Raw genomic sequence first — 115,343 nt, forward strand, 5'->3', positions numbered from 1 at the left:
AATTGTTTTTATTTCCAGAACCTTCAGTCTCACTATTTCTAAATTAGATTGACTTAAATTCGTCCCGTTAATTTCTATTACTACTTCTTCTCTCCCTTTTTGTTTGGGACTGCAAAGATAGTAACTTTTTCATTTCTGCCAAATCTTTTTTTAAAAATTTTAGCTGTCTGGTCTTGGCTTGTTTTCAATGTTTCTCTGCGCTACTCTTTCGTTTTGAGTGGTGCAAAAGTAGTCCCTTTTTTTCTCTAGTTCCAAATGAAAAAGCTTAAAAATATACAATTGTGCAAAAACAAAATTATAATCAACTGAAAATCTATTCAATACACAGGATTTAAAGTTATTAACAATGAGTTAACAATAGGATGAGTTAACATTTTATAACTATACAAATTAAAAAAAGTTAGTGAAAATTAAATATAGAATGAGATTTGAAGCAAAAATCTACAGACAAAGTTTCAAAAAAAATTAAGAAAATATCTTTATAAAAATTAAAAAACTCTAATCTAAATGTACTTTTTAAGGTTTTTGAAGATATAATATCCTATTAACACTCCAAAAACATCTGCAATAATGTCTAAAAATTCCATTGTTCTTCCTAATTTCATTTCTTCTTGAAGAATTTCTGTAAGGAATGCATAGATAATCATTATATATATAAAGATAGAAAAAGAGGCTTTTGGAAATGCAGCTTTATAAGAAAAACCTAAGAATGCAAAGATGGAAAGATGAAGAATTTTATCTATTCCGTTGAACATAAACCAATATTCGTGGTTTTCTTCGCCAGGTTTGAGAAGCATATATGTAAGAATTGCCCAATAAATGGGCAATATCTTTTTGAATATGTATGAAATTTTATCCAATTAATTCTTGGTATTGTTCTGCTGTAAGCAATTCTGATTGGTCTACATCAGCAGAAATTTCTAATTTTATAATCCAACCTTTTCCATAAGGGTCTGTATTAACTAATTCTGGCTCGTCTTCTAAAGCTTCGTTGAATTCAATTACTTTACCAGAAACTGGTAAATATAAATCTGAAACCGTTTTTACTGCTTCTACACTTCCAAAAACATCTCCTGCGCTTAATTCGTCATCTAAAGAATCTACATCTACGAAAACGATATCTCCAAGTTCGCCTTGTGCAAAGTCTGTGATACCAATTGTAGCAACATTATCCTCGATTTTAATCCATTCGTGATCTTTGGTGTACTTAAGTTCTGATGGTGTGCTCATTTTTAAATTTTTATTTTTTCAAAAATACGGATTTTTGATAAAGTTGCAAAATAAGATTTGATAATAAAAAAAGAGCCAACAAATGTTAGCTCTTTATACTATATAATATGTGTATTGGATTAAAATCCTTGTCCGCCACCGAAATTAAATGTAGCTGTAAGTCCTGCTCTAACGGTAGAAAGAGGGAAGGCTGTAGAGATTTTGTATTTCGTCATCATTTGGTCGTAGAAAAATCTAAGATTAAAATTTTGAGAGACGTTGTAATCTGCTGTTAATTTCAAACTGAATAATTTCTGTCCGCCCGTAATTTGAGAATCATCAAGAAGAATATTGCTAATTCTTGTTTGATTGTCTCTTAAAGAAAAATCTGCTCTTATATTAAGGTCGCTTTTTAGGTTTTTCTCTTTCCCTTTAAATCTTACTTTAAGTTTCAAATCTTTTAATATATATCCGAAACCAACTACATATTCTGTTCCTAAATCTTCGGTAAGGGTTGTATTTACTAAACCTAGAGTGTATAATCTGCTTCTGTTGTATGCAAATTTGAACTGCATATTATTTCTCATGGTAACATCTGCACCTAAAAGTGGCGAAAATTCTTCTACATAACCGATGGTTGTAAAATTATATGGATTGTAATAATCTCCATTAACATCTTTACCTGTTAAAGTAGGATCTGCATGAGAATTGGTTTGGTAATTATAATAATCTACACTTCTTTGGATACCTGTTGCCGTATAAGTAGATGTATAAGCATGCAAAACATCAAACTTAGAAAATTTACTATTGATAAAAGGTATATTTTTTAATCCTGAATAAATAATTTTCCAATTTGGCATTGGGAATTTTGATTTTGTAGGATCTGACTTAGAAGGAGATTTACCTTCTATTGCTGATTGAAATGCCGGAATTAAAACATAAGCATTTGCCTTACTATAACCTTCTGCATAACCATCAGTTCCAATTATTCCTCCAAAAGATTGAGAAATAATCTGAGTGTTCTCTATCAATTTATTATAAATATCTGCTCCATTCATAAAACTTGTACCAAAAATAATGTTAGAATTGGTAAAAGTAATGAGTTCGCTTTGGTAAGAATAATCTCCATTCACCAATAAATTATAATTGCTATGAATAAGATTTCTATTATAATTTCTGGTAAAAGTAAGATCTACTCTCAAATCATTAACTGGTTGAATCTGGATATTTCCGTTAAATGTTTGGTTGGTTAACTGAGAATAAGCATCCGTCATAAGAGTAGAGCTAGAAATCCAACTGTTTTCAATAGCATATCTTCTAATATCCGCTTGCGAACCGAGTAAGAAACCAAGAGTTGGACCTCCAATTCCTTGTCCATATCCATAAAAGTTAGGAGACGACAAAATCCCTGGAAGTACCGTTCCGTTATTTTCTGTGTAATTAAAGTCAAATTGTTTAATTGAAGTAAGTGCGTAAGCAACAGCTTGCAATGGTTTCAATCTATTTTTAAAAGTATAACTCTTGAAATCTTTTTTAGTTCCTTTTTTTGCATACAATTGAGTGTAAGCATTATTAAGAGAATCTATTTCTGCTTTTCGTTTAGACATTATTTCGTTTACTTTTCTGAAATAATTAAATTTATTAAAGAAAGAGGTAAAATCTGCACTTCCAGTAGCATTAATATTATTGGTATTCTGTGCCAAATTTCCTAGATTATCCGAAGTACTAGAAGTAAGTACCGTAGAACGTGCACTCCAATTGTATTGCATTCCGTATCCAATTTCTGCATTCATAAAATCTAAATACGGTATATTTTCGAATGGGAATTTGTAATTCAACTGAATTTTGTGATTATACAAAACTGGTCTTCCCGCTCTGAAAGGACTTTCGAAAATAGAAGATCTGGTAAATGTATTCACATCCAAATTATCATTTAAAGTTCTTGTTGCAGAAGAAATGTCTAATTTCAAAGACTTGGTAAGTGCAAATTGCACATTATATTGCCAACCAAAATAGAAATTTCTATTTCTAATAGCATCAAAATCTGTTCCTGAATTACCATTAAGCAACGCATCAATATTTCTATATTCTAATTCGTTGTAATTTCTATCAAGCTCTGTTCTGAAAGAAACTCTGGTTGGCACGATATTGAAGTTGATTTCTTTTGCCCATTTCAAATATTTATAAGATTTAGCAGTATCGCTAATCATTTTATTAAATGGTCTCAAAACCCAAGGTTTGAAATTAAAATTATAATCAATATTTCCTTTTAAATACTGTCTGAAATTATTTTTGGTATAAATATCTCTGTAAAAATCGTCATTATAAACTGCTGTAATAGAAATATTTTCTACATCATAGAATTTTGGTTTCTTATTCGGGTTAGTTCTTTCTTTTCTCATATTAAGAACTCCTAAACTTCTTTGTTGAGTATATGTTCTGGCAATTTTCTTTAATTCATTTTTATTAGGGTCTTTGCTCAGCTCCACATCATCATTGAGTGGATTGTATTTTGGGTCTTCAGTAGTTTGAGAATATGAATAATTAACTGGAATTTTAATGCCTGATTTTTCTGGCAAAAATTTATCAACGTTTACGGTAGTTGTAATTGCAAATGCAGAATTGGTAGTTTGAGCTCTTTCCGAAGGTTTTTGATCTATAGAACCAAAACCAATAGTAGAATAAGCACCAGAAGCATTTACCACAGTAAAATCTCCTAAATTGAAATTTAAACTTGCCGTTCCAGCATAACCTCCTTTATTTTCTATTCCCGAAAGTCTAATCTCATTCACCCAAAGTACAATATCTTTACTATCTGCCGAATTATTTCTAACACCAATCATAATGGTAGAAACGTTTCCTAAACTTGGGCGACCTTTTACGTAGATTTTCTTGTTATTATCACCATAAACAGAATCTGTATATCGAGTATCAATAGCAACTCCAGATTGGTCTTTTCTTAGTTTGGCATCTACAAAATTTTGAATTTCAAGATTTACGGTATTATCATCTGGCCAAATATCTAATGCAGCAGTTGCGTTAACATCCGTATATTTCAAAGAAGCTTCATATTCGTAATAATTGTCTGTAGCATCACTACCAAATCTGATGAAGAATTTTGCATCTTTATCAAGATTATTTGTAATGACATTTTGTTTCATATCTTCTGCGTGAACGAATAATTTTAAATTCTCGAATCTTCTCATGTCCAAAGACACATTTTTGAAAACTCCTCTCGCTTCATTTTTAATATTTTTTGCTCTAAGGTAAAGAGAAGTTTCATTTTGTCTTTGTGCGCCAGAATTTCCACTCAACACCTGTCTGTCAATTCCTGGAGGCAATACATAAGGTGGTTTTCCTAAAGCGTTTTCTTCAATATTTACACTTCCTAAATCAAATTTAGTAATTTTATCATCTATCAATCCAGTTCCTTCTTGATTATCCTGTACAGAGTTAGAATAAATTTGTTTTGAATATTTTCTCCAATCACTTCTCACCAAATCAAAAGTACCAAAACGAATGGTAGAAGTATTATCAAAACCTGTAAGCATTAATCTAGAAAAACGAACGTTATTAAGAATTTGCTCAGCATCTGTAGCGTAGCCTTCCGTAGTAAAATCATAACTTGCCACTGGAATTCTGAACAAATACCATTTGTTTTTAGAAACTTGTCCGTTTTGAAATGTTGTAGATACTTCTTTCATATCTACAATATTATTTTGACCAACCACCAAATCGCTTTGCGATAAACTAATGTTATATTGATTGTAATTTTCACTTTGGTCTAAATTATAATCTTTGTTTACATCTTCTGCATCTGGTGTTTGAGAAGAAACTTCTAAAGAATTAGATTGTGAATTCCCATCTGGATTTCTAAAATATCTGTATCTTTCTGGTAAAGAAGACGCCAATGTTCCTTGAAACTGATTAGATAAATAAAATAAGAAATTATCTGAAGCCGGGTCTGGCGTATTGGTAACTGGATTGATAAAATTTGTCCCGAATTTTGTTGCTTCATTTGCATCATCTAACCCATCAAAACCAACATCTTGAGCTGTTCTTTCTTCATTTTCTGTAGAAAAAGCGTACAAAACAGGAAATTGCTCTGGCTGAACTCCTAAATTAGTAGAAGATGTTTTAGATGCAGTACTAGGAGTTGGCAAACCGTTTTCATATTGAAGTTTTCCATCTTTTAGAACATCTTCTGATACGTTTCCTAATTGTAACAAAAGTTTCGGATTTGGTCCGAGAGGTTTACCGTCAGCATAAGGATCCATCATCCAAAATTCTACATATTCAATATTAGAACTGGTAAAATTAGACACCGAAATGGCTCTCATTAAACCAGCCCATCTTTGGCTCGCTGCTTCATTCAATTGATTAAAGTTATACGGACCTCTTTGGCTTGGATAGTAAGTAATATCAAAAGTATTGGCAAAAGTTTGTTCTCCTGCAACATAATCTCTATTATTATATAATTCGGACATTTGCACTCTTCTTGAAGCGTGATTAGAAAGCGCATCAGCATTAATTCCGTTTGGCGCTTTACCTCCAACTCCATAAAATCTTGGGTCTATGGTGTACCAAGATAGCAAACCTCTACCATCTCCATTGTCTTTATTATCCGATGAACTACTTCCGAAAATTGGGTCGCTATTTTTTTCTGGTTTTGAAGCCAAAGACCACATTGCAGGTTCTTTCAAAGAAATTTTAGAAGTACTTTGCTCGAAATCATCAATATAAGATTGGTCGTTAATTCCGTTATTTTGTCCAGGAATTAAATATGCTCCTTCAACCTTAAAATTAATATTAGACGGTGCTTCTGTATTTATAAAAGGAATTTTATCTGTAAGCCTAGTTAAAAACTGAGATTGATTGTTATACATCATGTTAAAACCAACCATGGTATTATTCACCGCTTCTTGTCCGTAATTTACTTTTTGAGTAAGTGGTCTTTCGGAATAATTGATAACAGTAGCTCCAACGGTAAAATTATCACTGAATTTTCTTTCTAAATTCAGTCCCATAAAAGTTTTACGCTGCGTATTAAACGTCAATTGATTTTCTAAACTTACATTAATAGCTTGCCCAGATTGTTTTACAGTTTCGTTGATGATGGTAACTTGTCCCAACATATAATCTACCGTATAATCTATGCCTTCTGTAAGCACTACTCCATTTGCTGTAACTTTTACAGAACCTTTCGGAACGTTTATAGCACCCAAAGAAATGCCTGTTCCTTGCGAACCTTTGTATCTTCCTTCCATAATATATCTTAAAGATAATTTATTTGACCTAGCAAGTTCTTTTTGTGTGGTATATAATTCATTAAAAACAAATTCAGGATTATTGCTTCCTAAAACACTTTGAAGATAACTACCAAAAGGTTGAGCTTTTGTAAAAATAACTCTACCATTTTGAGAATCAACCGTAATGCCTTCTACAAAATCAAACAAACCATCACCTGTAGTTCCATTTGAATTTTGTTGACTATCGTTATTCACATTAAGTCTGTCCCAGTTTAATAATCTTAATAAATTAACATCCGCAACAGTAGTTCCAGGCAGATAATTTACTTTACCATTTTGAGGGTCTTTATACAAAATATTCAACAAGAAATTTTGAGAATCTATTTGATTGGCATTAAGCGAATAAATGTTCTTCATCATCAAATTCCACATTGGAGATGATGTTTTTACTAGAACATTTGGTTTCAAAAGTTTCGTAATAACAACAGGACTTTCTTCTGAAAATTCCCCAACTTTATAGACTTTACTATCACCAGAAAGTGTATATGAAAATGAAACTGCCAAAAGCTGATTGTCATTTAATCTTTGGTTAAGAGAAATGTATCCCAACTGAGGATTATAAGTATATTCGGAAGAATTTAATCTTTTTGCTTTTCTGTTAAAAATAAAATGCTCGCCGTCTTGATATGAAGCATTTCCAGATGCTGTAGGTAAGTTATTATTATTAACCGAATTATAGGCAGTATTAACATCTCTAACACCAGAAAGTGAAGAAATTGCAGTGTAAACACCACTTTGTGAGTTATCTGGCGTACCAGAACTTCCTTCTCCCAAATCTCTAATTCCCAAAATAGTTTTCTGCTCTTGCAAATTGCCCGTTCCTTGGTCCAAAACCCAAACTTCTAATCTTGTAATCGCAATTCTAGAGTTTATAAGCGGATAATTTTGTAAAGCAGTATCATAATTATTCACAAAATATTGTCCTAAGAAATAGTGCTGATTGTCTTCGTAATCTACTGCATTAATTTTAAAAGTCTGCATTACGCCACCACCTTGTACCACAATATTTCTTGCTTCGCCTTGTTGCTGAGACAAAACCAAAGTTCCATACGTTTTTCCTAGTTGAAATTCGGTTTTAAGACCAAAAAGAGACTCCGAACCTCTTATTAAATTAGTAGAAAGCGGCATATTTACGTTACCAAATTCTACTCTTTTTATAATTTTATCTTCGCCTCCTTTGTTGAAATCTTTTACATCTCCGAGAGTTTTATTTTGTAAATCCTTCCAAGTTCCTTTTGCTTGCCAAACAAGATTCATTCTATTTTCGAAAGCAAAACCACTTTGTGTATCATAATTGGCTTTCAATTGTAAATTATCTCCCACTTTTCCTGTAAGCCCTAATTGAATTCTTTGTTGAATATTAATGGCAAAATTGGTTCTATTTTGAGGTAAAATTAAAGGATTATCTATTTTTTGATACAATCCGCCCAAATCAAAACTGGCAAAACCATTTGGAATAATTTCTATTTTGTTGCTTCCAAAAAGTGTTTCGAAAATTTTATTTTTAACCGTAATTGCAGGAATTAAACCTTTCTTTTCTGCTTCTTTTCGGTCTTCTTTATAGAGATTATTATCTGCTAATTTTTTTTGAAAATAATTGGTAAGTTGTTTTTTGAGCTGATAATCCGAATATTCTTTAGAAGTTAAAATAATTGGCGCACCAACTACTGTGTTCCCAATTTTTGGATACAGATAATACATCCCAGTTTTTACATCGTAAAAAGGCTCATATCTTGTAGGATTGGGAAGGGAAAAATCTTTCCTTACGGAAATTTGAGTGCTATCCATAGGTTTCTGTTGCGCAAAAACCAAAGCCGAAAAGCACAAAAAGATTAATAAAAGAAAGTTATTGTTTAATAGTGGAAAATTTTTATTCACTTGCGTTTTTTAAATTATAAGTTTTTTAAAATCTGTTTCACCAAATCTTCTGTTTGGGTTTCCGGATTTTGTTTTAGAATTCTATCGGCAATTTTCTCGCTCATTTTTCTGGAAATGCCCAAAACTTCTAAAGCAGATAACGATTCTTCTCGCACTTTATTATCTACAAACGTAGAAATATTTTCATCAGAAGTCCCGAATTTCAATACTTTATCTTTCAAATCAACAATAATTCTTTCGGCAGTTTTAGCTCCTACTCCTTTTACTTTTTGTAGTAACGCACTATTTTTATTGAGAATCGCATTGGCAATGTCTTTTAAATCTAAAGAAGAAAGCAGAATAAGCGCCGAAACAGCTCCCACTCCGTTTACAGAAATAAGCAGATTAAACATTTCTTTTTCTTCTTTGGTATGAAACCCAAAAAGCAGATGCGCATCTTCTCTGATGATTTGCTGAGTAAAGATGAAGGTTTCTTTGCCCAAAGTTAATTTATTAGAAGTCTGAAGACTTATCCCAACATAATATCCCACACCATTTACATCTATAATAACGTAAGTAGGACTAAGCTCCTGAACAATTCCTTTTAAGAAAAATATCATTTATTAAAATTTTGTTAAAAGCAAAAATACACATTTAGAAACGAATAAGAAAAGCAAAACCTCCTGAATATACAGAAGGTTTTGATTATATAGATAATCTTCCTTTTAGTGAGACTTAAGTTTCATCAAACCACATAAAATTAAATTACAAAAAATTAATTTTATTTTTTACAATTTAAAATAGCCTAGTCAAAACTAAGATATATAATTCTATAATGCCCAACTACAGTTAGTTCAAATTTCCTATTTTTTAATAATTTTTTCATTAACCAAAATATTTCCCTTCTTTGAATATACGTTTATAAAATAAACACCTGACGGATAATGAGACAAATCAAGTTCTATTTTTCTATCTTTTATTAAATCTTTATAAAAAATTTGCTTACCATCTATAGTGAAAATCTTCAAACTACTCATCTCTTCTTCTGTTTCTATAGTAACAATACTAGATGTAGGATTAGGATATAGTCTATATCCTTTTAATTTATTCTCAATAGCACTAGTAGGCTTGTATATAATCTTACCATAATATGGTGTATTATATAGATTTTGCCTTAAATACATCTGCTGTTGAAAATTTCCTAACTGCGGATTAATCATATCATCAAATGTAAATGAGCAAGAGGGAATATTAGCTGTAGAAATATCTTTTTGAGCAATCGCACGAAATTCAATATTATCAGCAGAGGATACTGAAAAGCCTGGTTTCATAACTACGGCATAGGTTCCTGCTATTGTAATGTCTGAATCTTTTTTAAATTTTTCGGTGTAATCTGATAAAATTATAACTTTATTATCATAGGACAGTTCTCCCTTAGATAAGAGATTTCTGTGTTCATAATCAAAAACATAACTATTAACATTTCCATTTCTTAAATTAGTATAAACATTTTTCCCAAATCTAATATCGCTTAAATAGTAATTTTGATTTATATTTTTCAACATATTATAAGCTGCCGTATTTACATAATTATTATCATCAATCTTTGTAGTGGAATGAAATAAATATTCTAGCTCTCTCAAGTTAAATATATTATACGGAGCGTTAGTTTCAAATTGCGGAGTGTCTATATCTTTTATATGTTTCAATTGATGTAAAAAGTATTTATCATTAACTGAAAACTGAGTAGATCCATAAATAATTCTTGAATTTGTTATTTTCCAAACTCCATCATTATTATCTTTTTCAAATGCTCTAACAATAATATTACTACCTATGGTACTAGAATATATAGAAGAAAAAGTATAGAATTTATTATTAATGAAATAGGAATTAAGTACACAATCTGATATATTTATATTTAGATGATTTATTGTATCATTTAATAAATTCAATTCAAGCACTCTATTATAACATCCTGATTTAATTTTTTGTGAATAATTAATATAATATTTATTTAAGTCTAGCTTATCTTTAGAGATATTCAATAATTTCCAATTATATAAACCTATTGAACCATTTGAGTTATACAAATTAGTATATGTTTTTAATAAAGTAAAATTAGGAGAATTATTTTGAAAAGAATAAACTTGTAATTTATTCAGACCATCATTTACTGTACAACCATTACAAGTTTCAGATAAAAAGAATAAATTACCAATCATCTCTATATTAACTCCTAAACTATAACCTGGATTTTTTGAAAAATTTATGGTGTTGCCATCTTCCCAATTACTATTATTGAGATACTTAGAATAAAGCTCTCCTGAATCCCTTTTAAAAATTAATAAATGATTATTTTTATAAAATAACTTAGTGTTATATATATATGATTGTGGAAAATTAAAATAACTCTCATAAACCAAGCTATCTCCTACAATTTTATAACTTTGGATTTCAACATTACTATTATTATATTCTTCTAAATAAACAATAATTTTATCATTATCCAATCCAATAATATTACCATGAATTTTAGTACTATTATTATTTAAAGAATTTCTCATTTTAATTACCCCATCACTTTTTATGCTTTTTAATTCGTTACAATTTAGTATTTTGTAAATTCCCTCAATTTTATCACTATCTATAGTTTTTCTTGTTATGATTAAATTTTCTGAAACCAACACTGGATCTCCTGTTTCAGAAGAAACTTTAGTATATATTTTTTTACCATAAGTGTTAGATGGATGCACATATAATCTATTTAAATCCATTGATAATTCAGTATAATCACTATTTGAAGGCGGAGGTGGTGGCACATATGTATATGACACTCCTATAGAAATAGAACTAGAAGGACAATAGGGACCAATTGACTGTATAGAACTATTATTAGGATCTAACCATTGTCTCATCATATAATAATTTTCAGAAAATCGAGAATAATTTGTATAATAAATGTCTGAGTATTTTAATGAATTATCACAATTAAATACATTTCCCCCAGGACCTGTTGATAAATTACCAATATATCTATCGAAACTATTAAATAAAGGAGAACCTGAAGATCCCGGCTCAACTATCCCATCTTTCCACGTAACTGCTAAAAAATTTCCAATTGAATTTTGAGAATAATCTTTATTTGATGGATATAAACTCTTAACCAAAGAAATCTTTTTTACATCTCCATTAGGGTGATGAACTCCATATAAATCATATGTATTTGCAAGATAAGCATTAGAACTATTATCCCAACCTGCATAACATACTCCATATCTTGATAATACATCTTTATTTGTGCGTAATTTCAAAAATGCAAAATCATAAAAGGAAGTATTACTTTCTACTAATAAGTCAGCTCCTAAAACAGAATTCTTAGAAATATCTGAAGGAGCTGTAGAACCTGCATCGGAACATTTTTTTGTTTCATAGTTAAATAACGTAATCATTTCGTTATTCCAATTCCCGTTATTTGTATTTGCGAAGCCTATGCAATGCTGTGCAGTGATAAAATATGGCGTTCCATCCTGCTTTCCATTATTCATCAAATTGCCTGAACAAGATGCATAATATCCTTGACTAGCAGGTAGGAGAATAACTCCAACGGATTTGATGTTTCTAGATAAATTATTATTTCCAGTAAATTTACACGCAGCATTTACATTACAAGCTCCAGACTCCCCAAAAGCTCCTCCATTACTATAAAAATTTTTAAATCCGTGAATAATTTTACCCAATACTAAATTTGGCACTTCTCCATTTTTAGGATATGATAGTTCAATAAATATTTTGTCTCCTAATAAAGGTTGAGTTCCAAATTCATATTCTCCTTTTGCTATTGGATTATTTTTTTGAGTGAAGGCTCCCAAATAGTTTTTTCCAGTTGCGTCATAAATATATAATTCGCTTCCTTCTTTTAATTCAAATTTTTTAAAATAAACTTGAATTGATTTGGCATTTTCTGAATCAATTTGAAAAATATGGAAATATCTTTCGTTATTTTCAATTCTATTATTTAAATTAACTATATTAACTTCTTTAATTAGTGACTTTCCATAGACATTAATTCTTTCGTCAATATTTATTTTCTTTAAATCCTCAGCAATTTTTTTATCATCATTTTTAAAATAAATTTTTGACGTGTAATTATTTAATTTCTCAATTTCTATTGCAGAGCCATCTTTTTTCCTATAACTATTTCCACTTTTATCAATCGAAATTGAACTTAAATATGGTTGTCCTCCATAACTTTCTTGTGAATATACTAATCCAAAAGAAAATAATAGAATTAATAAAACAAATATCTTAATTATTGTTCTCATACCTATTAATTTTTAATTCCAATTCCTTCATTCTCTTATCTTGTTGAATAATATATAACGTCAGCTCTTCTATCTTTTGTAGTAATTTAATCTGAAACTCCCCTACATTTACGCCTTGTTTCTCCATTTCTTTGGCTGAGGCTATTTCTGGTAAATGTTTGTTTTCTGTTACAAATTTTTCTACTGCTTCTAGTTTTGGTAAATGATAATCTTCTGCAAACACAAAATCTGCTGTTGGTGTAGTAGTTACTTTTACTTCTTTGGCTTCTATTTTTGCATTGACTTTCATATTATCACTAAAATAAGATTTGCCAATTACATCTAATTTTGATGAAGGATTAGCCGTACCTATGCCTACATTTCCTGTGGTTGGGAACGTGTTGTTTTGACCATACATCAAAGACATTGACGTTAATAAAATAATGGTTGTGAGGATTTTTTTCATAGAATTGTTTTTTTATTGTTTATAATTGACTGATATTATTTAGTATATTAAGATTATAATCTGCGTTTTATAGGTTATTAAGTTTACTAAGATATATAAAAATTTATTGATTATACAAAAAATATTAAATTTCATAATAGGACTCCACCAATTATAATCAATTGTAGAAATAATCCTAATTTATTTAACATAATTTTTTTAAAATATAAATTATTTTTTCTGAGAAAGCATCCATTCATAAAAATTAGGATTAGAATAAGTAGAATCCCAAGAATTATGATTGTCATTCGGGAAGATGATGAGTTCTGCTTTTGGATTAATTGGATGAACTTTCATCCAAAAATTAAACGCATTTTCGGGCAAAACCACATCGTCCATTCCACCATGATAAATTTTAAGATTCATATCCTTATAATTTTGAATATTGGCGAACATTACTCTATCTGTAGGAGCGCAAACAGAAGCTACTGCCGCAAACATTTCAGGATGTTCTCCTGCCAACTTCAAAGTTCCCCAACCACCCATAGATAAACCTGTAAGGTAAATTCTAGAAGCATCAATTTTATATTTTTGTTGAATTTCTTTAATTAAAAAATATACTGCTTGTGTATCCCACCAAGTATTTTCCGGACATTGCGGAGCTAAAATGGCAACTGGCTCTTTTATCAAATTTTTATAAGTGAAAGGACTATGCGCTTTTACCATTTCCAAATTATTTCCTCTTTCGCCAGAACCATGAAGGAAAACAATAAGAGGAACACTTCCTTTTGCATTTTGAGGAAAATCAAAAACATAAGAAATCGTTTTTTCTACTTTTACTTCTTTCTTGAATTCTGCTTTTACTTCTTGCGCTTGTGATAAAAACGGAAGGAGTAAGAATAATAAATATTTCAAATTAAATTTCATAATATCAAATTTTAAAAATTAAAAGCCGTGCTCTTTAGAGTGGAAATCTAACTTTTTAAGACCTTGCTGAATTTCTGGTGCATTCATGAATAATTTCCAAAGGAAACCTGTTCTGTAGTTTTCAATCATTGGAGCAATTGTACCTTGGTCTATTGCCAAATAACGTGGCGTAAACCAATCGTTATAATGTATAGAAGTAGCATCAAAAGGTCCTGCAGCACCTATAAACTGAGGTTTCTGAGTATAAATAAATTTTAAAAAATCCATAGATTCTTTAGGCGAATAAGGGAAACTGCTCAATGCAGCAGTTGGCGTTATTACGCCTCTGTCTTCGGTAGGTTGATGCGCTGTATAACCTACGCTTCCATCGTCATTTCTGGTATAACCAGCGGTAAGTCCCCAATAATTTTCACCAAAACCTTTCCAATTTTTAGGATTTTCTACACAGTATTTATAATCTATTAAAACTTGATTTTTATTAAGGTCGAAATAATTTTTTACATATTTATCACTCAAACCTCTAGGATCCAAACCAATGTAAGAATAATGCGCCCAAAACAATGGACCTCCATATTCTTCGGAATAATTGTGTTTTACATAAAGAGGCAAACCGTATTTTGTTTTATCGGTAGTATAAGTTCCGTTTCTTGTCCAACCTTTGTAATACGTTTCAGCATCAATAGAATGTGTAGGCGAAGAAGCAGCCAAAATATAGGTAATTAAACATTCGTTGTAACCTTGAAGTGGAAAATTCATTTCCCAAGCATATTCTGGAGACCAATGCCAATACAAAACTTTTTCGCCACCTTTGGTGTACCAATTCCACTCGATACCTTTCCAAAGTTCGTCACATTTTTTAGCCAGAATTTTTTCTTCTTCGTTACCATTTTTGAAATATTCTCGAACCATTAAAATTCCTGAAGTGAGAAAAGCACTTTCAACTAAATCTCCACCGTTGTCTTTTTTGCCAAAAGGAACTACTTTACCAGTTTCGCCATTAATCCAATGAGGCCAAGCTCCGTGAAAACGATCTGCTTTTGCTAGAAAATCCATAATATAATTCAATCTTTTTACCGCTTCCTTTCTTGGAATAAAATCACGCTCAACACCCACTAAAATAGTTGCCAAACCAAAACCAGAACCTCCAGTTGTAACAACGTGTTTATCATTATCTGGATAAATATCGTCTTCGTGGTAACGTTCTCTTCCCAATAAAGAATTAGGTTCTGCAAAATCCCAAAAATATTTCAAAGCATCACTTTGAACTTTATCCATCAATTGATTGTCTGATAATTTTGAAATTTCAGTTTTCTTACTTTCTGTATTATTTTTTGCAGAATTACAAGAGCTCAAAACTAAGCTCAAAGCTGCAAATATGATTAACTTTTTCATTATAATTATTTTAATAAAAAACCTTCAAGGATTTTAAATTCTTGAAGGTTTGATATGATAAATTTTAAAATCCGTACTGCGTAGAGTGAAATCCGAGTTTTAACAAACCTTGTTTCACATCTGGCGCATTCATAAATAATTGCCACAAAAATGCAGAACGATAATTTTCTACCATTGGAGCAATTGTACCTTGGTCTATCGCCAAATATCTTGGAGTTACCCAATTGTATTGAACCGAATAAGCATCATAAGGACCTGCCACTCCAATATACCTGCTGTAATTTTCGTTGTACAAAAATCTAAGATAATTCATACTTTCTGTAGGCGTATATGCAATATCAGAAATAGCTGCCGTAGGAGAAATAATTCCTAAATCTGTATTAGGTTGATGAGCTGCATAACCTGTTGTACCATCAGCATTTCTAGAGTAACTTGCAGTAAGTCCCCAGTTTTTAGAACTGTAACCTTGCCATCCTTTTGGATTTGAGACACAATATTGATATATTATTTTAGCATGGTTAACTACAGCATCTCCGTAATTTACATAGTCATCTGTAAGACCTCTAGGGTCTAATCCCAAAAATGAATAATGCGAAAAAAACATTGGACCAACCGTTCCAGTTGCACCATTATGACTTACCACTAAAGGAATTCCAAACTGACTTCCTGTTGCTTTAATCGCTCCATTTCTTGCCCAACCTTGTGTATAAACTGATTTTTGAATAGAATAATCTGGAGAAGCTGCTGCCAAAACGTAAGTAATTAATGTTTCATCAAAACCTTGTAACTGATGATTCATCTCAAAATTATAATTAGGAGACCAATGCCAATACAAAACATTTTGACCTTGAGTGTACCAATTCCATTCAATTCCTTTCCAAAGAGCGTCTGCTTTTTGAGAAAGTGCCAACTCTTTAGCATCTGTAGAATTTTTAAAATATTCTCTTACACAAATTAAACCTTGTGCTAAGAAAGCGGTTTCTACTAAATCTCCACCATTATCTTTATCTCCAAAAGGAATTACAGCTCCTGTATTTCCATCTATCCAATGAGACCATGCCCCGTGAAATCTGTTTGCATTTTGTAAAAAATTAAGGGCAGTTGTAAGCCTAGAAACAGCATCTGCTTTGGCTATATAACCATTTTTAATTCCTACCAAAATAGTCATCAACCCAAAGCCAGAACCTCCTGTAGTAACGACATTAGCGTCTTGAGATGTATTATCGGTATGATAACGTTCTCTTGCTAATTTAGAATTAGTTTGTGCATAATCCCAAAAATATTTAAGCGCATCTTTCTGCACCATTTCTGTAATTTCTGCGTCTGTGTAGGTTTTAGTAACAATTGAATTATCATTATCCCTTGAAGAACAACTGCCACACATAAGTATGGCAGTTGTAAAAATTATTTGTATGAAATTTTTAAATTTCATTAATTAAATTAATAACCAGGATTTTGAGTAAATAAACCTTTACTTTCGTTAATAGCATCTAGAGGAATTGGAAACAATTCGTTTTTACCAGCTTTGAATCCTAAAGGACCTAAGACAGTAGCAGCTTGACCAGTTCTTACTAAATCTGGAAATCTATCCATTTCCATAGCTAATTCTACTCTTCTTTCTTGCCAAATAGCAGTTCTAATATCAGCTTTTGAACTTGCTGTTGTATCTGACAAATGAGCTCTTTTTCTTACCAAATTAAGATTTGTTGTTGCTACAGAAGTATTCCCTAATTCATTTGCTGCTTCAGCATTAATTAGAAGTATATCTGCAAATCTTAATATTCTCAAATTTTGAATAGAACCATAACCACAAGCATTGTTGTTAAGAGATGTTGGTACATATACTTTTTGATTCCACATATCACCAGCTTGAGGATCTCCTTTATGAATTACATCGCCTTCTAGAGTTGTTTCTCCTTCTCTTAAAATAGTCAATTCTTTTCTAATATCTCCTGCCTCAAATGCATTTTCTAAAGCTGTTGTTGGAACAAAGAACCCCCATCCAAATTGGCTTCTTACTCCTTGTACTTCCGCATACTGGCTACCTCCAAAACCACCAGCGCAATCACAATTGACTTCGAAAACAGATTCAGTTCCAAACTCACCTGCTGGTCTAAATAAGTGATTAAAATCTGGGTCTAAACTATATCCTAATGCTATAACTTGATTAGATGTATCATAAGCTTTTTGATAATCTTTCATATAAAGATAAACTTTTGAAAGCAATCCTAAAGCACCACCTTTTGTAACTCTTCCCAAATCTGCAGTAGGATACGTCTGAGGTAAAACTTGAGCAGCCTCAGTTAAATCTTTTACAATAAATGCATAAACTTCGTCAGAAGTATTTCTTGCTTTAAGATAATTACCATCAGCAGGAAGTCCATCATAAATAGGAACACCTCCGTAAATTCTCACTAAATTAAAGTAAAAATAAGCTCTTAGCATCTTAGCTTCTGCAACCAATCTTGTTCTTAGTGTAGCATCCATATCAATATTTGGAACATTGGTAATAACTTGATTAGCTCTATTTACGGCTTGCCATTGTCCAATCCAATACCCTCTTACACCATCATCACTTACTGTAAATGTAAAACGATCATAGGCATTTATAAAAGATGCATCACCAGGATTAGATCCTTTTTCTACATCATCGCCTGTTACCCCAAAAACATATTGAGCAGGGAAACCAGTATTCTCCCAGCTTCTTAAAAATGCATAAACAGCATTTGTAGCCTGCAAAGCATCGTCTTGTGTTTTGAAAAAGGCTGTTGTTTCTGTTGTTCCTTCTCTTTTTATATCCACAAAATCATCACTACAACTTATGATTAATGAAAATAAAGTGAGTGTCAAAAATATTTTTTTCATGATTCTTTTAATTAAAATGTTAAATTCATACCAAAGGTATAGATTGCTGAAATTGGATAGATATTATTATCAATACCCATTTGTACTCTATCTGTATTCAATATTTCTGGTGAGAAGCCATTATATTTGAAACTTGTCCACGGGTTTTGTGCACTTAAATACAATCTTAGTTTTTTTACAGATAATGATTCTGCAATAGATTTTGGCAAATTATATCCAACTTGAATATTTCTAATTCTGAAATAGCTACCATCTTCTACATAGAAACTATTGGGTAAAATTACAGATTGATTAGACGTAATCATAGAATTGGTATTAGAAGTACCTTCGCCATGCCATCTGTTATTGTACATATCTAAATCCCAAGTTTCGTTTCCATAACGTTGCTCACGATTATAGTTGTAAATTTTGTTCCCAAATACTCCTTGGAAATCAACAGCTATATCAAATGAATAAACATTGAAATTAACTCCAAAACCATAAGAACCTTTTGGTATTGGGCTTCCTAAGAACGTTTTGTCTCTAGAATCAACAACTCCATTCCCATCTTGATCTACAAATTTAAACCAGCCTGCTTTTGCTCCATCTTGTCCTGAAGCTGCTGCTTCAGCATCCGTTTGAAAAACTCCAGCTACTTGATATCCATAATAAGATCCAACAGCTTGACCCGCTTCTAATCTTATGATAGAATTCCCAAATAAACTAGCTCCAGTATTTAAAAATGAACCACCTGCTACAGAAGTTATCTCATTTTTAAGTGAAGAAAAATTACCATAAACTCCAAAATTAATGTCTTCATTAATCTTAGCACTATAATTTACAGCCAATTCAATACCTTTATTTTTAAAAGAATAAGCATTGGTAACATAATCATTCCAATTACTAGCTCCCGAAACAGTACCTTGCATAATTGAAGCTACAATATCATTAGAATTTTTATCATAATAAGTTGCTTCAATTTTCAACTTATTATTAAGTAATCCCATTTCAACACCAAAATCCCTACCTTTGGTTGTTTCCCATCCAATAGTAGGATCTACAAATAAATCAATGGTCTGAGCAGTATAACCAGCACCTCCAAAATATGCTGAACCAACATTGGTAGTAATTTTATCATAACTTCTTCTAACGTTAGGATTACCAGCTTCACCATAACTAGCTCTCAATTTTAACAAACTGAAAACATTTTGTCCACTCATAAAATCTTCTTTAGAAACTACCCATCCTAAACTAACAGCTGGAAAGGTTTTGTATCTGTCTGTAGAAATTTGAGATGTAGCATCCCTACGGATTGAAGCATTAAGTAAATATTTACCTTTATAATCATAATTAGCTCTTCCGAAGAAAGATTCTATTCTGTTTTGAAACTGAGTAACCGCTGGAACGCCATCTTTAGCCTCGGTTGTTGCATTAAAATGTCTAATATCTGTACCATTACCTATATTTAAAGAACCGTTTGTTCCATCAAAGACTACATTTTTAGCATCCCAATAATCTTCTGACTGAGAATCTCTTGTTCTAGAAAAACCAGCTAACACTTCCAAATTATGACTTCCAAGTCTTTTTTTCCAAGTAATCGTATTATCCCAAACGTAGTTTCTATTTCTTAAATTTCTTGTTACTAAAGTTGATGCTTTCTGATTTGCTATTGGTAAATAGGTTTGAACAGGAGTATATTCATACTTACTTGGGCTATAATTATCACTTGTATAACTAATACGGAAAGTAAAATCTTTTAAAAATTTCAATTCTCCCCAAACGTTGTTAAGCAATCTTTCTTCTCTAATTTGTGAACGATAAAGATCTAGTTGCGCTCTTGGATTAGCTATATCATAACCACTAAAATTTTGATAATTACCTGTAGCAGAGTTCATCACCGAAAACAATGGTGGTGCAATGTATGCAGTTAGCAATGGATTTTGAGATTGATCTGTTCTCATTTTAGAAAATGAAAAACTATCACCAATGGTAATATTATCAGTGATTTTATAACTCAAATTCACTTTAGTATTAAATCTATTAAAACCACTTCCAGAATTAATTCCTTTACCAGCAGCTAAATTCCCTTCATCTTGAAGATACCCAACACTACCATAATAGTTAAGCTTCCCTAAACTTCCAGAGGCAGAAAAGTCATTAGAATTAATAATACTTGTTCTGAAAATTTCTTTAAACCAATCAGTATCCGCAGGATAATCAGCTCTAGATTTAAAATCAGACGGCTTTGGAATAAGAACATCATTCACCACCTTCTCATTGTACAACTCAATGTACTGGTCTGAGTTAACCATTTTAGGAATATTGGTCACTTTTTTAATTCCTAAGTAAGAATTAAGACTAAATACCGGTTTTCCTTTTCCACTTTTTGTTTTGATAATAACAGCTCCATTAGCTGCTTTAGCTCCAAAAATAGCTAAAGATGATGGATCTTTCAAAACACTCATTGATTCTACATCTTGAGGATTTAGGAAAGAGATATCTTCTGTAATCATTCCATCTACAATAAAAACAGTATTCCCTGTTAGAGAACCAATCCCTCTAATATCTACTCTTGGAGAACCTCCAGGTGCACCCGCATTTACAACGTTTACCCCAGCCAATTTCCCTTGAACAGAACTTAATGGGTTAGAGTTAGGTTTGTCTGCCAATTCTTTCGCAGAAATAACTCCAATACTACCAGTTACGTTCTCTTTTTTCTGAGTACCATAACCAATCATTACGACTTCCTCAATTTGTTTCTCTTTGATGGAGTCTTTTTTTGCTTGTGCGCTTAATTCTTGATAGCCTGTAAACAAATAGATTACAGCTATCATGCTTGACGCTTTTAAAGTGTTTTTCATGTTTTTTTTGAATTTAATTAAACTCAACTATGTTAAAATGAATTGTTTTATTTTTTAATGTCTCAAAAATACAAATTAATCCGGAATAGCGTTAATTAATTATTAATTTATTTTAAATATTTGTTAAATATCATTAAAATATAAAATTTTATCCCGAAAAAAAATGTTTTTTTTGTATATTATTCAACTTTGAAAATTTCAGATTTTTCCGAAATGCCATTGTTATTGAAGGCCTCAACCTGAAAATAATAAGTATCTAAAGCATCCATCCCCGTAAAATAATACTCATTCTTGTTATAAACCATAATACTTCCATATAATTTATCGGGAGACTTGCCAAAGTAAATTACCACACCATCAGCATTTTCATTTTGCTTCCACTTCATCCAAGAGCTTCTTCTTTCGCCCACTTTGTCTTTACTTGTTCTTAAAATCACAAAATTTTCTACCTTCTTAGGCTTCTCACCACTTCCATTTCCGAAAATTCTTAGTCCACTAATCGCAAATTTACCTGTTGGCATTTTTACATTTTGAACTTTAAGATATCTCGCTGTAAATGGTTTTTCAACTTCAATATAATCATGAGGAACATCTTTGGTATTTTTAGACTTATCTACTACCACTTTCCAATTTTTTTCATCATCGGAAGCATAGACAATATATTGATGAGATTTACCTAAAGTTTTACCCAAAAACTCAGCATCTTGGTCTGCAAAATTGATTTGAATAGCCTTAACTAAAGATTTTTCGCCTAGATCTGTTTGAAAATATTCGTTTTTGTCGCCAGTTTTGGCACTCCAATATGTTTTAATATCTTCATCCACAGCAAAATTAGGTTGGAAACTTCCCAATGTAGAAGAAACTTTTACGGGTTTATTGTAATTCAACAACATCCAACCTGTAAATAAACCTTTCACATGGTCTGCATTTTTCTGAGGAAGATAAGTAGGATAATCTCCATAAGCAGTATTGCAATACATTACGTCGTCTCTATCAAAACCTGCTGGCCAGATGCCAATTCTTCTTTCGAAATTATTTTTTTGACTCAACACAATTGTTGAAACGTGCCAATATTGTCCGAAATTATCTTCGAAAGTTGCTCCATGTCCTGCTCCTCTCGCAAAACCACCTGGTTTATACGAAAATGGATTGTGTCTTTGGTAAGAAAATCCATCCAAAGGATTATTACTCACATAAACTCCATCCGCGTAACCCGAAAATTCTGTTCCCGGAGCTCCGTATTGCAAATAATACTTATTATTATGCTTTGTCATCCAAGCGCCTTCTATAAATGGAGGCAAAAATGTATTGTCATTATATTCTCCAAATCTTTCCCAACCGTGAGCTTCGGGATGCAGTGCCAATAATGGTTTTACATAGCCTTCAGATTGAAGTGTTTTGGTATTAATTTCTGTTCCCAAAAGTGGAAACTCATTGCTTGACCCCCAATAAAGGAATAATTTTTTCAAATCTTTATCATACAAAAAGCCAGGATCCCAAGCTCCTACTTTGAAATGCTCTACAGCAATTTCCCACTCGTTTTTTTCTGGATTTTTAGATTTCCAAATAGAAAAATTAGGCCCATGAGTAGAACCAATTACATATAACTCTCCTTCCATTTCAAAAACCGCTGGAGCGCAGAGTTCGTCATAAATTTTAATATCTGAACTTGGCTTTTGATCTGGCATTTTGAAAGCTCCTGGAGGATACTGAGGAAATTCGTCTTCTTGTTTTAAGAATTTTCTGGAAACAAAATTCCAGTTTAGCATATCATCACTCCACCAATATCCCCATTGGTTGGTACTAAACAAGTAATATTTACCTTTAAAATTTACAATCACAGGATCTGCCGTAGCTCTATGCTTACCTTGTGTAGCAAAATTTGGAATAGGTGTATAACCGTAATCTACATTTATAGGATTACAATATGTTTTCTGTTGTGCCGGAAAGAACACAACAGAAAACAATGCGATTAATATAAATCTCATATTCTTGAGGTTTATTTATTCCATGTAATTTTTTGAGAAATCGTTTTCTGAGAATCACCTCCTATAAAAATTTCAAATTCGCCAGATTCCCAATCATATTTTAGATTGTTATCATAGAATTTTAAATCTTCTGGAGTTACATTGAAGACAACTGTTTTAGTTTCTCCTGCTTTCAAATTTATTTTTTGGAAACCTTTCAATTCTTTTACTGGTCTGGTATTGCTACCTACTAAATCTCTGATGTATAATTGAACAATTTCTGCACCCTCATATTTTCCAGAATTTTTTAATTCAACAGAAACTTTAAGCGTTTGATTTCCTTTTAAATTTTTAGAACTTAAATTCAAATTATTGTATGCAAACTGAGTATAACTTAGACCATAACCAAATGGATAAAGTGGAGTATTACATTCGTCTAAATAATTAGAACGGAATTTTTGAAACTCACATTTCTCGGTTTTCTCGCTATCTAAAGGTCTTCCTGTATTTTTGTGATTGTAGAAAATTGGAACTTGACCTACACTTCTTGGGAAAGTCATTGGTAATTTAGCCGAAGGATTTACTTTACCATAAAGAACATCTGAAATTGCCAAACCAGCTTCGGAACCTGGGAACCAAACATTAAGAATTGCATCTGCTAATTTGGTTTCGTCGTTTATTTCCATTGCTCTACCTGCAAAAAGCACCAAAACAATTGGTTTACCTGTCTTTTTAAGCTCTACCAATAAATCTTTTTGAGCTTGAGGAATTGAAATATTTGTTCTAGAACTAGATTCGCCACTCATTTCTGCAGTTTCTCCAATTGCAAGAAGAATTACATCAGCTTTGCTGGCTACATCTACTGCTTCTTTCAGCATTTCTTCTTTACTTCTGCTGTCTCTGTATGTATTTTTACCAAACATTGCAGCATTTTGCTCGAAAGTAGCATCATAATCTACATTAGAACCTTTAGCATAAGTAAAATTAACAGCATTACCGAAAGTTTGTTTAAGACCTGCCAAAAGAGAAATGGCATCTTTATGTTTTGCAGCAACACTCCAAGTTCCTGGCATATTTTCGGCATTGTCTGCTAATGGACCGATAACTGCTACATTTTTCTGAGATTTTAAAGGAAGAATTTCGTTAGAATTTTTCAATAAAACCATAGATTGTGCAGAAATATTTCTTGCAACATCTCTATTCGCTTGGCTGTAAACTTCGGTTTTAGCTCTGTTTACGTCACAATATTTATAAGGATCTTGAAATAAACCTAAATCGTACTTAGCTTCCAAAATTCTTTTTACAGCAGTATTAATTTGAGTAAGGTTAACTTTTCCTTCTTGTAAAGATTTTTTAAGAGTAGTTAAGAAACCTTCTCCTACCATGTCCATATCTACACCTGCGTTCATTGCGAGAGCAGAAACTTGTTGCAAATCTCCCATTCCGTGGTCTATCATTTCGTTGATACCAGTATAATCTGTCACCACAAAACCTTTGAATTTCCATTGATTTCTAAGAACTTCCGTCATCAACCATTTGTTTCCTGTTGCAGGAATTCCGTCCACTTCATTAAAAGAAGCCATTACAGAACCAACACCAGCATCTACAGCAGCTTTGTATGGCGGGAAATACTCGTTATACATTCGTACGTGGCTCATATCAACAGTATTGTAATCTCTACCAGCTTCTGCTCCACCGTAAAGTGCAAAATGTTTTACACAAGCCAAAATGGTATTATTAAGAGATAAATCTTTACCTTGATATCCAAAAACCATCGCTTTTGCCATTTCAGAACCTAAGTAAGGATCTTCTCCTCCACCTTCTGCAACTCTTCCCCATCTTGGGTCTCTAGAAATATCTACCATTGGAGAAAAAGTCCAGTTAATACCATCAGCACTTGCTTCATTGGCAGCAATTCTTGCAGATTGTTGCACAATTGTAGGGTCAAATGAAGAAGCCAAACCTAAAGGAATAGGGAAATTGGTTTCATAACCGTGGATTACATCCATCCCAAAAATTAAGGGAATTTTTAAACGGCTTTTTTCTACCGCTACTCTTTGTACTTCTTTAATTTTCTCAACGCCTTTAATATTAAAAAGACCACCAACTTTTCCTTCCTCAATTTTTTTGGCAATATCAGAACTTTGAGCTTGTCCTGTAGTAATATCACCTGCACCAGGAAGATTTAATTGACCCAATTTTTCGTCTAAAGTCATTTTAGACAGTAAAGAATTTACAAAAACGGTTCTTTTGGATTGATATTCTTTAGTTTGATAACTAAGAACTGATTGTTTTACAACCTCTTGTGAATATCCTGCGACTGAAATCAACAGTGCACAACATATCAATTTAGGATTAAAAGACAACATAAAATTATTTATTTAGGATTAATTTTGGATAAATTTATGAAACTTTTATGAATAGCATATCATAAAAATTACATTTTAACATTTTGAGACAATATTAAAAAATCATAAAATTCTATTGAGCGAATTATTATTTCATTAAATTTGGAAAATCCTAAATTTTAAACTACTTACTTTATAATGAAATTAATAGAATTATTAGAAAAAAACTCTAAAATATTATCTAATAAAAACGCAATCAGCTACAAAGACGGCGAAAATTTAATTATCTTAACTTGGAAAGAATTCTGGAACAAAGTGTGCCAAACCGCTAACGGACTCCATACATTAGATGTAAAAAAAGGAGATTGTGTGGGCATTTTCTCTCAGAACTCCAAAGATTGGGTAATTATGGATGTTGCTGTTCAAATTCTTGGTGCTGTTACCATCCCTATTTACGCAACCAACAATTATGCACAAACGGAATTTATCATCAAACAAACCGATATGCAGCATATATTAGTTGGCGATACACCTCAACTAGAAATTCTAAAAAGTGCAGAGACTCACCTCAACAAGAAATTACATATTTTCACTTCACATATCATAAAAGACGAAGCAGAAAACATTACCTATTTTCCAGATTTTATAAAAAACTTTTCTACAGAAAGAAACATTGCTGAAATCTCAGACGAAGATTTAGCTACTATATTATATACATCTGGCACCACAGGAACTCCAAAAGGTGTAATGCTTACACACGGTTGTTTTAAAGATGTAGTAAATGCTCACAACAAGTTTTTCGGCTTCAAAGATTTATATTCTATGAAATCTTTAGCATTTTTGCCTCTAAGTCATATTTTCGAAAGAGCTTGGACGCTTTACGTACTTTCTCAAGGTGGTGAAATTGCAATTTTAGAAGACCCAAAAAACATTTTGAATACTTTGAAACAAGTAAAACCAAACGCAATGTGTGCTGTACCAAGGTTCTACGAAAAAGTATATCAAACATTAGTCAAAAAAATAGATAGCGCATCTCCTACCAAACAAAAACTTTTCAAAAAAGCATTAGAAATAGGTGCACAAGTTGCAGAGAAAAAAAGAACAGACTCTCCAGTTCCTTTCTTGTTGAATTTAAAATTCAAATTTTTTGACACATTAGTTTTCAAAAAAATCAAAAAAGAATTAGGTGGAAATCTAGAATTCTTGCCTTGTGGTGGAGCTATGTTAAAAAAAGAAATAGCCGAATTTTTTGCGGCAATTGGTTTACCTGTAATTGTAGGCTACGGATTAACTGAGACCACCGCTACTGTTACCGCTTTACCAACTAAAAATCCTGTTTACGGAAGTGTAGGAATACCTTTACCTGGTGTAGATATAAAAATAGGAGCAGAAGATGAAATTTTGGTAAAATACGGTGGTATAATGAAAGGTTATTACAAAAATGACGAAGAAACCGAAAAAGTTTTTACAGAAGATGGTTATTTCAAAACGGGAGATGCAGGAAGAATAGACGAAAACGGAAATCTTTTTATTGTTGACAGAATTAAAGATTTAATGAAAACATCTAACGGAAAATACATTGCACCTCAAACCATTGAAATCCCGCTGCAATCTCATCCAGAAATTTCTCAGGCAATGGTAATAGCAGAAGGAAAACCTTATGTTTCTGCGGTAATTGTTCCCGATTTTGAAACTTTAATTGAAAAATATCAAGAGTTTAAAAATTATGTTTCGTTAACTATTGAAGAAAAGAAAAAACTATTAGAAACACCTTTCATTAAGGAAAAATTCGAAAAAATAGTAAACGATATTCAAAAAGAATTTGCTTCTTACGAAAAAATTAAAAAATTCAAACTTTTGCCAGAAGAATTCACCATAGAAAAAGGCGAAATAACACCAACGCTTAAAATTAAAAGAAGAGTAGTTCTAGAAAAACTAAATGCTCTGATTGAAGGCATGTATGCGTAAAAGAAAAACTCCAAGATTTATTTCTTGGAGTTTTTTTTAGTTCTAATCATTTTCTCGCCTTTGAGCATCTAAAACGGCTACTGTAGCAAGATTCACAATTTCGTCTACACTAGACCTCATTTGTAATACATGAACTGGATGACTCAAGCCCATTAAAATAGGACCAACAACTTGCGCCACCTTCATTCCTCTAATAATTTTATATGAAAGATTTGCACTTTCTAAACTTGGGAAAATAAAAGTATTGGCAGGAACGTCTCCTAATTTTGAAAAAGGATAATCTTGAAGATGATCTGCACTCATTGCAAAATCTGGCTGTATCTCTCCATCTACAATCATATTTGGATATTTCTGATGAAGAATTTCTACAGCTTTTGCTACTTTTTTAGAAACCTCAGCATTTGAAGAAAAGTTTTCGTAAGCAAGCATTGCAATTCTTGGCTCTATTGCAAAAGTTTTAACGGTAAGTTCTGCCATTCTTACAATATTTGCCATTTCTTCTGAAGTAGGATTTTGATTGATAGAAGTATCTGCAAAGAAATATGGTTTTTTATCAGACAAAATCATCATCATTGCGGCAACTCTATCTACTCCTTTCTCTTTTTCTATAATTTCTAAAACTGGTTTCAGAACCGTTCTGTAGTTTTTAGAATATCCTACAATTAAAGCATCTGTATCACCATGTTTCAGCATTAGCGGAGCAAAATAATCTCTTTGTCTCACTAATCTTTTGGCAATATATTCATTAACACCTTTTCTGTTTCTTAGTTCCCAAAGTGTTTTTCTGTATTTTCTTCTGTTTTCTTCTTGGTCGTCATCTGCTGGATCTACAATAGGAACATCCAAATGAATATCAAATTTCTCCATTTGTTCTTTCACATATTTTTTTTCTCCTAACAAAATTGGATGCGCAATGCCTTCTTCGTAAAGAATCTGAGCCGCTTTCAAAACATTATATTCCTCGGCATTTCCAAGCACAACTCTTTTCGGATTAGAACGGGCACGGTTTTGCATCATTCTGATGAGCTTTTCGTCTCTTCCCATTCTGTCGAGCAATTGATTTTCGTACGCCTCAAAATCTAAAATTGGTTTACCTGCAATTCCACTTTCTATTGCTGCTTTTGCCACAGCGATTGAAACTTTGGTTAAAAGCCTGTTATCAAAAGGCTTCGGAATAAAATATTCTCTTCCAAAATTTAAATTTTTAACATTGTAAGCTAGTTTCACCATTTCTGGTACAGCTTCTTTTGCTAAATCTGCAATGGCATGCACGGCAGCCAATTTCATTTCTTCGTTAATTCCAGAAGCTTGCACATCTAAAGCTCCACGGAAAATATATGGGAAACCAAGTACATTATTCACCTGATTAGGAAAATCGCTTCTTCCTGTCGCCATTAGAACATCTTCTCTCACAGAAACTGCAAGATTATAATCTATTTCTGGCGTAGGATTTGCCAATGCAAAAACCACTGGATTTTCTGCCATAGATTGTAGCATTTCGGCAGACATTACATTTCCTTTAGAAAGCCCTACAAAAACATCAGCTCCTTTTAAAGCATCTTCTAAAGTTTCAATATCTGTATTAGCAATAAAATCTATTTTCTCTGGAGTTAAATTTTGTCTTTTATGATTGATAACGCCTTTAGAATCGCACATCAAAACATTTTCTTTCTTTAGACCAAGCGCAATATATAATTTGGTACAAGCAATTGCAGCCGCTCCTGCTCCATTCACCACCATTTTTACTTCATCTATTTTTTTACCCGAAATTTCTAATGCATTGATAAGCGCAGCAGCCGATATAATAGCGGTACCATGCTGGTCGTCGTGCATTAAAGGAATATTAAGTTCTTCTTTTAACCTTTGTTCAATATAAAAAGCTTCTGGTGCTTTAATATCTTCCAGATTAATTCCTCCAAAAGTAGGAGCAATTCCTTTTACAATTTCTATAAATTTATCTGGGTCTTTTTCATCAATCTCAATATCAAATACATTAATATCTGCAAATATTTTAAAAAGCAAACCTTTACCTTCCATTACAGGTTTTGAAGCTTCAGCACCAATATCACCAAGACCTAGAACTGCCGTTCCGTTTGAAATTACAGCAACTAAATTACCTTTAGAAGTATATTCGTAAACGGTTTTAGGGTCTTTTTCTATTTCTAAACAAGGTTCTGCTACACCTGGCGAATATGCCAATGATAAATCTCTTTGCGAAGAATGTGGCTTAGAAGGGATAACTTCGATTTTACCTTTTGGTTCTGTTTTATGATAATCAAGCGCTGCTTGCCTGAATTGTTCTTGGTCTCTATGAGTTTTGTTAGACATAATTTTGAAAAATTATTGTTTGGGTATTTTTATAATTGGTTGAAAATATATTTTTTGTGAAATTCTACCAGACTTTCTATGGGTTTTTGAACGATATGACCAACCGTAAGATTTAGCTCTGCTGCTGCTGCACGAAGAACATCCTCATAATAATAAGCAATAGAGCCAATAAAATTAATTTCGGCTTCTCTGGCTTCTTCATAAGGCAAAACTTGATATTCGAAGAAATTTTTCATCTCATCGAAAACCATATTCTGAAAATAAGGATGTTGTTTCCTTTGAATTACAAATTTATTAAACTCTGCCAAATAAGCATTAGCACGAGGATTGTGATACATGTTTTTAATAGCATCATCAATTGTTAAATGATAAGTTTCTACAAATTCTTGATGAAGATCTTGAGGTAATTTTTTCATAAAAAACCTTCTTACCAAATGTTTACCAATCGCGCTTCCGCTTCCTTCGTCTCCTATCAAAAAACCAAGCGAAGGAAGATCTCTTCTGACAGATTTCCCATCAAAATAACAAGAATTAGAACCTGTTCCCAAGATACAAACTATTGCAGGCTTCCCTTTATAGGCTGCATAAGCTGCCGCCGTAAGGTCTTCTTTTACAGTAACTTTTGCGTAAGGAAAAACTTTTTGCAATTGTGTTTCTACAAGCAAAGCATTCTCTGCAGTTCCGCATCCGGAACCGTAAAAATAAACGTAATCTAATTGGTTTTTGATTAAGAACAAGTGCGGATTTTTTTCTATCTCTTGAGGAATTAAATCAGCACTTATAATATTGGGATTAAAACCTACACTTTCGGTTTTCTGGGAAACTTTCCCTGTATTTTCTAGGATTACCCAATCACATTTAGTAGAGCCTCCATCAACAATTGCAATCATACCTTTAAAATGTTTAGTCTGCTAAAATATGAAATTTAGATTAATTACTCTACCGTTTCTTCATCTTTTAGGCTAAGCCAGTTATCTATTTCGTCTTCTAAAATATTAGTTTGCAACTGTAATGCGAATATAAAATCATCTGGAACCGCATCTCTACTGCCTGTTTCTATATCCCAAATTTCGTCTGAAAGATTTTCAAATTCAGTATAAATTCTTTTAAAGCGAGGACTTTTTTCCTCCAAATTTTTTATTTTATCTTGTTGGAATTGGAACTTCCTATAAGATCTTGGTGTTTTCATTTTTACATTTTTTTGGTGTTTTTTAAGTATTTTTACAAATGGCACCATGGTGTCTCAAGACAAAAAAACACTTTCATATCTCTATGAAAATGAGTTTTTTCTTTGCTCTTCTATTAATATTTTGTGTAAACTAAATTATATAATTTTTCTATACAAAAAAATTTTTTATTAGTTTTTATTGAATTTTAACATTTAATTTTAAATTTGTATGTTAATAATTTTATGAGACAACTTTTAATAAAGCAGAAGCAGGTTATATTTTTTATTATAGCTGGCGGATTGAGTGCCATTGTTGAGATTGGCAGTTTTAAGCTTTTTAGCGTATCAATTCCTAATATCTTTATTTCTGAAAAAGATTTTCATGGAATTCACTTCCCATTAAGTAATATTTTTTCTACATGCTGTGGAATTATTTTCAATTATTTCCTGAGCATTTGGTTTGTTTTTGAGAGAGGAAAGCATTCTAAGAGAAAAGAATTTGCTTATTTTATGTTCATCTCTTTTCTTTCTACTATTTTGAGCTTAACTTTTTTCCAAATTTTCTTTAGATTTGCTTTCAAAGAAAATATAGATTTAATCATTTATACCATAAGCCCAGAAGTGATAAGTAAAATTTCTGCAATTATTTTGGTTTCCATCCTCAATTATTCTGTAAAGAAGAATCTAATTTTTAATGGATAAATAATGGTAAAGGTTCTTAACTATTTGTGGCGCGGATGGATGATTATGATTGCAGGCATCCTATTGATTTTATTTTTCATTCCTGTTTATCTGCTTTCCATTAGAAAAGAACATTATAAATATGCTTATTTTTTTGTGAGAATGTGGTGTATTTGCATTTTTTACGGAATGGGATTTCGATATGAATTAAAAAAACTTACCGAGAAAAAAATCTCCAAAGACCAGCAATATGTAATTATTGCTAATCATACTTCTCTAATGGACATTATGCTCCCTGTAATTCTGTTCCCAGACCATCCTATATGTTTTGTTGGAAAAAAAGAATTGGTAAAAATCCCTATCTTCGGTACAATTTATAAGAGAATCTGCGTTATGGTAGATAGAAGTTCGGCAAGAAGCAGAGCTTTAGTTTATAAAAAATGTGCAGAAAGAATGGCTGAAGGAGACAGTATTGTAATTTTCCCAGAAGGAGGTGTACCAGATGACACTTCTGTATTATTAGATAATTTTAAAGATGGAGCTTTTATACTTTCCAGAGAGCACAATTTCCCTATTGCAGTTTTTACTTTTGTTGGATTAAAAGAGATGTTTCCGTTTGATAACGGACAAGGACATCCTGGAAAAGTTAGAATTTTTATGAATGACATCATAGAACCAACAAAAAACATACAAGAATTAAAACAAGTTTCACATAATCTTATTAAATTTACGCTCGAAAATAATTAAAAACATTATTATATCATTTTGAGAAAATAATAATACATTTGCTTACTAAACAAATTAAAAACAAATAAATATGAGCACTAACGAGAGACAACAAAGCTATGCTTTGCCGATTGCAATGATGTTTGCACTCTTTTTTATGGTTGCCTTTGTAACAGGTTTGCCAAGCCCAATGGGGGTTATTGTAGCAAATCAGTTTGGAGCTTCTAATTTTGAATCCCAATTAGGATTTTTAGGGAATTTTATCGCCTATGCATTTATGGGAATTCCTGCTGGTATAATGTTGAAAAAGTTGGGTTATAAAGTAACCGCTTTAATCGCAATAGCAGTAGGTTTTGTAGGTGTTGGTGTACAATTTCTTTCTGGGCAAGTAGGTGTATTTGCCGTATATTTAATAGGTGCATTTATCTCTGGCTTTTCTATGTGTATGCTTAATACAGTGGTAAACCCAATGCTAAATACACTAGGTGGAGGCGGAAACTCTGGAAATAAATTACTTCAATTCGGAGGTTCTTTAAATTCTATCGGAGCTACTATTACACCAATGCTAGTAGGCTACTTAATGGGAGCTGAAACTGGTAGAACAATTGAAAAAGCAAACCCTGCATTATTTTTAGCAATGGGAATTTTCGCTTTAGCATTTATAGTTTTATCTTTCGTTAACATCCCTGAGCCACACAAAGAAACAGCAGAACAACGCAATGTGAAACACTCTCACAGCCCACTTTCTTTCCGTCACTTTATTTTCGGAGCACTTGCAATCTTCATTTATGTAGGTGTAGAAATTGGTATCCCAAGTACTGCAAACCTATTTATGACTGCAAAAACAACTGCAGAAAATCCAGGATTAGGAATTGATGCAACAATTGCAGGGAGTATTGTAGGTATTTACTGGCTTCTAATGCTTGTTGGTCGTTTAGTAGGAGGAGTTTTAGGTTCTAAAATTTCAAGTAAAACAATGCTTATTACAGTATCTACTTTTGGTTTAATCTTTATTACATTGGCTATTTTAGTCCCAACTACAATTACCGCTACTATTCCTTTTGTAGATGTAGAAGTTCCTCTTAGTATTATATTATTTGTACTTTGCGGTCTTTGTACTTCAATTATGTGGGGAGGAATTTTTAACCTTGCTGTTGAAGGATTAGGAAAATATACAGCTGCTGCATCTGGTATCTTCATGGTAATGGTTTGTGGTGGAGGAATCGTTCCACTTATCCAAGGTTGGGTTTCAGATAACTTCGGTTACATCAATAGTTATTGGGTAATGTTTGCATGTCTTGCTTATATGCTTTGGTATGCTCTTGTAGGTTGTAAAAATGTAAATACAAACATAAAAGTAGATTAATCATTATGAAAGAAAAATATGCAATTGGTATAGACGTAGGTGGTACTAATACTAAATTTGGAGTTGTAAACAGAAAAGGAGAAATTTTAATTCAAGACAGAATTAAAACCAATGAAAAAGAAAATGTAGAAGGTTTTATTGACGTTTTAGCAGAAAAACTTCAACCTATGATAGACCAATTTGGCGGACCTGAAGCTTTTGTTGGAATTGGAATGGGAGCTCCTAATGCTAATTACTATCAAGGCACAATAGAATATGCTGCAAATCTAAAATGGAAAGGCATTATCCCAATGGCTGAAATTTTAGAAGAAAAATTCAAAATTCCTGCAAAATTAACCAACGACGCCAATGCTGCTGCAGTAGGAGAAATGCAATATGGAGTTGCTAAAGGCATGAAAAACTTCATCACAATTACTCTTGGAACTGGTGTAGGTAGTGGAATTATCATTGATGGCAAAATCGTTTTAGGACACAATGGATTTGCTGGTGAACTTGGTCACGTAATCGTTAGAAATGGCGGAAGACCTCACAAAGGAACCGGTCTTAACGGTTCTTTAGAAGCTTATGCTTCTGCAACAGGTGTAAGAGATACTGCAATTGAATTTTTACAAGCTAACCCAGACGCTCAAAGCTTACTTTCTAGCTTCACTATTGATGAGCTAACAAGTGAAACCGTTTTCAAATGTGCTGAGCAAGGTGATAAATTAGCGAACGAAATTTTCGAATTTACCGGACAAGTATTAGGGGAAGCTCTTGCTACTTTTGTTCTTTTCTCTGCTCCAGAAGCAATCGTTCTTTTTGGAGGATTAACAAAAGCTGGAGACTTAATTATGAAACCAACAAGACAAGCCATGGAAGACAATTTATTGCAAGTTTTCAAAAATCAAGTGAAAATTATTTTCAGTGATTTAAAAGAAGCTGACGCTGCGATTCTTGGCGCAAGTGCTTTGGTATGGTAAGTTTTAGAACTTTAAAAAATAAAAATAGATTTTGGGCAGGCTTATTGTTTGCCCAATTTCTTTTGTTTTATATTCTATCAAAAACGCAATTTGGAGTAAACCTATTCAGTAATCTTTTTGAAACAAAAAAATATTTCCATCAAAAATTATTTTCAAATTTCAACTTTTCAATCGGAGATTTAATCTACATTTTTCTTTTTCTATATTTATCATTTTGCATTTATAAATTATTCAACAAAAACGATAGAAAAAAATATTTTATCAAAATTTTAAAAACGTTAAACTTCTTCTACTTTATTTATCAAATATCATGGGGAATGCTCTATTTCCAAACTCCATTAATTGATAAATTACCCGCAAAACAAATTTCTGACATAGAAATTAAGAAAAATGCTTTAGAGTACATAAAAAAATGCAATGAAAGCAGAAAACAAGTAAAAGAAGACAAAAATGGAGTTTTTATCATTACAAATATTGAAGAAACTAAAATTTCTGTGCTCAATGCTCAACAAAAAATTCCAAAAGAATTTTCAAACAAAAAAAACACTTACATTCAGAATTTCAAACCAACTTTATTTGGTAAATACTTCAGTTATACAGGCATTTTGGGATACTACAACCCTTTTACATCAGAAGCTCAATACAATGCCAATTTACCATCTTCTCACCTTCCTTTCACCCTCGCTCACGAAAGCGCTCATCAATTAGGTTTTGCTAGAGAGCAAGAAGCTAATTTTATTGCCTATTTAATCTGTAAAAATTCAGACGATACCAATCTTATTTACAGCTCAAACTTATACGTAGCAAGAAGTCTGCTAAATTCATTAATAGAAAAAGACCCAAAATTTGTAGAGCAGGCAAAATTAAAATTTTCTAAAGATGTAAAAAAAGACTTAGAAAACAATAAAAATTTTATTAAAGAACATCAGAGTTGGATAGATGACGCATTCTATTTTACTAATGATTTATTTTTAAAATCGAACAGACAAAAAGGAAGCGTTACTTACAGTTATTTTCTAGAATTACTACTCAGATACGAAAATTAATCGTTTGTTTAAATACAAAAGAATCACATCTTACGACGTGATTCTAAAAACACAAATGATGAAAAAAAATTTATTGCCTTAAGAGCAGGTGCTCTTTGAAAGCGGTGTAAAAGTACAGTAATATTATTAATTTACAAAATATTTACTTACTTTTTTTGTCATTTTTTTACTAATATATATCATAGATTGATTATATAATTAGTTATTAACACTTTATGATATAACTCTATAAAAAACCAGTAATAAAACGAAAAAAGACAGCAATAATGCTGTCTTTTTTGTAGCGAAGACGGGATTTGAACCCGTGACCTTTGGGTTATGAATCCAACGCTCTAACCACCTGAGCTACCTCGCCGTTTTTTGTGGTGCAAATATATGAATATTTTTAATTCCTGCAAATTATTTTATCCCAAGAAAACTCAAAACTTCAACAAAATTATCTGGAGTAGATAAAATCTTGTTAGAAGAGTCTACAATATAAAAGGTTGGCGTTGCATGAATATTGTAAGTATCAACGTAAGAACTGTACCAACCTTTCAATTCTGTGTCATTAACCCAAGGTAAAAGCTTTACTTTTTCTGTATAAGCTGTTTTATCAGAATCTAAAGAAAATCCTACAATTTCGATGTTTTTAGACTTTAATTCAGAATATTTTGTAAGCATCTCGCCTATTTCTTTTTCGCAATGAGGACAAGTAGATGCCCAGAAAATTAGAATTTTCTTATCTGCTTTCACATCATGTAGAGATTTTGCTTTGGTATTAATAACAGAATTGAATTTAATATTAGGAATTAATGATCCAACTGATGTATTGTCATTAGATTTTATAGTTCCTGCTAATCTATCATTAATTGTACATTTTAAAGCTTTGGCTTCGGTAAGATATTTATCTTTTAAATCTTTAATGCCATATACATTAAAAATATCTATTAATTCTGACAAGATAATTTGTCCTCTTGGAGTTTCAAGATTTACCGTATTAATTAACTTATCAGTTTCTTCACCTATTGAAGCTTTATTAGAATTACTTAAAAAACTTATTAAAATAGGCCTAAGCAAAGATGATGTTTCGAGATAATACCCCGATGAATTTAGAAAACTAATAATTTCTTGATTAGTTGGCGTTTTTGCACCAGCAGATTCAGATAAATATTTTTTATAATTTTCTGTATAATAATCTATGAACGGATGCTGTTCTTTAGTATATTGAATTGAAGAATTTAGATTGTTAATTTCTTCATTTAAAGCTTTACCAAAAGGGGAGTTACTTTTATAAAAAGTTACAATTTGATACAAAGCAGGAAGAATTTGTTCTTTCTTTTTTTGCTGGTCTTGTAATCCGTAGAAAATTTTATTAGCATCATCTAGATAATCTACAGTACCTACTTTTCCATTTTTAACATCAAAAGTTAGATTCACATCACTATTTTCTGTGATAAAAGATATTGAAGAATTAGTCTCTGGAAAATGTACTTTTAAAAGACCTTCATATTTTTCTTTAACATTAAAAATCCAAGAATTATTTTTCTTAACACCTTTATCAATAATTATATCTTTGGAACCGTTTAATTTATACAGATATGCTTCATTTGCAATAAAATCATTAGAAGCCTTAATAGAAACTGAAAACTGAGCACTGCATAAATTTATAATACACAATGTAATGATAGCTAAAATATTTTTCATAGTATCAAAGATAAAAAAACTCACAATTTCTTGTGAGTTTTTTATTATTAATTTTTAATTGTCTTAAAAGTTTTTTTGTATTTGTAATATATTATAGCAACTGCAAATATTGCTAAATAGACAATATATCCGTCAATTGGATTTTCTGGCGTTGCTACACCCCCAATATCCCCCCCTCCTTGAGGCGTCGCTGGCGGCGGTGGAACTCTTTGAGAAAACATTAATATTGTCCCAAGAAGAAAGGTTAAACTTAATAAATATTTTTTCATTGTGTTATTCATGATTCCAAATTTTACTTAATTATTTTTTTGGTTACAATTTCTCCTTCATCAGATTTTACTTTCACAACATAAACACCGTTTACAGAGCTATTAAGTGGTAAAGTATAATCTGTAGATGCAGAAACCTTCTTAGCTTGACTCAACAACTGGCCTACCGAAGAATAAATTTCAACATCTGCTGATTTCCAATTTTTATTAAATCTTACAACATAACCATTATCTTTTTTAACAACAACTGTTTGACCAGATAAAAGTTCATCGGTTCCTAATGTTCCTGTAGGTTGATTATAATATAATCCATAAGTATAATTTGTATTAACAACTGGTATGGATGAACCACTAGTTAATTTTGTAAGCACTCCTCCATTTCCAAAATAAAAAGAAACACCATTAGATAAATTTTTTCCTTCGTCCACTATGTTACCATTCTCGATTAAGAAAAACTTCATTCGAGAAGCATTGGCATTATTTATAACTAAAGGAATCTCTTTTCCTGAAAAACTATTTTCATTAGCTTCATTAATTTGTAATCCATAGCTGCTATTTGCATCAGCACCTCCTGCCAATTGTTCCTCTCTAGTATAAAAAGAAGTATTATCTGATATAGCTTGCATTCTAGCATTTTCGGGCGAATAACCCGTTGTTGCATCAGAATTCACAACATAAAATGTTCTTCCTAATTCTACATTATTTTCATCAAGCAATATTACAGCCAACTGTTTTGTAACGCTAGCGGCTGCCGTTCTAGCTGCTGTAACATTATATGGAGTACTAGAGTTTCTTGCGGTCTGGGCAAATCTTCTAGTTTTATTAAATTTTAAAGCTTGCGAATTGGCATCATTAAGCTTTATTATAAACTCTTGCATTGGCCTTATTACAAGCAAATCTGCTCCAGAAGAACCAGTAATATTGCCTCCCTGTTGAGACGCATTAAGCATTATCGCTCCAACAGGATTGCCCGAACCATCAAACGTAATTCTTGTACCTTGAGTAGAACTGTAGTTAGTCCCAGAAACACTATTTAACAAACCTGAATCATAAAAATATATCCCATTGATATTGCTAATATAATTCTCATCATCATCATTTACCACAGTTGTTCCTTTTTTAATCATTGATAAATCAATATTTGTTAAAAAAGGATTCCCTTGTTGATAAACATTTAAACTATAATCCCCTGTCCATTTACTTGTAACAAAAGGATCATCTAAATACGAATTATAAAATTCTCCATAGACATTTTTATTCTTTCCTAGCGCTCCAAAAACATTTGTAGAAAGAGCCCCGGATAAACCAACTTGAGTATCACTACCAGTATCTGAGACAGGAACTCCTGAAAAAAATTTTTTAGTAGTATTAACATCGGTAAGTGCTGCTGAAATACTTGTTCCTGACGCCAACGTACCGTTATTATCAGCTAAAACAGTAGGATCCCAAGCTACAGTTCCATTATCATTTAACCTTGAAAGAATATAATAATCTGTAGGCTTTCCAACAGATGTTGATGAATTTGCCGTCGTTAATTGATCAAATGCAGCAGTGCTGTTATTCCATTTAAAAACAGACCTTTTATTCCAACGCCCAATAGTTGTAAGTGCAGAATTTGTATAATTAATATGAGGCAGTGTAAGCCACAAATCCATAATGGAATAATTATAAAAAGGTAAAGCAACTTGCTGTCTGGCGGTACTACCATGAATACCATCTACATATTCTTTTTGAACTTTACCAGTAATATTTGCTTGTGGAATGCCACTTATATACAATTGTCCATAAATCCCAGAAGAAATAGCTCCCTGATGAAGTAATCTGAAACTAGAATTAGTATCTGTTTCAAATAAATCGGTGGAATTACCAACCACCATCACATCACCAATAACATTAAGTTTAGCAGTGCCTGTAAGCTTAACTCCACCGCCACTATAAACCAAAGCGTTATCTTGAACCGTTACTAGAGCGTTATTACCAACGTAAGTAAGAACTTGTGCATCTATACAGAAAAATGCCCCTAGTAGTGTAAGAGTCAGTAAATTTTTTTTCATTTGTTTGTGTTTTTTAAGAAGTTAAACTTCTCTCTGAATCCACAAATTTATAAAAATAAACGGAATTCCCAAATTTTTTTTTAATTATATGATATTTTTAACATCTTTTTCGTCTACAAGTAAAGATTCTCCAATTGCATCAATATCAAACATATAGCTTTCTAAGACTTTTTCAGTAGTTCCTCTTAGTCCTCTTGCGCCTAATCCTTTGTCAATTGTATAATCTACTATCTTTTCTAGTGCTGTTTCTGTAAAATCTAACTTTACATTATCTAGTCTAAATAATTCTATATATTGATTAATAATTGAATTTTTTGGCTCTCTCAAAATCCTAAGCATGGTATCTTTAGTCAATTTATTAAGATAAGTTACAATCGGAAATCTCCCTAAAAGTTCTGGTATCAATCCAAAACTTCTCAAATCTGAAGAATTCAATTTTTCTAAAACATCCTCTTCTTCATCTGTTTTATTAATTTTTTCCGAACTAAAACCAATGGCTTGTTTATTGAGTCTTCTTTCAATAATCTCTTTAATCCCATCAAAAGCACCTCCTGCAATAAACAAAATATTTTGCGTATTTACCTGAATATATTTTTGGTCTGGATGTTTCCTACCACCTTGTGGCGGTACATTTACAATACTTCCTTCTAGCAATTTGAGCAAACCTTGTTGTACACCTTCACCAGAAACATCTCTTGTAATACTCGGATTATCAGATTTTCTTGCGATTTTATCAATTTCATCAATAAAAACAATTCCTTTTTCTGCTTTTTCTACATCATAATCTGCAACCATCAATAATCTCGAAAGAATACTTTCCACATCTTCTCCTACATATCCAGCTTCCGTAAGAATGGTAGCATCTACAATACAAAACGGAACATTAAGTTGCTTAGCAATCGTTTTAGCGAGTAAAGTTTTACCAGTACCCGTTTCGCCAACCATAATGATGTTAGATTTTTCTATTTCTACAGATTTATTTTCATCTTCATTGTGAAGAAGCCTTTTGTAATGGTTGTAAACTGCTATAGAAAGTTGTTTTTTTGCTTTATCTTGTCCAATTACATATTCGTCTAGAAAAGATTTTATTTCTCTAGGTTTTTTTAATTCGTCAATAGATTTTGCAGGAGCAAAAGATGTAGCCCCAACACTCTCTTTAACTATAGAATGTGCTTGTTCTACACAGTTTTCGCAGATGTAACCATCTTTACCAGAGATTAATATTTCTACTTCACTTTTCTTTCTACCACAAAATGAACATTGATTTGGATTCATTATTTTCTTTAATTTTAAAAAAACTCAAATTCCTAATTGAAATTTGAGTTTTAGATTTTTATTGATTTACAATTTTATCTTGTATTTCTTTGTATTGTTCTGGGCTGAGTTTCAATCTTTCATTTCCGAAATTCAAATCTTTCATACTGTTCATGGGAACCAAATGAATGTGAGCATGTGGAACTTCTATACCAACCACCGCAATTCCTACTCTAAGACAAGGGATGGCAGATCCTACTTTTTTGGCAACTTGCTGCGCAAACGCCCAAAGATTTTTGAATTCTTCGGATTCTAAATCAAAAATTAAATCAATTTCTTTTTTGGGAATTACCAAAGTATGACCTTCTACCAAAGGCATAGCATCTAAAAAAGCCAGATGTTTTTCGTCTTCAGCAATTTTATAACTTGGAATTTCTCCGTTTACTATTTTTGTGAAAATTGAACTCATAATTTTGTACTTTAGATTACAAATTTAAAGCGATATTTCTAAAACTTCAAAAGAAAGTTTATTGCCATTAGGCAAAGAAATATCTGCAGTTTCGCCAACAGCTTTTCCTAATAAACCCTTTGCAATAGGAGTATTTACAGAAATTTTACCTGTTTTAATATCAGATTCATTATCAGGAACCAGAGTAAATTTTTGCTCTTGATTTGTTGCATTATTTTTAAGACGAACAGTACACAAGATTGACACTTTAGAAGTATCTAACTGGCTTTCGTCAATCACTTTAGAATTGGCAATAACATCTTTTATTTTTGATATTTTCATTTCTAAAAGACCTTGTGCTTCTTTTGCAGCATCATACTCTGCGTTTTCCGAAAGATCTCCTTTATCTCTAGCTTCTGCTATTTGCTGTGTAATTTTTGGCCTTTCAATACTTTCCAATTGCTCCAGCTCAGTTTTCATTTTTTCTAAGCCTTCTTTGGTTACATAATTCATAACTTTGCTCATATCTCGTATATTTAGCGTTAGTATAAAAAAATAATCCGACCTTTGCCGGACAATATTCATAAAAAATTCGATTTACAAAGATATGATTTATTTTGATATGAAAGCAAAAATTCTCAAAACGCTAATTCCAATTTTACTGATTTTCAGTATATTAAAAATTTTAAATTCTTGTGGAAACAGAGAAGAAACAACAAGCTGCTTCCCAAACCAATTAATTTCCGTTCAAATCAACATAAGTCTTCCTGCATACTATCAATTACAAAATGTTGGTGGTTGGGTTTATATCTCAGAACAACAATCTGGAACGCGAGGACTTATCATCTACAGAGCTTCTGCAACTAGTTTTAAAATCTACGACCGTAATGCGCCTCATATTTGCCCAGACACCAATACAACTTTGGAAGTAGAAGGCGGAACTTTGGTAATTTGTAAAAAAGACAATGCAAAATGGTTTTTAATGAGTGGAGCTCCTGCAGAAGTAAGTCCTTATGCACTAAAGCAATATTACTACAGTTTCAATTCTTCTTCTAACATTTTAAATATTTATAATTAATGAAAATAGTTGTACAAAGAGTAAAAGAAGCATGTGTAAAAGTAGAAGGGAAAATTGTAGGAGAAATTTCTGAAGGACTAATGCTCTTAATAGGAGTAGATGAAACCGATGAAACAAACGATGCAGATTGGCTCATTAAAAAAATTATTGATTTAAGGATTTTTTCTGACGAAAATGGAAAAATGAATCTTTCGGTAAAAGATATTTCTGGCGAAATACTTTGCATAAGCCAATTCACATTAATTTCAGATTACAAAAAAGGAAACAGACCTTCCTATATAAAAGCTGCAAAACCAGAAAAAGCAATCCCTTTGTTTGAATATTTTAAAGAAGAAATAAAAAAAACATCTGGTCTGAAAATTGAAAGTGGAATTTTCGGTGCCGACATGAAAGTATCTCTTTTGAATGATGGACCTGTAACCTTGGTTCTCGACAGTAAAACAAAAGCATAAAAAAAGCATCCGAAATTGGATGCTTTTTTTTGGGTGGATGACCGGGATCGAACCGGCGACCTTTAGGACCACAATCTAACGCTCTAACCAACTGAGCTACACCCACCGTTTTTTTGCGTGTGCAAATATATAACTTTTTTATAGAAATTAAAAAATAATTCCATCAAAATTTTTCAAAGCAAGGTATTTTTCCGTTGTAAAACCTTCTGCATATTCCACACCAGAGAGTCTTCCTAAATCCTGAGCTCTGTAGGTTAAACTATCTAAAAAATCTTTAGTTGCTATTGGAGTCATTGGTTCTGTGGAATTTGGGTCGTAAAACTGAGTTTTATAAGCCAAGCATGCCTCTACTTTTTTATCTAAAAATTTCGAAATATCAATCACAAAATCAGGTTCAATATTTTTCCATTGAATATAGTGAAAAACTTGCTTTGGCCTCCAAAATTTTTGTTCAACACCTTCTAAAGTCGTATTAATTTTAATTAAACCTGAAAGGAAACAAGAATCCGAAACCAATTTTGAAGCTTTAGCATGATCTGGATGCCTATCATCTATCGCATTGCAAAGAACAATTTCTGGTTGATATTTTCTAATTACTTTTATGATTTCTAATTGATACTCTTCTGAATTCAACAAAAAACCATCCTTCATTTTCAAATTTTCTCTGGCAAAAATCCCTAAAATTCTTGACGCTTCTGCTGCTTCTACAGCTCTGGTCTCGTTAGTTCCTCTTGTGCCCAATTCTCCTTGAGTAAGGTCAACTATTGCTACCTTTTTTCCTTCGGAAATAAGTTTTGCGATGGTACCTCCGCATCCTAATTCTACATCATCAGGATGTGCACCAATTGCTAAAATATCTACTTTCATTTGCCAAATGTAAAAATATTTCTGAAACAATCAAAAAACAAAAAACTCCTTAATTGCTTAAGGAGTTTAAATTTATTATTGATTTAATAATTTTTGAAGATTTGTTGCATTGGGGTCGGCTGGTTTTATCGCCAGTGCTTTGCCAATGTTTTCTAAAGCTTTTGCTTTATCAATGTCTTTCAATAAAAGAGCAACATTATAATAAGCACCATATAAATTTTCTTGTAATGGTTGCTGTTCTGCCGCTGGTTTTGCTAAAACTACATCAATATATTTAAGGTAAGCTAAAGCAGCAGATTGATTATAGCCTCCTTTTTGCATAGCATATCCTTTGCTATAGTAAGCTGGTTCCCATGTTGGCAACAATTCATTCATTTTTTGCCAAACAAGAGCAGAACCTTCCCAGTTATTAGCAGCTTCGTAAGCTTGTGCTAAGTTGAACAACAAAGTAGTATCTTCTTTGTTTGCTGCAACTTGTTTTTTAAGATTTTCAATATTTTCGTTGGTAGGACCTGCTTCAGCTTTTGCTTTCAATTCAGCAGCTCCACTTACTACTTTTGCATATTCTACATCCCAATTTAGAGTATCATCATTAGCTTGTTTTACAACAGCCATTTTTTCTGCAGATTTTTGCATTAAAGCAGCTTTAGCAGTAGCATCGGCTTCTTTTGAAGCTAAACCTGCATAAATTAAACCTTCTAGACCAGCATCACTTGGGATAATTCTAGATTGCTCTACTTTACTGTAGTAAGATTCTAAACTTGCTTTAGCACCAGCATAGTCATTTTCTTCATATTGTAAATAAGCTTTCAGTTTAAATTTAATTGGGTCTGAAACTTTATCAAAAACTTTATCCAATGTAGCTTTTGCTTCTGCAAAATTGCTATTGATAAAATATAATTTAGCAATTTCTAGAGCAGTACTTGGGTCTTCGTCTGCATATTTAGTATAGTTAATTAAACTTTTTGTAGTCTCATCAGGTCTTTGGAAAGTTCTATTATACTCAGCTTGTGCTTTGTAAGCTGGCGCATAAGTTGGGTCAATAGCTAAAGCTTTATTGATGTTCTCTTCAGCTTTTTTGTATTGTTTAGCTGCCATCCAAAGAGTTGCCATTCTATAAAACACAGACGCTTTATTTTTTGCAATTGCAGACGCTTTTTCATAAGCAGACATTGCATTGCCTGGGTCTTTTATTAATCTGTAAGCATCTCCCAAAGTATAGTAATAGTGAGCAGGAACACCATCCTTATCTGCCGCTTTTTCAATAGCTTTATTAAGGAAAGTGATTGCAAGATTTGGGTCATTACTATTTTCGTACATAGATAATGCTTCACCAATTCTGTATAATACTTCTGGGTCTTTTTCTCTAGAATCTTTTGCAATTTGGTTTAAATCATTAATTGCAGATACTTTTTGACCTTTGCCAATTTTAATAGATGCAAGACCTATTTTATTAAGATAGCTTTTAGAATCTAAAGCGATACCTTTATCAAAAGCTTCTTTTGCTTTATCAAAATTTGGTTCAAATTGAACTAAATATGCATTTCCAAGATAGAAATAGTTTTCAGCTGAAGGAGATTTTTCAATTAATTGATTAAAAACTTCTTTAGCTTTAGCATATTTATGACTGTCTAAATAATTAATACCTTCTGCCACTGTTTGTGCACTAGCAAAGCTCAACACGAAGGTAGCTACCGCACTCATTACAACCTTTTTAGGAATATTAATACTATATTTCATATCTAAATTTTTTCATTAAATTAATTCTTATTAAAGAATACACAATTTTCGCGCCAAAAATAACTTAATTATGCCAAAATAAAAAATTTTTTATCTCATTTGCACCTCTCTTTTAAATATATTATATGGCTGAAGCCCTTCGTTACTCACTACAATTTGTCCTATCTGTGTACAAGAAAACCTTATAAAACCATTTCCTACACCGAAGTTTCCTTCATTAGTCAAAAAATATAAAATTCTAGTAAATGGATATTTCATATTTCTTATTGTTTCTGTATTTGGTAAGTATGAAACGCCTTTATTGTCTATCACTGATAGAACTTTTATTTTTTCTCGAAGAGTTGCTGCTTCTTTAGAATAAGGGTTAGAAATAGTATTGAAGCTTATAACTCCTATACTACTTGGATATTTATCAATTTGGTCTATAATCTGTTCGTTGCCTTTAATTACAGAAAATTTAACATTTTGAGGTTCTATATTAAATTTCTGAGCAACAAAATTAAAATTGCCAGTACTTGCACCATCAAAAATCATTTTTCTACTGTTTGATAGAAGTTCTTTTTTTATTTCGTCTAAAGTAATAGAATTTCTAGTAGAATTTTTGGAGGTAACAAATACCACAGCATCACCAGCAAATCTCGCTGGTTGAAATGGTAAATCTACCTTAGAGGTATACAACTCTTTTTCATCAGCTGTAAGCTCTCTAGACATAATTATTACATCTGCTTTATTATTTAATAAATCTTCAAAAGCAGAATCTTCTTTTGCATAACGAACGTTAATCTTTGTTTCGGGATAAAATGCCATATACCTTTCGGTTAATGCTTCCGTAACATTTTTAAACGATTTATCAGCTATTACTGTTATATTTCCCTTGCCTGGTGTATTATTTTTATCCTTAGCACAATTAATTAAAAATAGAGAAAACAATAAAACAAAATATTTGAAAAAAATATTATTCTTCATCTTTTCTTCTTATAAAAACGATTGCTCTTAATACTCTAAAAATACCATAAGCAATGAGCAATCCTCCTAAAACAAAAGGAATAACTCCATCTAATTTTACTACAAAAAATTTTTTAGTAATTACAAAAATCCCTAAAAAAATGTAGAAAATCCCTATAACAATTGATAGTATATTATACATAATTATCTTTCATATAAAAAAGAGAAGCGAAAGCTTCTCTTATAATTTATTAAAACACTAGGTTTATTCAAAATTCATTGTAAGAGGCATTTTGTATCTCTGTCTTACCGGCTGATCATTAATTTTAGCTGGTTTCCACTTTGTTCTAATGCTCTTAACAGTTCTAATTGCTTCTTGATTAAAGTCTGAATTACCTCCTTGTACTTTAATGTCTGTAATAGAACCATCTCTTTCAATAATGAATGTAACGGTAGCTTTGATGGTACCTCCTTCACCCCCTTCCATTGCACCTGTATCAAAGTTTTCAGAAAACTTATTTCTGAAAGCTCCTAAACCTCCGCCAGGGAATTCTGCATCTTGATCTACAGATTCATAAACTTCAGTAGTACTTGGCGCTTTAGATTCTACAGCGGCTGCTCTTGGTGGAGCTTGAACTGCAGGTGGAGCATAAGTTGCTTGTTTTACACCTTCTTGATTGATAAGACCAGTTGTAGTTTTTAACTGTTCTGAAATTGGAGGTGGTGGAGTTTCCACTTTTGGCGCTTTCACCGGTTCAGGAACAACGTTTTGAATAATCTCAATTTTCTCTTCCGTTTTTGGTGGCGGTGGTGGTGGAGCTGCTTCTTTTTCTTTAATCTCTTCCTTAGGTTTATCTTCTTCTGGAAGAATTTCCATAAGGTCTGCTTTAACCTCTGTTTTATCTTTTGCAGTTAATTGTTTAATTTTCATAACTACAATAGGGCTAATAGCTGCTAGACAGAAAAGAGCTGTTCCTATAACCAAAGATCTTGTTAAGATTCTTCTATAACTTGTTCTTATGTCATAGGCACCATATTCTTTGTTTCTATGTTCAAATACAATCTCGTCTAACGTTGGATTGTAATTTAAATGATCATTTTCCATAATATTCAAAAAATATTTGAATTAATTATTGCGCTGGCGCAGGCTTAGCTCCTCCAACTTTCTTTTCGTAGATTGCTTTTTCCCATGGTTTAATGTCTGTAACACCATATTGTTGAGAATTAGTAATCGTCATTTGATCTAAAATATCTACGAAATTCTTATATACTGCATCATCAGTAGGCTTAATAATAACTGTAAATTTCTTTACATCTTTAGCTCTAAGTTTTGCTTGCTCGATTACTTTTGTAATCCCTTCTTTATCATAAGTAGTTTCTCGCAGGGTATTTTCATTAAGCCCTGCTTGGTCTAACTGGTGATAAAAAATTCTATTATCCTTCCCAATAATCAAAGAGATTGAATTTGACAAATCAATTTCAGTTTTTTGAGGAGGTGGTGCGTCTTTTTTTGGTTTAGCTGGTAATCCAAGATCCATTACATTAGGTTTACTAAAAGTGGTAGTAAACATAAAGAACATTAGCATCAAAAAATTAAGATCCACCATTGGGGTCATATCAACCCTAGTACTCTGCTTTTTGGAGCGGACTTTGCCACCTTTTTCGCCTTTATCCTGTACTTGTACTTCTGCCATTTCTTCTGCTATTTATTAGTTTCTTGGGTAGTAATTAACCAAAACTTATAATATTCTATATCTCTCAACCCTTCAAATAAATTTTTTACTTTAGGGTAATTAGTTGCTCCATCACCTTTGATAGCCAATTTGTATTCTGGGTTAATCTCAAGACTGGCACTTACCCAATCTATTAATTGTTTATTGGTACTATCTAGTGGAACACCTTTCGTAATCACGTTCTTTCTTTGATCTTCAGGCAATTTAAGAAAGCCTTTTAGCTGATTCATTGGAACCCCAATTGCTGGAGTTTTGATGAAAGCCATTTTATCTTCATTAGAAAATTGAACACCATACTTTGCTCCCATTTTATCTAACAACTCTGATCTTTCTTTTGAATTCTCAACAGCTGCGAAATAAAACTTACCATCCTTAGTAATGTTAATTGTCATTAAATTAACATCAGGAAGTAATTTCTCTGAAACAGAAGAAGGTGGTTTAATTTGCTCTACATCAGGCTTTTTAAACTGAGTAGTCATAATAAAGAATGTAAGAAGCAAGAAAGTAACATCACACATCGCTGTCATGTCTGTTACAACACCGTGTCTTTTTGGTTTGACTCTCGCCATTATTATTATTTTTATTAAATTAAACTTCTAGAACTTGCACTTTATTTCTTATTTAGAAAAAACTGCAATTATTTTGCCAAAGAACTAACGATTAGTTAAATTCTGCAAAAGATTGTTGGATAGACATACCAATCTCGTCGATTTTGTATGTAAGTCCGTCAATTTTAGAAGTAAAGAAGTTATAAAGAATAATAGCGATAGCAGAAGTACCAATACCTAATGCAGTATTAATAAGCGCTTCTGAGATACCGATAGATAATGCAGCAGCATCTGGAGTACCACCCGCAGCACCTAACGCTTGGAATGATCTAATCATACCGATTACAGTTCCTAATAGTGCAACTAATGTAGCAACTGTACCTAAAGTAGAAAGAATCATCATATTTTTTTCTAACATTGGCATTTCTAATGTAGTAGCTTCTTCGATAGATTTTGTAAGTGCTACTAATTTTTGCTCTTTGTTTAATGTTTTATCGTCTGCTAAAACTTTGTAAGTAGTAAGACCTTCTTTTACAACATTACCAACAGAACCTTTTTGAGCATCACACTCTTCAATAGCTTCATCAATTTTGTTTTTGTCTAGTAAGCTTCTTACTTTTAAAACGTAAGCATCAAGATTTCCTTTACCAGCAGCTTTTCTTAGAACGAAGAAACGCTCAAAAGAGAAAACAATTACTGTAATCATAAACATGATAAGGATGTGAACGATAGGTCCACCAGTGTAGATAACTCCCATGAAAGATTCTGGATGTAAATCTTTAGAAGCTACATCACTAAAAGCTACAGACGGACCTGTAATAGCCTCACCTGCCTTAGCTTGAAAATTAGCTGGATTACCCAAAACGAAAATATAAATACCTAATGCAATAAGATAAAGAATAGGTAAAACGATAGCAGGATTAAGACCTCCCGCCTTTTTAGCAACTACTTGCTCCTCTTGTGTTGAAACATTCATTTCCATATTAAACTAAATTATAATTGTTAATTTTTTTGAGGCTGTAAAATAAAGGCAAATTATTGTAAAATGCAAGTGAAATATCCAAAGTATGACAAATTTCTGGTTTCTAAAAAAACATTGTAAGTTATCAAATTATCAAAATTTTAATCAATTTTTAACAATTACAAATGCTTCTTTTTAAATCAATAACAATTAATAAATTTTGAGCAACTTTTTTTTACAATTTTACAATAACTCTAAAGTAAATTTTATTATTTATTTAACAAAAATTTAAAAAACAATGTTAATAATTTTCTTCGGTACAATAATCACTTTTTTAGGCGTTGCACCTCCCAAAATCTCTTGAACTTTATCATTATTCATTGTAATTTCTTCAATCTGTTTTGCGTCTAAATCTGCCGCTAATGGAAGTTTGAACCTCATCTTACCATTAAAACTCACAGGATATTCTATTTCGTCCTCTACCAAATAAGCTTCATTAAGTTCTGGAAAGTTTGCAAACTCAATAGAACCATTTTGCCCTAATAAGCTCCACAATTCTTCACAAATATGTGGTGAGTAAGGCGAAACAATAACTGCTAAAGGTTCGAGAATCGCTCTTTTGTTACATTTCAACTTTTGCAATTCGTTTACAGCAATCATAAACTGAGAAACCGATGTATTGAAAGAAAAATTCTGAATATCAAACATAAATTTCTTAATCAAAGTATGTAGAACTTTCAGTTCTGCTTTGGTAGGTTCTTCTTCTGAAACCGAGAAAGTATCTCCATCAAAATAAAGGTTATAGAATTTCTTCAAAAATCCATAAACACCGCTTAAACCTTGTGTGTTCCATGGTTTTGATTGTTCTAAAGGTCCAAGGAACATTTCATACAAACGCAAACAATCTGCTCCGTATTCTTCGCAAATGTCATCTGGATTTACAACATTGTATTTCGATTTTGACATTTTTTCCACTTCACGTTCGGTGATGTATTTTCCGTCTTCTAAAATAAATTCTGCATCTTTAAATTCTGGTCTCCAATTTTTAAATGCTTCTGTATCTAGTTCATCTGAAGTTCCTTTTAATAAAGATACATCAACGTGGATTGGAGTAAATATTGGAATTTCTTTATTACCTATTAGACCTCTATAATCCGTGGAATCATTATCATCAAAAGATTTATAATTATCTACTGTAAATTCAGAGTAATAATTCTCAACAAAATTTAATAGTTCTTCAATAGTACATTTTCCATTTAAAAATTCTTGCTTTTTCTTCTCGCAAGCCATTCTTATAGAATTAGAGAAGTAAATATTATAGTTAGTATTTTGAATCGATTTTAAACTAAACCTATAAACAAACGCACTCATTCCCAAAATCATTCCTTGATTTATCAATTTTTGGAAAGGCTCTTCTTGATTAATGTAACCTCTGTCTTTCAAAAACATATTCCAAAAACGAGAGTACAATAAATGTCCTGTTGCGTGTTCGCTTCCACCAATGTATAAATCTACTTGTCCCCAATAATCTGATAAATCTTTTGCACAGAATTCACCATCATTTTTCGGATCCATATATCTCAAGAAATACCAAGAACTTCCTGCCCAACCTGGCATTGTAGAAAGTTCAATAGGAAAAACTGTTTTTTCATCAATTAAATCTACAGAAACCACTTTTTGATTAACCTCGTCCCAAGCGAAATTTTTCGCATTTCCTAATGGCGGATCGCCATCTTCTGTTGGCAAATATTTCTCTACTTCTGGCAATTCTAAAGGCAATGCAGAAACTGGCAAAGTATAAGGCATTCCGTCTTTATAATACACAGGAACTGGTTCTCCCCAATATCTTTGACGAGAAAAAATCGCATCACGTTGTCTGTAATTGGTAGTCCCGTTTCCGATGCCTAATTTTTCAATTTCTGAAATAATTTTTGCTTTGGCTTCTTTATAATTCAATCCGTTTAAAAATTCAGAATTGATACAAACCGAATCTTTAGAATCATAAGATTCTTCTTGAACATCTACCTCACATTCTATTACTTTTATAATTTCTAAACCGAATTTTTTAGCAAAACGATGATCTCGTTCATCATGCGCTGGAACTGCCATTACAGCACCCGTTCCGTAACCCATCAAAACGTAATCTGAAATATAAATAGGAATATTTTTTCCTGTAAAAGGATTGATTGCAAAACTTCCTGTAAACGCTCCAGAAACGTTTTTCACGTCTGCCATTCTATCACGTTCTGTTTTTTTAGAAGTTTCTTCAATATAATTTTCCACTTCAGATTTTTGTTCTGGAGTTGTTAATTTTTCTACCAAAGGATTTTCTGGCGCCAAAACCATAAAAGTAGCTCCAAAAATAGTATCAGGACGAGTGGTGAAAACTTCTATAAAGTTGCCGGTTGTTGATTGTTGATTATCTGTTCTTTCCTCAGTCATCAATTCCTCAAAAGATATTCTGATTGACTTTAAATCCGATATTTCAAACTTTACAGCTGCTCCTTGAGATTTTCCAATCCAATATTCTTGAGAATCCTTCAACGGTTGTGGCCAATCTATTTTTTGTAAACCTTGAAGCAATCTTTCAGAATAAGCCGTAATTCTCATGCTCCATTGCATCATTTTTTTCTGAAAAACAGGATAACCGCCACGTTCAGATTTTCCGTCTTTCACTTCATCATTCGCAAGAACAGTTCCCAAAGCAGGGCACCAATTCACCGTAGTTTCGGCTCTATAAGCCAATCTATAATTGAGTAAAATATCTTGCTTCTCGTTTTCATCGGCTGCATTCCATTCTTCTGAAGTGAAATTTAATTCATCATTCTGAACAGCATTCAAATTTTCTGTCCCGAATTTTGAAAAATGCTCTACTAAAGTTTGGATAGACTCTGCTTTATCTGTGGTTTTATTGTACCAAGAATGGAATAATTCAATAAAAATCCATTGTGTCCATTTATAATAAGAAGCGTCAGAAGTTCTTACTTCTCTACTCCAATCGAAAGAAAAACCAATTTTTCTTAATTGTTCTTCGTATCTATTGATATTTTGCTCTGTAGTAATTGCAGGATGTTGCCCTGTTTGAATGGCATATTGTTCTGCAGGCAAACCAAAAGAATCGTACCCTACAGGATGTAAAACATTAAAACCTTGATGTCTTTTGAATCTTGCATAAATATCTGAGGCAATATATCCGAGAGGATGCCCTACGTGCAAACCCGCTCCAGAAGGATAAGGAAACATGTCTAGAACATAGAATTTCGGTTTACTGCTATTGTTTTCTGTTTTGTAAGTTTGGTTTTCTTCCCAGAACTTTTGCCATTTTTGGTCTATCTGCTTGTGATCGTAAAACACCTTATATCGTTTTATAGATTATTAAACTTGATTTTTAAGAATTTACAAATTTAAGATTTTTAAAAGAAAAATCCTTATCAAAATTTTGACAAGGATTAAATTATAAAATTTTAAATTATTTATTTTTTGTACATTATAGTAGTAATTTTTCCACTAAATGTTCCACCATCTACAACATAATTACTCACATTATCTTCTGCCACCATTTCAGAACCTGTTAACTTAGTAAGATTAGTAACATCAGTTTCACTTCCATTTTTCATAGTTAAAATCTTTTTAGAAGCATCATAAGTATAGGTTACTTTATCATCCTGCATTTGTGTACAAGTCCCTGAGGTGTCCACCCAAGAAGTAACATTACCTGTTCCGTCTTGATTTAAAACTATTGTGGATTTTTGCATACAACTATTTACTGGCATTGTAACATTAATTGATGAAGATACACCTCCTTTAGTTACGGTTCCATTTAAGCTCAAACTATAAAAATACCAGTTACCAACAACAGAATCTGAGGTAGAACTAGAATTAGAATCATCATCTCTACTACAAGAGAATAAAACTATAGACGCAAAAAGAAAGAAAAGAATTTTTTTCATGGTTGTTAATTTTTTTGTTGTTCAATATTTACAAAGATATAATTTTTTCTCATTACATTATTTATCTTTGCAACACAATGCCACAAGTTTCTATCATCACGCCTTGTTATAATTCTTCAGATTTTCTAGAAGACACTTTAAAATCTGTTCTTTCGCAAACTTTTACAGATTGGGAATGGATTATTACGGATGATAAATCTCATGACAATTCCGTTGAAATCATCAAAAAATATAAGGATTCTAGAATTATTTTAATTGAATCCGACAAAAACGGCGGAGCTGGACACGCCAGAAATCTCTCTTTAGAAAAAGCAACGGGAAAATACATTACTTTTCTGGATGCCGATGATTATTGGGAACCTAATTTCATAGAAGAAATGGTAAATTTTATGAAATCTGAAAATTCAGAATTGGCGTATTGTACTTATGCGAGATGCGACGAAAATTTACAACCAAAAATTGCAGATTTCGAGGCTGACATTGAAGTGAATTTTGATAATTTACTCAAAACTTGCAGACTATCTCTTCTTGCTTCGATGTACGACAGCGAAAGAGTAGGCAAAGAATTTTTCCCTGAAAACAGCAAACGAGAAGACCACGTAATGTGGCTCAACTTACTTAAGAAAATCCCAGAAGGAAAACCGCTAAAAAAAACTTTGGCTAAATATAGAATGAGAGAAGGAAGTGTCTCCCGAAAAAAAACAAACATTATGAAAGACCAATATTTGGTATATAAAGATTATATGAATTTTTCAACTTTTAAATCTTTGTACTATACCGCAAATTGGGCTTTCAATGGTTTTAAGAAATATTCTAAAGCTTTTAATTAAGAAAATCTACTTTACCGTTATTTAAATGGTAGTAACCTCCAACAATTTTAAGCTCTCCTTTTTCAATCATTTCTTTAAATTCTGGATTTTCTAGAATTTTTTGAATTTGATGGTCAACATTATAATGTATCGCTTCATCTAATTTTTGAGAATTCCCAACAAACGGTTCTACTCCTTTTCTAAGTGTTTCGATAAGACTAGAAATTTCTTTTGGCTCTTTTCCTTCAGAATGGTTAGAAATCGCAGCTGTAATTCCTCCACATTTTTCATGTCCTACAACTACAATTAATTTGGTATGCAAATGGTCTACAGCATATTCTAAACTTCCCATTGTCATATCATCATCCAAAGAATTTCCTGCAGTTCTTATCACAAACAAATCGCCAATTCCTCTATCAAAAACCAATTCTACAGGAACTCTAGAATCCGAACAACTGATAACCGTTGCAATTGGATGTTGCCCCGAAATTTCTTCGTTCATTCTTGCTTGGTCTAAATGCGGAAAAGAATTTTTGTGATGAACAAAATGCTCATTCCCCGATTTTAAGACTTCTAAGATTTGATTAGGGTTAAGATTCTCTTGAACTGGGTTTTGTTTTTGTGAAATTTGGGAAGAACTACATCCCGAAAAACTCATCATAGCGCCTGCTAACATAAAAACGCCTACAATTACTTTCTTCATGATAATTTTTTTGCAAAATTATGAAGATTATAAATCGCTTCAAGATGATTCTTGTCAGTTATCGAAAAGAAAATTTATTCTAAAATTTTCTTCAAAATAATCCCTGAAGAATTGGGCTGATTGTGAACAAACTTACCAGCATTTTCTCCCATTTCATCTAGTAAAACAGAATCTTTTGAAAGTTGCAAAACAAAATCACTTGCTTGTTGTTCGTTATCAAAAGTTTTTCCGCCTTTTTGAGCAATTAAAGAATCTGCTTCGGGATTTTTTTTGTATTTATTTCCAAAAATTACAGGAATCCCAAAAGTTGCCGCTTCTAATATATTGTGCAAACCTTTATCATGAAAACCGCCTCCCACAATGGCAATATCTGCATAAGAATATAGTTTTGAGAGCAAACCGATGCAATCGATAATAAGTATTGTTGAAGTAGTAAAATCGTTAATTTGTAAAATCGTTTCGTTTTCAGTTTCACGATTCTGCGATTTCACGATTTCACTATAAAGAATTGCATTAGAAAAAATTTGCTTCAGATTTTGAACTCTTTTCAAATCGTGAGGTGCAATAATTATTTTGAAATTTTCTAATTTTTGAGAAATATTTTGTGCGAGTTTTTCTTCGGCTTCCCAAGAACTCCCGAAAACGATTAGTTTTTCATTTCCTTTAAATTCAGCAATAAATTCAACAAAATTATCTCTGTTTTTAATCTGTTTCACTCTGTCAAATCTGGTATCACCAGAAACAGAACCTTTATTCAACCCAACTTTTTGGGCCAAAGAAAAAGACTTTTCAGTCTGATGGAAAATCCAATCTACATTTTTTTTTAGTTCATTTACAAACCATTTCCCTTGCGGTTTGAAATAGATTTGTTTATCATAAAACAACGCAGAAATTACATAAATCTTAGCATTTTGTTTTTTTAATTCATCCAAAAGATGATACCAAAAATCGTATTTTACCGTGAAGAAAATTTCGGGATTTACTGCTTTTACAAATTCTGAAATTGTAGATTTTTTATCAAAAGGAAGATAACAAAGGATGTCTTCTTTGTTCTTTTTCACTACGTTTTCATAACCTGAAGGCGAAAAAAAAGTAACCAAAATTTTATGATTGGGATATTTTTCTTTCAGTTTTTCTAAAACAGGCAAACCTTGTTCGTATTCGCCTAAACTTGCGGCGTGCATCCAAATGGTTTTATCAGTTTTAGAAATATTTGCTTTTACAATTTCTAAAGATTTTTTTCTTCCTTCTATGCCTCGTTTTATTTTGTCGTTAAACAAAGACAAAATTTTAAATGCTAATTCAAGATGGAAAATAGATATGTTGTAGAGGAATTTCATTTTGTATTTACAATAATTTCTGCAACGTGTTCACTAGCACCTTTTCCTCCTAATTTTTCTCTTAGAAGTTCAAAGTTGTTTAGCATTTCGTCTCTTTTTTCTCCATCCAAAATGCTCTTTAATTCAGCAACTAAATTTTCGGTATTTAATTCTTTCTGAATCAATTCTTTCACCACTTCTTTGTCCATAATTAAATTCACCAAAGAGATATATTTAATGTTTTTCACCACTCTTTTGGCAATTTCATAAGAAATTTGACTCGAACGATAACATACAATTTCCGGAATATTGAGCAATGCCGTTTCTAAAGTTGCAGTACCCGAAGTTACCAAAGCTGCTCTGGAAGACCTTAGCAAATCATAGGTTTTATTTGAGACAAAATGAACATCGTCATCTACAAATTTTTTGTAAAAATCTTTAGTTAAACTTGGTGCTCCTGCAATTACAAACTGATAATCTTTGAAATAAGAACGAACAGAAAGCATTAAATCGAGCATTTTTTCTACTTCTTGTTTTCGAGAACCTGGCAAAAGAGCGATAATTTCTTTGTCGTTTAAACCATTTTCTTTTTTGAAATTTTCAGCATCAATTGGTGCTAAATCCGAAATGGCATCTAACAAAGGATGTCCTACAAAATGAGCATTTACTTGATGTTTTTTATAAAAATCTTGTTCAAATGGAAGAATTACAAGCATTTCGTCCACATATTTTTTGATGGTTTCTACCCTGCCTTCTTTCCAAGCCCAAAGTTGCGGAGAAATATAGTAAACTACTTTTATTCCCAAACTTTTGGCATATTCTGCAATTCTAAGATTAAAACCCGGATAATCTACCAAAATTAGAACATCTGGTTGGTGTTTTTTAATATCTTCTTTGCAGATTTTTATATTTTTAAGAATTGTTCTTAGGTTCATAGCAACTTCCAAAAAACCCATAAAAGCCAAATCTTTGTAGTGTTTTACTGGTTTTTGAGAGGCAACTTTCGCCATTAAATCTCCACCCCAAAACCTGAATTCTGTATTTTGGTCTTTGTGCAAAATGGCCTTCATTAAATTAGAAGCATGTAAATCTCCCGATGCTTCACCTGCTATGATGTAATATTTCAAGATTTTAGATTTTAGATTTTAGATTTTAGATTTTCAGTTGGACTAAAAATTTTTATTCTAAAAATTTAACTTAATTTTGCTCAAAGATAATAATAAAAAATGTCAGAAGATTTTGAAATAAAAAATAAAGTAGCAGAAAGTGGTTTGGTAAATTTTGATTTGTCTGAACTTTCTCCTAAAGGCAAGAGAATTGGGATAGATTTGAAAGATTTTCTGTTTATGGAAATGATTCTGAAAGAAAAAGATTTCAGAGAAAAAGTTTCTGAATTAGATGCTGAAAAATATCGTGATGCTTTTGTATTTGTGTATTGTTCTGTAGATGCCATTATCCCAATTTGGGCGTATTTCCTTATCACTTCTAAGTTAACTGGAATTGCAAAAAAAGTAATCTATGGTTCCAAAAAAGATTTAGAAATTATTTTAATGCACGAAGCTTTAGAACATTATAACTTCTCCGAACTAGACGGAAAAAGAGTCCTGGTAAAAGGTTGCAGCGAAGAAGATATTCCCGAAAATGCTTACATAGAATTGGTAGAAAAACTTAAACCTCTTGTAAAATCTCTCATGTTTGGCGAAGCATGTAGCAATGTGCCAATATTTAAAAATTAGCAATTTAAACCTCTTAAAAAAACAATACAAACCGAAGTTTATGCTTCGGTTTTTTATTGCTTTACATTTTCATTTTAAAAATATATTTTATCAAAATTAAAATATTTTTATTGTTTTGCGATAAATATTTATATATTTGCGATAACAAAATATTAAATCTATGAAAATTATCGGACCAAAATCAATCTCAACAGGTTTATCGTATTTATTTCTAACGTTGTTTATTATTCTTACCATAAAATCAATTTATATGTTTTTTACTTTTGGTGTAGGATATTACAATTGGACTTATTCTCAAAATTTTTTATCAGAAATAGTAGAAGTTGCGAAAACACCTCAATTAGTTCCTTATGAATTCGAAGTTTACTTCAGGTTCAAATATCCTTTTTCAAACATTCAAATGATGATGGGATTTTTCACTCTCAGAACTTTTGTTTTTCACACTTTTCAACCCCTCTTCTTTTGTTTGTTTTTCTTTTTTACTTACAAAGTTTTTAAAGAATTAAGCCAGCAAAATATTTTTACAACAAAAATCATAAAACTACTCTCTATTTTTTCTGTCATCAATATACTTTACGCTCCTCTTTTGTACTTCATTTGGAGTTACATTTTCAATGCAAACATAGATTTATCATTACTTATGACTTGTTTTGCTTTTCTTTTTTTAGGAGTAATTATATTTTTCATTATTGCCTTCTTCAAAAAAGGCTATGAACTTCAATCTGAAAACGATTTAACAATCTAAAAACTAATATTATGAAACTAATCGGACAAAACTCTATCTCTAAGTATTTAAGTTATTTTCTTTATGTTATTTTTTTATTTATTGCTTTCCATTTCATCTATGAGATAATTGGATTTTCTGTACTTTATTACAAATACAAAACAGGAAGCAATGTTTTATCACAATTCTTCCTTCTCGGAAATGATGTGGGTTGGGCAAAAAATGAATACACCAATCCAATAAAAAATGTTCTTAAATTTAAAATCTTTTACCCTTTCACAACACAAAACTTATTAACAGGAATTTACACAAGGAGTTTTTTAATTAGTAGCCTTATAGGTTCTGGATTCTTCACTATCTTTATTTTAGTATGCTACAAAATCACAAAAGCCTTAAGTAAAGACCAAATTTTCAATATAACAACCATTAATTGGTTCAAAAAGTTAGCTTGGTTAAGTATCATTTATGTTCCTATTGAAATAACCAATTGGTTCCTCAATCTCAATTTAAAAATGAGTGCTGATATTTTTTACATTAGTTTTATATTTTTAAGTTTAGGAATAGCTATATTTTTCATTATTGCCTTCTTCAAAAAAGGCTACGAACTTCAATCAGAAAACGATTTAACAATTTAGAATCATGCCAATAATTATCAATATAGACGTAATGCTTGCCAAACGCAAAATGCAATCGCAAGAACTCGCAGAGAAAATTGGCATTACACAAGCCAATCTTTCCATCTTAAAAACAGGTAAAGCTAAAGCAATAAAACTTTCTACTTTAGAAGCCATTTGTAAAGCTTTAGATTGTACACCTGCAGATTTATTAGAGTATATTCCTGAAAAATAGTTTCAAAATATCAAAATCTTCTTTCTTCGCCTTCTAACTTCCACATCAAAACCGTATCTTTGCAATCGTAAATTTCAAATTTAAAACAATGTTCAGAACGCACACAAACGGAGAATTATCTCTCAAAAATCTTAATGAAAAAGTTACACTTTCTGGTTGGGTTCAAACCATCAGAGACAAAGGATTTATGGTTTGGATAGATTTACGAGACCGTTACGGAATTACACAATTGGTTTTTGATGCAGAAAGAACTTCGGCAGAAATTTTGGAACAAGCAAAAAAATTAGGTCGAGAATTTGTAATTCAGGCAGAAGGAACCGTTATAGAACGTGCTTCTAAAAACCCAAAAATCCCAACAGGAGAAATTGAAATTTTAGTAGAAAAATTAACGATTCTCAACAGTGCAGAATTGCCACCTTTTACCATAGAAGACGAAACAGATGGCGGCGAAGAATTGAGAATGAAATACAGATATTTGGACATCCGAAGAAATCCTGTGAAAGAAAAACTGATTTTCCGTCACAAAATGGCGCAAAAAGTTAGAAATTATCTTTCAGACAAAGGTTTTATAGAAGTGGAAACTCCAGTTTTAATTAAATCAACTCCAGAAGGAGCCAGAGATTTTGTGGTGCCAAGCAGAATGAACCAAGGACAATTTTATGCACTTCCACAATCGCCTCAAACCTTCAAACAACTTTTGATGGTTGGCGGAATGGATAGATATTTCCAAATCGTAAAATGTTTCCGAGACGAAGATTTACGTGCAGACCGTCAGCCAGAATTTACTCAAATAGACTGCGAAATGGCTTTTGTAGAGCAAGAAGATGTGCTAAATATTTTCGAAGGCTTAACCGCACATTTATTAAAAGACATTACCGGAAATGAATTCGGAAAATTTCCGAGAATGACTTTTGATGAAGCCATGAAAACTTATGGAAACGACAAACCAGACATTAGATTTGGAATGAAATTCGTAGAAGTAGATGAATTGGTAAAAGGAAAAGATTTTAAAATATTCGACGAAGCAGAATTGGTAGTTGGGATTAATGTAGAAGGTTGTGCAGATTATACCAGAAAACAAATTGATGAACTCATTGATTGGGTAAAACGTCCTCAAATTGGTGCTTCGGGAATGGTTTGGGTAAAATTCCAAAACGATGGCGTAATTACTTCTTCTGTAAATAAATTCTACAACGAAGAAGATTTAAAGAAAATTGCAGAAAAATTTGGCGCAAAAGAAGGAGATTTAATCTTATTGATGAGCGGAAACTCCAACAAAGTAAGACCTCAACTTTCGGCTCTTAGAATGGAATTGGGCAACAGATTAGGCTTAAGAAAAGGCAACGAATTTGCTCCACTTTGGGTAATAGATTTCCCACTTTTAGAATGGGACGAAGAAACAGGGCGTTTTTATGCAATGCACCACCCTTTCACTTCGCCAAAACCAGAAGATATTCCGTTATTGGAAACCGACCCTGGAAAAGTGAGAGCTAATGCTTATGATATGGTATTGAACGGAAACGAAATTGGCGGAGGTTCTGTAAGAATTTTCAATAAAGAATTGCAATCTAGAATGTTTGATATGTTAGGTTTTTCTAAAGAAGAAGCAGAAGCTCAGTTTGGTTTCTTAATGAACGCTTTCAAATACGGAGCGCCACCACACGCTGGATTGGCTTTCGGTTTTGATAGATTGGTTGCCATTCTTGACGGTAACGAAGTAATTAGAGATTACATTGCTTTCCCGAAAAATAATTCCGGACGAGACGTAATGATAGACGCGCCTTCGCCAATTCACAACGAACAACTCGAAGAATTAGCATTGAAAATAAATTTATAAATTAGAGCGAGGTTTTTTCCTCGCTTTTTTATTATGGAAACAGCAATTTCAATTTTATATTTCTTAAGATATATAGCAATCATATCTTTAGTCATTTCTTATTTCCCAATTGCAAAAGTTATTGGTTTTAATCGTATAAATGATATTGATCCAATTTTAAAAGAACATAATCTATATACAAACTATTTTTTCAGCACAATATCTATAATTCTAATTATTATAACATTTACGGTTCCTAATATTATTATTGAAAAAAATTACGAAAAAAAACTCTCCGAAAACAAAATACTTTCAGTTGAAATAGAGAATCAATATTATTACGAAAATGAGACTCTAAAATTATTTTATCCAAAAAAGCTGAAAGAATCACAAATTTCCACAGAAAGACTAAAAACTAAAGAAGAACTTTACGGAATAATTCATTTAGAAAACTATAAAGCAATACCAATAAAACTGATTGAAATTGAACAATTTACAACAGATACAATTATTACTTACAAACTTGTCTCAAGGCAATTCCCTCTTGTAGAAAAAGAAATTGGAGTAATTCAAACTAATAAAATTAGAAACAATTTTTAACATCGGATAAAACAAAAATTAAACTTATCCGATATTACGAAAAAAAGCTTACATTTGTCAAATGAATTGGCAAAATTATCCTTATCACTTTGAAGGTTCAGAAAAACACCTTGAAAGAATTCTGCAAAAAAAAGCAGAATTAGATAAGTTGCGCCCAATTCCGAGTTATGCCGTGAAAAGCATTAAAGAAAGTTTAATGCTAGAGTGGACGTATAATTCTAATAGCATCGAAGGAAATACCCTTTCACTTCATGAAACCAAAATGGTAATTGAAGAAGGTTTCACCATCAAAGGAAAATCTTTGAGAGAACATTTCGAAGCAATAAATCATCAAAAAGCAATAGAATTTGTAGAATCTTTAATATCGGATAAACAAAATTTAAACAAAACCGATATTATGAGAGTGCATTATTTGGTTTTACAAAAAATTGAAAAAGATTTTGCTGGGGTTTTCAGAACTTCTGGAGTTAGAATTTCTGGGGCTAATTTCACTCCACCAAATGCTTTGCTAATAGATGAACTCGTAACAGAATTAATAGACTGGACGAATTCCTCAGATTTGAATATTGTAATTAAATCGGCTATTTTCCATCACAGATTTGTTTGGATACATCCGTTTTTTGACGGAAATGGCAGAACCTCTCGTTTGCTTTTCAATCTATTATTGATGAGAGAAGGTTTTCCTCCTGCAATTATCCTCAAAAATGACAGGAAAAAATATTACGACGCTTTGAACTTATCAAATACTGGAGATTATTCTAAAATTTTGCTTTTGGTTTTACAAGCAATAGAAAGGAGTTTAGATATTTATTTGAGTTCACTTAATAATACTTATGACAATTATCGCCCTATTTCTCACATTGTTAAAGAAGAGCTAGTTCCTTATGGTGAAGAATATGTAAGTTTATTAGCCAGAAAAGGTAAAATAGATGCTTTCAAGGAAGGAAGAAATTGGCTCACTACAAAAGAAGCCGTTTTCGAGTATATTGAAAAACGAGAAAGAAAAAGAAAATTAGATTAAAGCGAGATAAACCCTCGCTTTTTTAGTGAATTTAATCTAAATAATCACAATTCAAACTAAAAACCAGTCTGATAAAAACGTTTACGTGAAGCGAATTTTGGTGAATGGAAAAATCGTCAAAAACCACACTTTACAGTACCAAGATATTAAAAACGGAGGGATAATTCTATTCGAAATGGCTGATAAACACTAAGTTAACCGAACTGATATAACTCATTCCACGAAAATGATTCTAATTTGTGTAAAATGTTAACTTTACATAAACATAAATTACATAAACATGGAATGGCTTAAAACTTTATTATTTCCCATCGAAAACCCCACCGTTGCTCAATCTATGGTAACCATCATGTTAGCAATAGGTTCTGGCGTTTTTTTTGGGAGATTAAAACTTGGAAAAATCACATTTGGAGTATCTGCAGTAATGTTTACCGGATTAATTTTGGGACATTTTGGATATAGAATTAACGACGATATTTTTGATTTTATCAGAGATTTTGGTTTAATTCTCTTTGTATACGGAATTGGCTTGCAGGTAGGCCCTTCTTTCTTTTCTTCCTTCAGAGACGAAGGTTTAAAATTCAACATATTAGCAGTATCAACAGTACTTTTAGGAGGTTTTATCACCTTCATTTTATATAGAATTACAAGTTTAGATATAGAAAATCTTGTTGGGATTATGAGTGGCGCAGTAACCAATACCCCGGGTTTAGGTGCTGCCAAAAATACGATTGAAGAACTAACCGCTCAATTTCCAGACAAAACTTTTGCAGATCCTACTGTAGGATATGCCATTAATTATCCTTTAGGCGTTTTTGGAATTATTGCTGTAATTATTATTTCTAAAACAATCATGAAAATTAAGCCTGATGATGAAATGAAAAAATTTAGATTGGCAAAAATTAATTTAGAAGAACCTCTTATTCATAAAAAAATGAGAGTTACCAATCCTGAATATTTTGGTAAATCTATCAATGACGTCATCAAAAAAATTGGCTTCGAAATCATTATTTCCAGACTAAAACATAGTGGTGAAATTTCTGTGTTTTCGCCTACTTTAGACACTCACCTTCAAGACAGAGATGTACTAATGATTGTAGGAAAAGAAACTGAAATTGATGAGTTTATAAAAAAAGTTGGTCGCCCTTCTACCGACTCTTTTATAGAATCTGAATCTGATATTAGCAAGAAAAACATCTTTGTTACTAAGCCTTCTGCCGTTCATAAAAAATTGTCAGAATTAGACCTTTATAACACTTATGACTTGAAGGTAACTAGAGTTTTTAGAGCTGGTAGAGAAATATTACCAAGACCATCTTTAGAATTATATTATGGTGATAAAATAAGAATTGTAGGCACTAACGAAGCGATAGAAGAAGCAGAAAAAATCATAGGAAATCAGGAGAAAAAACTCCTTGAACCAGACTTTTTATCACTTTTTGGAGGCTTGTTAATTGGTGTTATTGTAGGTTCTATCCCTTTGATGGTTCCAGGTTTACCAATTCCATTAAAACTAGGATTTGCAGCGGGGCCTCTTGTTGTAGCGCTATTAATTTCTAGATACGGAGGAATTTCTTTTATCCATTCTTATATCAACAACGGTGCAATTCATTTTATGAAAGATTTCGGGATTTGTTTATTCTTTGCAGCAGTTGGTATTCATGCAGGAGAAGGTTTTTACGAAAATTTCATCAAATACAACGGTTGGATGTGGCTTCTTTATGGTTCTGCTATTACATTTATCCCATTAATAACTATGGTAATTATAGGCAGAGTTTTCATGAAAATAAATTTCTTACAACTTGTAGGAATTATGAGTGGAAGCTATACAGACCCAGCCGCTTTATCATTCAGCACCAATTATTTAGACAACGACGTTCCTATCCAAAGTTACGCACAAGTTTATCCTTTGGTAACCATTGCTAGAATTTTTACTGCAAGTTTACTCATTTTATTACTAGGCTAATTTTTACTTTACATTCTTAATACAAAAACCGCCTCGAAAAATTTTCGAGGCGGTTACTTTTTTATATAATTTTTGAAAAATTATTTTTCTGCTGCTTCAGGAAATCTTGCCTGAGTATATTCTCTAGAGATTGCAGCTTTTTCAAATTTTAATTTCCCAGACATCGTTTCGATAATTACTCCATCTTCCATTATATCTGAAATTTTGCCATGCATACCAGAAGTAAGCACTACTCTTTGCCCCTTTTTAAGGCTTTCAGAGAATTTTTTGTCTTTGTTTTGCTTTCTCATTTGAGGCCAAAGGAACAAAACAAACATTACTACCATTATTAAAACCAATGGCATAAAACCGCCTAATCCTCCACCTGCAGCTTGTAAAAATATTGTTGAAAACATAATATAATCTTTTTTTTAAGGTTGAATATCTGCTGTAAATGTTAATTCTACAGGAATTTTTTCTACGTTTGCATAAACTTCAGCAGATTTATGAACCACTCCATCAAAATTAGCTGAATTAAATTTCAAAGTAATTTTCCCTTTTTGACCAGGTAAAATTGGGTCTTTAGTAAAATCTGGAACTGTACATCCACAAGTTGGTTGAACATTAGAAATAATTAAAGGATTTTTTCCTGTATTTGTAACTTCATAAACGTGTTCTACTACGTCTCCTTTTTTAATTTTCCCGAAATCAAAACTTGGCTCAGAAAGCGCTAATGTTGTTTGTGGACCTTTATGTGCACCTCCAATCAAATCACTTTCCATCACGGGTGCTTTTTGCAATGGCGTTACTTCTGAAGAATTAGTTTGCAATTGTTCTGCAGCTTCGTTTTTCTTACAAGAAACCAATGCTAAAGTTGCAAGTAAGCTTAAACCTATTATCTTTTTCATTGAATATGATTTATAAATTTTGGTCAAATTTAATCAAATAAAACCATTAATCTATATTAGAACAATAAGATTAACAGTAAATTTTGAATAAAAACTAAATCTCTTTTTTAGATTTTTTAGAACAACAAATTAAGCTCTTGATATATCTTTGGTATATTTATCTAAAATACCATTTACAAAAATCTGGCTTTTTTCTGTTGCAAAAACTTTAGAAATTTCTATAAACTCATTAATGATAACTCTTGCTGGAGTAAGTGGGAAAAAATCTAGCTCAGAAATTGCAGCAATAAGAATAATTTTATCCATTAGAGAAATACGATCCAAATCCCAGTTTTCTAATCTATCCTCCACTTTTTTCTCTATAGAATCCCAATGGCTAATACTTTGAATTAATAATTTTTTGGCAAAATTTCTATCGTCCAAATCTTTTATCATTTTGATAAGCGTATGAGAAGGCTGGTCTTGTTTCATAAAACCAATAGTTTTTTGCACCATAGAATTGGCAATATGAAAATCGTCTGCCCAAGATAATTCCATAGCTTCTAATCTATCGTGGAAATCTTCGTTTTCTGCAATATATCTCAGGAAAAGTTTTCCTATAAATTTTTGGTCATCTTCAAATGAAAGATTGTTATCTTCCATATAATCTTGGTAACGCTTACCAGCAACAATACGCTGAAAGGTTTTCACCAAAAGATCGTCGTGAAGTTCCCAATTAAGATTTTTATGTTTTGAAGTAAAAGAAAGTCTTTCTTCGTTTTGTTCCAATTGCATAAGCACTTGGTTATTAACGAATTTAAGGTTAGGATTAAGGTCTTCTTCAGTCTTAATGTATTTATTTTTAGCGATTTCGATTTGATTTTCAGCCAAATCTTTTAAGGCAACTAAAAAATTAAGTTGATAGATGTAGAGATGATAGATTTTTTCAATCTCTGTAAACATATTTTTCTCTAAAACATCAGTTTTTATTGGATTCTGATGATAAGAATAAAGCGTTTGCACTACTTTTTCGCGGATTTGTCTTCTTCCTAACATTTTCAAAGAGCTTTTATAAGATTTTGCAAAGATAAGAATTTTAGTTGGAAGTTGGATATTAGAAATAAGAAGTTCTTTTTTTAGCAATCATTAAATCTTTATTTTCTGTATTTTTGCAAGATATGAATTCACTTAAAACACTTAATCCATATTTCTGGAAACACAGAGTTTTGATATTTTGGGGTATCCTTTTTATTATTGCTTCTAATTTTTTTGCCATTTATCAGGTTCAATTTGTTGGAAAAACGGTAGATGTGATAAAAGGTGTATTAGATGGTCATAATGTAAAAAAGGAGCTTCTTTTTAAGACTTTATTTATCAACGGAGGAATTATTGTAGGAGCATCTATACTTTCTGGCGTTTTCAGATTTATGATGAGACAAACCATTATTGTAGCCTCTAGAAGAATTGAATACGAACTCAAAAATAAAATTTACAAACATTATCAAGAGCTTTCTCTTTCAACATACAAAAAAACAACAGTTGGAGATTTGCTCAATCGTCTTTCGGAAGATGTAGTAGCCATTAGAATGTATCTTGGACCTGGCATAATGTATGTAATTAACCTTTTTATCTTATTGGTTATTACTTGCACTTATATGCTGATGACGAATGTTGAAATGACGATTTGGACACTTATTCCGCTTCCAATTTTATCATTTATCATTTACAAAGTAAGTTCTATCATCAATAGGAAATCTAAAATAATGCAGAAAAGCCAAAGTGCTATTTCTACATTTGTACAAGATAGTTTTTCTGGGATTAGAGTGGTAAAATTCTTTAACAAAGAAAAATACATCGAAAAAAACTACGGAATTAAAGTTAAAGACTATCAAGACAAAGCTTTAGATTTAGCCAAAACCGAAGCTTATTTCTTCACCATCATTCTTTTTGTAATTGGATTATTAAATGTTGCAATTCTTTATATTGGTGGTAAAAATTATTTCGAAGGAAAACTAAGCGTAGGAACTATTGCAGATTTTTTCATGTATATCAATATTCTTATTTGGCCATTTTCTATGGTAGGCTGGGTTTCTTCGGTTAACCAAAGAGCTGCGGCTTCAATGTCTAGAGTTAATGAATTTATGGATATAAAATCTGAGATTATAAACACTAATTTTGACAATTATCCAATTAGAGGAGATGTAGAATTCAGAAATGTATCTTACACCTATCCAAACACAGGAATTAAAGCTTTAGACAGCCTTTCTTTTAAACTAGAAGCTGGGAAATCTCTTGCCATTATGGGCAAAACAGGAAGCGGAAAATCTACCATCGCATTACTCCTTTGTAGATTAATAGACCCAGATGAAGGCGAAATTCTAATTGATGGCAGAAATTTAAAAAACCATAATTTGGAGTTGTACAGAAAACACATTGGATACATTCCTCAGGAGAGTTATCTTTTTTCTGATACTATTGAAAACAACATTGGTTTTGCAATAGACAACCCAACTCATGCCTTGGTAGAAGAAGTTGCCACCAAAGCAGATGTACACAAAAACATTGTAGAATTTAAAGAAAAATATCAAACAATGGTTGGTGAAAGAGGCGTAATGCTTTCTGGAGGGCAAAAACAGAGAATTTGTATTGCCCGTGCACTCATCAAAAAGCCCGAAATTTTGATATTTGACGACTCTTTATCGGCATTAGACACAGAGACCGAAGAGAACATTTTACAGAACATAGAAAAGGACATTAAATCCTGCACCTCAATCATTATAACTCACAGAGAATCAAGCGCTAAAAGAGCTGATTTTATTTTAAATCTTACAGAAATAGAAGCAGAAAATTAACCTAAAAAAACAGTAAATTTTCCGTTAATTTTGGGCGAATTTCAAATTTTTTAAAAAAAATTTTGAGATTCACAGAATTCTTTTATATTTGTTAAAACAAGATTTCTAAAATAAGTACCCATGAGTGATTACAAGGAGAGAAACGAAAATGAGATTTTCACAAAGGTGTTGAAAGCAGGAAGAAGAACTTATTTCTTTGATGTGCGCGAGACAAAAGCAGGAGATTATTACCTTACCATTACAGAGAGCAAAAAAAATTTCGGAGACAATGGTGAAGCCACTTTCGAAAAACACAAAATCTATTTATACAAAGAAGATTTCGTGAGTTTCAAAGAAATGTTTAACGAATCTACAGATTTCATCATTAAAGAAAAAGGTGAAGACGTAATTTCTGAAAAACACGACAAAGACTTTAAGTCTAGATCTTTTACTATAGAATCTGATGAAGAAGTATAAAAAATAAAAGCACTCCGCAAAAAGAGTGCTTTCTTTATTAAAAAAAACTATTAATTAGCCGGAACCGGAACACTTGTAAATCTAAGCGAAATATTAAGATTGGTATCGTTATTAGCTGTGTTTTTCAAAACATAAGCTACTCTAGCTTTTACAGCTCCACTTTTTACAACTTCGTCTAGAATTTTAGAATTATCTGGGTCTAAATTCAGCATGTTCCCAATATTATTTCCTATATCTGTTCTCTGGGCAACCAAAATTTCTTGGGTATTATTGCCAGAAAGATAAACTTTAATAGATTTAAAAATTCCTAAATCAGAATTTGAACTAAGAGAAGTAGCCGAAACTTTGGCGCTAGAGATTCTTATATCTTGCACCATACTATTTCCTGCGCCTACATATTGAGCAAAACTACTTGCCGAAGATGTAGTAGAAATTTCTTGATTTGCAGGAACTCCAGAAGATACCAAAACATTGGTAGTATAAGGCACTGTATTCTGAACGATACTTTGCACTGTTCCACAACTTACTAATGCTACTGAAGCTATTGCTGCTGATAAAAATATATTTTTCATAGTATAAAATTTTCTGTTTAATAATTACTCTACCGAAAGATTAAAATTGCCAGTAAGTTTGCCTTCAGCCATTAAATTTTTCCCAACTACAATTTTATAAATTCCTTTTTTAGAAATTTTATATTTCATTGTTTTAGAAAACGGCCCATCCGAAGAATTATCTGGCAATATTATTTGATTAATTCTAAGATTTCGGTTCTTATCATTGGTACTAATGGTCGCAGAAATGCTAGATTTCTTAACATTTTTAATCACTAAAATAAACTGTTGATTTTCGTTGGTAAATTCCTCACCAATTGTAAAAGGTAACTGAGAAGCATCTACCGTTCTTATTATTTTATTTCCTTCCACAGTTCTAAATGCTCCTCTTCTTTGAAAAGGCAAAAAAGTAGAATTTTCATGTTCTAGTTTGGAAGTTTCACTTAATGCGCAACTCGCAAAACTAAATACAGATAATAAAAAATATTTGAATATCATCATCTTAATTTTTAGTTGTCTTGAAGCTAATTTCATTCCAAAATTACCAATAAAAAGACGTACAGAAAATATTTATCCTAATTATGTAAAATTTATTCTGAATCTTGAAAATTTATCGTTTCGTAATACAAAACTTTGGAAAGGAAGGATTCTTTATCATTCATTGCTTTCTCATAATTGACTCTCTCATTCATTTCTTCTGGAAATTTTTCATTCAAAATAGTATCATTATAATGTAAAGAATACAAAAATTCAAAGTCTCCTTTATTATTTTCAATGTTATAAATGGTAGCTAAATTTCCCCAATTAACAAAACTACACATCAAAATTGTTCCATACACATACCAAAACATTTGGTTAAAAAGAAAAGCATTGGTTTTCTTCTTTTGAATTTTAATAAACGTAAAAACTAAACCAATGATAGAAAGCAAAAGAAAAGCGTAAACTCCCAATCTTTTGTAAGTTAATCCTAAATTCACAACATATTCGGTGTTTTTTGCAAAAGCTGAAAGCACCAAAACACCATTCAAGAAAACCCAAATTTGAGCTAAAATTTTAAGCCATTTTGCATTTTTATCAAAATTAAAACTTCCTTTGAAATAAAACATAATCACCACAATCGCCATCACAATGCTCGCAATTACGGCACCAACTCTTTCGTGTGTTTCTTCTGCCAGTTGATTGGCGGTTGCTTTTGGCAATTCTACAAATTGTTCGTAATTAAAAGTAACGATAAAGAACAATAGCAAAATATTTAATCCCAAAAAAGAGACAATTCCGCTTAATCTTTCAGAATTTAAGTCTAGAAAATCATACGTTGGTTTTGAAATTTTATCTTCGTTTGAAAAATTATTATTGAGGTAATGATTTTGTTTTGAAATGAATTCGTAAATCTGAAAATTGAAAAAATTAAAAGACAAGAAAAATCCCATCACTGCAAAAACGATAACTTCCCAAAGATTAATATCTAATTCGTAATCTGAGAAAAACGATGCAAAATGCGAACTTCCTTTGGTGTAAATCCCGAAAAAAATAAGCAATAATAAAGCTGGAATTAATATTACTGCCAGAATTTTTTGCCAAAAACTTTCAGTTTTTCTCAACGGAAACCATTGTTCAAACTGAAAAACTCGGTAGATGAAAGTCATAAAATTAATTGCAAAAACAGGAATCACAAAAATAGATTTCAAATCATTGTTTTTAGATTTAAAACCAAGAATAAAAAGCGACGCAAAAATTGCTAAAAAAGAGACGAAATCTCCATACCACGCAAAGGCAAAACTACTGAGAATACTCATAACGAAAAGCATCAAAAAAGTTTTGGTTTTGTAGCTTTCTTCTGTATTAAAATAAGTAAGAACAGAAACTACAATTCCTAAAATTCCGATGTTCAAACCAGGGTTTTGTTCGTAAAAGAGGATTACAAATAATGCTGTAATCAAAAAAATTAAATGATGTTTTTTCATAATTTCTACTGGGTTTTCACCCTTTTAGAGTTTAAAACTCTGAAAGGGTTTATTTTTAATTTTCAAATTTCAAGTAATGTGTTAATAGTTTTCACCTCCAGAATTTCTTTATTTTGTTCATGCTTTACTTTAGAAAGAATGCTTTCTAACAGCGGAAGCATTTTATTGAGTCCTTCGGTTTTGATAATGAAATTCCAAAGCGGCTCAAATTTTTTCCAACCTCCAGAATAGAATAAATGTTTCAATTGATGTTTTGCAGAATCATGATTTAGAGATGCTTTTAAAATATTATTCCAACTATAAAATTCTTTGTACGCCCAATCATAACCTGTTTTTAAATCTTCGGCTGAAATATTTTTGGTTTCATAAACTACATTTCTGGTATCATACAAATCCCAATTTTTCGTTAAAATTCTTCCTTTATTTTCAAAATTTTGAAACAATTTCGTTCCAGGATAAGGAGTAAGAATGTGAAAAGTAGAAGTGGTAATCGCATTTTTCACCGCCCAGTCTACCGTTCTACTAAAAACTTGATTATCATCTTCATCTAATCCAAAAACAAAGCTTCCATTAATCATAATTCCAAGAGAATGAAGCCTTTGAACAGCCAATTCATAATCTTTTTTTAAGTTTTGTTTTTTATTGCTTTGTTTTAAATTTTCTTCGGAAAAAGTTTCAAAACCTACAAAAACACTTCTCAAACCAGCTTCCGCTGCTTTTTCTATTAAATTTCCTCTCAAAATAGAATCTACAGTTGCTGCACCTTGAAAAAATCGATTCATTCCTTTCATTCCATCAAAAAGTTCAGTTGCAAATTTTTGATTTCCAAGCAAATGGTCGTCTAAAAAATATAAATGTTTTCCAGGAAGTCTGTCAATTTCAGACAAAGCATCATCTACCAATTGGGTGTAAAAAGATTTTCCACCGTGGAAAAAAGCATCTTTATAACAAAAATCGCAATGATGCGGACAACCGCGAGTTACAACAATAGAATTTGGAACTAAATATTTTTCTCTTTTGATTAAATCTCTACGAAATGGTGGCAGTTTTTCTAAAGTTCTAACTGCAGAAAAATATCTTTTCTTGGGCGTTTTATTTCTAAAATCCTTCAAAAATTCGGGAAAAGTTTCTTCACCAGGTCCTAGAAAAATAGAATCTGCATGAAGTTTGGCTTCTTCAGGAAGCGAAGTAACGTGTAAACCGCCCAAACAAACATAGCATCCTTTTGCTCTGTAAAAATCTGCAATTTCGTAGGAACGATAAGCATTGGTAATATAGACCTGAATAATTACCAAATCTGGTTCATCATCTAGTTCTAGTTTTTCAACGTGTTGATCAACTAAATCAATTTCGTCATCTTCGGAGAGATAACTTGCCAGTGTAGCCAAACCAAGTGGCGGAAAAAGTGAGTATTTTATTGGTCTCCAATACGGATTTTCGGCTTCCGTAAGTGATGGGAGAATCATTTTTACTTTCATGGTTTTGAAAATTTATTATCTATTAAATAGATTAAAATTGCATATAAAATTCCTATAAGAAAATTTGAGAAAATCAGCAAAAATGAATCTAAATGAATTTTATAATTATCATTATTAACTAATGCTTCATATAATTCAAATAGTCCTATGAAAAGATTTAATAATCCTACAAGAAAAATATAAAAACAACAAATTTGAAAAACTGTAAAGCCAATAGAAAAATTCAAAGTTGCAGACATTGTTAAAAATAGTGTAATAGAAAATAAAAAAGTGCTTAAAAAAACTCCTTTTGCTTGAATTGTAAATTCTAATTTTTTAATTTTTAAATAAATTTTTTTCATTCTAAATTTTTCTAAAAAGTTTAATTGAGAAATACATTAAATTCAGTAAAATTCCCATGAGAATGGTTAATCCCCAAGTTCTAGGATTTTCTGACGGATAGATAATTCTGTAAGAAATGTCTTTGAACAAACCAAAAGGATCGCTCAAAATATCCCAAGAATTCCAGCGTAGAAATCGACCGAGATAAACTCCAAAACTGCTAATAAATAGAAATAAAATCGACAATAAAACAATGAATTTTTTGTTTAAAAATTCCAATAATAGTTTTTCTATTTGCAAGAGACTTACAAAACCGAACATTAAGCCTGTCCAAGCGTAAGAAAGAATCACAATTAAATCATACCAAATCGGGACGATATTTCTCGCTCTTAAATGAAATAAATCTGTAAGAATGTAAGGCGAATTTGGGAAAAACAAAATCCAAATGACGATTAAAGCGACTAATGCAGATTTACTTTTTACCTGAAATTTTGAAATAAATGTACTTACCAAAAACGGAATAATAGCGAGAAATAAATTCCAATTTAGGAATAAGAAAACTTTGGTATCGCTACTATAATACCTGAAAATGAACAGCGTAAAACTAAATATTGACATTAATAACAATAATGTCTCGTGCCGAAATCTGAATGTTTTTTTTAGAATTTTGGTTTTCATATATTAAATATTTTAAAGTACTTTGAATTACAAAGTTTGTTTTCAAAAAATTAAAGGATTGCTCCTTTTTGTTTTTCTGTTGATTATAAGTTATTAAAATTTTAAATTCTACATTTTCAATTAATAAAATTATTTTCCAATTAGTTTTTCAAGCGCATTAATGTGTTCTGTAAAAGCTTGTCTTCCAGAATTAGTAACTCTATAAGATGTTTTAGGCTTTTTCCCAACAAATTCTTTCTTAATTTCAATATAACTTGCTTTTTCCAATGCAGAACTATGACTTGCTAAATTTCCATCTGTAACTTCTAAAAGCTTTTTCATCTCATTAAAATCTACCCAATCATTAACCATCAACACGGACATTACTCCGAGCCTAACACGACTTTCAAATTCTTTGTTGAGTTGACTTATATTTAACATTTAATTTAAAACTTATAAAAAACTAATTTCTTCTTTTTAAAAAACATATTTCCAAATTTTTTCGATTTGAAAACATAATAAAAACTCCAATTACCTCTTACTAATAAAGGTTCTTTATCAACTATCTGATGTTCCGGATTCAGATTAGTTATCTTTAAATGAGGGCTTGCATATCCTTCAATATAATTAACTTTACCTTTATGAACACTTTTAATCTTACCGCTGTCAAAATATTCAAAGAAAATAAACTCATCATTTGAAGTTATTTCAAAATCAAAATGTTCATATTGCCAATCTGCATTTTTACCTTTAAACATATTTTTGTCAACATAATATTTTCCAATTATATCCTTTTTAGAAACCTTAGTTTTACTATTAACAAAATCAATCAGAAAAATCGTTCCAATTAAAAAAATTATAATGCTCCAAAATCCAAAAAATAATTTTATAAATATTTTCTTTTTAGTTAAAAAATATAAACTTGGTAAAGAAAATAAAACCAAAAAGAAAACGATAAATATTACAAAATTTAAGTAAATCATTATCTATACTTCTTATGCATCACAATTCCATACACAATATGCAAAACGCCAAAGCCAATTGCCCAAAAGAACAATCCATATCCTATAAAGAACAGCGAAACAATTCCTAAAATAATTTCGCACAAACCAAGATATTTTACATCAGAAAAGGTGTAATTTCCCGCGTTCAAAAGTGCCAATCCATAAAAAATTAAAGTAACTGGCGCTAACAAACCATGCAAATGATGATAAAGCAATGCCGAACAAAAAACGCCGCCAATTGCTAAAGGAAATGCAAAATTAATCAATAATTTTTTGGTTGCATTATCCCAAATCGAAAGATTATTCTTTTTGCTTTTTCTAATGGTGAAATATGCTCCCGAAACTATCGCCAAAAACATAACAACCATTGCTACTACAACCAAATGCAAAATTAAATTTACTTCATAAAAATTTCTAGTCCCATCAAAATAATCAATATTGTTTTTCTGAAAAAGAAAATATACATAAAATGCTCCCGCCAAAGCAAATAATCCTGCAAAAACTCCAGAAATTCCACTCAACGAAATAACTCTGGAACTTTTTTCCATCATTTTTCTAATGTGTAGAAGGTCTTCTTGATAATTTTTATTTTCCATAAAAAGAACTTTGAAACACAAAGTTATAAATTTTCTCTAATCAACAAAGCCTTTTTTCAAAAAATTTGAATTTTTATTAAACAGAACAAAGAAAAGCTTCAAAACTCAACTAAAATTACATTCTAAAAGTAATATTTTCACTTACTTTGTAATGAAAAATAAGTCTAATACTCTTGAAAAGATGAAAATAGAAACACTTCTTGCTAATCTTGCTCAAAATTCGGGTTTCAAAGATCCTTACGGAGCTTCACATTTCCCAATTTATAACACCGCAACTTTTGACCTCAAAAAACAAGAAGGCAACGATACCATTTACGATTATTCTAGGTCTGATAATCCTACAAGAAATGCTTTGGAAAATATTTTTGCAAAAGCTGAAAACGGTTTCGGTTGTGTTTGTACCAACACCGGAATTGCTGCTATTTCTGTGCTTTTTGAAACGGTTCTAAAAAATGGCGACACCGTTTTGGTTGAAAACGACAGTTATGGCGGAACGTATAGATTGTTAAAAGTTTTGGCAGAAAAAAATGACATCAAAACTATTTATACAGACTTCACCAATCTGAATTTGGTAGAAGAAGAACTCAAAAACAACGAAATTGCTTTGGTTCTTTGCGAATCTCCAACCAATCCAAGTCTCAAAATAATAGATTTAGAAGCCATTGCAATTCTCAGTAAAAAATACAACACTCTTTTTGCAGTTGACAACAGCATGTGTACTTTTGTTTCCCAAAAACCTTTGGATTTAGGCGCGGATATTTCGTTTTTTTCTACCACAAAATTTATTTCAGGGCACGGAAGTGTAATTGCAGGTGCTGTGGTTTCTAAAACTGAAGAACTTCATCAAAAAGTAAGATTTTACGCCAATGCTTATGGAAATGCTCAAAGTCCGATGGATGTTTTTCTCACTTCTTTAGGCTTGCCAACGCTCGTTTACAGGATGAAAGCTCAGGAAGAAAGTGCTTTGAAAATTGCAAAATTTCTAAAAACTTTTCCTCAAATTAAAAGCGTAAAATTTCCCGCTTTAGAAGATTTTGAACAAAAAGAATTAGCGAAAAAGCAGATGAGCATTGTTCCCGCAGTTCTTACCATTCAATTAGAAAATGAAGAAGCTGCCAATAAATTGATTAACAATACTAAACTTTTCGGAAAAAAAGTCTCTTTTGGAACTTCGGATTCTAGGTTAGAAATTCCGGCTCAGATGAGTCACGCTACCAATTCTAAAGACAGTTTAGACTCAAAAGGAATAGATAATGCCACAGTAAGAGTATCTATAGGACTCGAAAACACTGAAGATTTAATAGAAGATTTATCTCAAGCTTTACAATAAAATGACATACAAAATTCAACATATACCGTTAGGAAATTCTTTGCCTGTAAACAATCCGCATTCTGTTTCGGTGAGTTTGCCCACTTTAGAAGATGTAATTGGCTACGAAGAAAACAGACCAGAAATTTTGAATCAATTAAAAAATGGTTATCCAAGATTTTTTAAAAATAAAATGATTCAAAAGTTAGAAGAACATGTAAAAAATCTTCATCAAATTGATGACAGCAAAATGGTTTTTCCCATCACATCAATTCATGCAAAAAATTTGATAGAAAACCTTGTTGAAGAGCATTTTGAAAGTATAATTTTTGAAAATGTATGTTTCTTAATTTTGCCAAAAAACCACAAAAAAACAATTCAGGTAAAGAAAATAATTCAAAATATTGGAGCGATTATAAGTTCTAGAAATGCAGAAAAAATTCTGTTCGACAAAGCTCTTATTAACGAACTTTTTAAGGAAGAAAGATTAGAAATAGAACAGCCAGAAGAAGAAATTACTAAAATCCTTTCGGAAGCTTATTCTGCAAAAAAAGAAAATATTTTCTTAACAAATTCTGGTACAAATGCCGTATTTTCGGCAATTGAAACGTTAACTCAAATCAAAAGAAAAGAAGGAAAAACGCTGAACGTACAATTGGGTTGGTTATATTTAGATTCAATCGACATCATCAAAAAAAGAAGTGACGAAAGTTTTCTTTACATTAATATTCATCAAAAAGAACAATTTGAAAATTGGTTGGCAGAAAACCACCAAAAAGTTGCCAATATTATTTCCGAAACGGTAAGCAATCCTATTTTACAATGCTTAGATTTACCTTGGTTGTCTAATCTTTGCAAAAAACATGGAATTGGTTTGATTTTAGACCATACTATGGCGAGTCCGTTTTGTGCAGAAGTGCTTCAATATTGCGATATTGCGGTAGAAAGTCTTACTAAATTTGCTTGCGGAAATGCCAATATTTTGATGGGAGCTGTAATGGTGAATGAAAATTCTGAGTATCAAAATCAAATAAAAGAAGAAATTGAAAAATATACTTTGAAACCTTATGTTTTAGATTGCAAAAGATTAGCATTCGAAATGCAAGAATACGAAGTGAGAATGCAGAAAATTTCTAAAAACGTTTCTCAACTTTACGATTACTTGAAAGAGCAGGATTTTGTAGAAAAAATTTATTCAGTTTATGAAGAAAAATCTTGGCAAAACTTCTTAAAAATTAGAAAAAACGATAATCATATTGGCTTATTAACTGTAATTTTCAAAAAACCTTTATCAGATTGTTACAAGGCTCTTAATTTTTCTAAAGGTCCTAGTTTAGGAACAGAATTCACTTTAGCAATGCCATATACTTACTTGGCTCATTTTGATTTATTACAAACGGAAGAAGGTAGAAAATTTTTAGAAGAAGCAGGTTTAGACCCTAGAATTATAAGAATTTCTGTTGGTACAGAGCCTATTGAAGATATAATTAATGAATTTGAAAAAATTAAAGAACTGTAAATTTAGAACTCTTTATTTTCACCAAAAAAAATGCTTCTCAAATCAAGAGAAGCATTTTTTTAATTTTTCTTGCCTAAATTTAGTTTAATTTTTTCGATATTTTCTTTGGTAGAATCTTTCAAAAGCAAAGAAGCACTCATCAAAATTCTTTCGGGCATTAACTTATCAAAATGTTCTGTACCTTCCCAAGATACTTTTTTTATCAAAGCTAGAGCATCTGTACTTTTAGTTGCTAATTTTTCTGTAAACTTCTCAATTTCTTCATCCATTTCAGAAATATTTTCAAAAACTTGATGATAAATATTGTTTTCTTTTGCCCAATTTGAATCTCTAAATTCTATATCCAAACTCATTGCTGTAAACTCAGATTTACCAATTTTTCTCTCAACAAAAGGGCCAATTACAAAAGGTCCGATTCCTAAATTTAACTCTGGCAAAGCCAAACTTGAATCTTTTGTCGCAAAACAATAATCTGCAGCACAAGCAATTCCTACTCCGCCGCCAGTCGCTTTACCTTGAACTCTTACCACAACTATTTTACCACAAGTTCTTATAGCATTGAGAACCTTTGCAAATCCACCGAAGAAATTTTTAGAAGCTTCTAAATCGTTGATTTCTAACAACTCGTCGAAACTTGCTCCAGCACAAAATGCTTTTTCACCATAAGATTTCAACAAGATTATTTTAACCTCATCTTTGGCTGCTTCTACCAAAATGGTTTGAGCTAATTTTTCTAAAATTTCACTCGGCAAAGAATTACTTTTAGGAGTCCCAAAAGTGATTTCTGCAATATTTCTTTTTATTTCTGATGATACGTATGCTTGCATATTATTTTTAACAAAGTGCGCAATGATTTCTAGTTCAAAATTTTGAAACTACAAATCCGTCACTTTTTTATCTAATTTATAAACTGTTCCGCGGAAACTTGCCACCACAATTTTATGTTGATTAGTAATGGTAATGTCATAAACCGCCGTTTTTCTGGTGTCTGCCATCAAAATACTTTCTGCAATTAACACATCCCCAAGTCTTACCGCTTTGGTAAAATTAATCATACAATTGAGTGCAACTGCTGCATTACCCGTATTGTTAGAAGAAAAAGCCAAAGCTGATTCTGCAAAAGAAAACGTTACACCTCCGTGAACAGTTTTAAGTCCGTTAATCATTTCTTGGCGAATTGGCATTTCTATTAAACAATAATTTTCTCTAATTTCTATCAATTTAACGTCCATCCATTGCGAGAAAAAATCTTGACTGAGAATATAGTTTGCGGTTTCAGTTGGTGTCATTAATTGGATTTTCTATTTTTAAAATACGAATTATAAACCGCAAAAACAAGAGCAAAAGCGAAAAAAATATACCATCTTTCTTCAAAAAAATCAAAAAAAGATTGCTCTGATTTATTGATGAATTTATTCATTAAAAAACTAAGCGGAACCAAAATTACAAAAGAAAAAATGGTGCTTATGATGGTTGTTACTAATTTTTGATTCATTGTTTAAATTTTTTGGTCACATAAATCGTCTTTGATGTAAATTCCAACTTTAGAATTCACAAATTCTCCTGCAACAAACTCAATTTTCTGAGTTCCATCTGTTATTTCATAATGTTTGAAATAATAAACTTGTCCTTCGTAAGGTCCCAATACTTCTACTTTTTTATTGAGACAATGCCACGGAAAATTCCAAATATTCAAGTGATTGATTCGGAATTCTTCGTTTTCGTCTATTGCTTTTGCAAATTTCCAATTAGTCATAACCATTAAATTACAAAATATTGAGTTACTAAATTACATTTTTTTTCTTTAGTGTTGATATTTTAAATTTTAACACGATTTAAAAATCTAAAAAATCGGAATTTCTGTCTTTTAAACGACTTAAAACAAATTGTTTATAGGAAAATTTGTCGGATATTCTTTTCTAAAATCTTCCATTTCAGAAAATTTGACTGAATTCTAGTTTTTGAACACTTTTTGAAATAATCACTTCGAAATAGAATATTCGGCGCAAGCCAATTAAATGATTAAATAAGCATTAAGATTAAAATAATTATTAAAAAGAACTCAAATTTTAGTCTTAATATTTTTAAAAGTTAAGTGAAAAATTTCACAAATCTTGTAATAATCTAAAAAGAAAAACAAAAATCAACTAAAATATTATGAATCTAAATCAATATACCACAAAATCACAAGAAGCCATTCAAAAAGCACAACAAATTGCGCTTGATTTTGGCCATCAAAGCATTGAACCTCAACATTTACTAGAAGGAATTCTTCAAGTAGATGAAAATATTTCTGCTTTTTTGATGAAAAAATCTGAAGCAGACCTTAATTTAATACGAGAAAAAAACCGTGAAGCTTTAGAAAACTTACCAAAAGTACAAGGTGGCAACATTTATCTTTCTCAATCTGCAAACAAAGTATTGCTAGACGCTCCTAATGTTGCTAAGAAAATGGGCGACGAATTCGTTACCATAGAACATCTTTGGCTTTCACTTTTGGATGTAAATTCTGAAGTTTCTAAAATTTTAAAAGATTTTGGAGTGACTAAAAAATCTTTGGAAATGGCAATTCAAGAATTGAGAAAAGGAAGCAAGGCGACTTCAGCAAGCTCAGAAGAAACATATCAATCTTTAAATAAATATGCTAAAAACTTCAACGAATTAGCTGCAGAAGGAAAATTAGACCCTGTAATTGGTCGTGATGAAGAAATCAGAAGAGTTTTGCAAATTCTTTCGAGAAGAACCAAAAACAATCCAATTCTAATTGGTGAGCCAGGTGTTGGTAAAACTGCCATCGCAGAAGGAATTGCTCACAGAATCATCAGTGGAGACGTTCCCGAAAATTTAATGGATAAAACTTTGTATTCATTAGATATGGGTGCTTTAATCGCCGGTGCAAAATACAAAGGTGAATTTGAAGAACGTTTGAAATCTGTTGTGAATGAAGTAATTAAAAGTGATGGTCAAATCATTCTTTTCATTGATGAAATCCATACTTTAGTAGGAGCTGGCGGCGGTGAAGGAGCGATGGACGCTGCAAATATTTTGAAACCAGCTTTGGCAAGAGGAGAACTGAGAGCGATTGGTGCAACCACTTTAAATGAATATCAAAAATATTTCGAAAAAGATAAAGCACTTGAAAGACGTTTCCAAAAAGTAATGGTGGAAGAACCTGATACTGAATCGGCTATTTCTATCCTCAGAGGAATTAAAGATAAATATGAAGCGCATCACAAAGTAAGAATAAAAGACGAAGCGATTATTGCAGCAGTAGAAATGTCTCAACGATATATTTCGGATAGATTTTTACCAGATAAAGCCATCGACTTGATTGATGAAGCTTCGGCTAAATTGAGAATGGAAATCAATTCAAAACCAGAAGAATTGGATGTTTTAGACAGAAAATTAATGCAGTTGGAAATTGAATTAGCTGCCATCACCAGAGAAAAAAATGAATTAAAAATTAATCATTTAAAAGAAGACATTGCAAAAATTTCTGAACAAAGAAACGAAATTCACGCAAAATGGCTTGGGGAAAAACAAAAATCAGAAGATTTAACTCAGATAAAAAAAGAAATTGAATCTTTAAAATTGGAAGCTGAAAGAGCTTCTAGAGCCGGAGATTACGCTAAAGTAGCAGAAATTCAGTACGGAAAACTTCGTGACAAAGAAGAAGAGTTGAAAAAATTAGAAATCGAAATGCAAAACAATCAGAATGAATTAATTAAAGAAGAAGTAACTTCTGAAAACATCTCTGAAATTATTGCAAAATGGACCGGAATTCCTGTGACTAAACTGCTTCAATCTGAAAGAGAAAAATTATTAAACTTAGAAACCGAACTTCATCACAGAGTTGTTGGGCAAGAAGAAGCCATTTCGGCTGTTGCAGATGCAATTCGAAGAAATAGAGCTGGATTGAGCGATGATAAAAAACCAATTGGTTCGTTCTTATTTTTAGGAACAACCGGTGTTGGTAAAACGGAGCTAGCAAAAGCTTTAGCCGAGTTTTTATTTGATGATGAAAACAATATGACGAGAATTGACATGAGTGAATATCAAGAAAGACACAGTGTTTCAAGATTAGTAGGTGCGCCTCCAGGATATATTGGTTACGATGAAGGCGGACAATTGACCGAAGCAGTGAGAAGAAGACCTTATTCAGTGGTACTTTTAGATGAAATTGAAAAAGCGCATCCTGATGTTTTCAACACTTTGTTACAAGTTTTGGACGATGGAAGATTAACAGACAATAAAGGTAGAGTGGTAAATTTCAAAAACTCTATTATCATTATGACATCGAATTTAGGTTCGCATATTATACAGGAACGCTTCGACTCCGCTCAGCGCGACAAAGATGATAACATTAACGAAGAAACAATAGAACAAACGAAAGAAGAAGTTTTTGGATTATTGAAACAATCTCTCCGTCCAGAATTTTTAAATAGAATTGATGAAGTAGTACTTTTCCAACCGTTAAGTAAATCTCAAATTGGTAGAATTGTGACTTTCCAATTGAGAGGTTTCAACGAAATGTTAGAAAAACGAAATATTATTTTAACTGCAACAGAAGACGCTTTAAAATATTTAACCAACAAAGGTTATGACCCAGTTTTCGGAGCTAGACCTTTGAAAAGAGTTCTTCAACACGAAGTTTTGAATAAATTATCTAAAGAGATTTTGGCAGGAAATGTAAATGAAGGCGACAGAATTACATTAGATTATTTCGACGAAAGCGGCTTGGTTTTTAGACCAACAGAAAATTAATTCATATTAAAATCATACTTTTCTTTAAAAATCCATCAAATAATTTTGGTGGATTTTTATTTTTGATGATTATTAAAAAAAATAATCTTTTTTTTATCAAAAACCACCAATTAACACGAGACATTACATTATTTATAATATTTTTTGAAATAAATTTTTAAAATAAATTTAATAAATTTTAATAATTTAACAAATAAAAAACACCTAAAACACCCAAAAACAATGGATAAAATAACTTTTTTTGAAAATTTTTAATAAAAAACATTGCAAGATAAATTTAAACAATCTAAATTCGCCAAACTGAAGATAAAATTAATTAAAAATTAAAATTTGCTATGAAGAAACTTTTATTCGGCGCGCTTGCGCTTGGAATGTTGGCTGCTTGTAACACAACAACAGAATCAACAGAAAACACTACAGACGACGCTCTAACAAGCGTAGCTTCAAGAAAATCTTGTCCATCTGAAGAAATCAGAGCTAATCTATTAGCAACAAACCCTGAAGCAAAAGCTAGATATTCTAAAATTGAATCTGGCGTTGACAGCTTTATAAAAGCAAAAAGAGCAGGCAGAGTAAATGCTGACGGAAGTATTGACATCCCTGTAGTAGTAAACGTTTTATACAAAACTGCAGCAGAAAATGTATCAGACGCAAAAATCGCAGAACAGATTGCTATCCTTAATGCAGATTTTGGAGGCACTAATACAGATGCTTCAAAAATCCCAACAGAATTTTCTGGTGTAAAAGCTGGAGATACTAAAGTTAGATTCCACTTAGTAAATACCGTAAGAAAATCTACAACAAAAACTAAATGGGGAACCAATGATGCTATGAAAAAATCAACCACTGGTGGCATTAACGCAACTTCTCCATCTAGCTATTTCAACATTTGGGTAGTTGGTAACATGGGAGGAATTCTTGGTTATGCTACATTCCCAGAATCTGCTGGACTTTGGAATGATGGTGTTGTAATTGCTGCGCCTTATTTTGCAGCTACTGGCGCTACAGCTCCTTACAACTTAGGTAGAACTGCAACTCACGAAGTTGGACATTACTTAAACCTTAGACACATTTGGGGAGATGCAACTTGTGGAAGTGATTTAGTTGCTGATACACCTACTCAAACTGGTGCTAACTACGGAAAACCAACTTATCCAATGTACAATACTTGTGGTGGAGTTTCTAGGTCTGTAATGTTTATGAACTATATGGATTATGTAGATGATGCTGCAATGTTTATGTTCTCTGCAGGACAAAAAGATAGAATTCAAGCTACAGTAGCTTCTGCAGGACCAAGAGCTGGATTAAGAACTTATTAATAAATCTTTTTCAAATTAAACTAAAAAACCCTTCAAGAAAATTCTTTGAAGGGTTTGTTTTTTATTAAAATTTATATTCTTACTCTACAATTCTCCGCCATGTTGTTCTAGCTGACCTTCCCATTTTGACACTGCAGAAGTTGCTAAAGCATTACCAAGAACATTTGTCATACTTCTTCCCATATCACAGAAATGGTCTATTGGAAGAATTAAAGCAATTCCTTCTGGTGGAATTCCAAACATAGAACAAGTAGCAACAATAATTACCAAACTAGCTCTTGGCACGCCTGCAATTCCTTTACTGGTAAGCATTAACACAAGAAGCATTGTAATTTGCTGACCCACAGTCATTTCAATTCCATAAATTTGAGCAATAAAAATTGAAGCAAACGTCATATACATCATACTTCCATCCAGATTAAATGAATATCCCAATGGCAAGATGAATGATACAATTCTATTATTACACCCAAAACGTTCTAATTCTTCTACTAATTTCGGAAAAACAGCTTCTGAACTTGTTGTGGAAAAAGCAATTAACAATGGAGCTTTTATTCTTTTCAATAGTTCAAATAATCTATTTCCTAAAATTAAATATCCTACAATACAAAGCAACAACCATAATAAAAGCAAAGCAAAAAAGAAATCTCTAAGATATATTGCATAAACTTTAAAAATCTCAAATCCATTTGTAGAAACTACCGCAGCAATTGCTCCCAAAACACCAAGCGGAGCAAACCACATAATATAACTTACCATTTTCAAAATTGCATGAGCAATAATATCCAAAGATTTTATGATAGGTTTAGAATATTCGTCGCTAAATTGCGAAAGTGCAATACCGAACATTACGGAAAACAACACAATCTGAAGAACCTCATTTGTAGCAAAAGCTTCAAAAATACTTTTAGGAACTATATGCTTCACAAAATCTTCTAATGTAAAACCTTTGCTATTGCTAATAATTTCAGAAACAGAATTAGCATCTTGTATCGGAAGTTTTGTAACATGACCTGGCTCTAACCAATTCACCAAAACCAATCCTAGCAATAAAGAAATTAAAGACGCTGATATAAACCAAAGCATCGCCTTACCTCCCACTCTACCAATCATTGCTGTATCGCCCATTTTTGCAATACCAACAACCAAAGTTGTAAATACCAGCGGAGCAATAATCATCTGAACCAATCTGATAAAAATTGTACCTAAAAGCTTAATATTTTTAGAAAAAGGCTCCACACTTTCAGGAAAAAAAGTATGCACCACACCACCAATCATTACTCCTAAAATCAAAGCAATAATAATGGCAAAAAAAAGTTTGTTTTGTCCTTTCATAATCAAATTTTCAATCTATTACAAATATAGTTTATTTGAGTGCTTTACAAAAATTTCCGCACTATATAGAAGCTTAGTTTAACTAAAAAACCTCAAATATCACAAAAATCTAAAGATTTCGTAAAATAAAAAAGCTCAGAAATAATTTCTGAGCTTTAATTTATTAGTAACCTAAAAGCTTTAACACATCTTCCGGCTTTTGTTCTTCGCTGAAAACTTCGTATTGAAGCTTACCGTTTTTTGCTTTATAAATCAAAACATGTTTCGGCTGCGGAATCAAACAGTGATGAATTCCTCCAAAACCACTTATCGTTTCCTGATAAGCCCCTGTATTGAAAAAACCTATATAAAGCGGTTTGGTATCACTAAAAATAGGCAAATAGATAGCATTAGCATGCTGTTCGGAGTTGTAATAATCATCCGAATCACAAGTAAGACCTCCCAAAAATACTCTTTCATAAGAATCTTCCCAACGGTTAAGCGGAAGCATAATAAATCTTTTAGAAATAGCCCAAGAATCTGGCAAAGTAGTCATAAAAGAAGAATCTATCATATTCCACTTTTCTCTGTCGTTCTGACGTTTTTGCGAAATAATTTGATACAAATTACCAGCACTTTCCCCAACAGTAAAACTACCAAATTCCGTATAAATATTTGGCTCTTCCACGCCTTCTTCTTCGCAGAATTTTTTGATTTGATATACAATTTCTCCCACCATATATTCATAATCATAATCAAACTGAAGAGAACTTTTTATAGGAAAACCTCCACCAATATTAAGAGAATCTACCTCTGGAGCAATTTTTTTTAAACGTGCATAAACACGCAAACATTTGAACAATTCATTCCAATAATATGAGGTATCTTTAATCCCAGTATTGATAAAAAAGTGAAGCATCTTCAACCTTGCATTTGGATGCTCGGCAATCTTCTGAGAATAATATGGGATAATATCTTTATATCCGATTCCCAATCTACTGGTATAAAACTCGAATTTCGGCTCTTCTTCTGAAGCAATTCTGATACCGATATCAAAAGTAGCATCAATGCTTTCCGTTAATTTATCCAATTCTCGGTAATTATCCAAAATAGGAATTACGTTTTCAAAACCTTGATTAATTAAATCTGAAATCTTGTTCAAATAATCATCTGTTTTGAAACCATTACAAACCACTTCTATATCTTTTTCAACTTTACCGCCTTCGTAAAGTTTTCTCACAATATCAATATCAAAAGCGGATGAAGTTTCTAACGAAATATCATTTTTAAGTGCCTCTTCTAAAACAAAAGAAAAGTGACTAGACTTGGTACAATAACAATATCGATAAGATTTTTTATATTCATTTTTCTTGATGGCATCTTTAAACCAATTTTTGGCTTTTTTGATGTTTTCAGAAATTTTTGGCAAATAGCTAAATTTAAGCGGGGTGCCAAATTTTTCTACCAACTCCATCAAAGGAATGTCATGAAAGTAAAGTTGATGATCTTCGTACTTTAGTTCTTCCTGAGGAAAATAAAGCGTTTGATCTATCAATTCAGAATATTTTATTTTCATCTTTTACTCAAAAAATTAAGAGTACAAAAATGATAAAAAAGATTGAATATTTATATTAAAAATTTATTTTTTTATAGAGACATTACACTAAAAAACAATTTTACAAAGATGAAGTATCTCGCAAAGCACCTATTTACCGATAAATATTAGCAAATTTCCTACTTTGTATGAAATCTTCACAACATCTTTTTTCGCAAAATTTCTAGTGCCAATTCTGGTTGTAATATCTAATTCTTCGTTGCGAAGTTCCCAATTTAAACCATCGGTTATTAAATTTTCTACTTTTGGGAAAGGAACCAAAGAAACCATTTTGCCCTCTACAGAATTTATTTCAAATTCTTTCGGAATAAAATAATATTGAGAAAGCTCGTCGTAAAAAATAATTTCAATTAATTCTCTAAAGAGAAAAGCGACATGTAAATTCCCTAGAAAATGGTCTTGTTCGCCACCACTTCCTCCATACACATCTACTTTTTTAATTCCTTTATTTTTTAAAATATCCAATGCTTTTTGGAAATCTGTAAAGTTTTGGTCTGGCGTAAATATGAATTTTTCGTGGTAAATATTTTCATCATTACCAGAATGAGAATCAAAATCGCCAGAAATAAAATCGAGTTTATCTAAAGAAAAATTTTTCTCTTTCAAATAGTGAAAAGCACCATCAGTACAAGCAATTATAGCATAACCTTCTGTGTTGGGAAGATTTTCTGGTGGAGTTCCGTTGATAAAAAGTATAGCTTTTTCAGACATATTTTTCTAATTTTCCGAGGTCTAAATCGGTAAGATTTTGAACATTTTCAGTAATTTTCTCTATATCCCAATTCCACCATTGTAATTTCAAAAGTCTAGAAATAATATCTGGTGAAAATCTTTTTTTAATTTCTTTAGCAGGATTTCCGCCAACAATAGAATAAGGTTCTACATCTGAAACTACGGTAGAATTGGTAGCGATAATTGCTCCGTCTCCAATTTTTACACCAGCCATAATGGTGGCGTTGTAGCCAATCCAAACATCATTGCCAATTTCTATATTTCCTTTATTGGGATAAGTTTTCCCTACCATTGCGCTTTCCCAACCATTTCCAAAAACTGCAAAAGGATAAGTGCTTATGGCATTGCTTAGATGATTGGCTCCGTTCATGATGAATTTTACATCTGAAGCAATCATACAAAATTTGCCAATAATGAGTTGGTCGCCCGTAAAATCAAAATGATATTTTACATTTTTTTCGAAATTATGTACATCTTCGAAATCATCATAATAAGTATAATCGCCAACAATAATGTTAGGATTTTTGATGATGTTTTTCAGAAAACACAATCTATCGTAATTTTCTAACGGGAATATAGCGTTTTTATCTGGTCCTTGCATTCTATTTTGCTCTTTCACTTGGATTCCAAAAATCTTCTTTTTCGCCAGAAATTTTAGAAATATATCTTGCCAAAACAAAAAGATAATCTGATAATCTATTGAGATATTTTATGGGCTCTGGTCTTAATTCTTCGGTTTCTCTAAGGAAAACCATGCTTCGTTCTGCTCTTCTGCAAACCGTTCTGCAAACATGAATTGTTGCGGCTGCTTTTCCACCGCTTGGTAAAATAAAGAATTTAAGTGGTTCTAATTCTGCATCAAAATCGTCCATCCAACGTTCTAATTCTGTAATTTCTTCTTCAGAAATTAACAAATCTAATCTGCTTTTACCATTTGCCAAAAACATTTTATCAGTGGGCGTTGCCGCTTCTGAACCTACGGTAAATAAATCAAACTGAATTTTTTGTAATTGACTTAAAACTTTTTCGTCAGAAATTTCAGCTTTTGCCAAACCAATGAAAGCATTGAGTTCGTCTAAAGCTCCGTAAGATTCTACTCTTGCAGCAGCTTTAGAAACTCTGGTTCCTCCGTAGAGTGAAGTTTCGCCTTTATCGCCAGTTTTGGTGTAGATTTTCATAAAATTGATGGATGTTGGAAGTTAGATGATGGATATTTCTAAAATTTTTCAAATCTAAAATTCTCACCAAGATAAGCTCTTCTTACATCTGGGTCGTTTGCCAAATCTTCTGGTAAACCTTCTTTCAAAATATTTCCTTCGAACATGATGTAGGTTTTATTGGTAATTGCCAAAGTTTGTTGTACGTTGTGGTCGGTAATAAGAACTCCAATGTCTTTTTTCACCAAACTTCTAATAATTTTCTGAATATCTTCTACTGCAATTGGGTCGACTCCCGCAAAAGGTTCGTCCAAAAGAATAAAATCTGGATCTGTAGCAAGACAACGAGCAATTTCCGTTCTACGTCTTTCTCCACCAGAAAGCAAATCACCACGATTTTTACGAACGTGTTCTAGAGAAAATTCTTCAATCAGTTCATTGGTTCTGCGAATTTGCTCTTGTTTAGATTTGTTAGTGAGTTGCAAAACACCTAAAATATTATCTTCTACAGACAATTTTCTAAAAACAGAAGCTTCTTGCGCCAAATAACCAATCCCTTTTTGTGCACGTTTGTACATTGCATCGTTGGTAATTTCTTTTCCGTCAAGCGTAATTTTGCCAGAAGTAGGTTTTACTAATCCCACAATCATATAGAAAGTGGTGGTTTTACCAGCTCCATTTGGACCGAGTAAACCTACAATTTCTCCTTTTTTTACTTCTACGGAAACGCCTTTTACTACTTTCTTAGGCCCGTATTCTTTAATTAAATTTTCGCCACGTAAAATCATAGAGACAAAGATATGAAAAATGTTGGATGTTGGATGTTGGATGTTGGATAAGGAAGTTTTTAAATAGCGAAACCCTTTCTGCGTTTTTGTGTATGTTTTATAACGCAGAAAGGGTTGGTGGTATTTTGAACTATAAGTTATTTTTAGAAAATTAGGCTCTGAAAATCCCTGAACTTGCGCCCCGACTTGAGTGGAGCTCTTTTTGTTTTTTTTGGTTCTTCGACTTTGCTCAGAATAACAAAAAAAACAAAAAAGCGGGAACGGAAGGCGGATTAAGGCGCCCTAGTTATTCAATAAAATAGCAGCTTCTTTTGCAGCATAAGTAAAAATCATATCTGCACCCGCTCTTTTGATACACGTAAGACTTTCGATAATGGCTTTGTCGTTATCTAACCAACCGTTTTGCGCAGCAGCTTTCAGCATGGCATATTCTCCGCTTACATTATAAACTGCGATGGGTAAATCTATTTCCTGACGCACTTTTGCTACGATATCTAAATATGGCAAACCTGGTTTTATCATGATAATATCCGCACCTTCTTCAATATCTTTATAAACTTCGTTTAGCGCTTCTCTAGAATTATGAAAATCCATTTGATAGGTCTTTTTATCTTTCGGAATTTCTTGTAAATCTTTTGGAGCAGAATCTAAAGCACTTCTGAATGGCCCGTAAAATGAACTTGCGTATTTTGCAGCATAACTTAGAATTCCCACATTTACATGTCCTGTTTCTTCTAAAGCTTGTCTTATTGCAGCAACTCTACCATCCATCATATCACTTGGTGCAACAACATCTGCACCTGCATCTGCATGAGAAACAGACATTCTTGCCAAAGCATCATTGGTAGCGTCGTTGTCTATTTGTCCGTTGGTGATAATTCCGTCGTGTCCGTAAATTGAATAAGGGTCTAGTGCAACATCTGGCATTACAACCATCTCTGGAACTGCATTTTTAATTTCTCTAATGGTTCTTTGCATAAGACCATCTTTGTTCCAAGCCTCTGTCCCTAAGTTGTCTTTTAAATCTTCTGAAACTTTCATGTAAAGATTAACTGCTTTAACTCCTAAAGAAAATAATTCTTTACATTCTTTTACCGTTAAATCTACTGTTCTACGAAAAATTCCTGGCATTGAAGGAATGGGTTCTTGCGAATTCTCTCCTTCCATTACAAAAATAGGCATTACCAAATCATTAGTGGTAAATACTGTTTCTCTTACCAAACTTCTTATGCTTTCGTTGGCACGTAATCTTCTATTTCTTGAAAAAATAATCATCTTTGGAATACTATTTGTTTTATACTTTGCAAATTTAGTCAATAAAAACTATTGTATAAATCGTTTATTTTAGATAATTTTGTAACACACTACAAAGTATAATGAAGAAACTTTTATTTTTTGTAACATTTTCGGTAAGTTTTTTAATGTTTTCGGGCGAAGCTAAAGCCCAAGAAACATTGAGAGAGCCGCTATCTGCATCTCAGAAATCTGATGATGGAGCTTTGGTTGCTTACCCAAATCCTACAAGAGATTTCATTATAGTAAAAGCTAAAAATCCTTCTTTAAAAGTAAAATCTGTTACCTTCTACTCTATTATCGGGACACAAGTGTTGGATATTTCTGCAAATTCTAACACCGCCGAATTAAGATTAGACAGACTAAAACCGGGTAAATATCTGATGAAATATACTTTATCTGATAATACTCAAAAGGTTACTCAAATTGTAAAACAATAAAATTAAAATAAAAACCACCGAAATTTCGGTGGTTTTCTGTTTAACGTCTTATTCTTTATTAAAATCAAATTTCTGACCTCCCTGAGAAAGAACCAACGATTTTTTATCTTTAGCAAACTGAATTTCTAAACCAGCAGCTTCAAAGAGAAACTTATCACTACCATCATAGCTCAATTCAATCGCTTGTTGATTTCCTGCTTGTCCTACTAATTTATTATTTTCTACTTTAAAAGTAATTTTAATAGGTAGTTGTTTGCTAGAAAACGTGCCTACATAATCTTGTAAATTCACTTTTTCTGCGGCAGCTGAAGTTTGCTGAGAAGCTTTCCAAACATTATTTTTCATATCAACATCTGGAATTTTATTTTCTGGATCTACAGCTACTTCCTGAATTTCTTTGTTAGAATTTACTTTAAAAGTCCATGTTTTATTTCTTTTCCAAACCTCAATTGGAATTTTAACAGTTTGTGTAGAAGCATCTTTAAATTTAACTTGTACTGTAGTCGGCATCGGCAATTGTCCTAAATTTTCAACAGTAATATTAGCTCCTTTATTAAAATCACCATCTATATATTTCACTGTTTTCACAGATTGGTCTATTTTCCATTTGTTAAAGAACCAACCTCTCCAAAACCAATTAAGCTCTTCACCAGAAACATTTTCCATGGTATGGAAAAAATCCCAAGGCGTAGGATGTTTAAAAGCCCATCTATCAATATATGTTCTAAATGCTTTATCAAATTTTTCTGGTCCTAAAATGCTTTCTCTAAGCATATACAAGCCTAAACCTGGCTTCATGTATGCCAAAACACCAATACTTCCTTCTTTCATATTATCTGCTCCAGACATTACAGGTTCGGTATTATCATTAAAGAACATCCCAGAAAACCATGCAACATTTTTTTTACGATAATATTCTCCTTTATTGAAATTTTCGGTAGAAAGTTCATTTATAAAAGTATTAAAACCTTCGTCCATCCACGCAAAAAGTCTTTCGTTAGAACCTACAATCATAGGAAACCAATTATGCCCGAATTCGTGGTCTGTAACGCCCCAAAGTTCTTCTCCAGCAGATTGATAATGACAAAAAACAATACCTGGATATTCCATTCCTCCTTCGTTACCAGCTACATTAGTTGCTGCAGGATAAGTATATTCATACCATTTCTTAGAATTATACTCTATGGAATATTTGGTATATTCTGTAGATCTTCCCCAAGCCTTTTCCCCAGCACTTTCTACAGGATAAGCAGAAATTGCCAAAGATTTTTTACCACTTGGCAAATTAATTCTTGCCGCATCAATAATAAAAGCTGGCGAAGATGCCCAAGAAAAATCTCTTGCTTCATTAATTTTGAATTTCCAAGTTTTAGTACCCGAAGAATTAATTTTAGCTAGCGCAGATTCTGGACGAATCATTACCGTTTTATCGCTATTTTTAGCTTGTTCCCAAGATTTGTTTTCTTCTTTAGTATAAACTTCATTTGAATTTAACAATTCTCCTGATGCTACCACATAATGATTTGCAGGAACCGTGATATTAGCGGTAATGTTTCCGTATTCTAAATAAAATTCTGACGCACCTAAGTAAGGCAAAGTATTCCAACCCATTACATCATCATACACACACATTCTTGGATACCATTGAGCCACAGTGAATATTTTACCGTTTTTAGTATCCAAAATCCCCATTCTATCAGAACCATATTTTGGTGAGATAAAAGAATATTCTATCTTAATTTTTGCGATTCCTCCGTTAGATTTTAATCCTTTTGGCAAATCAATCTGCATTCTGGTATCCGTAATGGTATATTGAGCGTCTGTTCCATCAATTTTTACAGATTTTATTTTATATCCTCCATCTAATTCTTCACCATGAGTTCCGTTTCTACTTCCTGACATAGGAATTACTGCGTTACCGCGAGAATCTTTCGAGAATAAATTTTGGTCTAATTGCAGCCAAAGAAACCCCAATTGGTCTGGACTGTTATTGGTGTATGTAATTTCAGAAGTACCTGTAATCTCATTTTTTGCATCATTAAGAGATACATTAAGTACATAATCTGCGGAATTTTGCCAGTATTTATGCCCTGGTTGTCCGCTTGCAGACCTCGTTTCTGTACCTGTAGAAGTATAGAAAAATGGCTTGAACGCTTCGTTGTAATCGTACTTAGGAGCTTCTTGAGCGAAAACTCCTGATGTAAACATAAAAACAGCAATTGCTGTAATTAATTTTGGAAGTTTAAAATTCATCGAAAAAAATCTTTTTTTTAGTATTGGTAGTGAAGATTAGCTTTATTGTTACAAATATCTAAAAGAAATTTCATTTTTTAATGAAACCTCCTTCTAAAATTTACCATTTTAAACTAATTTTAATCTTTTATTTCAAGAGAAACCCCTTTAGAAAAAAGAATTTTTATTTATTTTCTAGTTTTTAATAGAATCCAACCTGTTCTTGTATAATTGTTTTCAATCTCTAAAACATACCAATAAGTATCTGATGGAAGCGTTCTTCCCAAATAAAAACCATCCCAATTAAATTTAGAAACATCTTCTGTATGAAAAACTTTTTTACCAAATCTATCATATATTGAAAGTTTTGCTTTAGAAAAATATTCTATATTATTCACCTTCCATACATCATTATAACCATCCTGATTAGGCGTGATAACATTGGGTATAAAAAGAACTGCCGAATTAGCGATTGCAGTACAAGAATTGATTTGCGATTTTACAAATACTTCATAAATAGCAGCTTTTAAATTAGGAAAAACATTGCTGATTTGCCAATTTACATTATCTAAAGAGTATAAATAAGGAGGATTCCCTCCTTCAGCATAAATTTCCAAAAAATTTTCTCCACTTTTTATATTTGTGATGGTTGGCGTAACACCTGCAACTACTTCAACAGATTGCGTCGCGGAGCAACCATTACTGTCCGTAATTTTCACAGAATAAATCCCGGGAGACGTAACATTTATTTTCTGGCTATATTGTTTAGGTACAGTATCCCATTCATAATTATCAAAACCACCTCCTGCATCTAAAACAATGGTTTCTCCGTCACAAATAGAAGTATCGTGCAACGAATCAGAATAAGGTGCAGGTAAAATAGTTACTTTAATCTCTGTCCTTGCACTTTCGCAAGTTCCATTATTTTGCGAAACCCAATAAGAAAAAACTCCTGATTGAGAAGTGCTTGGAGTTGGCGCAACTGAACTTCCTGTTCCTCCAGTTGCCGTTGTGTACCAGAGTAAACTTGTTCCAGTTGCAGATAAAACAGTTGCTGCAGAATTTTGACAAAACTGAAAATCTGAAACCAAAGGCAAGGTTGGAATCGCTAGAATAGAAACTTTAATCTGGGCTCTTGGACTCTCACAACCATTTACATTTTGCGAAACCCAATAATAGGAATCACCAATTTGAGTAGTGCTAGGAATGGGAGCATTAGGGCTACCAACGCCTCCAATTTGCGACGTGTACCAGAGTAAATTACTACCATTAGCCGTTAATGCTATAGCTATTGAATTCTGGCAGAAATTTACATCAACTACTTGTGGAGCACTAGGAATTGCAAAAACGGTAACTGTAATTTTTGCTCTGGAACTTTCGCAACCATTTACTGTTTGAGAAACCCAAAAAGAGGTGCTCCCAACTATAGAAACATCTGGAATTGGTGCAATATTACTTCCGACTCCTCCATTTTCAGAATTGTACCATAATAAATTATTTCCAACAGCACTTAATGGAAGTACAGCTCCATTATAACAATATTGAACATCTGCTACCTGTGGAGGATTTGGATTAGACAAAATATTAACCTTAATCTCTGCTCTTGCACTTTCGCAAGTGCCATTATTTTGCGAAACCCAATAAGAAAAAACTCCTGATTGAGAAGTGCTCGGAGTTGGCGCAACTGAACTTCCTGTTCCTCCAGTTGCTGTTGTGTACCAAAGCAGGTTTGTTCCAATTGCAGATAAAGCAGTTGCTGTTGAATTTTGACAAAATTGATAATCTGAAACCAAAGGCGCATTAGGATTCGGTAGAATATTAATTGTAACTTTTGAACGAGAACTTTCGCAACCATTCACAGTCTCCGTAATCCAATAATCTTTAGAGCCTAACACCGAAGTATCAATATTTGGAGGTAAAGCATCTGGAATACCTCCAGTTGAAGAAGTGTACCAAAGAATTTTGGCGCCAGATATTAAAACTGAATTTCCTGTAGAATTTTGACAAAAATTGAAAACTTTTGTAGCAGGAGCAGAAGGATAACCATGAACCACAGCCTTGTAATTAGAAGAATAAACCCTACAATTTGGTGATGAAATATTGGTAGATTCTCCAACTATAAATCTATACAAATCATTATTATGGTATGAACCCGCGGCAACATTTAAAACATTATTTGTTGACGCTGAAGATAAATCAATCCAAGTATTACCTCCATCTGTACTTTTTTGCCATATAAAATTAGGCACACTATATGTTCCGGCACTTATATTCGCGGTTAATTGAAATCCTAAAGAATTATCACAAACTCCAGTTGTAAAAACATCTAATGAAGTAGAAACAGTAGTCGCGGGACCGCACGGACTAAAACTTATATCATCAATAGCCAAATCATTTCCTATACCTCCTTTTTTATTGTTTATAAGAACTACCTCAACATCTCCAGAAGTGATTGAAGATTTAAAATCAAGGTAAAAATTAGTCCATTTTCCTGTTTCAGGTAAATCGCCAGAAGAAATTTGCCCTAAAATAACTCCCGAAGAATTCTCAATTCTAAAAGTTACATCTGGCTTAATTTGATTAGCGCCTGGCGTAATTAAATTCAAAATCCAAGCTGAAAAACGATATACTTGATTAGGACACAGCCCCGAAACTTTTCTTCTGTAAAATTCTCCCGCTGTGTTTTCATCTGCATTTACAATAAGCATATTCCCATATTTGCCAGAACCATCATCAGTATGATCTGCACTATTTACCCAAGCCCAACCAATATTAGTCCCCGTGAAATTCGAAATAGTATAATACTTATCATTAGGTGGGAAAGTAGGAGAATATATATAATTGGTGTAAGCTGGGAAAACTAAAGCTGGAGAAATTACCTGCCAAGAATTAGTAACACTGCCAAAAGTTTCCATAAATATTGGCGCCCCAAAAGAGCCACCACACAATTGAGCAGAAAATTTGCTTAGAAACAATACAAAAAGTAGAAGAAAAAATTTTACACAATTTATCAAAGACTTCATTGTCTTATTTTTAGACTATAAAAATAATCAATTAAATTAAAAATCCCGAAAATATTTTCGGGACTACTTTTTAAGAATTTTTCTTTGCTTTTATCATCATTTCTAGCATATCCCACATTTCTTGCGGAATCTGTTCTAGCATATTAAATTCTCCCGCTCCTTGCAACCATTCACCACCGTCTATTGTTACTACTTCTCCATTTACATAAGCAGAAAAATCTGAAACCAAATACCCAGCTAAATTCGCCAATTCTTGATGCTCTCCCACTCTTCTTAGTGGAACTTTTTTCTTCATGTCAAATTTCTCTGCCAAATCTCCCGGCAACAATCTTTCCCAAGCTCCTTTTGTAGGGAATGGTCCTGGCGCAATAGCATTGAATCTGATATTGTATTTTGCCCATTCTACTGCCAAACTTCTCGTCATAGCCAATACACCAGCTTTTGCACAAGCAGATGGAACTACATAAGCAGAACCCGTCCAAGAATAAGTAGTGACAATATTAAGAACCGTTCCCGGGATTTTATTATCTATCCAATATTTCCCTACGGAAAGTGTACAATTTTTAGTTCCCTTCAATACAATATCGAGAATTGAATCGAATGCAGAATGCGTTAATCTTTCGGTGGGAGAAATAAAATTTCCAGCGGCATTATTCAGTAAAATATCAATTTTACCAAATTCTTTAATAGCAGCTTCCTTCATAGCTTCTACCTCATCCCAATTCCTCACATCACAAGCTACAGAAAGCACTTTACCTCCAGTTTCGGCTTCTAATTCGGCTGCTGTAGCTTGTAATTTTTCTAAATTTCTAGAAGTAATAACAACTTTAGCGCCTAATTGAAGAAAATATTTAGTCATGGCTTTTCCTAAGCCACTTCCGCCTCCTGTTACAATGGCAACTTTATCTTTTAATGCATCTTCTCGAAGCATGGGTTGGGTATATAAATTCATAATTAAATTTTAATTTTTTAAAAATACACATTTATAAATTTCTAATAAAAAAATCTATTATGCAATGACGATATTTTTCTCAGGCTAATAATTAATTGAATAAATTTGTAGTAAAATATCGAAATATGAACTTTCTGGAATTAATGCAGCAACGTTATACCACCAAAAGGTATAATCCAAACGAAAAAATTGATGTAGAAAAAATAGAACAATTAAAGCAAATTCTTAATCTTACACCTTCTTCTATCAACAGCCAACCTTGGAATTTTATTTTTATTGAAAATCAAGAATTAAAGACAAAATTAGCAGGTGTATCTCGCCACAACACGCAAAGAGTAATAGATTGCAGTCATTTAATTGTATTTAATGTTATCAATAATTTAGATTTTTTCGAGAAACAAATCTCAGAAAATTTACCAGACGCAGCGGTTAATTATTACAAAACTTTTCTAAAACCGCTTCCAGAAGAAGAAGTAAAAGCTTGGATGAAAAATCAAATTTACATTTCTTTAGGCGTTTTTCTTACAGCGTGTGCTTCTCTTGGAATTGATGCAACGCCAATGGAAGGCATTGAAGGAGATAAATACACTGAAATCTTGGGTTTAGAAAATCACCTCACAACTTTTGCTGTTTGCATTGGTAAACATCACGAAGAAGACACCAACCAATTAAAATTTCACGCTAAAAAAAGAATCGAGAAAGATAAAATTATCTCTGAAATATAATTTTGATTTAAAAACATATTCTTTTCCTGAATAAATATAGCAATTATAAAAATCTTCTTCTCGTAGAAAATAAAGTTCTTATCTTTGTTATCCTTTAATTTTAAAATTATGAGCGTACACATTAGTGCAAAAAAAGGAGAAATTGCAAAAGTGGTTCTCCAACCGGGCGACCCATTAAGAGCGAAATATATCGCTGAAAATTTTTTAACTGACATAAAATTAGTTAGCCAAACCAGAGGAATTTATTATTTTACTGGATTATACAAAGGTAGAGAAATCTCTGTTGGAGCTAGCGGAATGGGAGTTCCAAGCATTGGAATCTACTCTTATGAACTTTTTACAGAATATGAAGTAGATACAATTATTAGAATAGGAACTTGTGGAGCTTACACTACAGATTTAAAACTTTTCGACTTGCTAAATGTAGAAAATTCTGCCAGCGAAAGTACTTATGCAAAATTTGCTTGGGGAATTGAAGAAGAGTTGATACCTCATCAAGGAAAAGTTTTTGATGTAATTAATGATACAGCTTCTTCGCTTTCTATTAATGCAAAACCTACAAATATTCACACAAGTGATATTTTTTACAGAAAAGATTCTAATCTACCTGCTGTTGCAGAAAAATACAATTGTTCTGCTGTAGAAATGGAAGCTTTTGCTCTTTTTGCAAATGCTAAACATTTAGGAAAAAATGCAGCAACTATTTTAACGGTTTCGGATATTATACCAACTTTCGAAAAAATTTCGGCAGACGAAAGAGAAAGAGCGTTAAAACCAATGATTGAATTAGCTTTAGAAACAGCAATTAAATTATAATTTTTAAATATTAGTCATAAAAAAACGCTCAGAGTTGAGCGTTTTTTTTATTCTTTAATATTCTTGTCATCTTCTAAAAGATGCCCGAAATAATCTTTTTTTGTTTGCAGATATTCTTTACTATTTTCGTTTGCTTTAATTTGCAGAGGAATTCTTTCGTTAAGATTTATTTCGCTGTTTTCTACATATTTTATTTTTTCAGGATTATTGGTAAGAAGATTAATGTCTTTAATTCCTAAAATTTTTAAAATATCTATTGCTACGTTAAAATCTCTATCATCTGCAGGCAACCCAAGTTGAAGATTTGCTTGCACCGTATCAAAACCTTTTTCTTGCAAAGCATAAGCCTTCAATTTATTAATAATCCCAATATTTCGTCCTTCTTGTCTTAGATAAACAATTGCACCTCCATTTTCTTGGGTATATTTCATTGCAGCATCTAATTGCTGTCCGCATTCGCATTTTTTAGAATGAAAAACTTCTCCAGTGATGCATTCGGAATGAAAACGAACATTTACAGGTTTCGAAAAATCTGTATTTTCGGCAACCAAAGCCATCTGAGGCATCCAGTCGTTATCATTTTCAGAGAAAGCAATCATTCGGAAGTTTCCATATTCTGTAGGCACGTTGGCTTCCGCTTGTATTTTTATCATTCTTTTTATTCGGTAATTTTTTCAGACTCTATCAAAGTAATGTTTGTTTTTACTTTTGCCATAAATCTATTAAGAAGTTCTAACTCATCTTGAGGCAAACTGCTTTTTAATTTTTGAATGTTGATAAAAGTCTTTTTATAAAGGGCATAAGCTTCATTTTTGCTAATTAAATCTTTCTGCTTAACGGCATAAAGATAATCTGTAATATGAAGTTTTAATTTATAAATCTCAGAATTCATACTTCTACTGCTAAAAATAGGAAATTCTGATAAAAGATTAGAAAGTTCTGAGGTATAAGTAACAGTATTTACAGAAGTTGTAGTTCTATCTGTAAAACTTGTTGTTGAATTATAACTGCTAAAACTATTAGAAAGTGGCGATAAGTTTAATTTTTCTACAGAGCAAGACGTCCATAGAAGCGAAACAAGCAATAAACCTATCCATTTTCTCATTAATTTTTAACTTTTTGATACAAAACAGGGTTAAGACTTTCATCATTGTACATTTTCATTTGTTTGTACGTTTTCATCTTAACATTTCCGTTCTCAATATCTTCTAATAACAAATCAATAGCTTGACTTAAGTCTTTTTTCTGTTCCAGAAGAACATTTAGTTTTTCTGTACATTTGGCTCTATGTTCATCCGAAGCAGATTCTCTGGTTGCTTCTAAATTCATGTGATAAACTTTCAATACCAAAATAGAAAGTCTGTCAATAGCCCAAGCTACGGTTTCTGTATTAAGTTTTGCATCAGGTTTAGGAGTTACGTTTTGGTATTTTTGAAGAAACCAACTGTCTATATATTCTACTAAATCTGTTCTTTGCTGATTAGATGCATCAATTCTTCTTTTGAGTTTTAAAGCATCATCCGGATTAATGTTTTCGTCTCTAATGATATCTTCGAAATGCCATTGCACGGTATCAATCCAGTTTTTAGCATACAAAAGTTGTTCCAAACTCCCTTTTTCGAATGGATTATTGATAGGAAAATCTACATTGTCATTAATATGATAATCTTCAACAGATTTGCTGAAGATTTCCCAAGCTGAAGAAGTAAAAGACATAATTAATTAGAGTTTTCAGTTTTGTTAGAATCTTCTGGTTTTTTATCGTCTTCTTTTACAGCGTCTTTGAATTCTTTAATTCCGCTTCCTACGCCTTTCATTAATTCTGGAATTTTCTTTCCTCCAAATAATAAAAGGAGAATAATAGCAACAATAATGATATGTTGTGCGGATAAACTTAATATAACAAGTGGTGAAATCATTTTATAAAAATTTTCTACAAATGTACATAAAAAATACACATAAATTAATAGGAAACCCAACCAAGAGGATCTACTGGAGTTTGCCCATTCCAAACTTGGAAATCTAGAGCATAAATCCCTTCAATATCAGAACCAACACCTCCAATAATTGTTCCCGCAGACACTTGTTGACCTTTTGCAACATTAGTAGATTCTAAATTACCATAAATTGTAAAATAATCCCCATGTTTTACTAAAACTGTTTTTGCACCTCCAGTTACAAGAATATTAGCGACAACACCAGGGAAAACACATCTTGCTTTACTTCCGGCAGGTACTTTTATTTTGACACCATTATTTTCAATAATTATATTTTTAAAAACAGGATGCGGTTGTTTTCCAAACCTTTCAATAACGGTACCACTAGAAACAGGAAAAGACATTCTTCCTCTATTTTCAGCAAAACTACTTCCAGCTACAACTTTGCTTACACCGAAGTCTTTCATTTTTTGTTCTTCGATGGCATCTTTTTCTTTCTCTGTTTTTACCTCGAGTGCTTTAGATGCATTTCTTGCGTTATCTGCTTTAGCTTGAGCAGCTTTTAATCTATCGTCAGATTCTTTTTTCTCTTTTTCGGCTTTTGCAATTTTCGCTGCGTCATTTTTTGCTCTCGCCTCTTTTTCTGCTTTTTCTTTATCAGCAGCTATTTTTGCAAGTTTTCTTTCTTCCTCTTCGGCTTTTTTCTTTTCTGCAGCTAGCCTATCAGCTTCCGCTTTCCTTGCCGCTTCTAGTCTTGTTTTTTCTTTTTCAGCTGCTATTTTAGCTAATCTTATACGTTCTGCTTCAGCCTTTTTCTCGGCTTCTTCACGTTCTCTAGCTTTTCTAATTTCTTCGTTAATGATATTTCTAATTGCAGATTCTACCTTTTTATTTTCGGCTTGTTTTGCTCTTAAATCTGCGGTAAGTTTGGCTTCATTTTTCTTAAATTCTTGCAAAAGAACCTCTTTGTCTTTTCTTTCTTTTTGTATAACTACTAAATCCTGCTTTTGTCTGTTAAGCAAAGCATCTTTTTCGTTTACCGATTTTTGTTTTAGAGAGATAGATTTTTTTATTTGGGTAGCTTTATCCGAGATTTCGGCAGCTTTTTTATCTTGATATTCTCCGTATTGTTTTAAATACTGAACTCTTCTAATAGCTTCGCCTAAATTTCTGGAAGAAAGGATAAAAGTAACTTTATTTTGAACGCCTTTATTTTTGTATGCTTTTACGAGAATATCCGCATAGTCTTTTCTTAGAACTTTTAATTCTCTATTGAATTTATTAATTTCTAATTGGCGTTTGTAGATATCATCTTCAATATATCTTTTTTCTTTTTGGGTATTATTTACCACTTTTTCTCTAAGCGTAATTTTTTGATTTACGCCAGCAAGATAAGCCAATGAAAGTTTTGTTTCGCCTTTTGCTTTTGCTAGTTCTGCGTTAATGTTAGCAATTTGTTTCTTCAGTTCGGCATTTTGTCTTTGGAGTTGCTCTTTTCTATTTTCTGGTTGCTGAGAAAAGGCAAAGCCGAACATCAATAATCCTAAAAATAAACTCAGTTTTCTATGCATCATTTAATTATGGTCTTTGTGTAATTAGCAGGAATGGAAAAAGGTGTTTCCATCTTCAAAAAGTCAAATTTCGTATTTTCTATGAAAATCTGGTCTGTTTTCTGTCCTTTTATAATTATTTTAACATTTTTTGGGAGTTTTTGTGAACCAATATTTTCAAAATTATCATAATTAATTTCTAACGTATTTTTCGAAGTTAAGTCTTCTAAAAAAACTTTTTTAAGGTCCAATTCTTTATCATAATCAAGGCTTATTTTGTATTCGCTTTTTTTACCATTGGTTTCAAAAATTTGATTTTTTATAGAATTTAAAACAAATCCTTGTTCGTTTGGCGTAAGAGAATAATCATTTTCATTAACTGGAACAAACGTTTTCCCCAGTAATAAATTTTGCAAAGAATTATAATCTATAAAATTAACTTTCAATAAATTATTAATATAAGAAAAATCTGAATCTATATAAGTTTTATTTACTTTTTCATAACCTTTAATCCCAGAAGGAGTTGCAATTCCTCTAGCCATATTGATAAATAAAGCTTGCAAATTAATCCAAACTTTTTGATTGTTTTCGATGTAAAATGTAGCGTCTAAAGTTGGTACAAATTGCCCAGTTTCCGCATCTATTTTACTGCTAATTTTTATACTTTCAAAATCATCTTTTTTCAATATTTTATCAAAAAAAGCTTTGTTAGAATTTACAATTGGTTTTTCAACTGGTACATTAGTTTGAACAACGGTTTTGCTTTTACAAGAAAGTAAAGCTAATGCCGCAAATATACTTAGAATAAAATTTTTCATAATTTTTATAATTGTTTCCAAAAAAACATTACAATTATAACGCCAAAACACACAAATGATTTTGTGTGTTTTGATATTTTAAGAGATTAGAACAAATTTATTAGTCTTTAGAATGAAAATCTAAAACCGAATAATCTCCCAAAGAAATCTCTCTGGAAACGCCGTAATAATGCGCATTGTTTCCAATCATAGAATTGCTAAGATTACCATGATTAATAATGGTTTTTTCTTGAACAAGAGAAGTTTCAATATTAGAATTCACAACACTTGTTCCGTTTCCTAGAGAAACATAAGGTCCAATTTTAGAATTTATAATTTCTACATTTTCGCCAATAAAACACGGCGGAATGATAAGACTAGCCTCAATTTTTGCCGAAGCTGGGAAATGAGACATTTCTTCTTTTTCGTAGTCTAAAATTTTGCCATTGGTTTCTACTGTAGCATTTTTATTACCGCAATCCATCCAATCATCTACTTTACCAAGAGAAAATTTAGCTCCTTTTTGTCTGAGATTTTCAAGAGCGGTAGTTAATTGATATTCTCCACCTTGCTTAATGTCATTATTCATGATAAAATTGATTTCGTCCATCAATTTTTCAGCAGATTTGAAGTAATAAATTCCGATAATTGCCAAATCAGAAACAAAAGTTTGCGGTTTTTCTACAAAATCTGTAATAAAACCATAATCATCTAATTTTACAACCCCAAAAGCAGAAGGATCTTCTACTTTTTTCACCCAAATTACACCATCAGAAACTTTATCTAATACAAAATCTGCACGGAAAAGCGTATCAGCAAATGCAATTACTACATCACCTTGCATAGAATTTTCGGCACATTTTATAGCGTGAGCCGTTCCTAAAGGTTCATCTTGAGTATAAATACTTCCTTTAGCTCCTAATTTTTCTGCAATTTCTATAAGAGATTTTTCTACTTCTTCGCCGAAATCTCCAATAATAAAAGCAATTTCGTCTATTTTTTCTCCCGCTACTTTAGCAATATCTTCTACTAATCTTTGTACAATAGGTTTACCAGCAATAGGAATTAAAGGTTTGGGAACCGTAAGAGTATGAGGTCTAAGTCTGGAACCGCGTCCAGCCATTGGAACGATAATTTTCATTGATAATAATTTTCTTGAGTTTTTATTTTTTCCTTTGTTATTCTATTTTTTTGAAACGCCAGAACTGCCAAATCCTCCTTCGCCACGTTCTGTTTCGTCTAGATTTTCTACTTCTTCCCAAATTGCAGTTTCGTATTTTGCAATTACCAATTGTGCAATTCTGTCTCCGTCATTTATGGTAAAATCAGCAGCAGATAAATTTACTAAAATTACTCCAATCTCACCACGATAATCTGCATCAATTGTACCAGGAGTGTTAAGAACGGTAATTCCGTTTTTAAAAGCTAACCCACTTCTTGGTCTCACCTGTGCTTCGTAACCTTTTGGTAAAGAAATAAATAAACCAGTTTTCACTAGTGTTCTTTCTAAAAATTTCAGTGTAATAGGTTCGTCTATGTTGGCATACAAATCCATACCTGCCGAAAGTTCGGTTTGGTATTTTGGCAAATTGTGTTTAGATTTATTAATTACTTTTATTGTCATTTTTTAATTTTTGAAAGGATAAATTGTTTTTCGCTGTACAACAAAATTCCACTATAAATAAAGAATAAAATATTGCTGAGCCAAACGTTATAATTAAAATATTTTACCGAAATAAAGCTAAAAACCATCAACAAAACCAAGAAAAAAGAAATTTTCTTAATTCTATATGGAATTGGATAATATTTTTGTCCGAGAAAATAAGACAAAACCATCATTAGAAAATAAGCGATAAAAGTAACCCAAGCAGAAACCATAAAACCATATTTTTGTAGAAATAACAAATGCAAAACAATGGTTACACCTGCTCCAAACCAAGAAATTAGGGTACCGAAATATGTTTTATCAGTTACTTTGTACCAAGTAGAAAGATTATAGTAAATCCCAAAACATAGATTTGCAATTACAATAATAGGAACAATATCCATTGCCGTCCAATAACTATGGTCTGTAATAAAAATAACCTTCAACCAAGAAATATTGGCAATAATTCCCATGGCAACAATTGAGGCAAAAAACGAAAAATATTCGGTTACTTTTGCGTAATTATTTTTTGCATTTTCGTTGTTCATTTGCTTAAAAAAGTAAGGCTCAATTCCCATTCTGTATGCTGTAACAAAAAGCGTCATCAAAACGGCTAGTTTATAACAACCACCATAAGCACCTGCATCTGCTTTAGAAATATTGTAATATTGAGTGATTTTATCATAATTTTCATTGACCTGAAAAGCTAAACCAGCAATCATAATAGGCCAAGAATATTTTATCATTCTCGAAAAAAGTTCTTTGCTAAAACGAAATTTTACCTTCAAAATAATCGGAAGTAATAGTACAAATGTTGCCAAACTTCCCAATAAATTACTAATGAAAGGATAAGAAACTTGCCCGTCTAAACCTAATTTTTTGGATGTACTTGTTGGCACAAAAATAAAAAGTGCAATTACAGAAACGGTTTGCACAAAAATAGACGCAACCCTTATCACAGAATATTTTATCGGCATATTGTGAAAACGTAACCACGCAAATGGAATAACGCAAATAGCATCTAAAAAAGCAATCATGGCAAACCATCTTAAAAATTCCGGATTTTTTGCATAATCTAAAATCACAGAAAGTGGCGCACTAAACATTAAAATTGAGATTAAAAAAACCGAAGCCAAACCGAAAATAAACCAAAAAGAGGTATCGAAAGACATTTTCTCGTTCTCTTTTTCGGTAGAAAATCTAAAAAAAGAAGTTTCGAAACCGAAAGTTAACATCACATTTACCAACGCAATCCACGAATACAAACTAGAAAACACCGAAAATGCTTCTTTATCTATGTAATGAATGTACAAAGGATTTAAGAGAAATGTTATTACTCTTGGCAATATTGCTCCTATTCCGTAAATGATGGTTTCGTTCAGAAGTTTTTTCAATTTTCTACAATTTTAGAATGCAAAAGTAACTATAAGATTTGGGATTTACGATTCGGGATTTATGATTTTTAAAGAAATCAGTTAGACAAAGGTTTTCTAAAGCAATTAAAATTTTAAATTCTTTTGGCTTTACTCAAAACTTCAATTAAATTTGTAAAAATCTAAAAGTAAAATGCGAATCTTAATTAAAAATGCTCAAATTGTAAACGAAGGAAAGATTTTTAAATCTGATGTTTTAATTGAAAATGATTTGATTGCAAAAATTTCTGAAACCATTCCCGAAGAAAATTTGGATAAAATAATTGATGCCGAAGGGAAATTTCTTATTCCGGGCGTTATAGACGACCAAGTTCACTTTCGCGAACCAGGTTTAACACACAAAGGCGACATTGAAAGCGAATCCAAAGCTGCAATTGCTGGCGGAACTACCAGTTTTATAGAGCAACCGAACACCGTTCCGAATGCGGTAACACAAGAACTTTTAGAAGAAAAATATAAAATTGCTGCCGAAAAATCTTACGCCAATTATTCTTTTTCGATGGGCGGAACCAATGATAATTTGGAAGAAGTTCTCAAAACAAATCCCAAAAATGTTGCAGCCATTAAACTTTTTTTAGGTTCTTCCACAGGAAATATGTTAGTGGATAATCCTGAAACGTTAGAAGAAATTTTCTCTAAAGTAAAAATGCCAATTTGTGTGCATTGCGAAGACGAAACTACCATTAGAAAAAATACAGAAATCTATAAAGAACAATATGGAGAAGATATTCCTGTAAAATTCCATCACCTCATCAGAAGCGAAGAAGCGTGCTATCTTTCGAGTTCAAAAGCAGTGGAATTGGCAAGAAAAACTGGAGCCAGATTGCACATTTATCATCTTTCAACAGCTAAAGAAACCGAACTTTTTAGAAATGACATTCCTCTGAAAGAAAAGAAAATCACAGCAGAAGTTTGTGTTCATCATCTTCATTTTACCAATGCAGATTACGAAACCAAAGGTTCTCTTATCAAATGGAATCCTGCGGTAAAAACAGAAAAAGACAAAACCGGACTTTGGGAAGCTTTATTGGATGATAGAATTGATGTAATTGCTACAGACCACGCTCCACATACTTTAGAAGAAAAATCTAACAAATACTTAAAATGCCCTTCTGGAGCGCCTTTGGTTCAGCATTCTTTGCAAGTTATGTTCGAATATTACAAAAAAGGCAAAATTTCTTTAGAAAAAGTAGTAGAAAAAATGTGTCACAATCCTGCAATTTTATTTGAAATTGAAAAACGTGGTTTTGTAAAAGAAGGCTACAAAGCAGATTTGGTAATTATTAATCCAAATACAGAAAATACTGTTTCTAAAGAGAACATTCTCTACAAATGTGGCTGGAGCCCGTTAGAAAACGAAACTTTCCATTCTGAAATCTCACATACTTTTGTAAATGGATTTCTCGCTTTCGAAAATGGTAAGGTTTCTCCTGAAAAACATGCTGAAAGATTGCTTTTTGAGAGGTAAATGTTAAATTTTTCAAAAAAAATGAATTCATCAGAAACAATTTTAGAAAAAACTCGTCTAATAACTATAAAATTAATTTTTATGATTAAAAAGCTTACGTTTGCGTTTGCAGCTATGGTAATTTCTGTAGCATCTTACGCACAATCTCAATTTGAGTGGAAAGAGGCAAAAAGTGGCGGTTACAGCTACAAATATGTAACCAACGACCCTACTCAAGCAAGATTTTACACTTTAAAAAATGGTTTGACTGTAATTTTGAGTCCTACCAAAAAAGACCCAAGAATTCAGGCTTACGTTGCCGTGAAAGCTGGTAGCAAAACAGACCCTGCCACCAATACAGGTTTGGCACATTATTTAGAACACATGCTTTTCAAAGGAACTGATAAATATGGTTCTTTAGATTGGGCAAAAGAAAAACCAGAGTTAGACAAAATTGATGCACTTTACGAACAATACAACAAGTCTAAAGATGAAGCTCAAAGAAAAGCAATTTACAAAAAAATTGACTCCGTTTCTGGCGTTGCAAGTAAATATGCTATCGCAAATGAATACGACAAAATGATGTCTGCAATGGGAGCTCAAGGCACCAATGCTTTCACAAGTTTCGAGCAAACAGTTTATACAGACGACGTACCAAGTTCTTCTTTGGATAAATATCTTGCTGTACAAGCTGAACGTTTCAGAAACCCAATTCTTAGAATTTTCCATACCGAATTAGAAGCGGTTTACGAAGAAAAAAACAGAAGTTTAGACAGTGATGGTTCTTTGGTTTCAGAAACTTTATTTTCAAATTTATTCCAAAATCACAATTACGGTCAACAAACCACTATTGGAACCGTAGAACACCTCAAAAACCCTTCTTTGGTAGAAATTAGAAAATATTTCAACAATTATTACGTACCAAATAATATGGGTATTATCTTATCTGGAGATTTCAATCCTGATGAAGTAATTGCTAAAATTGACAAAGATTTTTCTTACATGAAAGAAAAACCAGTTGTTAAATATACTTTTTCTCCAGAAGCTTCAATTACTGCTCCAATTGTAAAAGAAGTAGTAGGACCAGATGCAGAGAGTGTTACTATCGGTTTCAGATTACCAGGAAACAAAGACAAAGATGTACTTCTTGCAGATCTAGTAGGACAAGTTCTTACCAACGGAAAAGCTGGACTTTTAGATTTGAATTTAGTTAAAAAACAAAAATTATTAAGAGCAAGTGCTTTCACTTATCCTTTAATTGATTACGGAATTCTTTATCTTTCGGCAGCTCCTACCAACGGACAAAGCTTAGAAGATGTAAAATCTTTGGTTTTAGCTGAAATAGACAATCTTAAAAAAGGAAATTTTGATGACGATTTAATTCCTTCTATCGTTAATAACATCAAAAAATATAAAATTCAAAGCACCGAAAACTACGGAAACAGAGCTAGCGATTTGATGGATGCTTTCACTTCAGAATTAGATTGGAAAACTCAAGTTGCTTACGTAAATGATTTGTCTAAAATCAAAAAAGAAGATGTAGTAGCTTTTGCTAATAAATATCTTGGAGACAACTACGTTGCTGTTCTTAAGAGAAAAGGCGAAAGAAAAGACTTGGTAAAAATAGAAAAGCCAACCATTACACCAGTAGAAACCAATGCAGATAAGCAATCTCCGTTTGTGAAAATGGTGAACGATATGCCTGCAACTCCTGCAAAACCAGTATTTTTAGATTACGGAAAAGATATTTTAAAATCTAAACTTGGAAAAGCTGAAGTGCTATACGTTCCAAACAAAGACAATTCTATTTACAGATTAAGATTTAGATATAAAATTGGTTCTCTTAATGATTTGAAACTTCCTTTAGCAGCGCAATACATTCAGTTTTTAGGAACAGATAAAAAAACTTCTGAACAAATTTCTAAAGAATTTTACAAAATTGCTTCAAGTTTCAATATTTCTTCAAGCGAAGAATATACTACTGTAACCATTGAAGGTTTACAAGAAAACTTCGAAAAAGCAGTAAAATTATACGAAGACATCGTTCTAAATGCAAAAGCTGACGATAAAGCTTTGGTAGCCCTAAAAGCGAGAATGGCAAAAGCGAGAAAAGATGCAAAATTAAACAAAGGTGCTATAATGCAAGGTTTAACAAGCTATGCGCTTTATGGTTCTAAAAATAAATTCAACAATGTACTTTCAGATACAGACTTAGCTGCTGTTACCGCTCAAGAATTGGTAGATAAAGTAAAAAATCTTAATAATTATGAGCAAACCGTAATTTATTATGGTCCTGCTGCAATTTCTGAACTTACTTCAAAGTTAGCTCCGCTTCACAAAGTTCCCGCAACTTTCGCTACAGCTTCTGCTCCAAAAGTATTTAAACAAGTTGCACAAGACAAAAACCAAGTGTTTTTCACCAATTACGAAATGGTTCAAGCAGAAACAAGATGGGTAAGAAATACAGAAACTTACGACCCTAAAAATGCTACTGTAATTAATGTTTTCAATAATTATTTTGGTGGAGGAATGGGAAGTTTGGTTTTCCAAACGATTAGAGAAAGTAAAGCTTTGGCTTACAGTACTTATGGCGTTTATGTTTCTCCTGCTAAAAAATCAGACGATTATTACATGCTTTCTTACGTTGGTAGCCAAGCAGATAAATTTAATGATGCTGTAGCAGCAATGAATGAACTATTAACTACAATGCCTAAATTACCTGTAAATCTAGATTTAGCAAAAGGACAAGTTAAAAAAGACATTGAAACCGAGCGTATTACTCAAGATGGTATTATTTACAATTACCTTGGAGCTCAACAACTTGGTCTTAAAGATGATATTAGAAAACAAATCTATGCTTCTGTAGATAAAATTTCTTTAGATGAATTGAATCAATTCCATCAGTCACATTTTTCTGGTAAACCTTACACGTATTGTTTGGTAGCATCAGACAAAAAAGTTTCTATGGAAGACCTTAAAAAACTAGGCGAAGTGAAAACAATTTCTCTAGAAGAATTATTTGGATATTAGTTTTTCTAAATATAAAATTTACTAAAAGAGGCTGTCTCCATTTTGAGACAGCCTCTTTAATGCAAAAAAGGAAAATCTGAGCTATTCCTAATAGTTGCAAGTTTTGTAATTTATTGTGCGTTAATCAAATCAAAACAGACAATTAATCTCTTTTATAATCGTCTTCTATTCTTACAATATCATCTTCACCGAAGTAAGTTCCTGTTTGTACTTCTATAAAAACCAAAAGGTCTTCTCCTACATTTTCAATTCTGTGTTTTGCAGATAACGGGATTAAAGCAGTTTCTCCATAATTATAAATTTTATCTACCCCATCCAAAGTAATCTTTGCAGTCCCTTGAATCATTGTCCAAGCTTCTTGTCTTTTAAAATGGTATTGGTAAGATAATCTTTGCCCTGGCAAAACTTCAATTCTTTTCAATTTAAAATTGGGTTCATCTGCTAATACATAATATTTGCCCCAAGGTCTTTCTCCGATTTCTAGCATAATTTCTATATTTTAAAGTACAAAATTAATTAAAAAAAATTAGACAAAACATAATATCTCAAAAAGCATAAAAAAACGTAAATTTGCACATTAAAAATTTCACATATAATGAGTAAAGTAAGAGTGCGTTTTGCGCCAAGTCCAACAGGACCATTACATCTAGGTGGCGTAAGAACCGCATTGTATGACTATCTTTTTGCCAAAAACCAAGGCGGAGATTTTGTTTTAAGAATTGAAGATACCGATACCGCAAGATATGTAGAAGGTGCGGAAGATTATATAATGGAAGCTTTAGAATGGTGCGGAATAACCCCAGACGAAAGCCCAAGACACGGCGGAAACTACGGCCCATACAAACAATCTGAAAGAAGAGATATTTACGACAAATACACCGAAATAATTCTAAAAACAGATTACGCCTATTTAGCATTCGACACTCCAGAAGAGCTAAACGCAGCAAGAGCAGAAGCAGAAGCTAATGGCGAGGTTTTTTCTTACAATTACCTCAGCAGAAACAGAATGAGAAACAGCATTGCACTTTCTCAGGAAGAAGTTCAGAAATTATTAGACGCAAAAACACCTTACGTAGTAAGATTCAAAATGCCTTTAGACAGAATTATCAATCTTGAAGACATTATTAGAGGTAAGTTTTCGGTTAATACCAATACTTTAGACGATAAAGTTTTGGTAAAAAACGACGGAATGCCAACTTATCATTTCGCTAATATTATAGACGATTACGAAATGAAAATTACCCACGTAATCCGTGGTGAAGAATGGTTACCATCTATGCCTCTGCACGTTTTATTATACGAGGCAATGGGTTGGCAAGCACCAGAATTTGCACATCTTTCTTTAATTTTAAAACCAGAAGGCAAAGGGAAATTAAGCAAAAGAGACGGTGCAAAATTCGGGTTCCCAGTTTTCCCAATGAATTTCTATGATGCTGCAACTGGCGAAACTTACAAAGGATACAAAGAAGAAGGTTATTTACCAGAAGCTTTCGTTAATTTTTTAGCACTTTTAGGTTGGAGTCCTTCGGATGATAAAGAAATTCTAAGTTTAGAAGAAATGGCGACTGAATTTGACCTTCACAAAGTTCACAAAGCTGGAGCTAGATTCTCCAAAGAAAAAGCAGAATGGTTTAATCATCAATATCTTCAAAGAAAATCTAGCGAAGAAGTTTTGGAAATTTTTAAAAATTTAGAAGAAACAAAAAACATTTCTCTTTCTGATGATACTTTACTGAAAATCATTAGTTTAATGAAAGAAAGAGCAACTTTTGTTAAAGATATTTACAATGAAGGGAAATTCTTCTTTGAAGCACCAATTTCTTACGACGAAAAGGCTGCAAAAAAAGCTTGGAACGAAGAAACCTTTGCTATTTTGAACGACTTAATTGTAAAATTAAACGGAATTGAAGATTTTATTTCAGAAAAAATAAAAGAAGAAATTCATCATTTGGTAGAAGAAAAAGGATTGGGCTTTGGCAAAGTAATGATGCCTTTAAGACTATCTTTAGTAGGAGAATTAAAAGGACCAGACGTTCCAGATTTAGTAGAAATCCTTGGAAAGGCTGAAACCATCGGCAGAATAAAGGCTGCCATCGAAATTTTAAAATAAATTTCGATAAATAGAAATAATTATTAAATTTGGAGCATTAATTCTAAACAATAAAATGGAATATTTAGATTTTGAATTGCCAATAAAGGAACTGATGGAACAATATCAAACTTGTTCTTTAGTTGGTGAAGAAAGTGGTGTAGATATGAAATTGGCTTGTAGCCAAATCGAAGATAAAATTCTAGAAAAAAAGAAAGAAATCTACGGAAGTCTTACGCCTTGGCAAAGAGTACAATTATCGCGTCATCCAGACAGACCTTATACATTAGATTTTATCAATGGCATTGTAGATAAAGATAGCTTTTTAGAATTACACGGAGATAGAAATTTTGCAGACGACCCTGCTATGGTAGGCGGAATGGCAAAAATTGACGGACAAAGTGTAATGATTATTGGCACACAAAAAGGAAGAACTACCAAAGAAAGACAGCGCAGAAGATTCGGGATGAGCAATCCTGAAGGATATAGAAAAGCGCTTAGACTTATGAAATTGGCAGAAAAGTTTAATATTCCTATTATTACTTTTATAGACACTCCAGGTGCATATCCTGGCTTAGAAGCAGAAGAAAGAGGACAAGGTGAGGCTATTGCAAGAAACATCTACGAAATGTGCCAATTGAAAACTCCAATCATCACCATTATTATTGGCGAAGGTGCAAGTGGAGGCGCACTAGGAATTGGCGTTGGTAACAAAGTATACATGATGGAAAACACTTGGTATTCTGTAATTGCTCCAGAAAGCTGTTCTTCAATCCTTTGGAGAAGCTGGGAATACAAAGAAACCGCAGCTAACGCACTAAAACTTACTCCAGAAGATATGCTGAAAGAAAAACTAATTGACGGCGTAATAGAAGAACCACTTGGCGGCGCACATTACGACCCAGAAGCAGCATACCAAAATGTAAAGAAAACTATTCTTTCTAATATAAAATCTCTCAAAAACTTCAATAAAGAAGAATTGATGCATCACAGACAAGAGAAATTTATAGAAATGGGTAGATTTACCGGATAAAACAAAAAAGGCAAGAAATTTTATTCTTGCCTTTCTTTTTATTTCTTAATTCCTAAAACAATCTGAGTGTCTTCGGTAATATTTTTTGTTGATTGATAGCTGGCATCACAAATTTTGGTAGTGATTTTATATGTTCCTTTTGGCACAAGTAAATAATTATCTCCTTTCTTGGGAACATCAAGATTAAAAAACTTCTTACCTTCTACTTTTACAATAAGGTTACAGTTAGAATTATTTTTAATCATCACAAAAACTTCAGATTTATTTCTATCTGTACTAAAAAGATTATTGAGAAGATTTACTGTTTTTTCGGTATTAGCATCAGCTTTGCCTTTTTCCACTTTTTTTTCTACTTCTTTGCTTAATTTTTCAGAATTAAGGGGTTTAATCACTGGCTTCGCAACAG

At 32.0% G+C, this 115,343-nt stretch carries 103 protein-coding genes and 2 tRNA genes (1 of these 105 running past the window's edge); 31 read left to right on the top strand and 74 right to left on the bottom strand.

The features are described 5' to 3' along the window. Positions 1–503: 503 nt before the first annotated feature. From QM746_RS00005 to bglX, 13 genes are all read right to left on the bottom strand, one after another. Positions 504–860: a VanZ family protein gene (locus tag QM746_RS00005; protein ID WP_414982333.1), complete on the bottom strand. Its 357-nt coding sequence runs from the start codon at positions 858–860 to the stop codon at positions 504–506. Continuing rightward, positions 853–1,230 carry a glycine cleavage system protein GcvH gene (gcvH, locus tag QM746_RS00010; RefSeq protein ID WP_414982334.1) on the bottom strand — a complete coding sequence of 126 codons (378 nt, stop codon included), beginning with the start codon at positions 1,228–1,230 and terminating at the stop codon, positions 853–855. The genes QM746_RS00005 and gcvH overlap by 8 nt, the downstream gene beginning before the upstream one ends. Before the next feature lie 119 nt (positions 1,231–1,349). Next, positions 1,350–8,306, bottom strand: a complete 6,957-nt coding sequence (gene sprA / locus QM746_RS00015) for a cell surface protein SprA (RefSeq protein ID WP_414982335.1) — start codon at positions 8,304–8,306, stop codon at positions 1,350–1,352. A 104-nt stretch (positions 8,307–8,410) separates the two neighbouring features. Beyond that, positions 8,411–8,995, bottom strand: a complete 585-nt coding sequence (gene ruvA / locus QM746_RS00020; protein WP_374364852.1) for a Holliday junction branch migration protein RuvA — start codon at positions 8,993–8,995, stop codon at positions 8,411–8,413. A 243-nt stretch (positions 8,996–9,238) separates the two neighbouring features. After that, positions 9,239–12,700 (bottom strand): T9SS type A sorting domain-containing protein, encoded by a 3,462-nt coding sequence (locus tag QM746_RS00025; RefSeq protein ID WP_414982336.1) that lies wholly within the window; start codon positions 12,698–12,700, stop codon positions 9,239–9,241. Next, on the bottom strand, positions 12,684–13,145 hold the full coding sequence (locus QM746_RS00030) for a hypothetical protein (protein ID WP_414982337.1): 462 nt from the start codon (positions 13,143–13,145) through the stop codon (positions 12,684–12,686). Before QM746_RS00030 ends, QM746_RS00025 begins: the two co-directional genes overlap by 17 nt. Positions 13,146–13,355: 210 nt before the next feature. Beyond that, the gene (locus QM746_RS00035; RefSeq protein ID WP_414982338.1) at positions 13,356–14,051 is read right to left on the bottom strand and encodes a prolyl oligopeptidase family serine peptidase; all 696 of its coding nucleotides are present in this window, start codon (positions 14,049–14,051) and stop codon (positions 13,356–13,358) included. An 18-nt stretch (positions 14,052–14,069) separates the two neighbouring features. Further along, positions 14,070–15,443: a glucoamylase family protein gene (locus tag QM746_RS00040; RefSeq protein ID WP_414982339.1), complete on the bottom strand. Its 1,374-nt coding sequence runs from the start codon at positions 15,441–15,443 to the stop codon at positions 14,070–14,072. A gap of 64 nt (positions 15,444–15,507) precedes the next feature. Beyond that, on the bottom strand, positions 15,508–16,875 hold the full coding sequence (locus tag QM746_RS00045) for a glucoamylase family protein (protein ID WP_414982340.1): 1,368 nt from the start codon (positions 16,873–16,875) through the stop codon (positions 15,508–15,510). An 8-nt stretch (positions 16,876–16,883) separates the two neighbouring features. Next, positions 16,884–18,308: a RagB/SusD family nutrient uptake outer membrane protein gene (locus QM746_RS00050; RefSeq protein ID WP_414982341.1), complete on the bottom strand. Its 1,425-nt coding sequence runs from the start codon at positions 18,306–18,308 to the stop codon at positions 16,884–16,886. Between the two features lie 11 nt (positions 18,309–18,319). Further along, the gene (locus tag QM746_RS00055) at positions 18,320–21,148 is read right to left on the bottom strand and encodes a SusC/RagA family TonB-linked outer membrane protein (protein ID WP_414982342.1); all 2,829 of its coding nucleotides are present in this window, start codon (positions 21,146–21,148) and stop codon (positions 18,320–18,322) included. A gap of 179 nt (positions 21,149–21,327) precedes the next feature. Further along, a complete protein-coding gene (locus QM746_RS00060; RefSeq protein ID WP_414982343.1) occupies positions 21,328–23,136 on the bottom strand; it encodes a family 43 glycosylhydrolase in 1,809 nt (602 codons plus the stop codon). Positions 23,137–23,147: 11 nt separating this feature from the next. Then, positions 23,148–25,484 carry a beta-glucosidase BglX gene (bglX, locus tag QM746_RS00065; RefSeq protein WP_414982344.1) on the bottom strand — a complete coding sequence of 779 codons (2,337 nt, stop codon included), beginning with the start codon at positions 25,482–25,484 and terminating at the stop codon, positions 23,148–23,150. Between the two features lie 177 nt (positions 25,485–25,661). On the opposite strand from bglX, the gene QM746_RS00070 reads away from it, so the two are divergent. Next, a complete protein-coding gene (locus QM746_RS00070; protein WP_414982345.1) occupies positions 25,662–27,431 on the top strand; it encodes an AMP-dependent synthetase/ligase in 1,770 nt (589 codons plus the stop codon). A gap of 42 nt (positions 27,432–27,473) precedes the next feature. Here QM746_RS00070 and QM746_RS00075 read toward each other — a convergent pair whose 3' ends face one another. The 3 genes from QM746_RS00075 to QM746_RS00085 are packed head-to-tail and all read right to left on the bottom strand — an operon-like array spanning position 27,474 to position 30,948. After that, positions 27,474–29,759, bottom strand: coding sequence for an NADP-dependent malic enzyme (locus tag QM746_RS00075; protein ID WP_414982346.1), 2,286 nt, complete (start codon positions 29,757–29,759; stop codon positions 27,474–27,476). 29 nt (positions 29,760–29,788) lie between these two features. After that, positions 29,789–30,649, bottom strand: coding sequence for a BadF/BadG/BcrA/BcrD ATPase family protein (locus tag QM746_RS00080; RefSeq protein ID WP_414982347.1), 861 nt, complete (start codon positions 30,647–30,649; stop codon positions 29,789–29,791). A 44-nt stretch (positions 30,650–30,693) separates the two neighbouring features. Next, positions 30,694–30,948: a hypothetical protein gene (locus QM746_RS00085; protein WP_414982348.1), complete on the bottom strand. Its 255-nt coding sequence runs from the start codon at positions 30,946–30,948 to the stop codon at positions 30,694–30,696. Between the two features lie 222 nt (positions 30,949–31,170). Here QM746_RS00085 and QM746_RS00090 point away from each other — a divergent pair, with 222 nt between their 5' ends. The 5 genes from QM746_RS00090 (at position 31,171) to QM746_RS00110 (ending at position 35,705) form a co-directional block, all read left to right on the top strand. Next, complete coding sequence (locus QM746_RS00090; RefSeq protein ID WP_374360356.1) at positions 31,171–31,629, top strand: GtrA family protein; 459 nt, start codon at positions 31,171–31,173, stop codon at positions 31,627–31,629. 3 nt (positions 31,630–31,632) lie between these two features. Beyond that, positions 31,633–32,355 (top strand): lysophospholipid acyltransferase family protein, encoded by a 723-nt coding sequence (locus tag QM746_RS00095; protein ID WP_414982349.1) that lies wholly within the window; start codon positions 31,633–31,635, stop codon positions 32,353–32,355. 70 nt (positions 32,356–32,425) lie between these two features. Further along, complete coding sequence (locus QM746_RS00100; RefSeq protein WP_414982350.1) at positions 32,426–33,700, top strand: MFS transporter; 1,275 nt, start codon at positions 32,426–32,428, stop codon at positions 33,698–33,700. Between the two features lie 5 nt (positions 33,701–33,705). Next, positions 33,706–34,659 (top strand): ROK family protein, encoded by a 954-nt coding sequence (locus QM746_RS00105; RefSeq protein ID WP_414982351.1) that lies wholly within the window; start codon positions 33,706–33,708, stop codon positions 34,657–34,659. Further along, on the top strand, positions 34,653–35,705 hold the full coding sequence (locus QM746_RS00110; protein ID WP_414982352.1) for a DUF3810 domain-containing protein: 1,053 nt from the start codon (positions 34,653–34,655) through the stop codon (positions 35,703–35,705). Before QM746_RS00105 ends, QM746_RS00110 begins: the two co-directional genes overlap by 7 nt. A gap of 281 nt (positions 35,706–35,986) precedes the next feature. On the opposite strand, the gene QM746_RS00115 is transcribed toward QM746_RS00110, so the two are convergent. From QM746_RS00115 to greA, 7 genes are all read right to left on the bottom strand, one after another. Beyond that, positions 35,987–36,060, bottom strand: a tRNA-Met gene (locus tag QM746_RS00115). A gap of 44 nt (positions 36,061–36,104) precedes the next feature. Beyond that, positions 36,105–37,391, bottom strand: coding sequence for a peroxiredoxin family protein (locus QM746_RS00120; RefSeq protein ID WP_414982353.1), 1,287 nt, complete (start codon positions 37,389–37,391; stop codon positions 36,105–36,107). A 47-nt stretch (positions 37,392–37,438) separates the two neighbouring features. Further along, positions 37,439–37,660, bottom strand: a complete 222-nt coding sequence (locus QM746_RS00125; RefSeq protein ID WP_414982354.1) for a hypothetical protein — start codon at positions 37,658–37,660, stop codon at positions 37,439–37,441. A gap of 23 nt (positions 37,661–37,683) precedes the next feature. Beyond that, positions 37,684–39,714 (bottom strand): T9SS type A sorting domain-containing protein, encoded by a 2,031-nt coding sequence (locus QM746_RS00130; RefSeq protein ID WP_414982355.1) that lies wholly within the window; start codon positions 39,712–39,714, stop codon positions 37,684–37,686. Between the two features lie 84 nt (positions 39,715–39,798). Continuing rightward, complete coding sequence (gene clpX / locus QM746_RS00135) at positions 39,799–40,989, bottom strand: ATP-dependent Clp protease ATP-binding subunit ClpX (protein WP_414982356.1); 1,191 nt, start codon at positions 40,987–40,989, stop codon at positions 39,799–39,801. A gap of 58 nt (positions 40,990–41,047) precedes the next feature. After that, a complete protein-coding gene (locus QM746_RS00140; protein WP_414982357.1) occupies positions 41,048–41,437 on the bottom strand; it encodes an HIT family protein in 390 nt (129 codons plus the stop codon). 24 nt (positions 41,438–41,461) lie between these two features. Beyond that, a complete protein-coding gene (greA, locus tag QM746_RS00145; RefSeq protein ID WP_414985099.1) occupies positions 41,462–41,929 on the bottom strand; it encodes a transcription elongation factor GreA in 468 nt (155 codons plus the stop codon). Between the two features lie 94 nt (positions 41,930–42,023). On the opposite strand from greA, the gene QM746_RS00150 reads away from it, so the two are divergent. Beyond that, on the top strand, positions 42,024–42,494 hold the full coding sequence (locus QM746_RS00150) for a hypothetical protein (RefSeq protein ID WP_414982358.1): 471 nt from the start codon (positions 42,024–42,026) through the stop codon (positions 42,492–42,494). Then, complete coding sequence (dtd, locus tag QM746_RS00155; protein WP_414982359.1) at positions 42,494–42,946, top strand: D-aminoacyl-tRNA deacylase; 453 nt, start codon at positions 42,494–42,496, stop codon at positions 42,944–42,946. The genes QM746_RS00150 and dtd overlap by 1 nt, the downstream gene beginning before the upstream one ends. Positions 42,947–42,978: 32 nt before the next feature. On the opposite strand, the gene QM746_RS00160 is transcribed toward dtd, so the two are convergent. The 11 genes from QM746_RS00160 to QM746_RS00210 form a co-directional block, all read right to left on the bottom strand. Next, positions 42,979–43,052 (bottom strand) — tRNA-His (locus QM746_RS00160). A gap of 41 nt (positions 43,053–43,093) precedes the next feature. Then, positions 43,094–43,813, bottom strand: a complete 720-nt coding sequence (gene bshB1 / locus QM746_RS00165; RefSeq protein ID WP_414982360.1) for a bacillithiol biosynthesis deacetylase BshB1 — start codon at positions 43,811–43,813, stop codon at positions 43,094–43,096. 75 nt (positions 43,814–43,888) lie between these two features. Continuing rightward, a complete protein-coding gene (locus QM746_RS00170; RefSeq protein WP_414982361.1) occupies positions 43,889–45,553 on the bottom strand; it encodes a tetratricopeptide repeat protein in 1,665 nt (554 codons plus the stop codon). Positions 45,554–45,643: 90 nt separating this feature from the next. Then, on the bottom strand, positions 45,644–46,519 hold the full coding sequence (locus QM746_RS00175) for a PstS family phosphate ABC transporter substrate-binding protein (RefSeq protein ID WP_414982362.1): 876 nt from the start codon (positions 46,517–46,519) through the stop codon (positions 45,644–45,646). Then, positions 46,509–46,700, bottom strand: coding sequence for a C4-dicarboxylate ABC transporter (locus QM746_RS00180; protein WP_414982363.1), 192 nt, complete (start codon positions 46,698–46,700; stop codon positions 46,509–46,511). The genes QM746_RS00175 and QM746_RS00180 overlap by 11 nt, the downstream gene beginning before the upstream one ends. A 63-nt stretch (positions 46,701–46,763) precedes the next feature. After that, positions 46,764–47,603, bottom strand: coding sequence for an energy transducer TonB (locus tag QM746_RS00185; RefSeq protein ID WP_414982364.1), 840 nt, complete (start codon positions 47,601–47,603; stop codon positions 46,764–46,766). Positions 47,604–47,628: 25 nt separating this feature from the next. Then, positions 47,629–48,192, bottom strand: coding sequence for an ExbD/TolR family protein (locus QM746_RS00190; protein ID WP_414982365.1), 564 nt, complete (start codon positions 48,190–48,192; stop codon positions 47,629–47,631). Positions 48,193–48,200: 8 nt separating this feature from the next. Then, a complete protein-coding gene (locus QM746_RS00195) occupies positions 48,201–48,800 on the bottom strand; it encodes an ExbD/TolR family protein (RefSeq protein WP_414982366.1) in 600 nt (199 codons plus the stop codon). 91 nt (positions 48,801–48,891) lie between these two features. Next, positions 48,892–49,761 (bottom strand): MotA/TolQ/ExbB proton channel family protein, encoded by an 870-nt coding sequence (locus QM746_RS00200; protein WP_414982367.1) that lies wholly within the window; start codon positions 49,759–49,761, stop codon positions 48,892–48,894. Positions 49,762–50,028: 267 nt separating this feature from the next. Beyond that, positions 50,029–53,094 (bottom strand): leucine--tRNA ligase, encoded by a 3,066-nt coding sequence (locus QM746_RS00205; protein WP_414982368.1) that lies wholly within the window; start codon positions 53,092–53,094, stop codon positions 50,029–50,031. Positions 53,095–53,213: 119 nt separating this feature from the next. Further along, positions 53,214–53,690 (bottom strand): lipocalin family protein, encoded by a 477-nt coding sequence (locus QM746_RS00210; protein WP_414982369.1) that lies wholly within the window; start codon positions 53,688–53,690, stop codon positions 53,214–53,216. A 77-nt stretch (positions 53,691–53,767) separates the two neighbouring features. On the opposite strand from QM746_RS00210, the gene QM746_RS00215 reads away from it, so the two are divergent. Beyond that, a complete protein-coding gene (locus QM746_RS00215) occupies positions 53,768–54,520 on the top strand; it encodes a glycosyltransferase family 2 protein (RefSeq protein ID WP_414982370.1) in 753 nt (250 codons plus the stop codon). On the opposite strand, the gene QM746_RS00220 is transcribed toward QM746_RS00215, so the two are convergent. The 3 genes from QM746_RS00220 to lpxB form a co-directional block, all read right to left on the bottom strand. After that, positions 54,513–55,202 (bottom strand): carbonic anhydrase, encoded by a 690-nt coding sequence (locus tag QM746_RS00220; RefSeq protein WP_374361268.1) that lies wholly within the window; start codon positions 55,200–55,202, stop codon positions 54,513–54,515. The two genes, QM746_RS00215 and QM746_RS00220, sit on opposite strands and share 8 nt — an antisense overlap. A gap of 74 nt (positions 55,203–55,276) precedes the next feature. Further along, the gene (locus QM746_RS00225; protein ID WP_414982371.1) at positions 55,277–56,542 is read right to left on the bottom strand and encodes a 3-deoxy-D-manno-octulosonic acid transferase; all 1,266 of its coding nucleotides are present in this window, start codon (positions 56,540–56,542) and stop codon (positions 55,277–55,279) included. Next, positions 56,539–57,648 (bottom strand): lipid-A-disaccharide synthase, encoded by a 1,110-nt coding sequence (gene lpxB / locus QM746_RS00230; protein ID WP_414982372.1) that lies wholly within the window; start codon positions 57,646–57,648, stop codon positions 56,539–56,541. The genes QM746_RS00225 and lpxB overlap by 4 nt, the downstream gene beginning before the upstream one ends. Before the next feature lie 99 nt (positions 57,649–57,747). On the opposite strand from lpxB, the gene QM746_RS00235 reads away from it, so the two are divergent. From QM746_RS00235 to QM746_RS00275, 9 genes are all read left to right on the top strand, one after another. Beyond that, complete coding sequence (locus tag QM746_RS00235) at positions 57,748–58,257, top strand: DUF2480 family protein (protein ID WP_414982373.1); 510 nt, start codon at positions 57,748–57,750, stop codon at positions 58,255–58,257. A 160-nt stretch (positions 58,258–58,417) separates the two neighbouring features. Further along, positions 58,418–59,002, top strand: a complete 585-nt coding sequence (locus QM746_RS00240; protein WP_414982374.1) for a DUF2975 domain-containing protein — start codon at positions 58,418–58,420, stop codon at positions 59,000–59,002. A gap of 11 nt (positions 59,003–59,013) precedes the next feature. Continuing rightward, positions 59,014–59,616 (top strand): DUF2975 domain-containing protein, encoded by a 603-nt coding sequence (locus tag QM746_RS00245; protein ID WP_414982375.1) that lies wholly within the window; start codon positions 59,014–59,016, stop codon positions 59,614–59,616. A gap of 4 nt (positions 59,617–59,620) precedes the next feature. After that, a complete protein-coding gene (locus QM746_RS00250) occupies positions 59,621–59,830 on the top strand; it encodes a helix-turn-helix domain-containing protein (RefSeq protein ID WP_188618218.1) in 210 nt (69 codons plus the stop codon). A gap of 88 nt (positions 59,831–59,918) precedes the next feature. After that, complete coding sequence (aspS, locus tag QM746_RS00255; protein WP_414982376.1) at positions 59,919–61,667, top strand: aspartate--tRNA ligase; 1,749 nt, start codon at positions 59,919–59,921, stop codon at positions 61,665–61,667. 33 nt (positions 61,668–61,700) lie between these two features. Further along, on the top strand, positions 61,701–62,246 hold the full coding sequence (locus tag QM746_RS00260) for a hypothetical protein (protein ID WP_414982377.1): 546 nt from the start codon (positions 61,701–61,703) through the stop codon (positions 62,244–62,246). Positions 62,247–62,307: 61 nt separating this feature from the next. Further along, a complete protein-coding gene (locus tag QM746_RS00265) occupies positions 62,308–63,267 on the top strand; it encodes a Fic family protein (RefSeq protein WP_414982378.1) in 960 nt (319 codons plus the stop codon). A 49-nt stretch (positions 63,268–63,316) separates the two neighbouring features. Then, on the top strand, positions 63,317–63,460 hold the full coding sequence (locus tag QM746_RS00270; protein ID WP_414985100.1) for a glycoside hydrolase domain-containing protein: 144 nt from the start codon (positions 63,317–63,319) through the stop codon (positions 63,458–63,460). An 87-nt stretch (positions 63,461–63,547) separates the two neighbouring features. After that, positions 63,548–65,233, top strand: coding sequence for a putative transporter (locus QM746_RS00275; RefSeq protein ID WP_414982379.1), 1,686 nt, complete (start codon positions 63,548–63,550; stop codon positions 65,231–65,233). 80 nt (positions 65,234–65,313) lie between these two features. Here the strand turns inward: QM746_RS00275 and yajC are convergent, their stop codons facing one another. The 3 genes from yajC to QM746_RS00290 all read right to left on the bottom strand — a co-directional run bounded on the left by yajC (position 65,314) and on the right by QM746_RS00290 (position 67,155). Beyond that, on the bottom strand, positions 65,314–65,628 hold the full coding sequence (gene yajC, locus QM746_RS00280; RefSeq protein WP_414982380.1) for a preprotein translocase subunit YajC: 315 nt from the start codon (positions 65,626–65,628) through the stop codon (positions 65,314–65,316). A 15-nt stretch (positions 65,629–65,643) separates the two neighbouring features. After that, positions 65,644–66,120, bottom strand: coding sequence for a DUF1573 domain-containing protein (locus tag QM746_RS00285; RefSeq protein WP_414982381.1), 477 nt, complete (start codon positions 66,118–66,120; stop codon positions 65,644–65,646). A 129-nt stretch (positions 66,121–66,249) separates the two neighbouring features. Continuing rightward, the gene (locus tag QM746_RS00290) at positions 66,250–67,155 is read right to left on the bottom strand and encodes a transcription antitermination protein NusB (protein WP_414985101.1); all 906 of its coding nucleotides are present in this window, start codon (positions 67,153–67,155) and stop codon (positions 66,250–66,252) included. A 122-nt stretch (positions 67,156–67,277) separates the two neighbouring features. Here QM746_RS00290 and QM746_RS00295 point away from each other — a divergent pair, with 122 nt between their 5' ends. Both QM746_RS00295 and QM746_RS00300 read left to right on the top strand, forming a co-directional pair. Beyond that, positions 67,278–68,951 carry an ABC transporter ATP-binding protein gene (locus tag QM746_RS00295; protein WP_414982382.1) on the top strand — a complete coding sequence of 558 codons (1,674 nt, stop codon included), beginning with the start codon at positions 67,278–67,280 and terminating at the stop codon, positions 68,949–68,951. A gap of 120 nt (positions 68,952–69,071) precedes the next feature. After that, positions 69,072–69,407 carry a DUF3276 family protein gene (locus tag QM746_RS00300; RefSeq protein WP_374361244.1) on the top strand — a complete coding sequence of 112 codons (336 nt, stop codon included), beginning with the start codon at positions 69,072–69,074 and terminating at the stop codon, positions 69,405–69,407. Positions 69,408–69,457: 50 nt separating this feature from the next. Here QM746_RS00300 and QM746_RS00305 read toward each other — a convergent pair whose 3' ends face one another. From QM746_RS00305 to QM746_RS00345, 9 genes are all read right to left on the bottom strand, one after another. Next, a complete protein-coding gene (locus QM746_RS00305) occupies positions 69,458–69,979 on the bottom strand; it encodes a hypothetical protein (protein WP_414982383.1) in 522 nt (173 codons plus the stop codon). Positions 69,980–70,003: 24 nt separating this feature from the next. Then, entirely contained in the window at positions 70,004–70,456 is a 453-nt protein-coding gene (locus tag QM746_RS00310; RefSeq protein WP_414982384.1) for a hypothetical protein, read from the bottom strand. A gap of 92 nt (positions 70,457–70,548) precedes the next feature. Then, a complete protein-coding gene (locus QM746_RS00315; protein WP_414982385.1) occupies positions 70,549–71,922 on the bottom strand; it encodes a DUF4173 domain-containing protein in 1,374 nt (457 codons plus the stop codon). A gap of 62 nt (positions 71,923–71,984) precedes the next feature. After that, on the bottom strand, positions 71,985–73,400 hold the full coding sequence (locus QM746_RS00320; RefSeq protein WP_414982386.1) for a B12-binding domain-containing radical SAM protein: 1,416 nt from the start codon (positions 73,398–73,400) through the stop codon (positions 71,985–71,987). After that, the gene (locus QM746_RS00325) at positions 73,397–73,741 is read right to left on the bottom strand and encodes a hypothetical protein (RefSeq protein ID WP_414982387.1); all 345 of its coding nucleotides are present in this window, start codon (positions 73,739–73,741) and stop codon (positions 73,397–73,399) included. Before QM746_RS00325 ends, QM746_RS00320 begins: the two co-directional genes overlap by 4 nt. Position 73,742: 1 nt before the next feature. Continuing rightward, on the bottom strand, positions 73,743–74,339 hold the full coding sequence (locus QM746_RS00330; RefSeq protein WP_414982388.1) for a DUF1361 domain-containing protein: 597 nt from the start codon (positions 74,337–74,339) through the stop codon (positions 73,743–73,745). Positions 74,340–74,528: 189 nt separating this feature from the next. Continuing rightward, entirely contained in the window at positions 74,529–74,819 is a 291-nt protein-coding gene (locus QM746_RS00335) for a winged helix-turn-helix domain-containing protein (RefSeq protein ID WP_414982389.1), read from the bottom strand. Positions 74,820–74,824: 5 nt separating this feature from the next. Further along, on the bottom strand, positions 74,825–75,361 hold the full coding sequence (locus QM746_RS00340) for a hypothetical protein (protein ID WP_414982390.1): 537 nt from the start codon (positions 75,359–75,361) through the stop codon (positions 74,825–74,827). Continuing rightward, on the bottom strand, positions 75,361–75,978 hold the full coding sequence (locus QM746_RS00345; protein ID WP_414982391.1) for a hypothetical protein: 618 nt from the start codon (positions 75,976–75,978) through the stop codon (positions 75,361–75,363). Before QM746_RS00345 ends, QM746_RS00340 begins: the two co-directional genes overlap by 1 nt. 181 nt (positions 75,979–76,159) lie before the next feature. Here QM746_RS00345 and QM746_RS00350 point away from each other — a divergent pair, with 181 nt between their 5' ends. Continuing rightward, positions 76,160–77,308, top strand: a complete 1,149-nt coding sequence (locus QM746_RS00350) for a trans-sulfuration enzyme family protein (protein WP_414982392.1) — start codon at positions 76,160–76,162, stop codon at positions 77,306–77,308. Between the two features lies 1 nt (position 77,309). Next, positions 77,310–78,806, top strand: coding sequence for a PLP-dependent transferase (locus tag QM746_RS00355; protein WP_414982393.1), 1,497 nt, complete (start codon positions 77,310–77,312; stop codon positions 78,804–78,806). Positions 78,807–78,865: 59 nt separating this feature from the next. On the opposite strand, the gene QM746_RS00360 is transcribed toward QM746_RS00355, so the two are convergent. Genes QM746_RS00360 through QM746_RS00375 form a run of 4 tightly spaced genes read right to left on the bottom strand, consistent with a single transcriptional unit; the run spans position 78,866 to position 80,562 of the window. Then, on the bottom strand, positions 78,866–79,633 hold the full coding sequence (locus QM746_RS00360) for an enoyl-CoA hydratase/isomerase family protein (RefSeq protein WP_414982394.1): 768 nt from the start codon (positions 79,631–79,633) through the stop codon (positions 78,866–78,868). A 48-nt stretch (positions 79,634–79,681) separates the two neighbouring features. Next, on the bottom strand, positions 79,682–80,095 hold the full coding sequence (locus QM746_RS00365) for a PaaI family thioesterase (protein WP_414982395.1): 414 nt from the start codon (positions 80,093–80,095) through the stop codon (positions 79,682–79,684). Further along, entirely contained in the window at positions 80,095–80,301 is a 207-nt protein-coding gene (locus QM746_RS00370) for a hypothetical protein (RefSeq protein WP_414982396.1), read from the bottom strand. The genes QM746_RS00365 and QM746_RS00370 overlap by 1 nt, the downstream gene beginning before the upstream one ends. Positions 80,302–80,304: 3 nt before the next feature. Then, complete coding sequence (locus QM746_RS00375; protein WP_414982397.1) at positions 80,305–80,562, bottom strand: hypothetical protein; 258 nt, start codon at positions 80,560–80,562, stop codon at positions 80,305–80,307. 401 nt (positions 80,563–80,963) lie between these two features. Between QM746_RS00375 and clpB the strand changes: the two genes are divergently transcribed. Together clpB and QM746_RS00385 are read left to right on the top strand one after the other, a co-directional pair. Then, positions 80,964–83,570, top strand: coding sequence for an ATP-dependent chaperone ClpB (clpB, locus tag QM746_RS00380; RefSeq protein ID WP_414982398.1), 2,607 nt, complete (start codon positions 80,964–80,966; stop codon positions 83,568–83,570). A 335-nt stretch (positions 83,571–83,905) separates the two neighbouring features. Beyond that, positions 83,906–84,889: a zinc metalloprotease gene (locus QM746_RS00385; RefSeq protein WP_414982399.1), complete on the top strand. Its 984-nt coding sequence runs from the start codon at positions 83,906–83,908 to the stop codon at positions 84,887–84,889. Positions 84,890–84,973: 84 nt separating this feature from the next. Here QM746_RS00385 and QM746_RS00390 read toward each other — a convergent pair whose 3' ends face one another. The 7 genes from QM746_RS00390 to hemB form a co-directional block, all read right to left on the bottom strand. Continuing rightward, positions 84,974–86,224 carry a dicarboxylate/amino acid:cation symporter gene (locus tag QM746_RS00390; RefSeq protein WP_414982400.1) on the bottom strand — a complete coding sequence of 417 codons (1,251 nt, stop codon included), beginning with the start codon at positions 86,222–86,224 and terminating at the stop codon, positions 84,974–84,976. 163 nt (positions 86,225–86,387) lie between these two features. Next, positions 86,388–87,779, bottom strand: coding sequence for an arginine decarboxylase (locus QM746_RS00395; protein WP_414982401.1), 1,392 nt, complete (start codon positions 87,777–87,779; stop codon positions 86,388–86,390). A gap of 129 nt (positions 87,780–87,908) precedes the next feature. After that, on the bottom strand, positions 87,909–88,529 hold the full coding sequence (locus QM746_RS00400) for a thiamine diphosphokinase (RefSeq protein WP_414982402.1): 621 nt from the start codon (positions 88,527–88,529) through the stop codon (positions 87,909–87,911). After that, a complete protein-coding gene (locus QM746_RS00405; protein ID WP_414982403.1) occupies positions 88,522–89,151 on the bottom strand; it encodes a CatB-related O-acetyltransferase in 630 nt (209 codons plus the stop codon). The genes QM746_RS00400 and QM746_RS00405 overlap by 8 nt, the downstream gene beginning before the upstream one ends. Before the next feature lies 1 nt (position 89,152). Next, positions 89,153–89,728, bottom strand: a complete 576-nt coding sequence (locus tag QM746_RS00410; protein ID WP_414982404.1) for a cob(I)yrinic acid a,c-diamide adenosyltransferase — start codon at positions 89,726–89,728, stop codon at positions 89,153–89,155. 38 nt (positions 89,729–89,766) lie between these two features. Continuing rightward, positions 89,767–90,495 (bottom strand): LPS export ABC transporter ATP-binding protein, encoded by a 729-nt coding sequence (gene lptB, locus QM746_RS00415; RefSeq protein WP_414982405.1) that lies wholly within the window; start codon positions 90,493–90,495, stop codon positions 89,767–89,769. Positions 90,496–90,777: 282 nt separating this feature from the next. After that, entirely contained in the window at positions 90,778–91,770 is a 993-nt protein-coding gene (hemB, locus tag QM746_RS00420) for a porphobilinogen synthase (RefSeq protein ID WP_414982406.1), read from the bottom strand. A 101-nt stretch (positions 91,771–91,871) separates the two neighbouring features. Here hemB and QM746_RS00425 point away from each other — a divergent pair, with 101 nt between their 5' ends. Continuing rightward, positions 91,872–92,228 (top strand): T9SS type A sorting domain-containing protein, encoded by a 357-nt coding sequence (locus QM746_RS00425; RefSeq protein ID WP_374360162.1) that lies wholly within the window; start codon positions 91,872–91,874, stop codon positions 92,226–92,228. A gap of 48 nt (positions 92,229–92,276) precedes the next feature. Here the strand turns inward: QM746_RS00425 and QM746_RS00430 are convergent, their stop codons facing one another. The 3 genes from QM746_RS00430 to QM746_RS00440 form a co-directional block, all read right to left on the bottom strand. After that, positions 92,277–94,481 carry a M1 family metallopeptidase gene (locus QM746_RS00430; RefSeq protein ID WP_414982407.1) on the bottom strand — a complete coding sequence of 735 codons (2,205 nt, stop codon included), beginning with the start codon at positions 94,479–94,481 and terminating at the stop codon, positions 92,277–92,279. Positions 94,482–94,648: 167 nt separating this feature from the next. Then, complete coding sequence (locus QM746_RS00435; protein ID WP_414982408.1) at positions 94,649–97,483, bottom strand: T9SS type B sorting domain-containing protein; 2,835 nt, start codon at positions 97,481–97,483, stop codon at positions 94,649–94,651. A 70-nt stretch (positions 97,484–97,553) separates the two neighbouring features. After that, positions 97,554–98,435 carry an SDR family oxidoreductase gene (locus tag QM746_RS00440; protein ID WP_414982409.1) on the bottom strand — a complete coding sequence of 294 codons (882 nt, stop codon included), beginning with the start codon at positions 98,433–98,435 and terminating at the stop codon, positions 97,554–97,556. A gap of 125 nt (positions 98,436–98,560) precedes the next feature. On the opposite strand from QM746_RS00440, the gene QM746_RS00445 reads away from it, so the two are divergent. Next, the gene (locus tag QM746_RS00445) at positions 98,561–99,160 is read left to right on the top strand and encodes a nitroreductase family protein (protein ID WP_414982410.1); all 600 of its coding nucleotides are present in this window, start codon (positions 98,561–98,563) and stop codon (positions 99,158–99,160) included. A 108-nt stretch (positions 99,161–99,268) separates the two neighbouring features. After that, positions 99,269–99,976, top strand: a complete 708-nt coding sequence (gene deoD, locus QM746_RS00450) for a purine-nucleoside phosphorylase (protein ID WP_414982411.1) — start codon at positions 99,269–99,271, stop codon at positions 99,974–99,976. A 47-nt stretch (positions 99,977–100,023) separates the two neighbouring features. On the opposite strand, the gene ribA is transcribed toward deoD, so the two are convergent. The 9 genes from ribA to QM746_RS00495 all read right to left on the bottom strand — a co-directional run bounded on the left by ribA (position 100,024) and on the right by QM746_RS00495 (position 107,299). Beyond that, positions 100,024–100,629 (bottom strand): GTP cyclohydrolase II, encoded by a 606-nt coding sequence (gene ribA / locus QM746_RS00455; RefSeq protein ID WP_374365246.1) that lies wholly within the window; start codon positions 100,627–100,629, stop codon positions 100,024–100,026. Between the two features lie 5 nt (positions 100,630–100,634). Beyond that, positions 100,635–101,081, bottom strand: coding sequence for a hypothetical protein (locus QM746_RS00460; RefSeq protein ID WP_374365244.1), 447 nt, complete (start codon positions 101,079–101,081; stop codon positions 100,635–100,637). Then, positions 101,081–101,692, bottom strand: a complete 612-nt coding sequence (locus tag QM746_RS00465; protein WP_414982412.1) for a DUF4254 domain-containing protein — start codon at positions 101,690–101,692, stop codon at positions 101,081–101,083. Before QM746_RS00465 ends, QM746_RS00460 begins: the two co-directional genes overlap by 1 nt. Positions 101,693–101,694: 2 nt before the next feature. Next, on the bottom strand, positions 101,695–101,895 hold the full coding sequence (locus tag QM746_RS00470) for a twin-arginine translocase TatA/TatE family subunit (RefSeq protein WP_414982413.1): 201 nt from the start codon (positions 101,893–101,895) through the stop codon (positions 101,695–101,697). Positions 101,896–101,939: 44 nt separating this feature from the next. Beyond that, complete coding sequence (locus QM746_RS00475; RefSeq protein WP_414982414.1) at positions 101,940–103,487, bottom strand: peptidoglycan DD-metalloendopeptidase family protein; 1,548 nt, start codon at positions 103,485–103,487, stop codon at positions 101,940–101,942. Further along, the gene (locus tag QM746_RS00480; protein WP_414982415.1) at positions 103,484–104,281 is read right to left on the bottom strand and encodes a DUF4292 domain-containing protein; all 798 of its coding nucleotides are present in this window, start codon (positions 104,279–104,281) and stop codon (positions 103,484–103,486) included. The genes QM746_RS00475 and QM746_RS00480 overlap by 4 nt, the downstream gene beginning before the upstream one ends. 100 nt (positions 104,282–104,381) lie before the next feature. Further along, the gene (locus tag QM746_RS00485; protein ID WP_414982416.1) at positions 104,382–105,401 is read right to left on the bottom strand and encodes a sugar phosphate nucleotidyltransferase; all 1,020 of its coding nucleotides are present in this window, start codon (positions 105,399–105,401) and stop codon (positions 104,382–104,384) included. Between the two features lie 42 nt (positions 105,402–105,443). After that, positions 105,444–105,884: a dUTP diphosphatase gene (gene dut, locus QM746_RS00490; protein WP_414982417.1), complete on the bottom strand. Its 441-nt coding sequence runs from the start codon at positions 105,882–105,884 to the stop codon at positions 105,444–105,446. Next, positions 105,881–107,299: a lipopolysaccharide biosynthesis protein gene (locus QM746_RS00495; RefSeq protein ID WP_414982418.1), complete on the bottom strand. Its 1,419-nt coding sequence runs from the start codon at positions 107,297–107,299 to the stop codon at positions 105,881–105,883. Before QM746_RS00495 ends, dut begins: the two co-directional genes overlap by 4 nt. Before the next feature lie 172 nt (positions 107,300–107,471). Between QM746_RS00495 and QM746_RS00500 the strand changes: the two genes are divergently transcribed. Together QM746_RS00500 and QM746_RS00505 are read left to right on the top strand one after the other, a co-directional pair. Beyond that, positions 107,472–108,806, top strand: a complete 1,335-nt coding sequence (locus tag QM746_RS00500; protein WP_414982419.1) for a dihydroorotase — start codon at positions 107,472–107,474, stop codon at positions 108,804–108,806. A 114-nt stretch (positions 108,807–108,920) separates the two neighbouring features. Continuing rightward, on the top strand, positions 108,921–111,815 hold the full coding sequence (locus QM746_RS00505) for a M16 family metallopeptidase (protein WP_414985102.1): 2,895 nt from the start codon (positions 108,921–108,923) through the stop codon (positions 111,813–111,815). A 142-nt stretch (positions 111,816–111,957) separates the two neighbouring features. Here QM746_RS00505 and QM746_RS00510 read toward each other — a convergent pair whose 3' ends face one another. Continuing rightward, positions 111,958–112,302 (bottom strand): phosphomannose isomerase type II C-terminal cupin domain, encoded by a 345-nt coding sequence (locus tag QM746_RS00510; protein ID WP_374364769.1) that lies wholly within the window; start codon positions 112,300–112,302, stop codon positions 111,958–111,960. A 108-nt stretch (positions 112,303–112,410) separates the two neighbouring features. Here QM746_RS00510 and gltX point away from each other — a divergent pair, with 108 nt between their 5' ends. Both gltX and QM746_RS00520 read left to right on the top strand, forming a co-directional pair. After that, the gene (gene gltX / locus QM746_RS00515) at positions 112,411–113,925 is read left to right on the top strand and encodes a glutamate--tRNA ligase (protein WP_414982420.1); all 1,515 of its coding nucleotides are present in this window, start codon (positions 112,411–112,413) and stop codon (positions 113,923–113,925) included. Between the two features lie 55 nt (positions 113,926–113,980). Then, complete coding sequence (locus QM746_RS00520; protein ID WP_414982421.1) at positions 113,981–114,937, top strand: acetyl-CoA carboxylase carboxyltransferase subunit alpha; 957 nt, start codon at positions 113,981–113,983, stop codon at positions 114,935–114,937. Between the two features lie 38 nt (positions 114,938–114,975). Here the strand turns inward: QM746_RS00520 and QM746_RS00525 are convergent, their stop codons facing one another. Beyond that, positions 114,976–115,343: the 3' portion of a DUF6759 domain-containing protein gene (locus QM746_RS00525; protein ID WP_414982422.1), read on the bottom strand. 205 nt of this gene lie beyond the right edge of the window; the window shows 368 of its 573 coding nt (coding positions 206–573); its start codon lies off the right edge, out of view; its stop codon occupies positions 114,976–114,978.

This window comes from Cloacibacterium sp., from assembly GCF_047601505.1.
Lineage (GTDB): Bacteria > Bacteroidota > Bacteroidia > Flavobacteriales > Weeksellaceae > Cloacibacterium.

What these genes read in the sequence shown, in the direction of transcription:
- gcvH (WP_414982334.1), bottom strand. Translation starts at nt 1,230, where the DNA reads ATGAGCACACCATCAGAACTTAAGTACACCAAAGATCACGAATGGATT.
- sprA (WP_414982335.1), bottom strand. Translation starts at nt 8,306, where the DNA reads ATGGATAGCACTCAAATTTCCGTAAGGAAAGATTTTTCCCTTCCCAAT.
- ruvA (WP_374364852.1), bottom strand. Translation starts at nt 8,995, where the DNA reads ATGATATTTTTCTTAAAAGGAATTGTTCAGGAGCTTAGTCCTACTTAC.
- QM746_RS00025 (WP_414982336.1), bottom strand. Translation starts at nt 12,700, where the DNA reads ATGAGAACAATAATTAAGATATTTGTTTTATTAATTCTATTATTTTCT.
- QM746_RS00030 (WP_414982337.1), bottom strand. Translation starts at nt 13,145, where the DNA reads ATGAAAAAAATCCTCACAACCATTATTTTATTAACGTCAATGTCTTTG.
- QM746_RS00035 (WP_414982338.1), bottom strand. Translation starts at nt 14,051, where the DNA reads ATGAAATTTAATTTGAAATATTTATTATTCTTACTCCTTCCGTTTTTA.
- QM746_RS00040 (WP_414982339.1), bottom strand. Translation starts at nt 15,443, where the DNA reads ATGAAAAAGTTAATCATATTTGCAGCTTTGAGCTTAGTTTTGAGCTCT.
- QM746_RS00045 (WP_414982340.1), bottom strand. Translation starts at nt 16,875, where the DNA reads ATGAAATTTAAAAATTTCATACAAATAATTTTTACAACTGCCATACTT.
- QM746_RS00050 (WP_414982341.1), bottom strand. Translation starts at nt 18,308, where the DNA reads ATGAAAAAAATATTTTTGACACTCACTTTATTTTCATTAATCATAAGT.
- QM746_RS00055 (WP_414982342.1), bottom strand. Translation starts at nt 21,148, where the DNA reads ATGAAAAACACTTTAAAAGCGTCAAGCATGATAGCTGTAATCTATTTG.
- QM746_RS00060 (WP_414982343.1), bottom strand. Translation starts at nt 23,136, where the DNA reads ATGAGATTTATATTAATCGCATTGTTTTCTGTTGTGTTCTTTCCGGCA.
- bglX (WP_414982344.1), bottom strand. Translation starts at nt 25,484, where the DNA reads ATGTTGTCTTTTAATCCTAAATTGATATGTTGTGCACTGTTGATTTCA.
- QM746_RS00070 (WP_414982345.1), top strand. Translation starts at nt 25,662, where the DNA reads ATGAAATTAATAGAATTATTAGAAAAAAACTCTAAAATATTATCTAAT.
- QM746_RS00075 (WP_414982346.1), bottom strand. Translation starts at nt 29,759, where the DNA reads ATGTCTAACAAAACTCATAGAGACCAAGAACAATTCAGGCAAGCAGCG.
- QM746_RS00080 (WP_414982347.1), bottom strand. Translation starts at nt 30,649, where the DNA reads ATGATTGCAATTGTTGATGGAGGCTCTACTAAATGTGATTGGGTAATC.
- QM746_RS00085 (WP_414982348.1), bottom strand. Translation starts at nt 30,948, where the DNA reads ATGAAAACACCAAGATCTTATAGGAAGTTCCAATTCCAACAAGATAAA.
- QM746_RS00090 (WP_374360356.1), top strand. Translation starts at nt 31,171, where the DNA reads ATGAGACAACTTTTAATAAAGCAGAAGCAGGTTATATTTTTTATTATA.
- QM746_RS00095 (WP_414982349.1), top strand. Translation starts at nt 31,633, where the DNA reads ATGGTAAAGGTTCTTAACTATTTGTGGCGCGGATGGATGATTATGATT.
- QM746_RS00100 (WP_414982350.1), top strand. Translation starts at nt 32,426, where the DNA reads ATGAGCACTAACGAGAGACAACAAAGCTATGCTTTGCCGATTGCAATG.
- QM746_RS00105 (WP_414982351.1), top strand. Translation starts at nt 33,706, where the DNA reads ATGAAAGAAAAATATGCAATTGGTATAGACGTAGGTGGTACTAATACT.
- QM746_RS00110 (WP_414982352.1), top strand. Translation starts at nt 34,653, where the DNA reads ATGGTAAGTTTTAGAACTTTAAAAAATAAAAATAGATTTTGGGCAGGC.
- QM746_RS00120 (WP_414982353.1), bottom strand. Translation starts at nt 37,391, where the DNA reads ATGAAAAATATTTTAGCTATCATTACATTGTGTATTATAAATTTATGC.
- QM746_RS00125 (WP_414982354.1), bottom strand. Translation starts at nt 37,660, where the DNA reads ATGAAAAAATATTTATTAAGTTTAACCTTTCTTCTTGGGACAATATTA.
- QM746_RS00130 (WP_414982355.1), bottom strand. Translation starts at nt 39,714, where the DNA reads ATGAAAAAAAATTTACTGACTCTTACACTACTAGGGGCATTTTTCTGT.
- clpX (WP_414982356.1), bottom strand. Translation starts at nt 40,989, where the DNA reads ATGAATCCAAATCAATGTTCATTTTGTGGTAGAAAGAAAAGTGAAGTA.
- QM746_RS00140 (WP_414982357.1), bottom strand. Translation starts at nt 41,437, where the DNA reads ATGAGTTCAATTTTCACAAAAATAGTAAACGGAGAAATTCCAAGTTAT.
- greA (WP_414985099.1), bottom strand. Translation starts at nt 41,929, where the DNA reads ATGAATTATGTAACCAAAGAAGGCTTAGAAAAAATGAAAACTGAGCTG.
- QM746_RS00150 (WP_414982358.1), top strand. Translation starts at nt 42,024, where the DNA reads ATGATTTATTTTGATATGAAAGCAAAAATTCTCAAAACGCTAATTCCA.
- dtd (WP_414982359.1), top strand. Translation starts at nt 42,494, where the DNA reads ATGAAAATAGTTGTACAAAGAGTAAAAGAAGCATGTGTAAAAGTAGAA.
- bshB1 (WP_414982360.1), bottom strand. Translation starts at nt 43,813, where the DNA reads ATGAAAGTAGATATTTTAGCAATTGGTGCACATCCTGATGATGTAGAA.
- QM746_RS00170 (WP_414982361.1), bottom strand. Translation starts at nt 45,553, where the DNA reads ATGAAATATAGTATTAATATTCCTAAAAAGGTTGTAATGAGTGCGGTA.
- QM746_RS00175 (WP_414982362.1), bottom strand. Translation starts at nt 46,519, where the DNA reads ATGAAGAATAATATTTTTTTCAAATATTTTGTTTTATTGTTTTCTCTA.
- QM746_RS00180 (WP_414982363.1), bottom strand. Translation starts at nt 46,700, where the DNA reads ATGTATAATATACTATCAATTGTTATAGGGATTTTCTACATTTTTTTA.
- QM746_RS00185 (WP_414982364.1), bottom strand. Translation starts at nt 47,603, where the DNA reads ATGGAAAATGATCATTTAAATTACAATCCAACGTTAGACGAGATTGTA.
- QM746_RS00190 (WP_414982365.1), bottom strand. Translation starts at nt 48,192, where the DNA reads ATGGCAGAAGTACAAGTACAGGATAAAGGCGAAAAAGGTGGCAAAGTC.
- QM746_RS00195 (WP_414982366.1), bottom strand. Translation starts at nt 48,800, where the DNA reads ATGGCGAGAGTCAAACCAAAAAGACACGGTGTTGTAACAGACATGACA.
- QM746_RS00200 (WP_414982367.1), bottom strand. Translation starts at nt 49,761, where the DNA reads ATGGAAATGAATGTTTCAACACAAGAGGAGCAAGTAGTTGCTAAAAAG.
- QM746_RS00210 (WP_414982369.1), bottom strand. Translation starts at nt 53,690, where the DNA reads ATGAAAAAAATTCTTTTCTTTCTTTTTGCGTCTATAGTTTTATTCTCT.
- QM746_RS00215 (WP_414982370.1), top strand. Translation starts at nt 53,768, where the DNA reads ATGCCACAAGTTTCTATCATCACGCCTTGTTATAATTCTTCAGATTTT.
- QM746_RS00220 (WP_374361268.1), bottom strand. Translation starts at nt 55,202, where the DNA reads ATGAAGAAAGTAATTGTAGGCGTTTTTATGTTAGCAGGCGCTATGATG.
- QM746_RS00225 (WP_414982371.1), bottom strand. Translation starts at nt 56,542, where the DNA reads ATGAAATTCCTCTACAACATATCTATTTTCCATCTTGAATTAGCATTT.
- QM746_RS00235 (WP_414982373.1), top strand. Translation starts at nt 57,748, where the DNA reads ATGTCAGAAGATTTTGAAATAAAAAATAAAGTAGCAGAAAGTGGTTTG.
- QM746_RS00240 (WP_414982374.1), top strand. Translation starts at nt 58,418, where the DNA reads ATGAAAATTATCGGACCAAAATCAATCTCAACAGGTTTATCGTATTTA.
- QM746_RS00245 (WP_414982375.1), top strand. Translation starts at nt 59,014, where the DNA reads ATGAAACTAATCGGACAAAACTCTATCTCTAAGTATTTAAGTTATTTT.
- QM746_RS00250 (WP_188618218.1), top strand. Translation starts at nt 59,621, where the DNA reads ATGCCAATAATTATCAATATAGACGTAATGCTTGCCAAACGCAAAATG.
- aspS (WP_414982376.1), top strand. Translation starts at nt 59,919, where the DNA reads ATGTTCAGAACGCACACAAACGGAGAATTATCTCTCAAAAATCTTAAT.
- QM746_RS00260 (WP_414982377.1), top strand. Translation starts at nt 61,701, where the DNA reads ATGGAAACAGCAATTTCAATTTTATATTTCTTAAGATATATAGCAATC.
- QM746_RS00265 (WP_414982378.1), top strand. Translation starts at nt 62,308, where the DNA reads ATGAATTGGCAAAATTATCCTTATCACTTTGAAGGTTCAGAAAAACAC.
- QM746_RS00275 (WP_414982379.1), top strand. Translation starts at nt 63,548, where the DNA reads ATGGAATGGCTTAAAACTTTATTATTTCCCATCGAAAACCCCACCGTT.
- yajC (WP_414982380.1), bottom strand. Translation starts at nt 65,628, where the DNA reads ATGTTTTCAACAATATTTTTACAAGCTGCAGGTGGAGGATTAGGCGGT.
- QM746_RS00285 (WP_414982381.1), bottom strand. Translation starts at nt 66,120, where the DNA reads ATGAAAAAGATAATAGGTTTAAGCTTACTTGCAACTTTAGCATTGGTT.
- QM746_RS00290 (WP_414985101.1), bottom strand. Translation starts at nt 67,155, where the DNA reads ATGTTAGGAAGAAGACAAATCCGCGAAAAAGTAGTGCAAACGCTTTAT.
- QM746_RS00295 (WP_414982382.1), top strand. Translation starts at nt 67,278, where the DNA reads ATGAATTCACTTAAAACACTTAATCCATATTTCTGGAAACACAGAGTT.
- QM746_RS00300 (WP_374361244.1), top strand. Translation starts at nt 69,072, where the DNA reads ATGAGTGATTACAAGGAGAGAAACGAAAATGAGATTTTCACAAAGGTG.
- QM746_RS00305 (WP_414982383.1), bottom strand. Translation starts at nt 69,979, where the DNA reads ATGAAAAATATATTTTTATCAGCAGCAATAGCTTCAGTAGCATTAGTA.
- QM746_RS00310 (WP_414982384.1), bottom strand. Translation starts at nt 70,456, where the DNA reads ATGATATTCAAATATTTTTTATTATCTGTATTTAGTTTTGCGAGTTGC.
- QM746_RS00315 (WP_414982385.1), bottom strand. Translation starts at nt 71,922, where the DNA reads ATGAAAAAACATCATTTAATTTTTTTGATTACAGCATTATTTGTAATC.
- QM746_RS00320 (WP_414982386.1), bottom strand. Translation starts at nt 73,400, where the DNA reads ATGAAAGTAAAAATGATTCTCCCATCACTTACGGAAGCCGAAAATCCG.
- QM746_RS00325 (WP_414982387.1), bottom strand. Translation starts at nt 73,741, where the DNA reads ATGAAAAAAATTTATTTAAAAATTAAAAAATTAGAATTTACAATTCAA.
- QM746_RS00330 (WP_414982388.1), bottom strand. Translation starts at nt 74,339, where the DNA reads ATGTCAATATTTAGTTTTACGCTGTTCATTTTCAGGTATTATAGTAGC.
- QM746_RS00335 (WP_414982389.1), bottom strand. Translation starts at nt 74,819, where the DNA reads ATGTTAAATATAAGTCAACTCAACAAAGAATTTGAAAGTCGTGTTAGG.
- QM746_RS00340 (WP_414982390.1), bottom strand. Translation starts at nt 75,361, where the DNA reads ATGATTTACTTAAATTTTGTAATATTTATCGTTTTCTTTTTGGTTTTA.
- QM746_RS00345 (WP_414982391.1), bottom strand. Translation starts at nt 75,978, where the DNA reads ATGGAAAATAAAAATTATCAAGAAGACCTTCTACACATTAGAAAAATG.
- QM746_RS00350 (WP_414982392.1), top strand. Translation starts at nt 76,160, where the DNA reads ATGAAAATAGAAACACTTCTTGCTAATCTTGCTCAAAATTCGGGTTTC.
- QM746_RS00355 (WP_414982393.1), top strand. Translation starts at nt 77,310, where the DNA reads ATGACATACAAAATTCAACATATACCGTTAGGAAATTCTTTGCCTGTA.
- QM746_RS00360 (WP_414982394.1), bottom strand. Translation starts at nt 79,633, where the DNA reads ATGCAAGCATACGTATCATCAGAAATAAAAAGAAATATTGCAGAAATC.
- QM746_RS00365 (WP_414982395.1), bottom strand. Translation starts at nt 80,095, where the DNA reads ATGACACCAACTGAAACCGCAAACTATATTCTCAGTCAAGATTTTTTC.
- QM746_RS00370 (WP_414982396.1), bottom strand. Translation starts at nt 80,301, where the DNA reads ATGAATCAAAAATTAGTAACAACCATCATAAGCACCATTTTTTCTTTT.
- QM746_RS00375 (WP_414982397.1), bottom strand. Translation starts at nt 80,562, where the DNA reads ATGACTAATTGGAAATTTGCAAAAGCAATAGACGAAAACGAAGAATTC.
- clpB (WP_414982398.1), top strand. Translation starts at nt 80,964, where the DNA reads ATGAATCTAAATCAATATACCACAAAATCACAAGAAGCCATTCAAAAA.
- QM746_RS00385 (WP_414982399.1), top strand. Translation starts at nt 83,906, where the DNA reads ATGAAGAAACTTTTATTCGGCGCGCTTGCGCTTGGAATGTTGGCTGCT.
- QM746_RS00390 (WP_414982400.1), bottom strand. Translation starts at nt 86,224, where the DNA reads ATGAAAGGACAAAACAAACTTTTTTTTGCCATTATTATTGCTTTGATT.
- QM746_RS00395 (WP_414982401.1), bottom strand. Translation starts at nt 87,779, where the DNA reads ATGAAAATAAAATATTCTGAATTGATAGATCAAACGCTTTATTTTCCT.
- QM746_RS00400 (WP_414982402.1), bottom strand. Translation starts at nt 88,529, where the DNA reads ATGTCTGAAAAAGCTATACTTTTTATCAACGGAACTCCACCAGAAAAT.
- QM746_RS00405 (WP_414982403.1), bottom strand. Translation starts at nt 89,151, where the DNA reads ATGCAAGGACCAGATAAAAACGCTATATTCCCGTTAGAAAATTACGAT.
- QM746_RS00410 (WP_414982404.1), bottom strand. Translation starts at nt 89,728, where the DNA reads ATGAAAATCTACACCAAAACTGGCGATAAAGGCGAAACTTCACTCTAC.
- lptB (WP_414982405.1), bottom strand. Translation starts at nt 90,495, where the DNA reads ATGATTTTACGTGGCGAAAATTTAATTAAAGAATACGGGCCTAAGAAA.
- hemB (WP_414982406.1), bottom strand. Translation starts at nt 91,770, where the DNA reads ATGATTATTTTTTCAAGAAATAGAAGATTACGTGCCAACGAAAGCATA.
- QM746_RS00425 (WP_374360162.1), top strand. Translation starts at nt 91,872, where the DNA reads ATGAAGAAACTTTTATTTTTTGTAACATTTTCGGTAAGTTTTTTAATG.
- QM746_RS00430 (WP_414982407.1), bottom strand. Translation starts at nt 94,481, where the DNA reads ATGAATTTTAAACTTCCAAAATTAATTACAGCAATTGCTGTTTTTATG.
- QM746_RS00435 (WP_414982408.1), bottom strand. Translation starts at nt 97,483, where the DNA reads ATGAAGTCTTTGATAAATTGTGTAAAATTTTTTCTTCTACTTTTTGTA.
- QM746_RS00440 (WP_414982409.1), bottom strand. Translation starts at nt 98,435, where the DNA reads ATGAATTTATATACCCAACCCATGCTTCGAGAAGATGCATTAAAAGAT.
- QM746_RS00445 (WP_414982410.1), top strand. Translation starts at nt 98,561, where the DNA reads ATGAACTTTCTGGAATTAATGCAGCAACGTTATACCACCAAAAGGTAT.
- deoD (WP_414982411.1), top strand. Translation starts at nt 99,269, where the DNA reads ATGAGCGTACACATTAGTGCAAAAAAAGGAGAAATTGCAAAAGTGGTT.
- ribA (WP_374365246.1), bottom strand. Translation starts at nt 100,629, where the DNA reads ATGATAAAAATACAAGCGGAAGCCAACGTGCCTACAGAATATGGAAAC.
- QM746_RS00460 (WP_374365244.1), bottom strand. Translation starts at nt 101,081, where the DNA reads ATGAGAAAATGGATAGGTTTATTGCTTGTTTCGCTTCTATGGACGTCT.
- QM746_RS00465 (WP_414982412.1), bottom strand. Translation starts at nt 101,692, where the DNA reads ATGTCTTTTACTTCTTCAGCTTGGGAAATCTTCAGCAAATCTGTTGAA.
- QM746_RS00470 (WP_414982413.1), bottom strand. Translation starts at nt 101,895, where the DNA reads ATGATTTCACCACTTGTTATATTAAGTTTATCCGCACAACATATCATT.
- QM746_RS00475 (WP_414982414.1), bottom strand. Translation starts at nt 103,487, where the DNA reads ATGATGCATAGAAAACTGAGTTTATTTTTAGGATTATTGATGTTCGGC.
- QM746_RS00480 (WP_414982415.1), bottom strand. Translation starts at nt 104,281, where the DNA reads ATGAAAAATTTTATTCTAAGTATATTTGCGGCATTAGCTTTACTTTCT.
- QM746_RS00485 (WP_414982416.1), bottom strand. Translation starts at nt 105,401, where the DNA reads ATGAAAATTATCGTTCCAATGGCTGGACGCGGTTCCAGACTTAGACCT.
- dut (WP_414982417.1), bottom strand. Translation starts at nt 105,884, where the DNA reads ATGACAATAAAAGTAATTAATAAATCTAAACACAATTTGCCAAAATAC.
- QM746_RS00500 (WP_414982419.1), top strand. Translation starts at nt 107,472, where the DNA reads ATGCGAATCTTAATTAAAAATGCTCAAATTGTAAACGAAGGAAAGATT.
- QM746_RS00505 (WP_414985102.1), top strand. Translation starts at nt 108,921, where the DNA reads ATGGTAATTTCTGTAGCATCTTACGCACAATCTCAATTTGAGTGGAAA.
- QM746_RS00510 (WP_374364769.1), bottom strand. Translation starts at nt 112,302, where the DNA reads ATGCTAGAAATCGGAGAAAGACCTTGGGGCAAATATTATGTATTAGCA.
- gltX (WP_414982420.1), top strand. Translation starts at nt 112,411, where the DNA reads ATGAGTAAAGTAAGAGTGCGTTTTGCGCCAAGTCCAACAGGACCATTA.
- QM746_RS00520 (WP_414982421.1), top strand. Translation starts at nt 113,981, where the DNA reads ATGGAATATTTAGATTTTGAATTGCCAATAAAGGAACTGATGGAACAA.